Below are 114,208 nucleotides of genomic sequence, written 5' to 3'. Positions count from 1 at the left end.
TCGTCGACGCCGCCTGAGGCCTCTCCACGGTCGGCGACCTCGAACTGCCCCATGTGGACGGCCCCTACCCCCGCGGCTATCGCCTGCAGAAGCGGGCGATCGGGCAGATCGTGGCGGCGTCGGTGTTCGAGCCGGAGATCGCGCGCCGGTTCGACGAGGTCGCGTATCTGCTGGCGCACCCGGCGACGTTGGCTCGGCCGGGGACGTTGGTGCGGTCGATCGTGGCCAACAGGCGCGGGTGAGAGCCGGCGCGGTCACCGCCGGAGCTCGGCGCGGACCAGGAGAGCGTCGTGGTCGGTGTAGGTCGTCGGTTCGATCTCCGCACGGGGCGCCGCGAGGGTGCCGTAGGAGTGCTGGATGCCGGGGTCCTTGGCGGCGGCCGCGTCGGTCAGCGTCCACTGGCCCTGCGGCGCGCACGAAGCGTGCCGGTTGACGTCACCGGCGAAGATGGTCGGCCGGTGCCGGGCGGCGAGCACCGCGGTCAGCTCGGTGCACTGGACGGAGTTCGTCGTGCCGGGGGCCTCGCCGTCGGTCGACAGGTGGCTGGTGCAGACGTCCACTCCGCGCGCGGTCGTCACGCAGAGCCAGCGGCGCTGCTCCACGCCGCTGAACACGGAGTACGGTGCGTCCTGGGAGGCGCGGATCGTGTCCTTGGTCAGCACGGCGTTGCCGAAGAACCCGCGGCCTTCCGGTGTCTTGCAGGCCAGCGGGGCGCCGTTGTAGATCACCGTGGCGAACCGGTAGTGATAGCGGGTGCGCGCGGCGACCTGGGCCACGTCGCCGCTGCACGCCTCGTTGAGGGTGACCGCGTCGACGTTGTTCGCCTTGATCTTGGCTACGACCTCGTCGACGATCTTCGGGTACTCGGTGCCGGGGTAGCAGCCGGCGTAGCCGCTGGAGCAGACGTTCATCTGCAACAGCGAGTACGGCGACCGCCCGTGCCCGGCCTCGGTGGCACCGGCGGTGGCGAGGGGGGACAGCAGCCCGAAGGCCAGCAGACAGAACAGCACAGTGCGCAGACGCGCAGCGAAACGTTGGGTCACGAGCAGATTCTGCGGCCCGGGCCGGGCCACCCGAAGACCTCTCGGCAAGAGTTCACCGGGTGGACGTCCGGCGGGCAACCTTCATACCGGAGTTGGGCGCCTTCCGTTGCGCCACTACGGTTTCTCGCGATCGCGGACACCACCGAGGCCGCGCCGGCGGCTTCCGTCACCCACCTCCGCGTCAGCCCCGCCCCGCGGGCCGGGGCAGGTCGAGGTGCTCGCGCAGAGTCGACCCGGTGTACTCCGTGCGAAAGCGGCCCTTCGCCTGAAGCAGCGGCACCACGTGGTCGACGAAGGTGGTCAGCTCGTAGGGGAGGGTGGAGCCCATGATCGTGAAGCCGTCGACCGCGCCCGCGTCCTGCCAGGTGAGGATGTGGTCGGCCAGCTGCTCCGGCGTGCCGACGAAGTGGTACTGACCCGCACCGCTTTTCATGGCCGAGGTCAGCTCTCGCAGCGTCGCGGTCGGCTCGGCGCGGCCCGCCTCGACGAGCTGCGCCGCCCGGCTCGACGCCGCCGGCGCGTCGAGCAGCTCCGCGGGCAACGGCGCGTCCGGGACGAACGCGTCCGGATCGAGCCCGGCGGTGTAGAGCACGTTCTGCCACCGGAACTCCTCGCTGGACAGCTCCTCCAGCCGTTGGGCCTTTTCCTGCGCGGCAGCCTCGGTATCGCCGAGCGTGATCATCAACGCGGGCAACACCAGCACCTGCTCGGGCGCCCGCCCGACCGCCGCGGCCTGCGCGTGCAGATCGGTGCGGAACTTCACGGCCGCCTCCAACGACGGCGGCCCCGAGAACACCAGCTCCGCGAACCGCGCCGCCAACCCGATCCCCGCCGACGACTGTCCCGCCTGCACGAGCACCGGCCACCCCTGCGGCGACCGCGGGAACGGCAGGATGCCCTCGACGTCGTAGAACTCCCCGCGGAACCGCGGCGCGTGCAGCTTCGCGCGGTCCGCCCACACGCCGTCGGGCCGATCGCCCACGAGGGCGCCGTCCTCCCAGCTGTCCCACGCCCGCGTGACGACGTCGACGAACTCGTGCGCCCGCGCGTACCGGTCGGCGTGATCGGGGTGCGCGGCCTCGCCGAAGTTGGCCGCCGCCAGCGACGTCACGGTGGTGACGATGTTCCACCCCGCCCGGCCCCCGCTGAGGTGATCCAGCGTCGCGAACCGCCGTGCCAGCTCCCACGGCTTGTTGTACGTGGTGGACCCCGTGCCGATCAGCCCGATGTGACTGGTGACCGCCGCCAACGCGGACAGGACGGAGATCGGATCGAACTGCGTCTGCGGCAAGTGCGCCACCCGGTACTCGGGGATGGCGATGTTGTCGGCGAGGAAGATCGTGTCCAGCAGACCGCGCTCGGCCGTACGGGCGATGTCCGCGTAGTACGGCAGGCCGAGGACCCCACGTACGTCGTCGTCGACGACCCGCCACGCTGATTCGTGGTAGCCGTTGGGCCAGATGAAGGCGTTGAAGTGCAACGGTCGCGCGCTCATGAGCTGGGCTCCTCAAGCAGTGTTGTCACGGGCGTTGTGGTTCCGGCTCACCGCGGCGGCTCACAGCTTTCGGCGAGCGGTTTCGGGCCGGCCGTGTGGCGTGGCGGCTGGGGGCAGTTTGGCTGGGGTTGCCGGGGGTGGGGTTGTGGGCGGGTGCTCTCGCCGCTTTGGGGTGGCCGGGTTCGGTGGCCTGGCCGCACCTCGCCGCAGCTGCCGAGCGGTTTCGGGTTGGCCGTGTGGCGCGGCGGTTGGGGGCGGCTTGGCTGGGGTTGCCGGGTTCGGTGGCCCGACCGCACCTCGCCGCAGCTGCCGTGCGGTTTTGGGTTGGCGGTGTGGCGTGGCGGCTGTGGGCTGCTGGTCGGTGGGGTTGTGGGCGGGTGCCCTTGCGGCCATGGGGCGGCTGGTTCGGTGGCCTGGCCGCACCTCGCCGCAGCTGCCGTGCGGTTTCGGGTTGTACGTGTGGCGTGGTGGCTGTGGGCAGCTTGGTCGGTGGGGTTGCGGGCGGATGCTCTCGCCGCCTTGGGGTGGCCGGGTTCGGTGGCCCGACCGCACTTCGCCGCAGCTGCCGTGCGGTTTCGGGTGGTCGTGCGGCGTGGCGGGCTGTGGGCGGCTTGGTCGGTGGGTTTGTGGGCGGGTGCCCTCGCCGCCATGCGGCGGCCGGTTCGGTGGCCCGACCGCACCTCGCCGCAGCGGCAGGTTTGTCGGGGTGGGTGGGGTCGTAGCGGTTGGGTTGTGGTGGGTACTGCTGTGGTTGGTTGGGGTGTGGTGGCCTGATCGCACCTCGCCGTAGCCGCAGCCGCAGCCGCAGCCGTGGGTGTGGTGCTTGGGCTTGCGGGCGCCAGCGCCACCGCAGTCGGCTGGGCGGCTTCCCTTCGACCGTTCGACGCGGCGCCCGTGCCTCGCTGCGGCCGTCGGGCCGTTCGGGCGGGTTCGCCAGGGCCTCGCCCGGGTCGCAGCAGCGGCTGGGGCCCCTCCACCCCGTGGCGTCCGGGCCACAGAGCGGAGGGAACGACCGCAACCCGACCCGCCATACCGAAACCTCAGGCCAGGCCCTGCTGCTTCAGCCAGTCCTTCGCCACGTCGGCGGCCGGCTCACCGTCGGAGTCGACGCGGCTGTTGAGGTCGCGCAGCTCGTTGGTGGTCAGCTTCGCGCTGACGGCGTTGACCGCCGCCGCGAAGTCCGCGCCCCGCTCGTCGAGCACCTTCTGGCTCACCGCCGGCACGACGTTCTCCGTCGGCTCGATCCCGAGGTCGTCCTTCAGCACCACGTACTTCGAGTCGCCGGCGACCGGGCTCACCGAGTCGACCGGGATCACGGTCGCGCCACCCGAGTCGAGCTCCTGCACCCGCGGGCCGATTTCCTGCACGGTCTTGAATGTCGCGTTCGTGAGCTTGTACACGTCCTGGAAGCCCTTGAAGCACGGCAGCCGCGTCTCGCACTCCGGACCGCCCGCCATCACGACCTTGTTGAGCTTCTTCAAGTCGCCGATCGTGGAGATCCCCTTGGACTTCGCAAGGTCGGCCTTCACGATGTAGACGTCCTTGTCCTCGGCCGGCGCGTAGTTCAGCAGGCCGATGCCCTCGGGCTTGAACAGCTCGGCCAGCTGGCTGTGCTCACCGGCCGCGTCCTTCACCGCGTCCTTGCCGAAGCCCGTCGCGATGGCCGCGCCCTGGTACTCCGGCACGAACTGCAGCTCACCCTTCTTCAGCGACGGGTAGATCAGCTCGCGTGAACCCAGGTTCAGCTTGCGCGTGACCGGGTAGCCCTTCGCCTCCAGCGCGCCCGCGTAGAGCTCCGCGAGGATCTGGCTGTCGGTGAAGTTGAACGACGCCACCACGATCGGCGCGCCGCCCTTGCTCTGCGCAGCCGGCTGGTCACTGCCGCCGCCACCGCACGCCGTGAGGCCGAGCGCCGCCACGGCCAGCAGCGCCCCCGCTCGGATGGTCCGGGTCCAGCGCACGTGCCCACACTCCTCGGTTCGAGAACGGTCTTGGTGACCGATCATTGGGACCCTATAGACGGGTACCGACAGAAACCACATCGTGGGAATCACATGGGGCCGACGTCTGCTGTGGACAGCGGTCATTCCCGATTCACGGCCAGAAATATCGGTCCGAAAGGTCATGCGAGCCGATAGGTTGATCACGTGACGAGTTACGCGATCGTGGGGTCCGGCTGGCGCGCGGAGTACTTCTGGCGGCTCGCGGACGAGCTCGACTGCATCGGCGTGGTGTCGCGCAGCCCCAAGGAGCTGCCGGTGCCCGTGTTCACCTCGCTCGACGAGTGTCTCCGGCGCAAGCCCGACTTCGTGGTGACGTCGGTGCCGTGGCACGTTACGCCGGGCCTGATCCGGGAGCTCGTGGGCCGCGGCGTGCCGGTGCTCGCGGAGACGCCGCCCGCGCCCGACCTGGACGGTCTCCGGGCGCTGTGGCACGACGTCGGCGAGAGTGGTCTGATCCAGGTCGCCGAGCAGTACAGCCGGATGCCCGCCCACGCCGCCCGCATTGCGCTGGCCCGGTCGGGCGTCATCGGCGACATCACGCGCGTCGACGTGTCCTCCACTCACCAGTACCACGCCGTGTCCTCGATGCGGACCTTCCTCGGCGCCGGCCGCGGCCCGGTGGAGGTGCGGGCCACGCGGACCACCGCTTTGCTGGCCGACCCCCTGTCACGCGCGGGTTGGGCCGACGTCGTCGAGACCAAACCCGCAGTGACGACGTTCGCCACGGTGGTCTTCGCGGAGGGCCTCGGCGTCTACGACTTCACCGACAACCAGTGGCACAACCAGCTCCTGCACCGCCGCCTCCTCGTCCGCGGCACCCGCGGCGAGCTGGCCGACCAGGACGTCCTGCGGCTGACCGGCGACCGCACCATCACCCACACCCCGATCGTCCGCCGCCAGACCGGCTACGACCTCGACCTCGACGGCTTCGACACCGACCACCTCACGTTCGGCTCCGAGGTCCTCTACCGGAACCCGTACCAGGGCCGCCGCTGGAACGACGAGGAGATCGCGATCGCCACCCTGCTGGCCGACACGGGGGCTTGGGTCCGCAGTGAGGGGCCGGCGCCGTATCCGCTGGCGGACGGGATCGAGGACCACCGGATCGCGCTGGCGATCGAGGAGGCCGCGGATCGGGACGCGGTGGTGAGGACGGAGCCGGAAGCCTGGCACTGAGCCGGGAGTCGCGAGGCCGTGGTTGGCGGTGCCCTCCTCGACCGGGCAGCTTCTCGCCTTGGCGAACCCCGGCTGCGGCGCGAAGCGGCCCGACAGCCAGCGGAAGTCGCTGCTGCCGTCGAGGAAGATCTCGCCGAGCAGTTCGTCGCCACGCAGCAGGCGCCACGTTGCCCTGGGGGCGGAAGACGCCTGACAACGCTGCCAGTGGTCTGCACCACCGGAACCGATTCAGCACCGTGGTGAAACCCCCACTGGTACGCCCGGTGGATTGACGAAACCCCACCTAACGGGCAAAGATCGTAGACACCCCGATCTGACAACGTTGTCACGCCGAAAGGAACGCGATGAGAGCGCGGAAACGCGTGTTCGCCGCCTTGGTGCTCGCCAGCGCCGTGGCCACAGCGGCCACCACCACGGCAGCCACAGCCCAGGCCCAGCAAGGGCCGAAGTTCGCCGACGACCCCACCACGCTCGTCGACACCAGTATCGGCAACAACGGCGACGGGACGACGTTCCCGGGCGCCGCGGTGCCGTTCGGCATGGTTCAGCTGAGCCCCGACACCCAGCTGAACCAGTACGCCTCCTACGACTACAAGCAGGACACCATCCTCGGCTTCAGTCACACGCACCTCTCGGGCGTCGGCTGTCAGACGATGGGCAACTTCCGCTTCATGCCGACCACCGGCGCCGTCACGTCGTCGGATCCGGCGCAGTACGGCGCGAAGTTCAGCCACGCCAACGAAACCCGCGCGCCCGGCTACTACGGCGTGAAGTTCGACAACGGCATCCAGGCCGAGCTCACCGCGACGCAGCGCACGGGCCAGCACCGCTACACCTACCCCGCCGGCTCGGGACCCGAGAACGTGCTCATCGAGGTCGGCCAGAGCAACGGTTCGACCTACGCCGGCGACGTCCACGTGGTCGGCGACGACACCGTCGAAGGCTGGCTGCAGGGCGGCAACTTCTGCGGCGAGACCGGCAAGGAGCGCTACCGGATCTTCTTCAGCGCCAAGTTCGATCGCACGTTCCAAAACTTCGGCACCTGGACCGACGGCACGATCACCCCGAACCAGCGCGACGCCTCACGCGGCACCCAGCGCGCCGGCGCCTACTTGACGTTCGACCCCAATCAGAGTCGCGACGTCGGCGCGTCGGTCGGCCTGTCCTACACCTCGGTCGACGGCGCCCGCCTCAACCGCAAGGCCGAGCAGCCCAAGTCGTTCGACAAGGCGCGTTCACAAGCGCACAACACCTGGCAGGACGAGCTCAACCGCATGCGGGTGGCTGGTGGAACAACACCAGACCAGCGTACGTATTACACCGCGCTCTACCACTCGCTGCTGCACCCGTCGATCGGGTCCGATGTGGACAATCGCTACCGCGGCTTCGACGATCAGGTGCACAAGGCGGATTCGACGTACTACCAGATGTTCTCGCTCTGGGACACCTACCGCTCGCAGAACCAGCTCGTGGCGCTGCTGCATCCGGACAAGGCCGCCGACATGGCGAAATCCGTGTTGCACATCTACCAGGATGGTGGCTGGTTACCACGCTGGGGCCTCGGCAACAGCGAGACCAACGTGATGTCCGGCGACCCCATCACCCCGTGGGTCGTGGACATCTACAACCGCGGCCTGCTCGACAACCGCACCGCGCGCGGCCTGTTCGACGCGCTCTGGAAGAACGCCAACGAGGTCCCCGCCGACCAGTCGATCTTCCGCGGCCGCGACGGCAACCCCAGCTACGTCCAGAACGGCTGGGTCGCCTACCAGAACCTGCCCGGCTACAAGTTCGGCGACAGCCGCCAGGCCGGCTCCGCCACGCTGGAGTACGCGCTGGGTGACTGTTCGCTTTCCACCATGGCGGCGGGACTGGGTTACCAGGACAAGGCGAAAACTCTCGCGTCGCGCTGTGACAATTTCACCAAACTCTGGGACCCGACGATCACCTCCCAGGGCTTCAACGGTTTCCCCGTCCCGAAGAACGCCGACGGCTCCACCGTCGGCAACCCTGACCCCACCCAGACCAACGCCTTCCACGAGGGCACGGCCTGGCAGTACCAGTGGATGGGCCAGCAGGACCCGCAGACCCTCTTCGGGCTGATGGGCGGCGCCGGGCAGGCCGAGCAGCGGCTCGACAAGTTCTTCGACATGCCCACCGTGCTCACCGACCCGGCGAAGGCCGCCGCGGACTCCTGGGTGACGGGCGCCTACGACTACCACAACAACTTCGCGTTCAACCCCAACAACGAGCCCGACTTCGCCGCCCCGTGGATGTACACGTGGACCGGCGCGCCGTGGAAGACGTCGGCCGTGCTGCGCGCCATGCGCACGCTCTTCACCGACAACGTCTACGGCATGCCCGGTAACGACGACCTCGGCGCCACCTCGTCGCTGCTCGTCTTCGCCATGGCGGGGATCTTCGAGGCCCAGCCCGGCTCCGCGACCTACGTGATCACCGCGCCCATGTTCGACAAGGTCGAGATCCGGCCCGAGCACGGCCGCACGATCAGCATCGAGGCCCCGGGCGCCAGCGCTTCGAAGCTGCAGTACGTGTCCTCGGTCAAGACCGACGGCCCGGGCAACGGCGGCAAGCTGCGGCAGAGCTGGTTGTCGCACAAGGACCTGCTGCGCGCGGGAACCATCAAGATTCAGCTCTCGGACACCCCGACGAGCTGGGGCGTCAACGCCGGTCCGCCGGCGGTGGCGCGCGCCTGACAAGTCCGGGGTTGCGGTCCAACAGGGCCGCAACCCCGGGCTTCAGCGCTGCTTCTGTGGCAGGGCTTCAGTGCTTCGCTTGCAACGCGCGGAGGACGCCCTGCCACGCTTCGCGCGAGACGGTGAGTTGTCCCGCTTCGCGATTCTTGGTGTCCCGGACACCGATCTCTTCCGAGACAGCGATCTCGACGCAGTTGGAATTATCCATACTGTAGGACGACTTCCGCCACTGAGCAGCCTGCATGTTTGCCCTCCGCCTACGTCGCTGCCTCCGCGATCATCGCGCGGCTGGCCTCCTCGCTCAATGCCTCTCCGGCGAGAAGCTTAGCAAGTGCAAGATAGGGACCCCAATCCTTATCGCTGCTGAGGAACGAGGTCGTGCTGTACTGCTCCAGGAGGACAATCGGATTTCGATGGTCGTATTCGTAAACAACGAATGACCCGGCCATGCCGGGATGGAATCTTGGTTGGCGTGGCAACACTCGCAGGCTGATGTTGGGTCGCTCGGACATGGCCAGCAGGTGGTCCATCTGATCGGACATGACCCAATCCGGGGCAATCGGCTCATCAATGGCATGGGTGCCGACAATGGCAAGGTATTTGATCGGGTCGCGTTCGGTGAGGATCTTTTGCCGGTTCAGGCGTACTCGTATTCGGGCATCGATTTGGTCGGCATTGAGTCGTCCTTCGAAAAGTGTGCGAGCATAATCCGGAGTTTGCAACAGCCCGGGAATGACGTTGAGAGACCAATCGGTGATCGTGCTCGCGCCCTGCTCGTATTGCAGGAGTGTAGTCAATTCCGGAGTCAGTTCGGCTTGTCCGGCCGCCATCCAGTTCGGATCGCGCAGATGTCGGGACAAGTCCATGATCCGGCGCTTCGGCTCGCCGATCACCCGCAAGTAGCCCAGCAGGGTAGCCACGTCCTCGGTGGACGGCATGCGGGTTCCGGCTTCCCAGTGCGCAACGAGACTCGGGTTCAGGTCGAGTGCCCGCGACAGTTCGCGAAGGCCGAACTTCTTCGCTTCGCGCACTTCGCGCAGCGCCGCACCCAGCGCCACTGCGCGCGGGGTGCCAGAAGGCTTGGTCATGGGCGTCATCATACGTATTCGGATGATCACCCGGGCCGCGCTTGGCGTTTACCGGCGTTGACAGAAGGCTGTGTTCAGCACGTTGCTGAATAGGGGAGACCGCTGTGTTGAGATGGCAGCAGGCCGAGGGTAAACGGCACGCCCTCGAAGGGCCTTTCGCGCCGCGTCCGGAGGAATCGTTCGTCGCGTTGTGCGGGGTGGAGGTGACCGTCGCGCGGGACGACGTTCCGCAGCTCGGCGGGAATTGGTTCGATCCGACGTGTGTGGTGTGTTCGTCGGCGTGGTTGAGTCGGACGTGAACGACACCTTGCTCCTCGATCGGATCCGGGATCTGCACGCTTCACTGGGCGCGGATCTGGCGTTCCTGGCGCGCACGTTCGAGGAAGACCTGCCCCGCCCCGACGCGCTGCGCGACCTCGGCGAGCGGCTGCTCGACCTGGGCGGTGCGCTCGTGGCGAGGTCGGACGAGCTGAACGCGGCCATACTCGCCGTGCTGCCGCCCGACGGGTGGCTGCCCGAGGCCGGCACGCGCCGCCACGTGATCGGGGTGGTGCACCAGGTGGGGCCGAGGCCGTTGCGGTGCGGGAACGTGTTCCTGGCGCTGTGCGGTTCGGCGTGTTACCCGTTCTACGGCCGCGACGCCACGAACCGCGCGGCGCGCCACGAAAGGTGCGAATCGTGCCAAGTCTGGCAGGGATCCTCCTGACGGGTGCCCACGGGCGCCCGACCCGAGCGTGACCGGCGGTTTTCGTGTTGGCTGGACCGATGGCGGAGCCGAACCAGGAGAACCAGCAGAACCAGGAGAAGACCAGCACTGACCGGCTGTTCCGGATCGCGATCGCGCTCAAGGGGCTCGACGGCGCGGTGCAGCTGGTCGGGGCGCTGATTCTGGCGTTCATCCCGTCGACGGTGGTCACGGGCTTCACCCACGCCGTGATCACGCGCGACCTGCTGGGCGACCCGTCGGGCACGCTCGCCCACCACTTGGAACTGGCGACCGAGCACTTCGTGAGCGGTGGCACGAAGACGTTCGCGGTGGCATACCTGCTGGCCCACGGCGTGATCAAGCTGCTGCTGGTGTGGGCGCTCGCGCGCAAGTGGATGCGGGCGTACCCGGTGGCGATGGTCGTGCTGGGCGCGTTCGTGGTCTACGAGGTGTACCGGGCGATCAACACGCATTCGATCGCGCTGCCGTTCTTCGCGGCGCTCGACGCGGTGATCATCGTGCTCGTGTACCGCGAGTACCGGCAGCTGCGCCGGGAACGCGCCCGTCAACGTGAGTCAGACGGCCCTGGTTCGGGCGGCTCGGATTCGGGCAGCGCGGATTCAGGCAGCTGAGGGAAATCGCTCGGTGACGATGGCGGCCACGTCCACCTCCGGCTGTTCGACGAAGAGCGCGGTGGCGTTGTCGGTACCGCCGAGGGTGATGGCTGCCTCGACGAGCGCCGCGGCGCCGCGCTCGGGGTCGGCCAGGATCTCGTCGATGGTCGCGGGCGGGAGGACCTTGTGCACGCCGTCGCTGGTGAGCAGCAGCCCTCTGCCGACGACCTCCGCGGTGCCGATCTCGTCGGGCTTCGTGGTGCGCACGCTCGTGGTGACCATGTGCTCCATGCGCGAGGAGTACGGCTGGTGGCGCGCGCGGAAGTACTCGGCCAGCGTGTGATCGGTGGTGAGCTTGCGGATCATGGTGCCGTCCCAGGCGTATGCGCGGGAATCGCCGACCCACGCGATGCGGTAGCCGCCGGGGAAGGGCATGGCGACCACGAGCACGGCGTCGCCGGTGCCACCGAGCTCGCGCAGGGCGCGCTGGGCGTTGAGGATCGCGGCGACGGGTCCGCTCTGCACGGGCGTGCGCGCGGCGGCCGCCGCGGCGGTCTGGGCGGCGCGGCCGGCGCCGGGGTCGTCGCCGACGCCGTCGGCGAGTGCGAAGGTGATCCCGGGCGCGCCGGCGAGGGCGTAGGCGCTCACGGCGTCGGCGTTGCGCTCGCGTGGGCCCTGGGCGCTGGCGGTGTGCCAGCGTGGGTATCCGGCCATCGTGACCTCCCCGGTATTCGCGGCTTCCCCCTGCACTTTCCAGAATGCGCTCGTTTCCTGGGAACAGACTGAGACCCGGCTGTTTTTCCCCTGTTGGCCTAAACCACCGCTTCACACGCTGCGCCGAACACGCCGAAGGCCACCTCGCCCTGCTGGGCGAGGTGGCCTTCCCGCTCGGGCTACTTCGTGAGGTCGTAGACGGTCGAGTTGCCGACGGTGGTGGCGGTGAAGTTCGCCGCGACCCACTCGGTGATCTCACTGGAGCCGCCGCCGGGTCCGCCGCCGCGGCCGCCGTCGACGTAGTAGGAGACCTGGCCGTTCGCCACGTACTGCTGGAACTGCGCCAGTGTGGGCGTCGGGTCGCTGCCGTCCCAGCCGCCGATGCCGATCACGGACCTGCCGCTGGCGAGCTCCAGGCTCGCGGCAGACTGGGAACCGGTGGTCGCGGCGGCCCATTTCGTGGTGGTCTTGGCCAGCAGCGCGGTGAGCTCGCTGCTCGTCTGCTCCACACCTGGACCGCCGCCGAACCCGCCGAACCCGCCGACGCCTCCGGTGCTCGGGCCGGACGTCGGGATCGAGCCGGTGTGGGGCTGGGCGGCCGTTTCGACGGCGTAGGCGGCGGTGCCGAGCCCGAGCGTCAGCACGCTCGCGGCGGCCAGGGTCACCAGCGCCTTGCGCACCGGGGGCACGCCGAGGACCACGACCGTCGCGACGAGAACGCCCAGAACCACGATGATCCACCGCAGCGCGGGGAACCAGCCGGGTGTGCGGTCGAGGAGGATGAAGCTCCACACGGCCGTCACGGCGATCATCGCACCGAGCACCACCCGCGCCGCGGTGTTCGCCCGGCCGCGCCACAGGGCATGGCCGGAAATCGCGACCACGGCGGCGATCGCCGGGGCGAGCTGCACGGAGTAGTACGGGTGCACGATGCCGCTCATGAGGCTGAACACCAGGCCCGTGACGAGCAGCCAGCCACCGCAGAGCAGCAGGGCCGCGCGGGTGCGGTCGGTGCGGGCGGCGCGGCGGGTGAACCAGAGGCCGGCGACGAGCCCGATGATCGCGGCCGGAAGCAGCCACGACACCTCCGTGCCGAAGCTGGCGCCGAACATGCGGCCCAGGCCGCTGCTGCCGCCGAACATCGTGTTGGCGCCGCCCGCGCCGCCGAACCCGCCGCCACCGCCCGGGCCCTCGCCGCCGAAGATGCGGCTGAGGCCGTTGTAGCCGAGGGCGAGTTCGAGCAGGCTGTCGGCGGTGGAGCCGCCGATGTAGGGGCGCGAGGCCGTGGGCCAGATCTCGACGAGCGCCACGAACCACCCGGCGGACACGATCACCGCGAGGCCCGCATACAGCAGGTGCAGCACGCGTTTGCCGGGCGACGTCGGCGCGGCCACGAGGTAGGCGAGCGCGAACGCGGGCAACACGGTGAAGGCCTGCATCATCTTCGTCAGGAAGCCGAACCCGACGGCGACCCCGGCGAGTGCCAGCCACATCGGGCTCGCCTTCTCCACTGCGCGCACGGTGAAGTACGCGGCGGCGATGAGCAGGAGCACGAGCAGGGCGTCGGGGTTGTTGAAGCGGAACATCAGTGCGGCCACGGGCGTCAGCGCGAGACCTGCGCCGGCGAGGAGGCCGGGGACGGGACCGGAGACGCGGCGGACCGTGAGGTAGAGCAGGCCGACGGACGCGACGCCCATGAGCGCCTGCGGGGCCAGCACCGTGAAGCTGGAGAAGCCGAAGATGCGGGCGAAGGCCGTGCCGACCCAGAGGGCGGCGGGTGGTTTGTCGACGGTGATCACGTTGCCGGAGTCGAGGGAACCGAAGAGCCAGGCTTCGACGTTCTGCGTGCCGGACTGCACGGCGGCGGCGTAGAAGGAGTTGCCGAAGCCCGAGGCGGTGAGGTTCCAGAAGTAGAGGACGGCCGTGAGGGCCAGGAGGCCGAACACGGCCGGCCGGTGGTGTTCCTTGCGGTGTGCGGGTTTCTGTCTGGCAGGGACGGCGAGCGTGGCGGTCATGGGGTCTCCTCGGATGGGCGCCGGCGGAGGTTGAACACCCAGCCGCGCAGCAACAGGAAACGCAGCACCGTGGCTGCGAGGTTCGCCAGCACGAGCACGGTGGTCTCCAGCCCGAGCCCGGGGTGGGTCGTGTGGTTGAGCAGGGCCAGCGAGCCGCTGGTGAGCACGAGGCCGAGGCCGAACACGATCAGGCCCTCGAACTGGTGCCTCCCGGCGCCGCCGCGGCCGCGGACGCCGAACGTGACGCGCCGGTTCACCGCCGTGTTGGCGACGGCCGTGACGAACAGGGCCAGAAAGTTCGCCGGCTGCGAGCCGATCCCGTTGCGCAACAAGAGGAACAGCAGCAGATACGCGGCGGTGCTGGCGACCCCGACGACGGCGAAGCGCACGAGCTGCTTCACAAGGCCGGGCGAGACGCCGGGCGCGGTGACGCCGATGGGCTCGCGGCCGAGCTGCTCGCGCAGGCGGCGCACGGGGATCTCGCCGGTCAACGTGGCGCGCGTGATGCGCACGATGCCCTTGAGGTCTGCGGTGGCGGTCTTGACGATGTGGACGGAAGACTCGGGGTCGTCGACCCAGTCGACCGGGACCTCGTGAATCCTCAGGCCCGAGCGCTGCGCGAGGACGAGGAGTTCGGTGTCGAAGAACCAGCCCGTGTCCTGCACGTGGGGGAGCAGGCGGCGCGCGACGTCGGCGCGGATGGCCTTGAAGCCGCACTGCGCGTCGGAGAACCGGGCGGCGAGCGCGCTCCTGAGGATGAGGTTGTAGCAGCGCGAAATGAACTCACGCTTGGGGCCTCTGACGACGCGCGCACCCCGTGCGAGCCGGCTGCCGATGGCGAGGTCCGAGTGTCCCGAGAGCAGCGGGGCCACGAGCGGCTGCAGGGCGGCGAGATCGGTGGAGAGGTCGACGTCCATGTAGGCCAGCACCTGGGCGTCCGAAGTGGACCACACGGCGTTCAGCGCACGGCCGCGGCCCTTCTCGTCGAGGTGGCGCACCTCGACCTGCGCGAACTCTCTGACGAGGGTTTCTGCCACGTGGAGCGTCTTGTCGGTGCTCGCGTTGTCCGCGATGGTGATGCGGTAGGCGTAGCCGGCGTGCTCCTCGAGGTGCGCGTGGAGCCGGCGGATGCAGGGCTCCAGGTCGGTTTCCTCGTTGTACACCGGGATCACGACGTCGAGCACCGGCTGCGGCCCGCCGAGGCCGACCGGCGTCGACCCGGGGCGAGGCTGGGGCACCTGTGCGGGGGCTCCTGCTCCGTTTTCGGCTCCGTTTCGGGAGGGTGCGGTGGCGTTCATGGGAGCCATCGTTCGGCGCCCGGCTTTGGCCGGCTTGTGGCGCCGCTGTGGGCCGCCTGTGGGTCGCTGCTCTATCGGGTGATCTTGAACGGCTGGGGTGCTCGCCGTGCCGCCCGGCGTTCAGCGCCGAGAGCCGCTGGGGAACTCACCGACGGGCACGGCCGCCTCACCGGAAACGGCGGGGCAGACCCAGGCCGCGACGCCGTCGAGGACGAGCGGGGTCATGGGATGGCCGTGGTCACGGTTGGCACAGTGCGGCCACACAACACTTCGGCCACCAGGACGGTGATTCTCCAGGACGAGGTCCTGAGTGAAATTGGCGAGCGCGGCCAACCGCTCGGCCAGTGAAGCCGCTTCGTCGAGCGCGACTGTGCCGATCTGGCGCACCTTCGACGCTCAAGGTGGCCAGAAGACGGGAATCCCCGGGAATCCTCCGCGCACCACCGACCTCGGCGCGCAGACCGGCGGCGAGGAGGTCGTGCCGTACGGGCTCGAACTCGTCCGTGATGTAGCTGTCGCCGGTCTGCATGGGTTCTGGCCTCGGACTTCGTTCAGATGACGAACTGGCAGTCGAGGTAAGCGTATCCGCCTTGCGTCGGCTGTGCTGCTCGCCGTAATGGTCGCCGAAAACGCGCCCTGGCGCGGCGGGCTATGTCATCGCGAAAGGACGTGTGGCAGGAACGCCCGGCTGATCGTCGTCTCCGTGCGTCGGCGTCCGCGGGTTGTCGGCGCTCTCCTGTCGCTGGGCCGCCGCAAGGCTGGTTCAGCCCATGAGTCGAGTTGTCCACACGGAGACCGAGTTGTGGACAGCTCTGCCTCATTTTGGCTCGGCCACGGGTTTTGTCGGTGGGGGCCGATAGACTGGACGAGGGACGCCCCCTAGGGAGGGCGGGGGTTTGTCTCTGTGTGGGGCGGCGTGGGCGGAGAGCTCGAAATGCCGCCATCTTCGGGGCGGCGGTCAGAGTGGCGTCGGGGATACGTGAAATGTCCGACAGCGCCCGTAAGATGGGCGGATGCTGTTCGAGGCACGGCTGCGGGAAGGTATCCACGCGGGGCGCGTGACCGTGATGGTGCGCAGGTGGGCGCGCAACAAGGCGATCGCCGGGCATCGGTACCGGACGGGTGTCGACCTGATCGAGGTGGAGCACGTCGACGAGGTGACCGTCGCGGATCTGACGGACGAGGACGCGGTGGCGGCGGGGTACGCGGATCTGGCGGAGTTGGTTTCGAACTTGCGTGGCGACGAGTCGGTGCCGTTGTACCGGGTGTCGTTCCACGTCGTGCGGGGCGGGGATCCGCGAGACGCGCTGGCGGCTGACGCGGCGTTGTCGGGTTCGGACGTCGAGGCGATTTCCGCGCGGTTGCGCAGGTTCGATGCCAGTGGTCCGGACGGCCCGTGGACGAGGGCCACGCTGGAGGCGATCACGGCGAACCCGGGGCTGCGGGCGGGGACGCTGGCCGAGCAGCTGGGGTGGGAGGAGCTGCTGGTGTTCAAGCGGTCCGTGCGCAAGCTGAAGGACCTGGGGCTCACGCTCTCGCTCGAGGTGGGATACCGGATTTCGCCGCGGGGCGAGGCTTATCTCAGGTTGTCAGGTCGTACACGGTGACACCGTCCACTGTGGTCGCCTGGTAGTTGTCGGCGACCCAGGTGGCGATCTGCTGGGCGTAGTCGCTGCCGGTGCTGCCTTGCATCGTGAGGCCGTCGCCGAGGAAGTAGTGTATCTGTCCATTGTGGACGTACTGCTGAAACTGGGCGAGGGTCGGGTACGGGTCGGTGCCGTTGAAGCCGCCGACGGCGAGGACCGGCAGGTTGCTCGCGAGCTGGTAGCCGGCGGCGTTGTTGGAGCCGACCGTGGCGGCTGTCCAGGTGTGGTCGGGGGCTTGGAGGAGTGCGGTGAGGTTCGGGCCGGGGGTCGCGGTGCCGAGGAGGCCGCCGGCCCTGCCGCGGCCGCCTCCGACTCCGCCTGGGCCGCCGAAGCCTCGACCCGGTGTGCCGCCTCCGAAGCCGCGGCGTGTCGCCGGTCCGGCTGACGGGATGGCGCCGCTGTGGGGAGTAGCGGCCGTGGCGATCGTGTACGCACCGGTGGCGGCCAGGATCGTCACCAGGCCCAGGACCGCGAGCCCCCGGGCGGCGGTGCGGCCGAGCTGGTTGACGAAGAACACCGCCACGGCCGCGAGCAGCGCGGCGACCAGGATCGCGGGCGCGAGCCACGGTTGCCAGGACGGTTCGCGGATGAGCAGGACGTAGGAGGTCACGGCCGTGAGCGCGAGGCCGCCGCTGAGGACGCCGGCGGCGGCGGGGTCGTCGCGCAGGCGCCACAGCTGGACCGCGGCCGTGCCGACGAGCGCGGCGACGGCCGGGGCCAGGGCGATCGTGTAATACGGGTGGATGATGCCGCCCATGTAGCTGAAGACGATCGCCGTCACCAGCAGCCACCCGCCCCAGATCACGAGCGCCGCGCGGCTTTGGTCGGTGCGCAGTGCGCGGCGCGTGAACCACAGGCCGGCCCCCAGCGCGAGCAGCGCGGCGGGCAGCAGCCACGCGATGCCGCCGGCCATTTCGCTGCCGAACAGGCGGAACAGGCCCGTGGTGCCCCAGCCGCGTCCGCCGCCGACGCTGCCGGTCTCGTCGCCGGTGATGCGGCCGAAGCCGTTGTAGCCGAAGGTGAGGCCGAGAAGGCTGTTGTCCTGGGAGCCGCCGATGTAGGGCCGGTCCGCGGCAGGCCACAGTGCGACGACCGCGAGGTACCAGCCGGCCGACACGATGACGGCTCCGACTGCGCCGGCGAGGTGGAGCAAGCGTTTGCCCAGCGGGGTCGGCGCGGCGATCAGATAGGCGAGGCCCAGCGCGGGCAGCACGAGGAACGCCTGGAGCATCTTCGCGAGAAACCCGAAACCGACGGCCACTCCCGCGAGTGCGAGCCACTTCGGGCCGGCCTTTTCGATCGCCCGCACCGTGCAATAGGCGGCGGCGATGAGCAGCAGGACCAGGAGCGCGTCGGGATTGTTGAACCGGAAGATCAACGCGGCCGCCGGGGTGATGCTCAGGATCGTCGCGGCCAGCAGTCCGGCCGCTGCTCCGGAAGTGCGGCGGACGGTCGCGTAGAGCAGGTACGTCGACCCGACCCCCATCAGCGCCTGCGGGACGAGCACGCTCCACGCGTTCACCCCGAACAGCCGCGTCGACAACCCCATCACCCACAGAGCGGCGGGGGTTTTGTCGACGGTGATGCCGTTGGCCGCGTCGCTGGACCCGAAGAACCACGCCTTCCAGCTCTGCGCGCCCGCCTGGGCGGCCGCCGAGTAGAACGCGTTGGCCCACCCGGAGGCGCTCAGGTCCACCAGGTACAGCGCCGCCGTGCCGGCGAGCAGGACGGCCAGCGCCGGCCGCACCCAACGGGGCCGGGTGACGTCCGCCCGTTTCGGTGTGGCGGCGGGAATCGCGACTGCGGTCATGACAGCCACCCTGTCGCCCCACCCTGGGCCGGCCTTGTGGACACCCTGTGTGCGCCCTGTGCGACGGGATGTCACAGCGTGAGCGGACATCACGAGTGGTAGGGGAGGAATCAGGCTTGCGTGGCCGGCTCGCCGGTGCGCTGGGTCAGGGGCGGCGACCAGGAGGCGAGCCGCGAATTCCGTGCGGCGGGGGACGCTGTGGCCTCGGACCCGTGGTGCGTCGCCGCGTTGGCCAGACCGGGCCGGCGGTCCTCGGGCGACGACGTTTCGCTACGCGGCCGGATATTGCCGGGCGACGATGTCCGTCGCCGGGTCAGGCGTCGACCTGCGCGACGGGCTCGCGAACGCGTGTTTCGCGGCAGCGGCGGAGACCTCGGTGCGCCGGGGATGCTGTGGACCTCGATGGTGGCGTGGTGGGCCACGAGTGCGGCTGCCGCGATGGTTGTGGTGAGGTGGACCGCTTGCGGGTGCGGACGTGTCGGGGGGTCGGCGGTGGATGGCCGCCGTGGTGTCAGGCTTCGATCTGTGCCACGGGTGAATCGGTGCGCTGGGCCGGGACGGTGACCGGCAGGCGTACCGCGAACTCGGTGCGCCCGGGGATGCTGTGGACCTCGATGGTGCCGTGGTGGGCCACCAGTACCGCGGCCGCGATGGCCATGCCCAGGCCTGTCGAGCCGGCGGCGCGGGAGCGGGAGGAGTCGCCGCGGGCGAAGCGTTCGAAGACGGCCGGGAGGAGGTCCGGGGGGATGCCCGGGCCGTTGTCGGTGACGGTGATCACGGCGGTGCCGTCGGCGGAGCGGGCGAGGGACGTCACGACGGTGGTGCCGGGTGGGGTGTGGACGCGGGCGTTGGCGAGGAGGTTGGCGAGGACCTGGTGCAGGCGTTGGACGTCGCCCAGAACGAGCACCGGGGAGTCGGGCAGGCGCAGCTCCCAGCGGTGCGAGGGGCCGGCCACGTGGGCATCGCCGACCGCGTCGGCGACGAGGCGGGCCAGTTCGACTTCGGCGACGTCGAGGGGACGGCCCGCGTCGAGGCGGGCCAGCAGCAGGAGGTCTTCGACCAGCGTCGTCATGCGGTCGGCTTCGGATTCGATGCGGGTCATCGACCGGGCGACGTCCGGGGGCACGTGCATGCGGCCGCGGCCGGCGAGCTCGGCGTAGCCGCGGATGGCGGCCAGGGGCGTACGCAGCTCGTGGCTGGCGTCGGCGACGAAGCGGCGTACGCGCATTTCGCTGGCGTGCCTCGCTTCAAGTGCGGCGGAGATGTGGCCGAGCATGAGGTTGAGCGCGGAGCCGACCTGGCCGACTTCCGTGCGGGGGTCGGTGTCGCCGTCGGGGACGCGGACGGAGAGGTCCACGTAGCCGCGGTCCAGGGGCAGCTCGGAGACGCGGGCGGCGGTCGCGGCGACGCGGTCGAGCGGACGGAGCGTGCGCCGGACCGCGAAGGCGCCGATGAAGGCCGCGCCCGTGACGCCGGCGGCCGCGACACCGAAGAGGATCAGGCCGACGGTGAGCAGCGTCTGCTGCACGGGCTCGAGCGGCACGCCGGTGACGACCACGCCGTCGGGGATGGGCGTCGCGGTGAGGCGGTAGTCGCCGAGGTCGCCGACGGTGCGGGTGTAGGCGCGGCCGTCGGCGGGCAGACTCTGCAGGGCGGCGAGCTGGTCGTCGGTGAGCGTGACGCGCTGGCCGTGCTGGGAGAGCGAGCCGCCGTCGATGAGGCGGCCGCCGGAGAAGTGGGCGTTGACGGTGCCGGCGCCCTGCCCGGGCGCGTCGAGCGGGTTGTGGCCGCCCAGCGGCCCCCCGTGCGTCGCGAAGTCCTGGGCACGGCCGGCGGCGGCGTAGAGCTGCCCGTCGGTCTGATCGATGAGGAACGCGCGCAACGCGAACTCGCTCACCACCCCGATCACCAGGCACACCAGCGACAACAGCGCCACGATCGCCACGGTCAGCTTCGCGCGCAACGACAGCCGCCCGAAGCGGGTCCTCGCGCGCTGTGTCATTTCACGAGCGTGGGGGCGCCGGGTGTGGGCCGCATGTGTGCTGCCTGTGAGCCCGCTGTGATGTCGGGTGTCCGAAAAGTCGGGGTCACAGCGCGGGCTGACCACGGCCACAGTCCCGGCACAGGGTTCGCCTCGACCGTGGTGGTCAATTCCCCCGTCGAAGGAGCGTGTGATGACCTCGAAACAGTCCACTCAGGACGCTGTCCAGCCCGCTTGGGGCGGTGGTCCCGGCAGCTCGAAGCCCGGCCCGAATCCTCGGCGCAAGTGGGTCGCGGGCGGGGTCGCCGCGGTGGTCGCCGTCGGTGGCGGCGCCGCGATCTGGATCGCGAGCAGCTCGACCGACTCCGGCACGGCCACGGCCGTCGGCGCGGGCGCCGGCCAGGGCATTCCGGGCGGCCCGGGTGGCCCCGGCGGCGCCGGCGCCCTCGGCCAGGCCCTGCACGGCGAGCTCACCACCACCGATGACAGCGGCGCCTACGTGACGAAATTCCTCCAAACAGGCAAAGTCACCGCCCTGTCCGCCACCTCCCTCACCTCCCAGAGCGACGACGGCTTCACGAAGATCTACACAATCGACACGGCCACTGCGACGGGTGTCACCAACGGCGAAAAGGTCACCATCGTCGCCACCACTTCTGCAGACACGGCCACCGTCACCTCGGTCACGGAAGCAATGGACGGGCCGCCGTCACAGTAGTTCCCGGGCGGCGGTTGGGGCTTGCTCCGCGTACGACCACGCAAACGGGGCGGTGGGTGCGGGCGGTGAGAACGGCTGGGCGAACGCCGGTCGGCAGCGGTGGATGGCCTGCCGTCACGGTAGTTCCTGCGTTGTGGCCAGGGCTCGCGCGGCATGACTCTGCCTCGGAGGGCGGTGTGTGCGGGCCGCAGGAACGGCTGGCGGGCGCGGACCGGTAGCGATCGATGGCCTGCCGTCATGGCAGTTCCTGTGTTGTGGCCAGGCTCGCGTGGCATAACTCCGCCGCAGTGGGCGGTGTGTGCGGGCGGTGGGAACGGCTGGGCGAATGCCGCTCGGCAGTGGTGGATGGCCTGCCGTCACGGTAGGTCCTGCGCTGCGGCCCAGGCTTGCGTGGCATGACTCTGCCTCGGAGGGCGGTGTGTGCGAGTCGCGCGAACCAACCGGACGCTGGTCGGCAGTGGTCGATGGCCTGCCGTCACGGTAGTTCCTGTGTTGTGGCCAGGCCCGCGTGGCACGACTCTGCCGCAGTGGGCGGCGTGTGCGAGCGGTCGGAACGGCTGGCGAACCCCGGTCGGCGGTGGTCGGCAGTCTGCCGTCACGGTAGTTCCTACGTTACGGGCCAGGCTCGCGTGGCATGGCTCTGCCGCAGTGGGTGGTGCGGGCGGGCGGTGGGAACGGCTGGGCGAACGCTGGTCGGCAGTGGTCGATGACCTGCCGTCACGGTAGTTCCTGCGTTGCCGTCCAGGCTCGCGTGGCAGCACTCCGTCTCGGAGGGCGGTATGTGCGAGTCGCGCGAACCAACCGGACGCCGGTCGGCAGCGATCGATGGCCTGCCGTCATGGCAGTTCCCTGCGTTGTGGCCAGGGCTCGCGCGGCCTCTGCCGCTGCGGACAGGGCTCGCGCGGCATGACACTGCTGCAGAGCGCGGTGTGTGCGGGCGGTGGGAACGGCTGGCCGGACTCCGGTCACCAGCGATCGGCAACCCGCCGTCGCAGTGGTTTCGGGCTGAGGCAAGCGCTTGCGCGCAGCAAGACCGCCGAAAGGAAAGCATGCCCGAGCGGTGCGAGCAGCTGGCGAGTGTCAGTCAGGAGCACCCGACGGCTCGCGGTCAGAGTAGTCCCCGGGCCGCGGCAAGAGCTTGCGCGGCGTACGACCGTCCGAATAGGACAGTATGCACGAGCAGTGGGAACAGCTGATGCATCGGCACCCGCGAGCGCCAGCCCGCGGCGAGTGGCGCGGCCTCGTCGTAAGCCGCGATCACCTCGGCCAAATGCGGGCAGCCGAACAGGTGGAGCATCGCGAGATCCGTCTCGCGGTGCCCACCGTGGGCGGCCGGGTCGATGAGGCACACACCGGCCGCGGTCCACAAAACGTTGCCGTTCCACAGGTCCCCGTGCAATCGCGCAGGCGGCTCGGCGGGGCCGGCAATGGAGGGGAACCGCCAACAGGCCCGCTCGAAAACACGGGCCTCGGCAACGTCCAGCAACCCGCCGTCCACCGCCTGCCGCACGTATGGCAAGACCCGCTGCTCCGCGTACCACCGCGGCCACTCGGCGCCGGTCACGTTCGCCATCGGGGCCTGGCCGATCCACGCCTGAACGGGCCCTCCCGGAGGTGGCGAACCGAAAGCCGGCGCCCCGGCCGAATGCAACCTGGCCAAACCCAGCCCGAACGAACGCGCCGCAGCAACCGTCGCCGGAGAAGGCGCAATCCGGTCGAGGACCAGCCACTCGTCGTCGAACCCACGCACACCGACGACCGAGACCGCGCCGGCCGAAGCCAGCCACCGCAACCCCGCAGCCTCGGCGACAGCCGCGCCGGGCGCGTGCTTCACCACCACCCACCCGTCGGACAGCTCGGCTTCCACCAAAGAACCCGACGAGCGCGTACGCACCACCTCGAGGCCAGTCAGCCGGGCAACAACGTCAGCGGTGCTCACCGGTCGTAGTCGACCGCCAGCTCAGGCGTCGTCGGGCGGGCCCGGCACGTCAGGATCCGGTTGTCCGCCACGTCCGCCTCCGTGAGCGCGTACTGCACATCCATGTCCACGCGCCCCCGCACCAGCTTCGCCACGCAGCTGCCGCACGCGCCGCCCGTGCAGGAGTACGGCACGTCGAGCCGGGCGCGCAGTGAAGCGTCCAGCACGGTTTCGCCCGGCTGCGTCACGATGTCCGTCACGTGCCGCCCGACGGTGACCGACAGGGCCGCCGACGCGCCTTCCGGGCTGCGGGCCGGGGCGCCGGCGAAGAGTTCGAACTGCACGTCCTCGTCGGGGACGTAGGCCTCGCGCAAGGTTCGGCGCGCCATGTCGAGCAGGCCGCGCGGGCCGCAGAGGAACCACTGGTCGACTTTGGCCGGGTGAAGGCGGTTCTGCAGCAGCGCGCGCAGCCGGGTCGCGTCGAGGCGGCCGCTGCGGTAGCGCTCATGGGAGATCGCGAGGGCCTCGCCGACGGTGTCGAAGTGCCGCACCGGGCGGTGGGCGTGCAGGTCGGGATCGCGTTCGTCGGTGCGGAAGTGGACCACGTGCAGCCGGCCCGCCCACTCGCGGGCCAGCGCGCTGATCTCGTCGGCGAACATCGTCGTCGCGCCGGAAGTGTTGACGTACAACAGGGTTGCGCGGCTGTGGGCCTCCGCGCGCAGGGCGCTGGACAGGATCGACAGCACCGGCGTGATCCCGCTGCCGGCCGCCAGCACGACGTAGTGCGCAGAACGCTCCGGGCACGGCGAAAGTGTGAACCCGCCTGAAGGCGGCAGCAGTTCGAGTACGGCCCCCGGCTTCAGCTGCGAAGTCGCGAACGGCGAGAAAGTGCCGCCCGCACGGCGTTTCACCGCGATCTGCAACGACGCCGAACCGGCGGGCGAGCAGAGGGAGTACGTGCGCCGGACCACGGTGCCGTCCACCGTCGTGCGCACGACCACGTGCTGGCCGGGCACGTGCCGGAACGTCTCGCGCAGCTCTTCGGGGACGTCGAAGGTGATCGCCACCGCGTCCTGGGCGATCGGGTCCACGGAAACGACCCGCAGCGCGTGGAACCGCCGAGACCCGCGCCGCAAGGGTTCCGGCGCGGGTTCGCTCTCGAAGCACTCGGTGAGCCGCCGCCACGCGCGGTACTCGGCGGCCGTCAGCTCGCGGCCCCACGCCGTGGTGATGGGGACTTCGCGTGCCAGGTACGCATCGCGGTTGTCGTTCCACGCGCGCAGGTACCGGTAGAACGGGATCGCCGGGTGAAGATGGTGTACCAGGTGATAGTTCTGGTACAGCATGATCGGCGTCATCAGCCACTCCAGCCCCACGCGCACCCGCGTGGCGCCGAAGCGGTTCTCCGCCAGACCGTGGTGGGGCAGCCAGTCGAACCACCACGCCAGCAGCGCGAGCCCCAGCCGCTGCGGGATGAGGTAGACCACCAGCAGTTCCCAGCCGCGGCCGCACGCCACCACGGTCACCACCATCGCCGCGAACGCCACCAGCGCCACCAGCGTTTCCGCGCGCTCGAGGCGCGGGCGGCCGTGCACGCGGCGGGAGTAGAAGCGCACGTACCAGAAGTCGATCGTCAGCCAGCGGAACGGCAGCTGCCACCACGGGCCCTGCGAAGTCCAGGCGTCCGGGTCGGTGCTCGCGTCGGCGTTGGTGTTGCGGTGGTGCTCGAGGTGGATGAAGCGCAGGAACGGGAACGAGCCGTAGGCGGCCACGAACAGCATCGCCAGCCGGCCGAGCACCTCGTTGAGCCAGGTGAGCTTCCCGGCGGCGTGGTGGGCCGACTCGTGCGCGACGGTGAACATCGTGAACGTGACGAGCGCGTGCAGCGGGATCGTCACCCACAGCGGCGCGATGCCGCACAACGCGAGCCACGTGGCTGTGCCCCACACGGCCAGACCGCCCACGAAAAGGGTGAGCGTAGGCAGGGATGCGGGCGCGAGCGGGATTCGGGGACTGGGCACGGCGGCGCGCTCGGGCGCCCCAGGCTGTTCCCCGGCGCCGAGCCGGCTGTCGACGACGGGCATCGAGCGGTCTCCTCGGTCGATCGCTCCTGGCCAAGCGGTGACAACTTAGACAACCGCGCGGTGTTTGTAAATCGGTTTGACACGGATTCAGGGGTGCGTCCTGGTCAGTGGCTGCGCAGGCCGTCGTCGCCAAGCTCACTTTCCGTGAAATCCGGTGTCGCCGAGGAGTCCCTGGGGGCGGGCGCTCGCGGGAGCGGCTGCTCGCGGCCGCGGCCGAGCTGACCAGCGTCGGCGGCTGGGCGAACCCCACGATGGGCCGGCTCGCGGCGGACCTCGGCGTGAGCCGCCAGACCGGCTACAACGAGGTGGGCGCCAAGGCCGGGCCGGCCGAGGCCCTCGTGCTGCGCGAGACCGACAAGCTCGCCGGCGCCGTCGGGCAGATCGTCGCGCGCCAAGGCGACGCGGCAGAGGGCGTCATCGCCGCGTTCTGCCACATCGTGGCGGCCGCGCGCGTGAACCCGCTGCTCAAGGCCGTGCTGGGCGGGCAGGACGGCGACGAGCTGCCGTCGCTCATCACCACCCGCTCGCAGGCCGTGCTGGAGCGCGCCGTCACCGCGGTGACGCCCGTGTTGCGGGCGCAGTACCCGGAGCGCGGGTGGTCGGAAGAGGAGTGGTCCGTCTTCGCCGAGACGTTCGTCCGGCTCCTGCTAAGCCACATGGTGCAGCCCGGCGGGCCGCCCGAGCGGACGGCCACGAGCGTGCGCCGGGTGCTCGGGCGGATGCTCGACCGCTGATCGGGAGGGGTGTCAGGGTGCCCCCGACCAGGTTCGGTGAGGCCGAGGGCCTAGACTCGGCTGTCCCGGTCGGCAGGTGACCGGGGCCGTCCCGAGGGACAGTCCAACCCCCATTGTTTACCGCTCGAGGAGAAGACCTTGAAGAGCACCGTCGAGCAGCTCAGCCCGACGCGAGTCAAGATCAATGTCGAGGTGCCGTTCGACGAGCTCAAGCCGAACTTCGACCGCGCCTACCGCAAGATCGCCGAACAGGTGCGCATCCCGGGCTTCCGGCCCGGCAAGGCGCCCGCTCGCGTCCTGGAAAGCCGGATCGGCCGTGCGCCGGTGCTCGACGAGGTCGTCAACGAAGCCATCCCGGCCAAGTACATCGAGGCCGTCCGGGCCGGCGAGGTCCGCACGCTGGGCCAGCCGGAGTTCGAGGTGACGAAGCTCGAGGACCGCGACGTCCTGGAGTTCAGCGCCGAGGTCGACGTGCGGCCGGAGATCGCGCTGCCCGACCTCGAGGGCCTCGAGGTGAGCGTCGACGACGTCGAGACCACCGACGCGGAGGTCGACGAGCAGCTCGACGAGCTGCGCGCCCGCTTCGGCACCCTGACCGGTGTCGAGCGCCCGGCCGAGAACGGCGACTTCGTGTCCATCGACCTGTCGGCCACGGTCGACGGCACCGCGGTGGAGGAGGCCTCCACCACCGGCCTGTCCTACGAGATCGGCTCCGGCCAGCTCGTGGACGGCATCGACGAGGCCATCGTCGGTGCGAGCGAGGGCGAGACGAAGACCTTCACCACCAAGCTCGTGGCCGGCGAGTTCGCCGGGCAGGACGCCGAGGTCACCGTCACCCTGCAGTCGGTCAAGCAGCGCGAGCTGCCGGAGGCCGACGACGAGTTCGCCCAGCTCGCGAGCGAGTTCGACACCGTTGAAGAACTGCGCTCCGACCTTCGCGAGCGCCTCGGCCGCGTGAAGAAGATGCAGCAGGGCGTGCAGGCTCGCGACAAGGTCCTCGACATCCTCCTGGAGCGCACCGAGGTGCCGATCCCGGAGAAGGTGCTCGAGGCCGAGATCGAGAACCGCAAGCACGACGCGGTGCACCCGTTCGACCACGACGAGGCGAAGTTCGCCCAGGCGCTCGAGGCCGAAGGCCGTACTCTGGACGAGTTCAACGCCGAGGTCCAGGAGGAGTCGGAGAAGGCGGTGCGCACCCAGCTGCTGCTGGACACCATCGCCGACAACGAGAAGACCTCCGTCAACGACGGCGAGCTCACCGAGCGCATCATGTACCAGGCCCAGCGCTTCGGTGTCAGCCCGGACGAGTACGTGCAGCGCGCCCAGCAGTCGGGCCAGCTGACCGCGATCTACGCCGACGTGCGCCGCGGCAAGGCGCTCGCTTCGGTGGTGCGGGGCACGACCGTGAAGGACGCCTCCGGCGCAGAGGTCGACTTGACCGAGCTGTTCGGCACCGACGAGGGTGACACCCCGGCCGGCGACGAGACGCAGGTCACCGAGGAAGCGGCCGCGACCCCTGCGGAGTGACGCTGTGAGCGAACTTGGGCGGTGTCGGGCATTCCGCACCGCCCGAGTTCGTTAGGGTCGGTTGCAAGATCTCAAGCATCTGAACACGACAGCGGTGGCCGACACGACGAAGGGCCACCGCCGGCGAAAAGGCAGGCAGACGTGAAGCAGCACATGCCCGAGGGGCGGACCGGCACCTCCGGACTCACCCTCACCGACTCGGTGTTCGAGCGGTTGCTCCAGGAGCGCATCGTCGTCCTCGGCTCCGAGGTCAACGACGAGATCGCCAACCGGATCACCGCGCAGCTGTTGCTGCTCGACGCGGACGACAGTGAGTCCGACATCCGGTTCTACATCAACTCGCCGGGTGGCTCGGTCACCGCCGGGTTCGCCATCTACGACACCATGCAGCTGATCCGCCCGGACGTCGCCACGTACGCCATGGGCATGGCGGCCTCGATGGGGCAGTTCCTGCTCTCGTCGGGCACGCCGGGCAAGCGGTACGCGCTCCCGCACGCCAGGATCCTGATGCACCAGCCGTCCGCGGGTGTCGGCGGTACCGCGTCCGACATCGCGATCCAGGCGGATCTGTACAACAAGTGGAAGCAGGAGCTCGCCCGCATCACGGCCGAGCAGACCGGGCAGACCACCGAGCAGATCGTCAAGGACGGCGACCGCGACCGCTGGTTCACGGCGCAGGAGGCGAAGGAATACGGCTTCGTCGACCACGTGCTGTCGGCCGGCATCACCTCGAACAACTGAGCGCGAAGCACACAGGAGACCTCTCATGAGCAATTACCGGCTCCCGGGTGACTTCCGGGCTCCGCAGACTCCGCAGTCGCGGTACATTCTGCCGTCGTACGTCGAGCGGACGAGCTACGGCGTCAAGGAGTCCAACCCGTACAACAAGCTGTACGAGGAGCGGACGATCTTCCTCGGCGTGCAGGTGGACGACGCGTCGGCCAACGACGTGATGGCCCAGCTGCTGCACCTCGAGCACGAGGACCCGGACCGCGACATCAGCATCTACATCAACTCCCCGGGTGGGTCGTTCACGTCGCTGATGGCGATCTACGACACCATGCAGTACATCCGCCCGGACATCTCCACGGTGTGCCTCGGCCAGGCCGCTTCGGCCGCCGCGGTGCTGCTGGCGGCCGGCACGCCGGGCAAGCGCATGGCGCTGCCCAACGCGCGCGTGCTGATCCACCAGCCGGCCACCGAGGGCACCTACGGGCAGGTCTCGGACCTGGAGATCCAGGCCAACGAGATTCAGCGCGTGCGCCGCCAGATGGAGGTCATCCTGGCGAAGCACACGAACAAGGAGCCCGACCAGATCAGGGCCGACATCGAGCGGGACAAGATCCTGACCGCCGACGAGGCCAAGGCCTACGGCCTGATCGACGAGGTCCTTCCGTACCGGAAGGCCTCCGCCAACTGATCACCGGGCCGGTGCGTGTCGAATCGGCGACACGCACCGGCTCTCTGGTCTAGTGTCGACCTCTGACGTGCCTTCTCCTCACCCGGGTGTTCCCGCTCGCGGCTTCGGACGGGTACCGTCAGTGGCAGTGCGTGAAGCTTCGGCCGGTCGGTGTGCAAGCAGTCGGTTCGGGACCGGAGCGGCAAGACAGTGTCAGGTGCGTACCGCGCACCGGAGGGGACGAGGTCAACGGCCATGGCACGGATCGGTGACGGCGGCGACCTGCTGAAGTGTTCTTTCTGCGGGAAGAGCCAAAAGCAGGTGAAGAAGCTCATTGCCGGCCCCGGGGTCTACATCTGCGATGAGTGCATCGACCTCTGCAACGAGATCATCGAAGAGGAACTGGCCGAAGCCGGCGAGGTGAAGCTCGACGAGCTGCCCAAGCCCGCGGACATCCGCGAGTTCCTCGAGCAGTACATCATCGGCCAGGACGACGCGAAGAAGACGCTCGCGGTCGCGGTGTACAACCACTACAAGCGCATCCAGGCCGACGACAAGGCCGGGCCGAAGGACTCCAAGGACGAGCCCGTCGAGCTGGCGAAGTCCAACATCCTGATGCTCGGGCCGACCGGTACCGGCAAGACCTACCTGGCGCAGACGCTCGCGAAGCTGCTGAACGTGCCGTTCGCCATCGCGGACGCCACGGCGCTGACCGAAGCCGGCTACGTGGGCGAGGACGTCGAGAACATCCTCCTCAAGCTGATCCAGGCCGCCGACTACGACGTGAAGCGCGCCGAGACGGGCATCATCTACATCGACGAGGTCGACAAGATCGCCCGCAAGTCGGAGAACCCGTCGATCACGCGCGACGTGTCGGGTGAGGGCGTGCAGCAGGCGCTGCTGAAGATCCTCGAGGGCACCACGGCGTCGGTGCCGCCCCAGGGCGGGCGCAAGCACCCGCACCAGGAGTTCATCCAGATCGACACCACCAACGTGCTGTTCATCGTGGCCGGTGCGTTCGCGGGGCTCGAGAAGATCATCAACGAGCGCGTCGGCAAGCGCGGCCTCGGCTTCGGCGCGGAGATCCGCACCAAGGCCGAGATCGAGGGCAGCGACGTCTTCTCCGAGACGATGCCCGAGGACCTGATCAAGTTCGGCCTGATCCCGGAGTTCATCGGCCGCCTCCCGGTGGTCGCCACGGTGAACCATCTGGACAAGGAGTCGCTGGTCTCGATTCTCACGCAGCCGCGCAACGCCCTGGTGAAGCAGTACAAGAAGCTCTTCGAGATGGACAACGTCGAGCTCGAGTTCACCGACACGGCGCTCGAGGCCATCGCCGACCAGGCGATGCTGCGCGGCACGGGCGCCCGCGGCCTGCGCGCGATCATGGAGGAAGTCCTCCAGCCGGTCATGTACGACATCCCGAGCCGCGACGACGTGGCGAAGGTCGTGATCACCGAGCAGACCGTGCGGGAGAACGTGAACCCCACGATCGTCGCGCGGCAGCCGTCCCGGCGCGCCCGCAGCGAGCGTGGTGAGAAGTCGGCCTGAGCCGTTCGCTGATCGGCTTGAGCCGTTTGCGGGAGTCCGCTGCCAGGCTGTTCGCGGCACGCGCGATAATGGACAGGATGACAACCGTGCCGCTGACCGCAGCCCCAGGGGACAACACCACCGCCTCGGTGTCGGACGAGGATGAGGCCACTTCGCCTCCGCTTGCCTCGACTGACGCGCCGTCGGTGGGCATCGTCGAACTGAGCGAGCGAGTCGTCGCGTCCATCCTGACGCGCTTCCCGTGGCTGTACCGCGCGGGCAACATCATGCTGGCCGTCTTCGCGGTCGTCTGTCTGGTGGCGGTGGGGACGCGGTTGTCGGCGTTGCCGCTGATCCCGTTGCCGTTGTTCGCGTTGGCTTGGTACTTCCTGCGCTTCCTGCGCGCGGCGGAGACCCGTCGGCTCCAACTGCGGTGGGCGCTGCTGACGGCGTTGGCGACGATGGTGGGATTCTGGTTGATCTCGGTGGTGGCTCGGTGGGTGTCTTCCTGAGGCTCGTGTTGCGCGACTGGCCTGGTGCAGTGGGCTCGCCGCGAGTGGGCTGGTGACCGGGTCGATCGTGCTGGTGTTGGTGGCGCGGAGCTGACCTCAAGGGGCGTCCGTCGCGTATGGAGCGTGCCCGCTGTTTTACACCGCGCGCGGCACGTGCTTCCCGACGAAGCTCACCAGGCTCGGCACGACGGAGTGGAAGAACGTGTCGCTGTGGATGCCCTTCGCCGTGTAGCCGACGGCCGGGTGGGTGGCCGCGATGTAGCGGCGGACGCCGGTGATGAAGGAGTCCTCCGTGCCGCACCACAGGGCCGTGGGGATGCCGCGCAGGGCGGTGAGGTGGCGCAGGGGGTCGAGCGACGTCCAGTCGGTCTGGCCGGTGAAGATGTGGCGCTTCGCCATCTCGGGCCAGTTCGTGATGAGCGCCGGCGAGATGGCCGCGACGGCCTCCGGCGGCTGACGACGCTCGGCGCGGCGGCGGCCGTAGACCATCGCGCCGAAGCCGCCCATCGAGACACCGGCACAGGCGAAGGGCAGGCCGTGCGCGCCGCCGAGGCCGCGGGCCGCGAGCCAGCGCGGGACTTCCTCCAGCAGCATCGCCATGGGGTCGTCGCCGGGACGGACCTCGTGCCAGTAGTTGTCCCCGCCGTCGACGGCGACGTAGCCGTGGGCGGGCACGGCCTTGCGCGCGACGTCCGTGGCGAGCTGCTTGAGCAGGCCGCTGGGGGCGGCGCTGCGGGCGTTGCCGTGAAGGCCGTGGAGCATGAGGGACATCGGCAGGTCGGGCGGCGGCTTCTTGCTGGGCAGGAAGAGGACGAGGTCGACGTCGCGGCCCCGCGCGGCGGAGTGCACCCGCTCGACGCGCAGCGAACCGACCTGGGTGACCGGTGAGTCGGTGGTGACGCCGAGGACCTGCAACGCCTGACCGAGGGGCGTGCGCCCCCCTGCCGTCGCCGCGGCGAGCCCCGCGACGCCCAGGCCGGCGCCCCCGGCGGCGATCGCGGTGCGGCGGCTCACGCGGCCGTTCACGCGGCCTCCGGCCCAGCGACGGCGACGGACGCGCGACGGGTACTCAGGCTGCCCCCGACGGCCTCCGTCCCGGAAACGGCCCCGCGCTCGACCCGGCGCTCGACCCGTCCGTCCACCTCGGCCTCCGTCCCAGACCACCGCAGGAAACTGCCAACCACCTGGACGCAGCTCACCATCCGCGCGTTGCCTGGCGCCACCGATCATCGTGCAGAGTCCGCGCCCGCGGCGCCAGTTCTGAAAACCCGGGCCTTGCGACCGTTCCATAACTCTGTTATCAATGAATAACACTGTTACGGAAGGATTTCGCATGACCAACAAGTTCCTTGAAGGCAACTTCGCCCCCGTCACCCACGAGCACACCGCCACGCGGCTCGAGGTGACCGGGGAGCTGCCCGACTACCTCGACGGCCGCTACCTGCGCAACGGGCCCAACCCGCTCGCGCGCCAGGACCCCGGGAGCTACCACTGGTTCCTCGGCGACGGCATGGTCCACGGCGTCCGCCTGCGGGACGGGCGCGCCGAGTGGTACCGCAACCGCTGGATCCGCACGCCGCACGCCGCACGTCGCCGGGTTGCTGGGGGAGGGGCCGGAGGTGCCGAACATGGGCATCGGGGCCAACACGAACGTCATCGGGCACGCCGGGCGCACGCTGGCGCTCATCGAGGGCGGCCTGCCGGCCTATGAGCTCACCGAGGAGCTCGACACCGTCGGCGCGTGTGACTTCGACGGAACGCTGCCGGGCGGCTACACGGCCCACCCCAAGCGCGACCCGGGCACAGGTGAGCTGCACGCCGTCACGTACACCTTCGGCCTCGGCAATCGCGTGCGGTACTCGGTCGTCGACACCGACGGGCGGGCGCGGCGCGTCGTGGACATCGAGGTGACGGGCCGGCCGATGATGCACGATTTCTCGCTCACCGAAAAACACGTCGTCTTCTACGACCTGCCCGTGACGTTCGACGCGAACCAGACGCCGGACCACGTCGACGTGCCCGACCCGGTCACCGCGCGCTCCGGCCGGGGCGTGAGCTCACTGCCGTACCGCTGGAACCCCGATTACCCGGCACGCGTCGGCGTGATGCCGCGCGCGGGGGACAACACCGACGTGCGCTGGTTCGACGTCGACCCGTGCTACGTGTTCCACCCGCTCAACGCCTACGACGACGGCGACCGCGTCGTGCTCCACGTCGTGCGTCACCCCAAGGTGTTCGACCGTGGCGTGCACGGCCCGACCGAAGGCGAGCCGACGCTCGACCGCTGGACCGTCGACCTCACGGCGGGCAAGGTCCTCGAAGAACGGATCGACGAGCACGGGCAGGAGTTCCCGCGCGTCGACGAACGTCACGTCGGGCGCGCGCACCGCTACGGCTACGCGGTGGCCGTGGACGGGCTCTCGAACCTGACCGGCGCGGTCTACAAGCACGACCTGAGCACCGGAACCGCCCAGCGGCACGGGTTCGGCCCCGGCCGCGTGCCCGGGGAGTTCGTGTTCGTACCGTCGCGTGTGGACGCTGCCGAGGACGAAGGCGTGCTCATGGGTTTCGTCTTCGACGCGGCCACTCAGCGCAGCGACCTGACGCTGCTCGACGCGCGAACGCTCGAGCCCGTCGCGGCCGTGCACCTGCCCGACCGTGTGCCCCACGGCTTCCACGGCAACTGGGTGCTGATCGGCTAGACCGGACGGCCTACGTCAGCACCCGCTGATCGCCCGTGTAGAGGTTCATGCTGTCGCCACGCAGGAAACCGATGAGCGTCATGCCGTTCTCCTCGGCCAGCTCAACGGCCAAAGAGGACGGAGCGGACACGGCGGCGAGCAGCCCGATCCCGGCCATCGCCGCCTTCTGCACCAGCTCGAACGAGGCACGGCCGGAGACCAGCAGCCCACAGTCGGGCGCGGGGATCCGGCCGGCTTGCAGAGCCCACCCGAGCACCTTGTCCACGGCGTTGTGCCGCCCGACGTCCTCGCGCACGACTTCGAGCGCACCGTCCGGAGTGAACAGTGCGGCCGCGTGCAGCCCGCCGGTGGACTTGAACACCTTCTGCTGTTCCCGCAACGTGTCCGGGAGCTTCACCAGCACGTCGGTCTTCACCTCGAACGGCGAGTCCGCGGGGGAGAAGCGGCTCTTCAGCTTCACGGCGTCGAGCGCGGCCTTGCCGCAGACGCCGCACGAGGACGTGGTGTAGAAGTTGCGCTCCACGCCGACGTCCGGAGGTGCCACTCCGGGCGCGAGTGTCACGTCGAGCACGTTGTAGGTGTTGCGGCCCTGGTCGTCGACGCCGTCGCAGTAGCGCGCGGCCGCGATGTCCTCACGGGAGCCGAGCACGCCCTCCGACAACAGGAAGCCGTGGGCCAGCTCGACATCGTGACCCGGAGTGCGCATCGTCACAGCGAGTGCTTTGCCGCCGACGCGGATCTCCAACGGCTCTTCGGCCGCCAGTGAGTCGGGGCGACGACGTTCACCGGTCGAGGAAATCCTCCGCACCGGCCGTCGCACGGTCACCCTGCCCATCTGTCCACCTTTCAACGGCCTTTGAAGACGTGCGCAGACGATCTACGACACCCAGCCGATGCAACGTCGGGGAATAAGTAATACATTCCCAGCATCACCTCACAGTTCGGAGGAGTCTGACGATGGCCCTCGGCTTCCTGGCCCGCTCTCGTATCGTCGCACCGCCTGGCTGGACCCGTTGGCTGGTCCCTCCCGCAGCGTTGTCGATACATCTCTCGATCGGTCAAGCCTACGCGTGGAGCGTGTTCAAAACTCCGCTCGAGAAGACCATGCACCTCTCGGGCACGGAGTCCGGGCTGCCGTTCCAGTTGGGCATCGTGATGCTCGGCCTCTCGGCCGCGTTCGGCGGCACGCTCGTGGAGAAGAACGGCCCGCGCTGGGCCATGTTCGTGGCGACGATCTGCTTCGGCACCGGCTTCCTCGTGGCGGCGCTCGGCGTGGCCACCGGGCAGTTCTGGCTCGTGGTCGTGGGCTACGGCGGGATCGGCGGCATCGGCCTCGGGATCGGCTACATCTCACCCGTGTCGACGCTGATCAAGTGGTTCCCCGACCGGCCCGGCATGGCCACGGGCATCGCGATCATGGGCTTCGGCGGCGGCGCGCTCATCGCCTCGCCGTGGTCCTCGGCGATGCTCGGCTCGGCACCGACCGCGAGCGACATCGCGGTCGCGTTCCTGATCCACGGTGTCGTCTACGCGGTGTTCATGACGATGGGCGTGCTGCTCGTGCGAGTGCCGGCCGACGGGTGGAAGCCCGCGGGCTGGGAGCCGAAGGTCCTGGAGACCAAGAAGCTCATCTCCACGCACAACGTCTCGGCCGCCAACGCGCTCAAGACGCCGCAGTTCTGGTGCCTGTGGATCGTGCTGTGCCTCAACGTGACCGCGGGCATCGGCATCCTGGAGAAGGCCGCGCCGATGATCTCGGACTTCTTCAAGGGCACCTCGGCGCCGGTCAGCACCGCCGCCGCCGCCGGTTTCGTCGCGATGCTCTCGCTCACCAACATGCTGGGCCGGTTCGTCTGGTCGTCGGTCTCGGATGCGGTGGGGCGCAAGAACATCTACCGCTTCTACCTCGGCGTGGGCGCGGTGCTGTACCTGATCATCGCGCTCACCACGAACTCGTCGAAGCTGCTGTTCGTGCTGTGCGCGATGCTGATCCTCTCCTTCTACGGCGGCGGTTTCTCGACGCTGCCGGCGTACCTGAAGGACCTGTTCGGCAACTACCAGGTCGGCGCGATCCACGGCCGGCTGCTCACCGCGTGGTCGGTCGCCGGCGTTCTCGGGCCGCTGATCGTCGACGGCATCGCCGACAGCGAGAAGTCCGCGGGCAAGAGTGGTCCGGACCTCTACGCGACGTCGTTCTACATCATGATCGCGCTGCTCGTGGTCGGCTTCATCGCCAACGAGTTCGTGCGGCCGGTCAAGGCGAAGTACCACGAACCCGTGGCGAGCACCCAGGTGGGGAGTGAGGCGTGATGAGCACACCGGACGTGGAAGGGCGCTCGGGCGGGCGCACCTTGCTGCTCGTGGTCGCGTGGCTGTGGGTGCTGGTGCCGTTCGTGTACGGCGTGTATGAGCTGATCCTCAAGGTCATCGATCTGTTCAGCAGCTGATGGCCCGCTGATCGGAATCACCCGGGTCTGCTGAGGAGCGCGACCACCGGCGTACGACGTGCCGGAGGTCGCGCTCTTTTCGTTCCGCCGGCCGCGCACTGGTGGCGAACCCTGGCCACGATCATCGCAACGGCTTCGTCCGAAAAGGCGCTGGACAAATGGTCAAGAGTCGTTGACCATTGGCTCTCATGACTGGGGACGACTACGTTCCGCCCTCCGACAGCGTCGAGGTGCGGACTACCGAACAACTGCGCGCAGTGAACAACCTGGTGCGCCACCGCGTGCTCGCGGTGCTGCGCGACGGGCCCGCGACGATCACGCAGATCGCCGCGCGCCTGGATCTGGCGAAAGGGAGCTCGAGCTACCACGTGCGCGTGCTGGAGCGCGCAGGGCTCATTCACGTGGTCCGCACTCGCAAGGTGCGTGGCGTGGTGGAGCGGTACTACGGGATGGTCGCGAAGACCGTCGTGGTGCCGGATCCGGCACCCGGCCAGCGCGACGTCCTGCTGCAGCACGCGATCGACGACCTCGCCACCGCGCCGGAGGGCGCGCGGTACGTGCGCATGTCACACCTGCGCCTGGGGGAGTCGCGCTACGCCGAGTTCGAACGGCGGCTGGGTGAGCTGCTGGACGAGATGCACGCGGCACGCGAACCCTCCGAGCCCGCGGCGACGATCGCGGTGGCGTTCTTCCGGCCCGGTGAGGGGGCGGCCCAGTGAGCGCGATGGTGAGTGTCTTTCGCCGTCCGGGTACCGCGCCCAAGATGCCGCCCGCCTTCGCGCGGCTGTGGACGGCGGCGACGGTGTCCGCGCTGGGGGACGGGGCGTATGCGGCGGCGTTGCCGTTGTTCGCCGTGGCGTTGAGCAAAAATCCCGTGGTGATCAGCCTGGTGTCGGTGGCGATGCTGCTGCCGCACCTGGTGGTGGGGCTGGTGGCGGGCGCGCTGGTGGACCGGTGGGACCGGCGGCGAACGATGTGGCTCGCCGATCTGTGGCAGGCGGGGTTGCTGGTGCTCGCGGTCGTGGCGGGGGCGGTCGGGGTGCTGGGGATCCCGCCGTTGCTGGTGCTGGCGTTCCTGCTCGGTGTGGGGGAACTGTTCTTCGACGTGGCCTCGCAGGCCTACCTGCCGGACCTGCTCGGGCGCGACCAGACGTTGCTGCGCCGCGCCAACGGTCGCCTGCGCGGCGCGTCGACGGCGGCCGGGCAGTTCGCGGGGCCGCCGGTGGGCAGCTTCCTGTTCTCGCTCGCGCGGACGGTGCCGTTCGTGGTCGACGCCGTGTCGTTCGTGGCGAGTGCGCTGCTGATCCGGACGTTGCCGTCGACGCCGGTGCCCGAGCGCGTCGAGGGCCGCAGTGTGTGGGCGGATGCGCGGGAGGGGTTCCGGTACGTCGTCCGGGATCGGCTGCTGCTCGGCCTGGCGTTGCGGCCGGCGGTCGGCAACCTGGCGTTCGGCGCGGTGGGTGCGGTGCTGGTGTTGTTCGCGCAGGACACCCTGGGCCTGTCCGCGGTCGGCTACGGCTTCCTGCTCGCCGCCGACGCCGTCGGCGGGGTGCTCGGTGCGATGGTCGTGGCGGGACCGCTCGAGAAGCTGCTGGGCACGGGCACGGCGCTCACTCTGACGGCCGTGGTGGAGGGCGGGTCGATCCTCGTCTTCGGGCTCGCGGACAGCCCGTGGCTCGCCGGCGCCATGTTCGCCCTCTGCGGCTGCGGCATGGCGACCACCATGGTGCTCGGCTGGTCGCTGCGCCAGGCGATCGTCCCGGGCCGGCTCATGGGCCGGGTCGCCGCGGCCTCCCGCCTGGTCGCCCTGTCGGCCGGCCCCCTCGGCGCGCTGCTGGGCGGCTGGCTCGCCTCCGCGGCGGGCCTGCGCACCCCGTACTTCGCCGCCGCGGCGGTCCTGCTGACGATGACCGTGGTGACGATGAGCATGACCAGCAACGCCAAGGTGAAAGCCGCGCTGGCGTCCGCAGTGGACGGTTAGAGCTCCGCCAGCAGCCGACGCCGCGCGGAGTCCACGTGGTCGGCGGCGACGCGGTCCAGTCGGGCCGCGTCGCCGCCGCGGATCAGGGCCGCCAGTTCGCGGTGTTCGGCGACGACGTGGGAGCGGTACTGCGAAGCACCCAGGGACACGCGCTGCAACTGGAACAGGAACACCTGCGAACGCACCGCCTCCCACGCCTCCGTCAGGCGGCGGTTGCCCGCGGCGGTGTAGACGCGGTCGTGGAAAGCGATGTCCAGGGCGAGCAGCTCGGGGCCGGCGGCGCCGGAGTCCACTGCGGACGACAGCGAAGCGACAAGTGAGTCCAACGCGGCCAGATCGTCCACGGAGGACCGCGCCCGAGCCGTGACCGCGGCCAGGCGGTCGAGGGCCGCGCGCACGGAATACACCTCGTCGACGTCCACTGCGGTCACCTCGACGACCGTGGTCGGGCGGTGCCAGCCGCCGCGGACGAGGCCTTCGCGGGTGAGCAGGGCGACGCCCTCGCGCACCGAGCCGCGGCTGACCTCCAGCGACGCGGCGAGCTCGACCTCCCGCAGGGGCGCGCCGGGCGGGAAGTGGCCGGCGAAGATCGCGTCGCGCACGCGGTCGGCGGCTTCCTCGGCGAGGCCGCGGCGCGCCGCTTTCCGCAACGGTGTGGCGTCCATCGGTCAATGTTGACATTAGGACATGGGCACCTCAAGGTGAGGGAGCCACCGCGAGCCGAAGGAGAGCCATGCGCCCCGCGTTCCACCTCGCCATCCCGGTCGACGACCTCGCCCGCGCCCGCGCGTTCTACGGCGGCGTGCTGGGGCTCGAAGAAGGCCGCTCAGCCGACGCGTGGGTGGACTGGGACTTCCGCGGCCACCAGGTGGTCACGCACGTGGTGCCCGGCGCGCGTGCCGAGGCCGGCCGCAACCCCGTCGACGGTCACGACGTGCCCGTGCCGCACTTCGGCCTGGTCCTCGACGTCGACTCCTTCCACGAGCTGGCGGGCCGGCTCAAGCAAGCGGGCACGGAGTTCGTGATCGAGCCGTACCAGCGCTTCGCCGGCGAGCCGGGGGAGCAGTGGACGATGTTCCTGCACGACCCGGCCGGCAACGCCCTGGAGTTCAAGGCGTTCCGCGACGAAGCGCAGCTGTTCGCGAAGTGAACGTCCTCGTCACCGGCGGCTCCCGCGGTATCGGCCGCGCGATCGCCCACGCCTTCGCCACCCGGGGTGGCCGGGTGGCCGTCCACTATGGATCGAACGCCGCGGCGGCCGAGGAGACGCTGGCCGCGCTCCCGGGCGACGGCCACGTGCTGATCGGCGGCGACCTCGGCGATCCCGAAGCGGCGCAACGGATCGCGGACACGGCCGAGGAACTGCTCGGCGGCGTCGACGTGCTCGTGAACAACGCGGCCGTCGGCACCACGCCCGAGACGTCGACGCCCGTCGCGACCGTCGGCTACGCGCACTGGCAGGAAGTCTGGCGCCGCACGCTGGACGTCAACCTGATGGGCGCCGCCAACATCTCGTTCCACGTCGCGCGCCACCTCATCGCGCGGAAAGCGCCGGGGCGGATCGTGAACGTCGGCTCGCGCGGTGCGTTCCGCGGTGAACCCGAGCACCCCGCGTACGGCGCGAGCAAGGCCGCGCTGCACGCGCTCGGCCAGTCGCTCGCGATCGAGCTGGCGCCGCACGGGATTTCGGTGACGTCGGTGGCGCCCGGGTTCACCGCGACCGAACGCGTCGCGCACCGGATCACCGAAGACGTGCGGGAGCAGAGCCCGTTCGGCCGGGTGGCGGAGCCGGAGGAGATCGCCAACGCGGTCGTCTACCTGGCCTCGGCCGAAGCCACGTGGGCGTCGGGCGCGATCCTCGATCTGAACGGCGCCTCGTACTTGCGTTGAAGTGTGAACTGGGTCACGCGTGCAGCAGAACCGGGCCGTACGGCGTCGGTAGGGTGTGCGGATCGCAGGGAAGATCGTCGTCTCGACGCTGGCGCTGGTGGTGTTCGCCGGCACGGCCTATGGCTATTCGACGCTGAGCTCGCTCGACGACGTCACGCGCAGCAGCGTGATCGACGAAGCCGGCGCGCCCGCGCCCGGTGAGCAGCCGGCCGACGGGTCGCTCGACATCCTGCTCGTCGGCCGCGACTCGCGCGCCGACAATCAGGGCAACCCACTACCGGCGGACGTCCTGCGCGAACTGAGGGCCGGGCCCAACGGCGACGACCTCACCGACACCCTGATCGTGCTGCGCATCCCGAACGGCACGCAGACGGTGAAGGCCTTCTCGATCCCGCGCGACTCGTACGTGACGCTGCCCGACGGTGACAAGGGGAAGATCAACGCCGCCTACGGTCAGGGCAAGGCACTGGAGGCCGCGAAACGGCGCGCGGCGGGCGAGACCGACAAGAACGAGATCGAGCAGGAGTCGCTCACCGCCGCTCGCCGTGCCACGCGGCAGGCGGTGGAGAACCTCACGGGCGTGAAGATCGACCACTTCGCCGAGGTGAACCTGCTGAGCTTCTACGACATCAGCAACGCCGTCGGCGGTGTCGAGGTCTGCCTCAACAACGCGACGAAAGATCGCAACTCGGGCGCGAACTTCCCGGCGGGGCCGCAGAAGATCTCGGGCGCCGACGCGCTTGCCTTCGTCCGCCAGCGCGACGGCGTCAAGGGCACCGACTTCGGCCGCATGCGCCGGCAGCAGGTGTTCCTCGCCTCCCTGGCGCACCAGGTGCTTTCGGCCGGCACGCTCGCCAATCCCGGCAAACTCGGCGCGCTGATCGACGCCGTGAAGAAGTCCGTGGTCCTCGACGATTCCTGGAACCTGCTCGACTTCATCGGGCAGCTGCGCGGCATTTCCGGCGGTGGCATCCAGTTCACGACGATCCCCGTCGTGAACCCCGACTACCGCTACAGCAAAACGAATCCGCGGGCGACGGCGGTGCAAGTGGATCCCGCGCAGGTCAAGGCGTTCGCGGCCGGCCTGATCGGCGCGCCGCCCGCCGCTGCGCCGAAGCAGGCCGGCTTCGTGGTGGACGTGGCCAACGCGGGCGGCACCAGCGGGCTCGCCCAGCGCGTCTCGGATGTGGTGAAGGACAACGGTTTCACCCCGGGCACCACTGGCAACGCCGCCGTGCGCCGCACCTCACTGGTCCGGTACGGCGCCGCGCTGGCCACGCAGGGCAAGGCGGTGGCGGAGCTCCTGGGGGGCCTCGCCACCGCCGAGTCCGCCGACGTGCCGGCCGGCCACATCGAGGTGACACTCGGACAGGTCTACGCCGGGCCCGGTGCGCCTTCCGGCGGCGGTGACCCCGGCGGGACGGGCGGTGGCGCCGGCGCGGCGGGTTCGCGGGACACGCCGATCACCGGCGCCGGCGAGAATTGCGTGGACTGACGCTCGGGGTGGGCAGCCGGGCTGGTTGACTGGACCGATGCAATCCTGGGCCCGCTGGCTGCTCGTCGTGGCGGTTCTCGTGGTTCTCGGCATCACGCTGCGGCCCGGGCACCTGAGCCCGCCCGAGAACATCAACCTGGTGCCGTTCGCCGGGATTGCCGACGAGGCCCGCAACGCCAACGGCCGCCTCGGGCTGATCAACAACGCCGGCAACATCGCGCTGTTCGTGCCACTGGGATTCCTGGCGACCGTGGTCACACGCCGGAAAGCCGCCGTGATCGCGGCGCTGGCGGGATTCTCGGCAGTGATCGAGATCGTGCAGTACTTCGTGGGCCGCAGCGCCGACGTCGACGACGTGCTGCTGAACACCCTCGGCGCGGCACTCGGCGTGCTGCTCGCCGCCACAGTCCGGTCACGCCGGAAAAACCCCGCGTGACCGGACCGCCTGAACCTCACGAGTGGTGGTGCGGCTCCAGCCGGACGACGACCGCCTTCGACACCGGCGTGTTGGACTTCTCCGCGACGGAGTCCAGCGGCACCAGTGCGTTGGCTTCCGGGAAGTAGGCCGCCGCGCAGCCGCGAGCGGTCGGGTAGGACACGGCGCGGAAGCGCGGCGCGCGGCGGTCGCCGTCACGCCACTCCGAGACCAGGTCCACGATCTCGCCGTCGGCGATGCCCAGCTCGGCCAGGTCGTCCGGGTGGACGAAGACCACGCGCCGGCCGTCCTCGATGCCGCGGTAGCGGTCGGACAGGCCGTAGATCGTGGTGTTGTACTGGTCGTGGCTGCGCATCGTCTGCAGCAGCAGCCGGCCCGCCGGCACCTCCGGGTACTCCAGCTCCGACACGGTGAACGTGCCCTTGCCGGTGGCCGTGCCCGTGAATTCGCGGGAGTCACGCGGCGCGTGGGGAAGCACGAACCCGTCGGGCTCGCGCACGCGGCGGTTGTAGTCCTCGCAGCCCGGCACCACACCCGCGATGCGGTCGCGGATCAGGTCGTAGTTCTTCTCGAACGTGCGCCACGGCACGGCGTGGCCGGGGCCCAGCAGCCGCTCGCCGAGCCGGCAGACGATCGCGACCTCGGAGATCAGGTGCTCCGAAGCCGGCTTGACCCGGCCGCGGGAGGCGTGCACCTGCGACATCGAGTCCTCGACGGTCACGAACTGCGGCCCCGACTCCTGCACGTCACGCTCGGTGCGCCCGAGCGTCGGCAGGATCAGCGCGGTGGTGCCGTGGACGACGTGCGAACGGTTGAGCTTCGTCGACACGTGCACGGTGAGAGAGCACGAGCTCAGCGCCTTCGCCGTGAGGTCGGAGTCGGGCGTCGCGGAGGCGAAGTTGCCGCCCATCGCGAAGAAGACCTTGCCGCGGCCGTCGCGCATTGCGCGGATGGCGTCGACGGTGTCCCAGCCGTGCTCGCGCGGCACGGTGATGCCGAACTCGCGGTCGAGCGCGTCCATGAACGTCTCGGGCATCTTCTCCCAGACGCCCATGGTGCGGTCGCCTTGCACGTTGGAGTGGCCGCGCACCGGGCACAGGCCCGCGCCCGGCTTGCCGATCATGCCGCGCGCCAGCGCGAGGTTCGTGATCTCGGAGATCGTGGGCACCGCGTGCTTGTGCTGCGTGAGACCCATGGCCCAGCAGTAGATCGTGCGCTCGGACGTGGCGATCATCCGGGCGACGTGCTCGATCTGCGCACGCTGCAGGCCCGTGGCCTTCTCCGTCTCGGCCCAGTCGAGCTCGAGCAGGTTCTTCGCCCAGTCCTCGAACCCGTAGGTCGCGGAGTTCACGAACTCCTGGTCGATGATCGTGCCGGGCGCCTCTTCCTCCCACTGCAGCAGCAGGTGGCCCACGGCCTGGAACAGCGCGAGGTCGCCGCCGAGGCGGATCTGCGCGAACTCGTCGGCGAGCGGGGTGCCCTCGCCCACGACTCCGCGCACGTTCTGCGGGTTCTTGAACCGCATCAGCCCGGCCTCGGGCAGCGGGTTCACGGCCACGACCTTGGCGCCGTTGCCCTTCGCCGTCTCCAGCGCCGAGAGCATGCGCGGGTGGTTGGTGCCCGGGTTCTGGCCGACGACCACGATCAGATCGGCGTGGTGGATGTCCGCGAGCGACACCGAGCCCTTGCCGATGCCGATGCCGGTGGACAGCGCCGAGCCCGACGACTCGTGGCACATGTTCGAGCAGTCCGGCAGGTTGTTCGTGCCGTAGGAGCGCACGAGCAGCTGGTAGAGGAACGCGGCCTCGTTGCTGGTGCGGCCCGAGGTGTAGAACACGGCCTCGTGCGGGCTGGCCAGCCCGTTGAGCTCGCCGGCGACGAGGTCGAACGCGGCGTCCCACGAGATGGGCTCGTAGTGCGTGGCGCCCTCGCGCAGCACGAACGGCTCGGTGACGCGGCCCTGCTGGCCCAGCCAGTAGTCCGTCTTGTCCCGCAGGTCGGCGACCGCGTGGGTGGCGAAGAACTCCCGGTCCACGCGGCGGCGCGTGGCTTCTTCCGCGACGGCCTTCGCGCCGTTCTCGCAGAACTCCGCGAGCTTGCGCTTCTCGCCGTCGGCCTGGAGCGGCTCGGGCCACGCGCAGCCCGGGCAGTCGAAGCCCGCGCGCTGGTTGAGCAGGCGCAGGGTGAGCGCGGTGCGCGTGGGGCCCATCTGCTCGATGCCGCGCCGGAGCGACACGGCGACGCCGGGGATGCCGGCCGCGTAGGTCTTCGGCTTGCCCACCTTCAGGTCGGCTTCGTCCACGTCGTGTTTCGGCGCATCACGGTGCATGTGTCCATCGTGCGCTTCGATCATGGATTCCCCGACACGGGGTCTGGTTTTTCACACTTGAAAGATGCTGTTTGACCTGGGTACCCGCCCGTTCGGCCGCGAGGTTCGACCTTCGGAGTGACGACGGTCACTGATCGTGCCGTCGATCATCTCCGTCGGCGATGTCAGGCGCGCCGCGCCCGTTCGCGGCGTTCGGCCAGCTTCAGCCCGCGGTCGGCGACCGTCACGACCAGCAGCAGCGCGCTGATCACCACGAGCACGGCACCGAGGTGGTGCAGCCCGGCCGAGTCGGCGCGCGCGCCGTAGCACTGGGCGATCACGGTGGAGGCCACGATCGCGCCGAGGTACTGGGCCGTGCGGAACAGGCCGCTCGCGGTGCCCATGGTCTCGGCGGGCGACTCACGGTAGAGCGTGGTCTGGTTTGCGACGCTCGTCAGGCCCTGGGCCAGACCGAATACCGCGATCAGCCCGAGCAGTGCGCCCAGCCACGTCGTGTCGCCGACGAACAGCAGCGCGACCGAACCGGCCAGCAGCGCCACGGCGACCACCACCAGTCGTTTGCGGATCCCGGTCGCGCGGCCCGAGAACGCCGCCGCGCACACGGCCACGACCGACATCGGCAGCAGCAGCGCCCCCGCGATCGCGTCGCTGAAGCCGCGGCCTTCCTCGAGCCACTGCACGTAGCCGAACATGATCGCGTAGATCACCATGAAGCTCAGGGCCTGGCGCAGGTAGGTGCGCAGGATCGGAGTGTTGGCCGCGAGCATCCGCAGGTCGATGAACGGTACCCGCGTGTGCAGCTCCACCCACACGAACGCCGCGCCGACGGCGACGGCCGCCGCGAGCAGCCACAGGTCGCCGATGCCCGGCGCCATCAGGTAGCACAGCAGCACCAGCAGGGAGAGCGAGAACAACGCGATGCCGAGTACGTCGATCGGCTTCGGCTTCGTGGCTTCGTCGCGCACCGGCGCGTCCTTGGGAACCCAGAAGATCGCCAGCAGCAGCGAGGCGCCCGCGAGCGGGATGTTCACGGCGAAGATGGCCGGCCAGCCGAAGAGCGTGATCAGCACGCCGCCGAGCGTCGGGCCGATGACCATGATCGTCTGTGAGGACAGGGAGAGCAGTGACAGCACGCGCGCGGGCACGCCCTGGCCCAGCGCGTCGGCGCGCTTGCGCAGCACGGCCATCGCGGCGGGGAAGCCGGCACAGGTGCCGATGCCGAGCACCGCGCGCACGCCGGTGAGCCACTCGACGGAGAACGGGATCATGCCGGCGACCCCGGCGACGATCACCACTGACGCACCACCGAGCAGTACGCGGCGGGCGCCGTAGCGGTCCACGAGCAGGCCGACCACGGGCTGGCCGACGGCGGTGGCGAGGTAGAGGGCGGAGATCAGCCAGGCCGTCTTGCCTGGCCCGGCGCCGAAGCTCTGCCCGATCGGCACGAGCGCGACGGCGATGAGGGTGGAGTTGATGGGGTTCAGCACCGCGCTCGCCACCAGCGGGGTGACGAGTTTGGCACCGAAGCTGGCCGGTGCCTTTCGGGGCGTTGCGGTGGTCGTCACGGCTCCTTCGTCCTGGAAATGTCGGGGAATGTTCGGGTGTCCTCCACGGCGTCCGCGCTGACGTCGGTGTTCGGGTCCCGGCGCCGATGCCGGGCACGCTGGATGATCAGTGCTCGGCGACGCGTTGCAGCAGGGGCAGGGCCTGGCGCACCGTCTCCAGCTCCTCGGCGGTCAGCTCGGCCGCGAGCGCGTGGGCGAGCCACTCGTCGCGGTGCTGGCGGATCCCCTGCACGGTCTTCGCGCCGAGCTCGGACACCGACAGCACGGTGCGGCGGCCGTCGGCGGGGTCGCGCGAGCGGGCGAGGTAGCCGAGCGAGTCGAGCGCCGAGAGCGTGGTGGCCATCGACTGCTGCCGCACGTGCTCGGCGGCGGCGAGCTCACCCTGCGTCGCGGGGCCCTCGCGGTAGAGGCGGTTGAGCGCCGCCGACTGTGACGGCGTGAGGCTGTCGGCGTTGTCGACCTGCCGCAGCCGGCGGTGCAGCTGCGCGACGACGCCGCGCAGCCAGCCTGCGGATTCGGCGACGGGAGCGGGTACGGTGGCCATATCCACAGTTTAGGCTGTGTAGTCTGGCCTGTGCATCCCTCGACGGGGCGACCTTGGCCACACCCGGTGACTTCGGTCTCCGCGGCTCTCAGGCCGCGGATCGGGGGAATCGCGAGAACCCGAGACGATGCGAACGAACGCCACCGGAAGCGGTATCGCCTTTTTCAGATGGGCCAAAAACTGGTTCTGCCGCAGTGTTTTTCACGCCGTTTCCGGTGCAGTCGCCGCTTGTTGACACCCCCCTGATTCGGGCAGGACGATGAGGATCGCGCTGCTGCACCACGGCGCCATTTCTTTGAGCCGGCCGACATGCGCGCCATTTCCGGATAAATGGCGTGGTGGGAGGCGCCGATGCCTGCTTGGACCCGGATCCGCCCGCGCCGCCGGGCGGATGCGAGGGCTGCCGCGGCGACCGGACGCGGGCCCGGGTACGCGCTCGTCGCGGGCTGGTCGGGGATCCTCTTCGCGGCGCTGTTCACCGTCGCGCTGGTCCTGGTGCACCAGGCGCCGGGACTGACCGTGGCGGACAGCCGGTACGCGAATTTCTACGCCGACGGCGGTTCCAGTGCCTTGGTGACCGCCGGCCTGTACATCGTGCCGTTCGCCGGCATCGTCTTCCTGTGGCACATGATGGCCACGCGTGAATTCATCGCGAGCCTCCCCGGCGCACAGAATCGGGAAATGCCGCGGGCGCTGCAGTTGGCCTCCGGGGTGGCGTTCATCATCCTGCTGTTCTCGGGGATGGCGCTGACCGGGGCGATCGCACTGCTGAAGCAGTTCTCGGTGGCGCCGCTACCGCCTGTGTACGTGGCGCGGGCGCTGACCGCGGCCGGCTACGGGCTCGTGTTCGTCTTCGGCGCCCGGGTCGCCGGCATGTACATGATCACCACGACGACGCTGCTCAACGCCGCGGGTGTGCTGGCGCGCCCGCTGGTGTGGTTCGGCTACCTCTGCGCCGCGGCTGTGCTGCTGAGCTGGACCTTCCACCCGATCTTCGCGCTCATCTTCCCCGGCTGGGTCTTCGTCGTCGGCGTCGTGGCGGTGGTCCGGGCCCACCAGGCCAAGGCGCGGACCTCGCGGCCGAGCCGGACCGGCGCCGTGACGTCGCCGGCCGAAGGGCACCTCTCCAAGGAGTGAACGCCATGACCACCAAGACCCCCATCGACGAAATCCCCGGCCCGCGGGCGCTGCCCTTCGTCGGCAACGCCTTCGACATCGACGCCCACAGCCCGTTCGAAAGCATGATGGGGATGGCCCGGGAGTACGGCCCGATCTTCCGGCTGACCACACCCGGCGGCACGCGGCTGATCGTGTCCGGCGCCTCACTGGTCGAGGAGATCTGCGACGACTCGCGCTTCGACAAGGTGGTCAGCGGCGGTCTCGCGAACGTGCGGCAGACGGCGACCGCCACCGGCTTGTTCACGGCCGAGACGGACGATCCGCTGTGGCATCGCGCGCACAACATCCTGATGAAGCCCTTCAGCCTGCAATCCATGCGTGACTACGTGCCGATGATGCTGGACATCGCGGGCCAGCTGGTCGACAAGTGGGAGCGGCTGAACCCGGACGAGGACGTCGACGTGCCGGCCGACATGACCCGGCTGACGCTCGACACCATCGCGCTGTGCGGGTTCGGCTACCGCTTCAACTCCTTCTACCGCGATACCCGGCACCCGTTCGTCGCGGCGATGATCCGCACGCTCACCGAGTCGCAGGCGCGGGCCCGCAGGCTGCCCATCCAGACCCGGCTGCGGATCCACGCGCAGCGGCAGCTGGAGGAGGACCAGGCGTTCATGAACGACCTGGTCGACAAGCTCATCGCCGAGCGCCGCGCGGAGGGCGAGGCCGGCAGGAAGGACGATCTGCTCGGTCAGATGATCAACGGCGTCGACAAGCAGACCGGCGAGCGGCTGCCCGACGAGAACATCCGGGCCCAGTGCATCACCTTCCTGATCGCCGGCCACGAGACCACGAGCGGCCTGCTGTCCTTCGCGATCTACTACCTGCTCAAGAACCCCGACGTGCTGGCCCGCGCCCGCGCCGAGGTCGACGAGGTGTTCGGCACCAGCGCCGAACCCACCTACGAGCAGATCCACAAACTGACCTACGTCCGGCAGGTGCTCAGCGAAGCGCTGCGGCTGTGGCCGACGGCGCCCGGGTTCACGCGCACGCCGTTCGAGGAGACCGTGATCGGCGACCGGTACTTGATCGAGCACGGCGTCCCGTTGACCGTGCTCACCCCGATGCTGCACCGCGACCGCAGCGTGTGGGGCGACAACGCCGAGGAGTTCGACCCCGAGCACATGGCCCCCGAACGGCTCGCGGCCCTGTCGCCCGACGTCTACAAGCCCTTCGGCACGGGGCAGCGGGCCTGTATCGGCCGGCAGTTCGCCCTGCAGGAGGCCGTGCTCGTGCTCGGCATGCTCGTGCAGCGTTTCGACTTCATCGACCACCTGAACTACCAGCTCAAGACCAAGACGACGCTGACGATCAAGCCCGACGAGATGCACATCCAGGTGCGTCCTCGCCCCGGGTTCGTGCTGACCCGGCCCGGCGGTGCCCCCGCGGCGCCGGCGAAATCCGTGTCAGCGGCGCCCGCCGCACGTGTCGCGCTCGCGCCGGACGCGCACAAGACCCCGCTGCTGGTCGCCTACGGCTCGAATCTCGGGACCGCGGAAGGCCTCGCGACGCGGCTCGCCCGCGAGGGGACCGAGCGCGGCTACGCCGTGACCCTCAGCTCGCTCGACGACGTCACGGACGCGCTGCCTGCCCAGGGCACGGCTGTGATCGTCACGTCGTCCTACAACGGCACACCGCCGGACAACGCCGGCAGGTTCTGTGCCTGGCTGCGCGGACCCGGCACCGCGAAGGACGCCGCCGCGGGGCTGTCCTACACCGTGTTCGGCTGCGGCAACACCGAATGGGCGGCCACCTACCAAGCGGTGCCGAAGCTGATCGACAGCGAGCTGGCCGCGCACGGCGCCACCCGGCTGCACTCCCGGGGCGAGGGCGACGCGAACGGCGATTTCGACGCCCAGTACCGCACCTGGCACCACGGGCTCTGGGCCGACGTGGCCGCGAGCGCCGGCCTGCCCGAGAGCGCGGCCGAGCCGGCCACGACCGGCCCTCGGCTGTCGATCACGCTGGTCAACCGCCAGCTGAACAACCCGGTGATCATGTCCTACCAGGCGCAGCCGGCCCTGGTGCGGGTCAATCGCGAGCTGCACGCGCCCAACGGCGGGCGGTCCACGAAGCACATCGAGGTCGCGCTGCCCGAGGGCGCCGACTTCCACGCCGGTGACCACCTCGGAGTGCTGCCCCGCAACAGCATCGACCTGATCCACCGGGTGATGCAGCGCTTCGAGCTCGACGGCGGCATGTACGCGACGATCATCCCCCACAGCGGAGACCACACCCACCTGCCCGTCGACGAGCCCGCGCCGCTGCTCGGCATCCTCGCCAGCTGCGTCGAGCTGCAGGACGTGGCCACCCGGGCCGGCATCGAGGTGCTGGCCGGCTGCACCGAGGACCCCGCCCAGCGCGCCGAGCTCGAGTCGCTGGCCGGGGACGACGAGGCGTCCCGAGCCCGCTACCAGGAGCGAGTCTTCACGCCCCGCCGGTCGCTGCTGGACCTGCTGGAGGAGTTCCCCGCCTGCGCGGTGCCGTTCGGCGTCTACCTCGACCTGCTGCCTCCGCTGCGGCCGCGCTACTACTCGATCTCGTCGTCGCCGCTGACCGATGCGAAGGTGGCCAGCATCACCACGGGTGTGCTGCGCGCCCCCCTGCGCGGTGGTGGCGACGCCACGTTCTCGGGTATCTGCTCCAACTACTTGGCCGGCAGTCCCGACGGCAGCACGGTGTTCGTCTTCGTGCGACCCCCGACCATCGAGTTCCGGCCGCCGGACAACCCGCACACCCCGATGATCATGGTCGGGGCCGGGACCGGGCTCGCCCCGTTCCGCGGGTTCCTGCAGGAGCGGGCGGCGCTGCGCGCGCAGGGCGTGCCGATCGCCGAGTCGTTGCTGTTCTTCGGCTGCCGCAACGCGGACCAGGACTTCCTGTACGCCGACGAGCTGCGCGAATACGACCGGCAAGGGGTCGCCGAGCTGCACGTCGTGTTCTCGAGCGCCCCGGTCGACGGGCGCAAGTACGTCCAGCACGAGATCGCGGCAGCGGGCGACGAAGTGTGGCGGCTGCTGCAGGACGGCGCGGCGGTGTTCGTGTGCGGCAACGCGAACACGATGGCGCCCGGTGTCCGAGCGGCCTTCACCACGCTGTTCGCCGAGAAGACGGGCACCGGCGAGGCCGATGCGCAGGCCTGGCTCGCCGGTCTTCGCGCGGCAAACCGCTACGTCGAGGACATCTGGGGCGGCGGCTGAGCGCCGGCCGGCCCGGGCTGTACCAGCGACCGTTCGCAGCTGGTGCGGCCCTCGCTCGGCGGCCGTGCGACTTCGGGGTCCGCCCGGTCAGGCCGGTGGTGTGCCCGTGAACACGGAGGTACCGACGCTCAGCGCGAACCAGAACTCGTTGACGCCGTGGCCCTGGAGCTGGTGGACGATCACGGCGGCCGCCAGGAGCAGGACGAGGCCGGCGATCGCGAGGACACCTGGCCAGCGGCTGGGAGTGCGCGCGCCGTAGCCGTAGCCCGCGGTGACGCCGGAGCGGCGTTCGCGCTTGCGGCGCTTCTTCATCTCCTTCTTGGCACCCAGCCAAGCGTCGAGCTCGGCGTGCTTGCGCCAGTTCGGATCGACGAGGTCCGGGTGCGTCTCCATCCGGTCGTCCGGATCTTCCGGTCGCGTCATCCGTGCACCGCCTTTCCCCCTGAGCAACCCCGCCGGAGCGGGTTCGTAGACTTGTCCATTGTGACCGAGAACGCTCCGCAGCAGAAAACCGACCTTCCGGGTGCCTGGGACCCGGCCGCCGAAGAAGCACCCATGTACGACCGCTGGGTAGCGGCCGGGTACTTCACGGCCGACGCTTCGTCGGAGAAGCCGCCGTTCTCGATCGTACTGCCGCCGCCGAACGTCACCGGCAGCCTGCACATGGGCCACGCGCTCAACCACACCCTGATGGACGCGATGAGCCGCCGTCGTCGCATGCAGGGCTACGAGGTGCTGTGGCTGCCGGGCATGGATCACGCGGGCATCGCGACGCAGAACGTGGTCGAGCGCCAGCTCGCCGGCGAGGGCCTTTCGCGCCACGACCTGGGCCGCGAGAAGTTCGTCGAGCGCGTCTGGGAGTGGAAGGCCGAGTACGGCGGCAAGATCCTCGGCCAGATGAAGCGCCTCGGCGACGGTGTCGACTGGTCGCGCGAGCGCTTCACCATGGACGAGAACCTGTCGCAGGCCGTGCAGACGGTGTTCAAGAACTTCTTCGACGCCGGGCTCATCTACCGCGCCGAGCGCATCATCAACTGGTGCCCGCGGTGCCAGACGGCGCTGTCGGACATCGAGGTGGACCACAGCGACGACGACGGCGAGCTCGTGTCGATCCGCTACGGCGAAGGCGACAACGCCATCGTGGTGGCCACGACCCGCGCCGAGACGATGCTGGGCGACACCGCCGTGGCCGTGCACCCGGACGACGAGCGCTACGCGCACCTGGTGGGCACCGAGGTCGAGCTGCCGCTGACCGGCCGCAAGATCCCGATCATCGCCGACAAGCACGTGGACCCGGAGTTCGGGACCGGTGCCGTGAAGGTGACCCCGGCACACGACCCGAACGACTTCGAGATCGGCCGCCGGCACGACCTGCCGATGCTCACGATCATGAACGAGCGCGCCGAGATCACCGCGCGGGGCCCGTTCGAGGGGCTCGACCGGTTCGAGGCGCGGCCCGCGATCGTGGCGGCGCTGCGGGAGCAGGGCCGGATCGTGGCGGAGAAGCGGCCGTACGTGCACGCCGTCGGCCACTGCTCGCGCTGCGACACCGTGGTGGAGCCGCGGCTTTCGCTGCAGTGGTGGGTGAAGGTCGAGGAGCTGGCGCGTGCGGCGGGTGACGCGGTGCGCGACGGCCGCACGAAGATCCACCCGGCGGAGCTGGAGAAGCGCTACTTCGACTGGGTCGACAACATGCACGACTGGACGATCTCGCGCCAGCTGTGGTGGGGCCACCGGATCCCGGTCTGGTACGGCCCCGACGACCAGGTCGTGTGCGTGGGCCCGGACGAGCAGCCGCCGTCGGGCGAGGGCTGGACGCAGGACCCGGACGTGCTGGACACGTGGTTCTCGTCGGGCCTGTGGCCGATGTCGACCATGGGCTGGCCGGCGCAGACTGATGATTTGGCGAAGTTCTATCCGACCAGCGTGCTGTCGACCGGCTACGACATCCTGTTCTTCTGGGTCGTGCGGATGATGATGTTCGGCGTGCAGGAGATGGACGGCGTGCAGCCGTTCGACCACGTCTACCTGCACGGGCTCATTCGCGACGCGCAGGGCAAGAAGATGTCGAAGTCGCGTGGGAACGTGATCGACCCGCTCGAGTGGATGGACGCCTACGGCGCCGACGCCACGCGCTTCACCCTCGCGCGCGGCGCGAACCCGGGCGCGGACATGGCGCTGGCCGACGAGTGGGCCGCGGGCTCGCGCAACTTCTGCACGAAGCTGTGGAACGCCAGCAAGTTCGCGATGATGAACGGGGCTTCGGCCTCGGCTCCGTTGCCCGCCGCGGCGGAGCTGACCGAGGCCGACCGCTGGATCCTCGGCCGCCTCGGCGCGCTGGTGTCCGAAGTGGACGGCCTGTTCGAGGACTTCCAGTTCGCCAAGGTCGCGGGCGCGCTGTACCAGTTCACGTGGAACGAGCTGTGCGACTGGTACCTGGAGCTCGCGAAGGTCCAGCTGTACCAAGGCGATGACGCGCGCGTTTCGGCGACACGCTCGGTGCTCGGCCACGTGCTGGACACAGTGCTGCGTCTGCTGCACCCGTTCATCCCCTTCATCACTGAGAAGCTGTGGACCGCGCTGACCGGCGGTGAGTCGCTGGTGATCGCCTCCTGGCCCACCGCGCCGGAGGGCTACGCCGACCCCGTGGCGGACGCCCGGATCGCCGACGTGCAGAAGCTCGTCACCGAGATCCGCCGCTTCCGCGCCGACCAGGGCCTCAAGCCGGGCCAGAAGGTCGCCACCCGGCTGTCCGGAGCGGGCTTCGACGCCGTCTCCGGCCACGACGACGCGATCCGCTCGCTGGTGCGCCTGACGCCGGTTTCCGCGGAGTTCTCGGCGAGCGCGTCCCTGGAGGTCGCCCTCGCCGGCGGCGTGGCCGTGGTGGAGCTCGACCTGTCCGGCACCATCGACGTCGCCGCGGAGCGCAAGCGTCTGCAGAAGGACCTTGGCGTGGCCCAGAAGGAGCTCGCGCAGACCGAGGGCAAGCTGGGCAACGAGTCGTTCATCGCCAAGGCGCCCGAGCAGGTCATCGAGAAGATCAAGACCCGCCGGGCCACGGCCGCGGCGGACATCGAGCGCATCGAGTCGCGGTTGGCGGCGTTGCCGGCTTCGTGAGGTTTGGCCTGACGGTGGCGTCCGGTGCTTCTCGCACCGGGCGCCACTTTGCGTTTCAGCCGAGTTCGCGGCCCGCCTCGATCAGCGCCAGCACTTCCGGCCGCAGCCGGCGGTCGGCTGAGGTGGCGAGGTAGGTGGGCATCACCGGGGTCGGGTTGCGCAGAGAGCGGAAGGCGACGCCCGGTACGGGCAGCAGGTTGGCGTGGGCGCGGTAGAAGACCGTCCACTGGGGACGGCCCAGGCCGAGCGTGCCGAGGGTGTCCTGGGCGTTGGTGAACTCCTTGCCCAGCACCGGTTCGAAGCCGGCCTCGCGGCAGGACGCGAGCACCAGGTCGTGGAGCGGGCGGTTGCGTTCGGGGGAGCTCAAGCGCAGGGGCAGCGGGGCCAGGTCGGCGAAGTCGACGGTGTCCGAAGAAGCCAGGGGGTGCGTCGAAGGGAGCGCGACGAGCACCTCGTCCGTCCACAAGGGAGTCAATTCCAGGCCGTCGGCGGGCCAGTCGCCGCGGAGGAAGGCGGCGTCGAGGGCGCCGTCGCGGATCTGCTGGAGGCGGGCCGGGGTGGGGGCGTGCACGAGCTCCAGCTGGGCGTCCGGGGCGAGGCGCGTGAACGCGGCGAGGAACCCGTCGAGACGGTCGCCGAGGCCGTCGCTGGTGCCGAGCAGCACAAGGCGGGCGCGTTCGGCGCGGAAATCGGCCACGGCGTCGGCCGCGCGCTCGGCGGCGGCGAGCACGGCCCGCGCGTGCGGCAGGAACCGCTCGCCTGCCTCGGTCAACGAGACGGTGCGGGTGGTCCGCTCGAACAGCTCCGCGCCGAGTGAGCGCTCCAGCCGGCGCACCTGCTGGCTCACCGCCGGCTGCACGATGTGGAGGCGCTCGGCCGCGCGCCCGAAGTGCAGCTCCTCGGCGACGACCACGAAGTACCTCAGCTGACGCAGCTCCATCCCCGGCCCCATTCATCAGCGTTCGTGATGAGTCTACGAGCGGACTGGTCGTTGGTCGCCGCGCGCCGTCGCGGTTGGCTCGGAGGAGAACGGGAGAGAGGAAGATCCGATGGCATTCGTCGAGGTCCGGGGCGCGCGGCTCTACTACCAAGGCATGCGCGACACGGTCCACGAGGTCACCGCGGCGCTGCTGGCCGACCGGCCCGGCCTGGTCGCGAGCTGGGTGCCGAACTGGTACGCGCCCGGCGCGAGCGCGGCGCTGATCGACTGGACGATCCGCCAGATCGTCGACTCGGCCGGCTACCTCGACCCGCTCATCGGCGAGTCGGCGACGTGGGACCCGCGCCCGCGGCTGCCGGAGCTGGGCGTGCCGATCGCGTACGTCCACGGCGAGCTCGACGTCCAGATCCCGGTGGCAGTGGCGCGCACCTGCGCCGCCCTGACGCCCGGCGCGAGCGTGCATGTGGTCGCCGGCTGCGGGCACCTGCCGCACCAGGAGGACCCCGTCGCGTTCACCGCCGTGCTGCGCGATGTGCTCACGGGTCTGCGGGCGGCGGCGTGACCGTGGTTCCCGTGACCCTGGCCGGCGGAGCCGCCGAGGTCCACTACGCCGTGACCGGCTCCGGTCCCGGGCTCCTGCTGCTGCACGGCACGGCGGCCTCGCACGAACAGTGGGCGCCGGTGGTCGAGCTCGCGCGGGAGTCGTTCACGGTCGTCGCGCCCGATTTCTCCGGCTCCGGCGGCACCGTCGACCACGGCGGCCCGGTCTCGATCGCCGATCTCGCGGCCGAAGCGCTGGCCGCGGCGGACGACGCCGGGCTTGCCACGTTCCACGTCGCCGGCCATTCGCTCGGCGCGGTGGTGGCGGCGCACCTGGCGGGCACGCACCCGGCGCGCGTGCGTTCCGCCGTGCTCCACGCCGCGTGGCCGAAGACCGACACGCGGCAGGACGCCGAGTGCCGCCACTGGCTCGAGCTGCTCGACCACGGCGCCGAGGTGTTCGCGCGGATGCTGCCGCTGATGGCGTTCGGGCCCGGCTACTGGGCCACGACCACGCCGGACGCCAACGACGAACTGGTGGCGCAGCTGGTGATCCAGCCCGGGACGGCGCGGCAGATTGAGGCCGACCGCGGCGTCGACCTCCGGCCGGTGCTGGGCTCGATCACGGCGCCGACGTTGGTCCTCTCCAGCGCGTATGACCGGTTGATCGAGGCGGCGCAGCAGCAGGAACTGCTGGCGGCGATCCCGCACGCGAACCACCTCGAGCTGCCGGCCGGGCACGGTGCGCCGGGTGAGCTGCCGGGGGAGTTCGCGAAGGTGCTCCTGGACTTCGTGCGTCAAGCCGAGGAGGTCCAGGCCGAGGCGGGCCGGGCCGGCACTTGACTGGCGGTGGGGTGCCGGCCCGGTCCTGGCTGCGCCGGTCGTCGACGGCGCGGGTCTCGCCTGCCGATTTTCATCTCAGTTGGTGTCATTCGGCAAGCGAATAACCTGAGTTGACACTCCGGTGTGACGGCTGCGAGACTCTGCGGTGCCGAGGGAGGGGTGTCCACGGGCGACGGGGGCCGGCGGGTGACCGCCGCCCCCGCTCGTTCGCGGTCAGGAGTCAGCCGGCGAGCTGCCGGTCGATGATCCCGGCGAGGCCCGCCATGCCTTCGGGCAGCGGGTGGTAGGCGGCGGCTGTGAAGAGCAAGGTGTGCTGGCCGTTGATCCACGCCGCGCCATCGGGTGCGCAGGCGTCGTGGCCGGCCGACGGCGTGAACGTGTCCACATAGGATGCGTTGCCGTCGGCTTCGACGGCGTTCTCGATCGCGGTGTTGAGCGCTTCCTCCACACTGGACAGCCAGGCATAGTCACCGTCGGCGAAGGGCAGCACGCTCGGGCAGTAGCCCGACGCCGGTGCGATGCGCGGGTACCCGATGGCGAGCACCTTCGCCCGCGGCGACCGCGCGTGGATGCCGGCCAGCGCCGTCTGGATGCTCTGCTGCGTGTTCTTCAACGCGGCCTTGATGGAATCCACGCCCCCGGCGGTGAAGTGGCGCTCGCACGGATTGCCGCTCGGGTCGGTCGAACGCAGCGCCGGGCACGTGCCGATCAGCGTGCCGAAGACGCCGGAGTCGTTGCCGCCGATGCCGAGCGTCACGAGGTCGGTGTCCAGGCGCAGCGCGGAAAACTGCGGCGCGTTCACGCCCAGTGGCACGCTTTGGGCGGCCGTCATGTTCGACGTGTCCGCGCCCGAACAGCTGACGTCGGTGTAGCTGCCCACACGCAGCGCGGACGCCAGGATCGACGGGTAGTTCGACGAACTTCTCGCGCACCCCAGCGGATCCAGCCGCTGCGAGGGGATCAGCGGCCCCGCGGTGTACGAGTCGCCCAACGCGACGTAATCCCGGAAGTGTTCCGGCCGAGGCGCGGCGTCAGCGGTGGCGGTGACTGTCGTGACGGCTGTTGCGGCCGCCAGCGCCGCGAACACGAGCCGGGTGGTACGCATGCGAAGGCCCCGTTTCTCCGAACCGACTTCACGGACTCTTCTCACGTGTAGCCAGCTCTTCGCGGGTTGCCTGCCGCCGTTCGGGTGGACGCCCCGCGGATTCACCCGCCAGTGGTGTGACGCGGCGGGAATCGGGTCAGGCCAACGGTTTCCGGTAGGTCAGGAGGTGACGCCAGAACGGGAGCCGCCGGATCGTGCTGCCGGGGAGGCGTTGCCGGGCTTGATACCTGAGCTGGTTCATGGTCGGGAACGTCATTTCCACGGGTGCGTTCGGCGTCGGGTCCGGGCCGCCGTTCAGCCATTCGCCCGCCGCGACGACCAGCCGCGCGGCCACGTTGACCGGCGCGAACGCGAGCTCGACGGCGTAGTCGGCCGGGGTGCTCGGGCGGGCGAGCCCGAGGACCGCGAGGACTCCGCCGGGCTGCAAGGCGTCGCGGAGCTTCGTGACGGTGTCGAACGGCATGTGGTGGAGGGAGGCGATGCAGGAGATGAAGCCGTAGCCGTCCTGTTCGAGGTCGTCGTTCGCGATGTCGCCTTTCCTCGCGTCGACCCTTCCGGGCCCGGGCGACCCCAGCGCGGCGGCGATCCGCACCATCTCCTCGGAGACGTCCACGGCGTCCACGTCGAGCCCTCGCGCCGCCAGCCGCCGCGCGAACCGTCCCTGCCCGCACCCGACGTCCAACGCCCTTTGGCCTCCGGCGGCACGAGGCTCAGCAGCAGGGGGTGGTAGCGGTGGTTGTGGTTGAACGGCATGTCCCGAGCTAACCAGCAAACGCCGGGCGCGCGCCGTGAACAGGCGGAAGAGCTCGGCCTCGACCGCCCGCTCGGGTCGCTGCTCGTGAATCCGGGGCTGGGGCGTCGGCTGCGGGTGGCGCAGGCCGGTGCGGCGGTCGTGTCCTGCGCGGGCGGGCGGCCCGTCGCGAGCAGACCCCGCCGACGGCCGAACCCGCAGGTCACCACTACCGACACGGGCCCGACGCCCGGCAACTCACCGCACGTAGACTCGGCTGGTCAGGTGAAGCCCGTCGTCGAGGGAGCGTGTGCGTGCCGCGTGGTGAGGCGGACGGCCAGGGGCCGTTCGAGGAGATCGACGAGGCCGGCCAGGGTCGGCCCGATCTCGCGGACCCGGACAGTTTCGCCGGGGTCGACGAGCTGGGAGCGCGGGCGCACGACGAGTCCGACGACACCGACCCCGACCTGGACGCGCCGGACGCCGCGTACACCGTCGGCGGTGGGTCGCGCGGCGGGATCGGCGGCATCGGGCAGCTGGGCGACAACCTGGCGACCGGGCCGGTGCCGGACCTCCTCGGTGCCGAAGACGCGGAGCTGCACGAGCTCGACGACCAGGGTGTCGACGAACCGGCCCAGAACCCCGACGGTCCCCAGGCCCGCCGTGAGCTCATGGCCGTCGAGGCGGAGCTGAACCAGCGCTGGCCCGAGACGAAGATCGAGCCGAGCCTCGCGCGGATCCAGGCGCTGGTCACGTTGCTGGGCGAGCCGAACCGCGGCTACCCCGTGCTGCACGTCGCCGGGACCAACGGCAAGGGCTCGGTCAGCCGCATGATCGACGCGCTGCTGACCCGCATGGGCCTGCGCGTCGGGCGGTACACGAGCCCGCACCTGCAGCTCGTCACGGAGCGCATCGCGCTCGACGGGCACCCGATCTCGGCCGCGCGCTACGTCGACCTGTTCCGCGACGTCGCGCCGTACGTGAACATGGTCGACGCCGCGAGCGAGGACGGCGTGGCGATGAGCAAGTTCGAGGTGGTCACCGGCATGGCGTTCGCCGCGTTCTCCGACGCGCCCGTGGAGGCCGCCGTGATCGAGGCGGGCATGGGCGGGGCGTGGGACGCCACGAACGTCGCCGACGCCGACGTCGCCGTGATCACCCCCATCGGCCTCGACCACACCGAGTACCTCGGCCCGACGGCCGTCGACGCGGCGCGCGAGAAGGCCGGGATCATCAAGCCCGGCTCCGTCGCCGTGATCGCCGAGCAGGACCCCGACGTGCTCAACGTGCTGCTCAAGCGCGCGGTCGACGTCGACGCCGCGGTGGCGCGCGCGGGCAGCGAGTTCGGCGTGCTGGAGCGCGAGGTCGCCGTCGGCGGGCAGCTGCTGAAGCTGCAGGGCCTCGGCGGCGTGTACGACGAGATCTTCCTGCCCCTGCACGGCGCCCACCAGGCGGCCAACGCCGCGCTCGCGCTCGCGTCCGTCGAGGCGTTCTTCGGCGCGGGCAAGGAGCGTCAGCTCGTACTCGAAGCCGTGCGCGAGGCCTTCGCCGAGGTCGAGAACCCGGGCCGGCTGGAGCGCGTGCGCGCCGCCCCGACCGTGCTGCTCGACGCGGCGCACAACCCCATGGGCGCGCAGGCACTGGCCACCACCGTCACCGACGAGTTCGCCTTCCGCCGCCTGGTCGCGGTCGTCGCGGTGATGGCGGACAAGGACGCGCGCGGCATCCTCGACGCGCTCGAGCCCGTGGTGTCGGACATCGTGGTCACGCGCAACTCGGCCCCGCGGTCGATGGAGCTGGAAGACCTCAACGAGCTCGCCATCTCCATCTTCGGCGAGGACCGCGTGCTCGCCGAGCCCGACCTGGAGACGGCCGTCGAGACGGCCATCGGCCTCGTCGAGCAGTCCGACGATCCGGAAGAACCCCTCGCCGGCGGTGGCGTGCTGGTCACCGGCTCCGTCGTCACCGCGGGCGAGGCCCGCACCCTGTTCGGGAAGGAACCGGTATGAGCGAGTCCGCGGTCAGCCCGCCACCCAAGGACCCGATGAAGGGCTTCCGCGGCGTTCTGTCGGGCACGCTGATCATGGAAGCCATCACGGTCGCCCTCGCTTTGCCCGTCGTGAACAAACTCGGCGGCGGCATCACGTCGGCGACGGGCTGGACGGTCATCGGTATCGCCGTGGCGCTGCTCGTGCTGTGCGGGCTGCTCAAGCACGTCTGGGCGGTGCCCGTGGTGCTGGTGCTGCAAGTCGCGCTGATCGCGATGGTGTTCGTATTGCCGGCGATCGCGATCATCGGGGTGCTGTTCTTGGCGGCGTTCGTGTGGTTTTTGTACCTGCGCCGGGAAGTTGCGCGCCGGATGGCGGCGGGGACGTTGCCGAGTCAGCAGCAACAGTCGTCGCCGAAGAGCTGAGGCTCGGCTAGAGCCCGCGTTTCGAGTCCAGCCACTCCGCGTCGTTCCACGTGACCGACAGCGCTCCGACCGTGGGAAAGCTCAGGCGCGGATCATCGGACTGGACCAGGCACATCATCCGGTGCCCGATCAGCAGGGCGCCGCGCGCTTGATCCGCGTAGATGTCCAGCAAGGCATGGGAGGCGCGGGCCTGCGCGGTGGCGAACTTGTCATAGTGGCGCAAGACGAGCACGAACCCAGTCGCCCCGAGGTCGGCGCCGTAGTCACCCGAGGCGACGTCACGCAGGCAGTCGTTGAGAGCGTCGAGGTTCTTGCCGTAGTGGTCGGGGAAGTCCAGCGCCGCGGCGATATCCCGGTGGAGGTCCGCTTCCCGCGTCCACCGGGCTGCGTCGATCTCGACCGTCCGGTAGCCATGCTCCCCGAGCCACGCGATCGTGCTCGTCAAGATCGCGGGATCCCAGAACAGCGTGACGCACGTGTTCCGGAGCAGCCTGAAATCCAGCTCCGCGGAGAGCTCCGCACTCGGATCGAAGGCAGCCATCCTCGCCGACCCTATCCCGTCGGGCACGCCACAGCGCTGACCCAGTTCACCACCGCGTCGCCGGGAGTTGTCCGGAGAGCCGTCGGAACCGGATAGAACGTCCGGCATGACCGAATCGACCCACTCCCGCCGCTCCTTGTTCAAGGCCGGTTTCGCCGCGTCGGCCGTCGTCGGTGGGGCGTTGCTCCTGCCCGAGGGCGCCTCCGCCGCGCCGTTGGCGCGCCGCGCGCGCCCGGTGCTCACGCACGGCGTCGCGTCCGGGGACGTCACCACCGGTTCCGGCATCATCTGGTCGCGGGCCGACCGGCCGGCGCGACTGGTCGCCGAGGTCGCCCGCGACGAGTCCTTCCGGCACGCTCGCAGAGTCCCCGGGGACATCACCACGCCCGACACCGGCGGCACCGGCAAGGTGCGCGTCGCGGGGCTGCAGCCCGGGACCGAGTACCACTACCGCGTCACGGCCGTGGACCTCGACGGCCGCACCTCCAGCGAGCCCGTCACCGGCCGGTTCTCCACGGCGCCCGTCGGTCGCCACGACACGCGCATCCTGTGGAGCGGCGACGTCGCGGGCCAGAACTACGGCATCAACCCCGCGTTCGGCGGCATGACCATCTTCTCCGCCATGGCCGATCGCCGCCCCGACCTGTTCCTGCACAGCGGCGACACGGTCTACGCCGACGGGCCGCTCACCGAGACCGTCACGCTGCCCGGCGACGGCGGCACCTGGCACAACATCGTCACGCCGGAGAAGGCGAAGGTCGCCGAGACCCTCGACGAGTACCGCGGCCAGCACGCCTACAACCGCCTCGACAAGAACTTCCTGCGCTTCGCCGCGCAGGTCCCCAGTTACGTCCAGTGGGACGACCACGAGGTGCTCAACAACTGGTACCCCGGCGAAGTCCTCAACGACCGTCCCGAATACTCCGAGAAACGCCTCGACGTGCTGGCCCCGCGCGCGTACCAGGCCTTCCACGAGTGGCACCCCATCGACAGCCGCCGGGCTGTCGACGGGCGGGTGTACCGCAGCTTCCGCTACGGCAGCCGCGTCGAGGTGTTCGTGCTCGACATGCGCACCTACCGCAACGCCAACACGGCGGACCAGACCAAGCCCGGTTACATCCTCGGCGACAAGCAGGCCCGCTGGCTCGCCGACGCGCTGGACCGCAGCACCGCGACGTGGAAGATCGTGCAGGCGGACATGCCGATCGGCCTCGTGGTCCCGGACGGCGCGGCCATCGAGGCCGTCGCCAACAACCGGCCGGGCGCGCCCGGCGGTCGTGAGACGGAGCTGGCCTGGGTGCTGCGCGAGATCTCGCGCCGGCGGGTGCGCAACGTCGTGTGGCTGACCGCCGACGTCCACTACTCCGCCGCGCACCACTACTCGCCCGACCGCGCGGCCTTCAAGGACTTCGACCCGTTCTGGGAGTTCGTGTCCGGCCCGCTCAACGCCGGCGCGTTCGGGCCCGGCGCCCTCGACCCGACGTTCGGTCCGGAATCGGTGTTCGTCCACGCGCCGACGACGCAGAACTCCTCGCCCGCGCAGGGGTTCCAGCACTTCGGCGAGCTGAACGTCGACGGTGGCAGCGGCGACCTGCGCGTGGACCTTCGCGACGCCACCGGCAAGTCCCTGTGGTCCAAGACCCTGCACCCGCAGGGCTGCTGAGGGCGCCGAAACCGGCCGCACGCGCGGGTCGGCTAGGCTCGCGCCCGATAACACGAATCCGCACAAGGAGAAACACCGTCGTGACTGAACGCACGCTGGTCCTCGTCAAGCCCGATGGCGTCGCGCGCGGCCTCGTCGGCGAGGTCGTCTCGCGCATCGAGCGCAAGGGCCTGAAGCTGGCCGCCCTCGAGCTGCGCACCGTCGAGCGCTCGCTGGCCGAGGAGCACTACGCCGAGCACAAGGAACGTTCGTTCTTCGGCGACCTGCTGGAGTTCATCACGTCGGGTCCGCTCGTCGCGATCGCCGTGGAGGGGCCGCGCGCCATCGCCGCGTTCCGCCAGCTGGCCGGCGGCACCGACCCGGTCGAGAAGGCCACGCCGGGCACCCTGCGCGGCGACTTCGCGCTGGAGACCCAGTTCAACCTGGTGCACGGCTCCGACTCCCCGGAGTCGGCCGAGCGTGAGCTGAAGCTGTGGTTCCCGGACCTGTGAGCCGGGCTTGAAAGCCGGGGCGGCGCCGAATGGCTCCGCCCCGGCTTTTCCCGTTTCCGCCAACACTTTCGAGGTGTCATGACACTGTCCGCCGAGGACTATCTGGCGCACTTGCGCGCGCTCACGACCGAGTTCGCCGAAGCCGCGAACGATGGTGAGGCGAACGCGCCGGTGCCGGACTGCGCCGGCTGGACGCGCGCCGACCTCGTGACCCACCTCGGCGGCATCCACCGCTGGGCGGCGGAGATCGTGCGCACCGGCGAGCCGCAGCAACTGTCGGCCGCGGAGGTGCCCGGCGACCTCGCCGCGTGGTACGCCGAGAGCGCCGCGATGCTGCTCACCGCCCTCGAAGCGGCCGACCCCGCCGAGAAGTGCTGGCACTTCGGCGGCACCCCGAAGACCAAGGCGTTCTGGTTCCGCCGCCAGCTGCACGAGACGGCCGTGCACCTGATCGACCTCCACGGCTGCGCGGCCACCACGCTGGTCCTCGACCCCGTCGTGGCCGCCGACGGCGTCGACGAGGTGCTCACCGCGCTGCTGTCGCGCGTCACCCGCTGGCACGCCGTGCCGCCGCTGCCCGAGCCGATCACGCTGCGGGCCACCGACACCGGCGACGAGTGGACGGTCGTGCCGGGGGAGCCGCCCGCGGTGGGCGAAGGCGAGGCCGCCGCCACCGTCGAGGCGAGCGCGCAGGAACTACTGACGCTGTTGTGGAAGCGCGGCGAGATCACGCCGCGAGTCACGGGCGACGAGGAGCTGGCGCGCGCCTTCCTGAAAGCGCCGCTGACCCCTTGATCGGAACCGCCCGTTCTGAGCCATTCAGGCGGCGTTCACCCCGAATCCTTCCGCCGGCCGGGCTGCTCCACTTTGCTGGGCGAAGTCACTCACTCGATACTGGGGTACCTGGTGAAGAAGTCACGCTCCGTGCTGCTTTGCGCCCTTTGCACACTGTTCGCCACCGCCGTCACCGCGCCGGCGTACGGCGATCCGCTCGCCGCACCTCTCGGCACGCGGCCGGTGGAAGGCACGCCCGCGGCGTCCTCGGCCCGCGAAGCGCCGGTCACGGCCGCGGCGACGACCGACGACGGCCTCGAGACCAGCAGCGCCACCTCGGCCATCGCGCCCGGGCTGCAGCTTACGCAGTTCGACCGCTTCGACCCGGCCGGCTGGATCCGCGGTGACACACTGAGCGTCGACCTCACCAGCAAGGTCCTCAAGCCCACGTACCTGAGCCCTGGCACGGTTTCCGCGCGCACGCCGCTGTCGCAGCAGGTGGCGCGCACCGGCGCGGTGGCCGGAGTCAACGGCGACTTCTTCGACATCAACGCCACCGGCGCGCCCGAGGGCGTCGGCATTTCCGACGGGCAGCTGCAGACCGCGCCGGCCGCCGGGCACAACACCACCGCCGCGATCACCGACGAGGGCCGCGCGAAGCTGGCCGACATCTTCCTTGAAGCGTCGGTGCAGCTGCCGGACGGGCGCAGCGTGCCCGCCACGAACTTCAACAGCCCGGTGCTGGGCAAGGACGCGCTCGGCGTTTACACACCGCTGTGGGGTGCTTCGGCGCGCGCGACTTCGGTGGCCGGCGCCGCGCGGGTGGCCGAGGTCGAGGTGCGCGACGGCGTGGTGACGCAGGTGCGCTCGCAGCCGGCCGACGGGCCGATTCCCGCGGGCAGCACCCTGCTGCTGGGCCGCGAAGCCGGCGCGGACGCGTTGGCAGCGCTGAAGGTCGGCGGCCACGTCGGAGTCTCCTACGCGCCGCGCTCGGACGCCGGGAAGATCGCCGTGGCCGTCGGCGGCAACGAAGCGTTGCTGAGGGACGGCCAACTGCAGCCCGTCGACGACACCACGCTCGCCCCGCGCACCGGCGTCGGCTTTTCCGCCGACGGCAAGCATCTGTGGCTCATGACGGTCGACGGCCGGCAGGCCGACAGCCGCGGCATGACCGAGGCCGAGCTGGGCCGGCGCCTGAAGGCCCTGGGCGCCGACGATGCCATCAACCTCGACGGCGGCGGCTCCTCGACGCTGCTCGCACGCGGTGAGGGTGAGGCCGCGCCGAGCGTGCGCAACGCCCCGTCCGACGGCGGGGAACGGCTGGTGCCCAACGGGATCGGCATCAAGACCGAGCCCGGCAGCGGCCGGCTGACCGGCTTCGCGCCGGCTCCCGCGCAGAACACGAAGAACGCCACCCGAGTCCTTTCCGGACTGTCGCGCGTGCTCGTCGCCGACGGCCACGACGAGACCGGCGCGGCCGTCGCGGCGCACTCGCGGTGGAGCACCTCGGACCCAGGCCGCGCAACCGTGACGGACAACGTGCTCACCGCCCAGGCCGACCGGCAGCACCCGGAAGCGCGCGAAGACATCTCCGTGGTCGTCCGCGACGGCAAGGCGTCCGGTAAGACGACCGTGTCGGTGCTCGGCACACCGGTGCGAATGGGCACGAGCACCGCGCAGGTCGCCCTGTCCGGCGCGGGCGCGCACAGCACGTTCCAGGTCTTCGGCTACGACGCCGACGGCTACGGGACCTGGGTGGAGCCGCGCGACGTGAAGCTCGCCTACGACCCCGCCGTGGTGGATGTGAAGCCCGCCGCCGACGGGTTCGAGGTCACGGCGAAGGCCGCTTCGGGCGCCTCGGCGATCGCGGTGCACGCGGGCGGGCTGACCGAGCACCTGGCCGCTTCCGTCGGCACCGAGCCGCAGGTGGCGTCTCCTTTGGACGGTCCCGCCGGCTGGAGTGCCAGCGTGTACCCGGCTGTGGTCGGAGCCGCGTTGTCGCCGGCTGAAGGACGCGACGGCGGCCGGGGCCTCGCCCTCGACTACCGCCTCACCGGCACCACGGCCACGCGCGCCGCATACGTGACCGCCGCGACGCCGTTGCCCGTGCCGGCCGGGACGCAGAAGATCGGCCTTTGGGTCGACGGCGACGGCAAGGGCGCCTGGCTGCGCGCGGAACTGCGCGACGCGGCCAACGTGGCGTCCATTGTGGACCTCTCGCTCAGCGTCGACTGGACGGGCTGGAAGTACGTCACCGCCGCCGTGCCGGCCGGGCTGCCGGACGGCCAGCGCCTCACCCGCTTCTACGCCGTGGAGAACGTGCCGGACCAGCAGTACGAGGGCCACCTCGTGTTCGACGACCTCACCTTCGAGGTGGCGCCGTCCACGTCCGTGCCCGCCGATCCGGTCGAGCACGACCCGGCCCTGGTCACCGACGGCACGCTCGGCACCGGCGGCCTGCGGATCGCGGTGCTCAGCGACGCGCAGTTCACCGCCGACGCGCCCGACGGCCCGCTGGTGGCGCAGGCGCGCCGCGCGATGCGGGAGGCCGTGGCCGCGAAACCGGACCTCGTGCTGATCAACGGAGATCTCGTCGACCGCGGCACGGCGCCCGACTTCGTGCTGGCGCGCAAGGTGATCACCGAGGAGCTCGACGGCAAGGTGCCGTGGTACTACGTGCCCGGCAACCACGAAGCCGAGGGCGGCAACGGGCTCGCCGACTTCGAGGCCGCGTTCGGGGTGACTCATCAGGTGGTGGACGTGCGCGGCATCCGGCTCGTGCTCATGGACTCCTCGCGCGGCTCGCTGCGCGCAGGCGGATTCGACCAGGTGCGAATGCTGCGCGACGCGCTCGACGGCGCCGCCCGCGACGGGTCGATCCGCGGTGTCGTCGTCGCGATGCACCACCCGGTGAAGGACCCGAGCCCCACGGGCAACTCGCAGCTGGGCGACCGCAAGGAAGCAGACCTGCTGCAGACGTGGCTGACCGATTTCGAGCAGTCCTCGGGCAAGCAGGCGGCCGCGATCGCGTCGCACGCCGGGGTGTTCAGCCTGTCGCGCACCGACGGCGTGCCGTACCTGGTCAACGGCAACTCGGGCAAGACGCCCGCGGCCGCGCCGGGTGACGGTGGGTTCGTCGGCTGGACGCTCGTGCGCGTCGACCCGGCGGCCAAGGACCAGCCGGTGCGCTTCGAGACGCGGCCGAACATCGACGCGCTGACGCTGTCCGGGCCCGCTTCGCTGCGGTGGGGCGCGAAGGCGCAGCTGACCGCGACGCTCACGCAGGACGGCCGGGCCGTGCCGGTCGCGTACCCGGTGAGCGCGGACTGGAGCGGGTTCTTCGCGCACGTCGGCGCGGGGCGTCCGGCACCGTGGGACGTGGTGTCGTACGACACGGCGAGCGGCGTGCTGACCGCGTTGCACCCGGGTGTCGCGCGGATTTCCGTGACGGTGAACGGCGCTTCGAGGGATCTGACGGTCACCGTCCGCTGACCGATCGGGAAACCGGTCGAAAACTGTCGGTGCTCCCGCCTAGTGTCGCATGCGTGGCAGAGGCAACGGCGGAACCGGCACTGGTGCAGGCGAAGGCACTGGTGAAGCGGTTCGGTGAGTTCGAAGCGGTGCGCGGCATCGACGTCGAGGTGCGGCCGGGGGAGGCGTTCGGGTTCCTCGGGCCCAACGGCGCCGGGAAGTCGTCGACGATGCGGATGATCGCGTGCGTGTCGCCGCGCACCGACGGTGACCTGCGCGTGCTGGGCATGGACCCGGACGTCGACGGGCCGCGCATTCGTGCGCGCCTGGGCGTGGTGCCGCAGGAGGACAACCTCGACGTCGAGCTCACCGTGCGGCAGAACCTGCAGCTCTACGGCCGGTATTTCGGCCTGTCGCGGACGCACGTGCGGGCCAAGGCCGAGGAGCTGATGGAGTTCGCGCAGCTGAGCGACCGGGCGGAACAACCCGTCGACTCGCTGTCCGGCGGCATGAAGCGGCGGCTGACGATCGCGCGGTCGCTCGTGAACGACCCGGAGCTGCTGCTGCTCGACGAACCCACCACGGGCCTCGACCCGCAAGCCCGGCACCTGCTGTGGGACCGCCTGTTCCGGCTCAAGGCGCGCGGCACCACGCTCATCGTCACGACGCACTACATGGATGAAGCAGAACAGCTCTGCGACAGGCTCGTCGTCATGGACGGCGGCCGGATCGCCGCCGAGGGCTCGCCGGCGGAGCTGATCGCGCGCTACTCCACCCGCGAGGTCGTCGAGCTGCGCTTTTCCCCGGGCGAGCAGGCCTCGGCCGCCGACGCGCTCGACGGGTTGGCCGAACGCATCGAGGTCCTGCCCGACCGCGTTCTGCTGTACACGATGACGGGCGAGGCCACGCTCGAGCGCGCCCACGAACGCGGCCTGCGCCCGGTGTCGAGCCTGGTGCGACGCAGCTCGCTGGAGGACGTGTTCCTCCGGCTGACGGGCCGGACGTTGGTGGATTGATGACGGTGACTTCGACCGGCCGCGTCGTCGGTCCTTGGCGCGGCGCGTGGCTGCGCGTCGAGGGCCACTGGATGTGGTACCGGCGCCACTGGGTGAGCACGTTGTACTCCACGGGCCTGCAACCGGTGCTCTTCCTGGCCGCCATGGGCCTCGGTTTCGGCTCCCAGGTGCAGGCGGGCCCGGCGACGGGCGGCGTGTCGTACCTCGTGTACGTCGCCCCGGCGTTGCTCGTGGCGGGCGCCGCCCAGCTCGGCGTCGGCGACTCGACGTACCCGGTGCTGTCGGGCTTCAAGTGGCAGAAAGACTACTTGGCGGTCACGGCCACGCCCGTGTCCGCCGGCCAGCTCGTCGGCGCGCACTTCATCTGGGCCGCGCTGAAAATCACCCTCGCCAGTGCAATCTACGCGGTGATCGCCGTGTTCTTCGGCGCGTGGCAGAACTTCGGCGCCGTCCTGGTGGTCCTCGTCGGCACGCTCACCGGCCTCGCCTGCGCCGCTCCGATGACAGCGCTCGCCGCGAAGACGTTCGACGAGGGCCAGCGCTTCGGGCTGCTGTTCCGCTTCGTGGTGATGCCGATGACGTTGTTCTCGGGCACGTTCTTCCCGATCAGCCAGATCCCGCTGTACCTGCGGTGGCTCGCGTGGCTGTCGCCGCTGTGGCACGGCACGCAGCTCGCCCGGGCCGGCACGCTCGGTGGCGTCGGCGGGCTCGCGGTGCTCGGGCACGTGGCGTACCTGGTGGCTCTCGTCGTGGTGGGCTGGGCGCTGGCCCACCGCTGGTTCTACCGTCGGCTGGTGGCGTGATGACCGACCTCCGTGCACCCGAGATCCCGCAGCGCCGAGGGCTGCTCATCCGCGTGCTGCCGCCCGGCATGTACAGCGGGCGCGCCGGCGCGTTGATCGAGCGGGCGGTCACCGTCTACGGGCGGTCGTGGACGATCCTGCTGTCCGGCGCGCTGGAGCCGTTGTTCTACCTGCTCGCGTTCCAGGTCGGGTTCGGCAAACTGGTCCAGACCGTGCCGGGGCCCGACGGGCGGCCGATGAGCTACGTCGCGTTCGTGGCGCCCGCGCTGCTGGCGTCGTCGGCGATGAACGGGGCCGTGTTCGAGAGCACGTACAACCTGTTCTTCAAGCTGCGCTACGCGAAGACGTACGACGCCATGCTCGCCACGCCCATCGGTCCGCTCGACGTCGCGCTGGGGGAGATCGGCTGGGCCATGCTGCGCGGCGGGCTGTACTCGGTGGCGTTCATGGCCGTCACGGGCACGATGGGACTGCTCACGTCGTGGTGGGCGCTGCTGCTCCTGCCGGTGGCGCTGCTGGTGTCGTTCGCGTTCTCGGCCATCAGCATCACGCTCGTGAGCTACCTGAAGTCGACGTCGCAGTTCGACTACATCCAGCTCGTGCTGATGCCGATGTTCCTGTTCTCCACCACGTTCTTCCCGATCACGGTCTACCCCGAGGCACTGCAGTGGCTGGTCCGGTGTTTCCCGCTGTACCACGGCATCGAGCTCATGCGCGGCCTCGCCACGGGCTTCTTCTCGTGGAGCATGGCGGGCAACCTCGCCTACCTGCTGGTGCTCGCGGCGATCGGGGTCTGGGGGTCGACGCGGCGGATCGCGAAGCTCCTGCTGACCTGATCGGGGTGTCCAAAGTGCGACCTGTCGTATTTCGGCCACGGCGAAGATCGTGACGGCGCGCCCGGACTGCCCCAGGCTGACCGGATGCACGGAAGACCCCTGAAGCTGGCCGCGCTCACCGCCGGCCTGTCCCTCGCCCTGGCCGTCCCCGCCTTGGCCGAGCCTGCCCACGCGCAGCCGTGGCAGCTCGTCGGCCCGAACAGCGCCGGCGGCCACCTCGCGTTCACGCCCGACGCCCCGGCGCGGCTGTACGTGCTGCCCGACAGCGGCCGCGCCGTCTACCGCACCGACGACCACGGCGACACCTGGACCACGCCAGGTCCGTTGGGCGCCAACGGCACCGCGATCGCGGCCGACCCGCGCGAAGGGTCCGTCGTCTACGTCGCCGCCACCGACCCGGCCACGGGCACGGGCGAGGTGCTGCGCAGCGACGACGCGGCGCGCACATTCCGCTCCGTCGCCACGAGTCCGGGACTGCTCGCATCCGTGGTGGTGTCGCCGCCAGGCGAGGACGTGTTCGCGGCGGGCGACGACGGCGTGCTCACCAGCACCGACCACGGCCGCCACTGGGCGAAACTCCCGGGCGCACCGGCGGGCGTCACCGACCTCGCTCTCGACGGCGACCACCTGTTCCTCAGTACCAGCAGCGAAATCCACGTCGTCGACAACGCGCTGAGCCACCCGCGCGCGCCGCGCAAGCTCTCGGTGCCCGGCGCATCGTATTTCTCGAACCTGGCCGCGGCGGACGGCGTCGTCGTCGGCTCGGGTGTGCTCGGCAGCGGCGTGCTCTCCACCGACGGCGGCCGGACTTTCCGCACGCTGACCGGTCCGTGGGGCGCTGACGACGCGATGGCGTTCACCGGGCTGACCTCCGCCGGCGAGCTCGAGGTCCAGTCCATCGCCTCGCCGCAGCCAGACGGCAGCGCCGGCGCCCGCGACGTCTGGGTCAGCCGCGACCGCGGCCGCACGTGGACCGACTACCCGGCCGCGACCGGTGCGATCGACCTCTATTCCGAGATCGGCAGCTTCCCCGACCGCCGGCGCGAGCAGGTCGTGGCAGCGGCCGCGGGGATCTTCACCACGCGGGACTCGGTGACGTTCCGGCGCATCGGCGTGCCCGACACCGAGGTCAACGCGCTCGCGAGCGTCGGCCCGGCGCTCGTCGCGGCCACGCGCAGTGGCACCTACCGCTCGACGGCGCCGTTCGCGGCGCATCTCGCGCGTGGCTACCAGGACTGGGGCTGGACCGGCCAGGCCCCGCACACCTTGGGCAACTCGATCGGCGCGCTCGCGACGGTGTCGGCCAAGGCCGTGCTGCGGCTGCGCCAAGGCTACTGCGAGGTCGACTGCTTCACCGTCGAACACTCCGGCGACGGCGGCAGCACCTGGCAGCAGTTCGCGACCGTGCCGGGCAACTCCCGCGCGCTCGCCGTCGACCCGCGCGACCCGAACACGGTCTACGCGGGCAGCTACCTCACTCCCGCCGTCTACACGAGCCACGACGGCGGCCGCACGCTGACGCAGCACGCGCTCGCCGGCCTCGACGGCGTGCAGTCGATCGCCGTCGACCCGCGCTCCCGCGGTGCCGTGTGGATCGGCGACGTCACCGGCCTCTACCGCAGCACCGACGGCGGCACCACTGCGCAGAAGCTCTTCGACGGCGAGGTCGCCCATGTGACCGTCGACCCGCGCGACGCCCGCCACGTCGTGGTCACCGGCGCCGGCTTCGTCAAGGTCAGCACCGACGGCGGCGCCACCTTCCGCCCCGCGGCCGGCCTCGGCACGGCCGGCTACTCCGATGCCGCCTTCACCCGCGACGGCACCCTCTACGTCTCCTCCGCCGACAAGTACGAACCCGGCGCCGGCGTCCTCCTCAGCCACGACGGCGGCCGCCACTTCACCAAGCTGCCCACCCAACCGGCCGACCACGACGTCCGCACCCTCCTGCCCTCGGCCGACGGCCACTGGCTCCTCGCCGGCACGGGCGCGGGCGTCTACCGCCTGCCCCTGCACTGATCCGCGGGGCCGGGTGTCCGCCGTGGACACCCGGCCCCGGTCCTCAGTGGACAGTCAGCCGTCGAGCCAGCCGAGTTTCGCGACCTGCCACGCGAGCTGCATCCGGCTCTGCGCGTCCGCCCGCTGCATCAGATCCTGCAACCGCCGCTGAACCGTCCGGTGGCTCACCCCGAGGTGCTTCGCTATCGACTTGTCGCTCACGCCGCCGACGAGCAGCGACAGCAGCCGACGCTCGTCGGGCGACAACTGCGCGTCGGCAGGAACGCCGTCGATGCGCAGGGGAGACGCGCGTTCCCAGTAGCTCTCGAACAGCGCCACCAACGCGGTCACCAGGCTGCTGCCCAGCACGAGCGCGGCGGTCGGCTCGCCCGTGGCCTCGTCGTCGGCGAGTGGGCACAGTGCGAGTGCCCGGTCGGCCACGGCGAGGCGCACTGGCAGCTTCGCGATCGTGCGCGCCCGTTCGCCCAGGCGGATGCCTTCGGCGAGGCCCGCGATCGCGCCCGGTTCTTCGAGCAGCGCGGTCTCGTACAGCACCCGGAAGCGCACGCCGCGGGCCAGGGCGCGGAACTCCTCGTCGTTGTCGGCGGCGGGCATGGCGATCGGTGCTTCGCGGCAGAACCACAGCACCTCCTCGCGCGCGTCGCGCTGGAGGCTCAGTGCCTGCTGCCGGATCGCCTCCGCGCCGGTGACGACCTCGACCAGCCGTGACGAATCGCGCCGCCGCGCGCTGTCGCGGTACTGCTCGGCCAGCTCCGTGACCGCGGCGCGGGCGCGTTCGAGCTCCGACTGACCGTGGCGCAGCAACGGCCCGAGCGAGACGTCGGGCGGCGCCGGCACGTAGTGCTCGCCGGTGCGGCTCACGAGCCGCTTGGCCACGAGCGAGCCGAGCACCCGCTCGGCTTCGGCCACGGTGAGCCCCAGCCTCGTGGCCACGTCGCCGGCCGCGGCGCGGTAGCCACCCACGAGCACGCGGAACACCCGCTCCTCGTCGGCAGTCAGGCCGAGCGCTTCGAGCACCGCACCTCCTCGCGCACGTCAGCGGAACCGCGTCCGGACATCCAACCCGGGGCACCGAGGGCCTATCGCGCGGGGTTCGGCGGCCCCGTCTCCGGCGGGGTCACGGCGGCGAGCGCGTCGACGAGGCCGTGGCCGTAGAAGCCGTTGTAGCTGTCGTAGCCGGCGCAGTAGGCGTCCTGGGTGCCGTCGCCGGTGAGGTCGTAGTCGTCGGGGCACGGCATGGGCGTGGCCGCCGTCTCCAGGGCGCGGCGCAGGTCCGCGGCCGACATGCCGGGGTGCGCCGACTTCAGCAGCGCCAGCACGCCCGCGACGTGGGGCGCGGCCATCGACGTGCCGCACAACGGTGCGTAGCCCCCGGGCACGGTGGACACCACGCAGCGCCCGGCCTCGCCGCCGGGTGCGGTGACATCCACCACACCGAGGCCGTACGAGCTGTAACCGGCCTTCACACGGTCCGCTCCCACGGCCGACACCGCCAGCACGTCACGCAGGCCCGCCGGCAGCGCTTCGCATTTCGCGGCCCCGGCCGTCGGCACGCCCGAGTGGGCCGACGGCGTCAGGTCCACGGCCTCATTGGTCGCCGCCGCGACGTTCAGCGTCCCGGCAGACGTGCCGTACTCCACCGCGCGCGCCAGCACCTCGTGGACGACACCGCGGTCGTCGCCGCGCACGCACGACAGGGACCACGGGTTCACGAACCAGCTGCTGTTGGTCACGGGCAGGTGGTGCGCCGCCGACCACATCAGCCCGCACACCGCGGCCTCGGGATCGGCGTAGCCGCGGTCGTCGATCACCTTCACCGACGCGATCCGCACGCCGGGCGCCACGCCCGTCACGCCCTTGCCGTCGTCGGCCGCGGCGATGATGCCGGCCACGTGCGTGCCGTGTACCGACGTCGTGGGCTGCCAGGCCGCCGGCCGCGGATCGGGGACGCCCGTGAGGCAGCCCGCAGAGTCGGCCGGGTCCATCGCCGCGGCGAGGTCGGGGTGGCGCGGGTCGACGCCGGAGTCGAGCACGCCGACCACCACGTCGCGGCTGCCTTCGCTCACCTGATGCGCGACGGCCGCGCCGACCATCTTCATGTCCCACTGCTCACCCGACAGGTCGGCCGTGGACACCTGCGCCGGGTCGCTCAGGTGCAGCTCGGCCCGCGCGGGCTGCGGCCGCACCGCATCGCCGCTCGCGCGCTGAGTCGCCAGCCGGGTGCCTTGCGCGCTGAACGCGCGGTCGAGCCCGATATTCGACCCGAAGTCCGGATCATCCGAAGTGACGACACCGACGGCGATCTGCGGGTAGTACCCGGACGAGTGACCGCAGGCGGTTTCCACCTGCTCGCGTGCGGAGTCTTCGGAGGTGCCCCGGTCGAAGGCGACGACGTAGCGCAAGGTTCGCCCGGACGGGTGGCAGCTCGGCTCGTCCGCGCTCGCCGGGCCGGCGGCGAGGCACCCGGAGAGCGCCGCGACGAGGCACACGGCCGCGCGCAGCGGCCGCGCCAGCAGGGACACCGGACCTCCTACCGGACGCAGGAAACGCCGGGCACCCGCGCGCACGCGTGCCCGAGCCGCACGGTAACCAGGCTGGGGCGGCGGGACAAGCGGAACGGCCAAGTTCGCACCGCCCACGGCACGCCCGAGTGGCCGCGCAAGGCACCGACTACACCGGGTGCACCCCCGGGTGTGGGATACTCACGTCGACCGCCTCGACGACGGGCATCCTGCCTGCGTCGTGAGTGGTCCGGAGGAGTGCCGGACCGGCACCACTCGCGTCGCCCCCGGGAGGCCGGGCAGCTCGACGTGGTGGGGCTGGCCCGTGAGGGGTCGGAGCCAGGCCGGCGCGCCGCCGAGGAGACCTGACCGTGCCCGGTTCGCCGAACCCCGGTGGACCGCGCGGTTTGCCACGCAAGGATTCCCGCCGCTGGTCACCACCACGGCGGGCACGGAACAGAAAGGGCCCCTGCGCGGCCGCGTCATGACCGGTGAGAACCGGCAGACGCGCCCGGGGGCGGAGGAGACACATGTCGAACGCGGACACACCCGCCGATCAGACCGGCGGGAATACCGCCGCACCCGTGACCAGTCAGCTGGGGGAGCTGCCGCCGCGCATACGCGTGCACGCGCTCGCCAAGCTGCTTGGCTCCAGCAGCCGCGACCTGCTCGCCAAGCTGGCCGAGCTGGGCGAGAGCCCCCGCAGCGCGCAGTCGAGCGTGACGCGCGAGGTCGCGGTCAAGGTGGCCGAGGCGCTCGCCCCGGCCGAAGCGGCCGAGAGCGCGCCCGAGGTCACTGCGGCCACCGAGAGCACCGTGACCCCTGAGGTCGCCGAGGTCACTGAGCAGCCGGCTCAGCCCGAACCCGTCCAGGCCGAAAGCGCCCCAAGCGCCGAGACCACCGAGCAGCCCGCCGAAGAGCAGGCCGCTCCCGCGCAGCGCGAGCCGCGCCGCCGCGTCCGCCGGGCCGCCGTGCCCGCGGTCGTCGTGAGCGACCCGCCCGCGGAGGTCGAGGCCGAGGAGCCGGCGCAGGCCAAGCGCCCGGTGCACGTGCCGGTGTTCGCCGCGCCGTCACCGGTCTTCCTGCCGCCGGAGCCCGAGCCCGCCGGCGAGCGGCCCGCCCGCAGCCGGCCCGCGCCGGTGTTCGGCGTCGGCCCGAAGCCGGTCGCCGAGGAAGCGCCGGCCGAGGACGAGCAGGCCGAGGACACCACGGGCGAGGACACCGAAGACCGCTCCGACGACGACGAAGACGGTGCGGCCGGTCGTCGCCGGCGTCGTCGCGGCCGCCGTGGCCGCGGCCGGGGCAAGGGCGGCGACGAGGGCGGCGCCGAAGACGACGAGCCCGCCGACGAGCCGGACCGCAAGCGCGGCGCGGCGAAGCAGGACGACAAGCAGGCCGACAAGCCCGAGAAGCAGGCTGACAAGTCCGACAAGGCCGACTCCGAGCAGGGCGAGCAGACCGAGTCCGAGGACTCGTCCGGCGAAGCCGATGCCGACGGCGACTCCGACGGCGAGGGCGAGGGCGGCAGCCGCCGCCGGCGCCGTCGCCGGCGGCGCAAGGGCGGGGACGACGACGGGTCCGACGCGACCACCGACGACCCGCCCAACACCGTCACCCACGTGCGCCAGGCGAAGGCCGAGCAGCCTGAGCGCCCGGCGCGCGACGAGGTGCGCAGCGTGCGCGGTTCCACGCGCCTGGAGGCCAAGCGCCAGCGCCGCCGCGACGGCCGCGAGGCCGGCCGCCGCCGCGCCCCGATCCTGTCGGAGGCCGAATTCCTCGCCCGCCGCGAGTCGGTGGAGCGCACGATGGTCGTCGCCGAGAAGGGCGACTCCACGCAGATCGCGGTGCTCGAGGACGGCGTGCTCGTGGAGCACTTCGTCACCTCGGCCGGTACCGGGTCGATCGTGGGCAACGTCTACCTCGGCCGCGTGCAGAACGTGCTGCCGAGCATGGAGGCCGCGTTCATCGACATCGGCCGCGGCCGCAACGCCGTGCTCTACGCCGGCGAGGTCGACTGGGACGCCGCCGGCCTGGAGGGCAAGGCCCGCAAGATCGAGCAGGCCCTGTCCACCGGCGACAGCGTGCTCGTGCAGGTCACGAAGGACCCGGTCGGGCACAAGGGCGCCAGGCTGACCACGCAGATCTCGCTGCCGGGCCGCTTCCTGGTCTACGTGCCGGCCGGCGGAGCCACGGGCATCTCGCGCAAGCTGCCGGAGAACGAGCGGCGCCGCCTCAAGGACATCCTCAAGCGGATTGTCCCCGAGGACGCGGGCGTGATCATCCGCACCGCGTCGGAGGGCATCGTCGAGGAGGAGCTCGACCGCGACGTCCGGCGCCTCAAGGTGCAGTGGGACGTCATCAAGGAGAAGGCCGACGCCGGTGCCGCCAAGAAGGGCGGCGCGCCGACCATGCTCTACGAGGAGCCCGACCTGCTGGTGAAGGTCGTGCGCGACCTGTTCACCGAGGACTTCGCCAAGCTCGAGGTGCAGGGCGGCAAGTCGTTCGACACGATTCACTCGTACGTGGAGCACGTGGCCCCGGACCTGGCCGACCGGCTCAAGCGCTACACCGGCACCGGCGACGTGTTCGCCGACCACCGGATCGACGAGCAGATCACGAAGGCGCTCGACCGCAAGGTCTGGCTGCCCTCGGGTGGTTACCTCGTCATCGACCGCACCGAGGCGATGACGGTGATCGACGTCAACACCGGCAAGTTCACCGGCTCGGGCGGCAACCTCGAGGAGACGGTGACGCGCAACAACCTGGAGTCGGCGGAGGAGATCGTCCGCCAGCTGCGGCTGCGCGACATCGGCGGCATCATCGTGATCGACTTCATCGACATGGTGCTCGAGTCCAACCGCGAGCTGGTGCTGCGCCGCCTCACCGAGTGCCTCGGCCGCGACCGCACGCGCCACCAGGTCGCCGAGGTCACGTCGCTGGGTCTGGTGCAGATGACCCGCAAGAAGATCGGCACGGGCCTGCTCGAGGCGTTCTCCACGCCGTGTGAGCACTGCAAGGGCCGCGGGGTCATCGTGTCCACCGAGCCGCAGCGCACCGGTGGTGGCGGCAACGGCGGTGGCAACAGTGGCCACAACCACGGCAACGGTGGCGGCGGCGGGGACACCAAGAGCTCCCGTCGCTCGCGCGGCCGCGGCAAGGGCGACGAGCAGCAGGCCGAGCACACCAAGGTCGCGGAGCCGACCCCGGCGCCCACGCCGGAGCAGCGCGAGTCCGTGGTGTCGGCCGTGCAGGCGATGGTGAACGCGTCGAAGGCGGCCCACAAGGGCGAGCACGAGGGCGAGCCGGAGCCGCACGTCGAGGACGAGCCGAAGCCGCTGGCCGAGGCCGTGAAGACGGTGGAGACGGCGCAGGAGACGGCGGCCCCGGCCGCCGAGACCCCCGCGCCGGCCGTCGAGGAAGCGACTCAGCCGGTTGAGACGGTTGAGAAGACCGAGGTTGCCGAGACCGCTGAGGCGGCTGCGTCGACTTCGGAGACCGAATCCGAGGTCGAGGTGCCGGCTCCGGCCACGCGCCCCACCCGGCGCCGGTCGCGCCGAGCGGCGTCACGCCCGGCGGGTCCGCCGGTGCACGCCTCGGAGCAGAGCTGAAAGACCACGTAGGGGACCCCGGTGTCCATCCACCGGGGAACCTCACGTAACCTGTAGTACGGCCTGCCACCAGAGCAGGCCGCTGCGCGAGCACTTGGACCGCCTCCGGGCGGGCCGTCCGCGCCAGCCCCCCACCCGATTGCCTAGTAGTTACAGGGCCGAGTTAATGCAGGAGACTTCCGTGTCGGCGTACGCGATCGTCAAGACCGGCGGCAAGCAGTACAAGGTGGCCGTCGGCGACGTCGTCGAGGTCGAGAAGCTCGAGGGCGAGCCGGGCACCGAGCACACCTTCCCCGCCGTGCTGTTCGTGGACGGTGGCGAGGTCACCACGGACGCCGACGCGTTGGCGAAGGTCTCGGTTACCGGCAAGGTCGTGGAGCAGACCAAGGGTCCGAAGATCCGGATCCACAAGTTCAAGAACAAGACCGGCTACCACAAGCGCCAGGGTCACCGGCAGAAGCTGACCCGCGTTGAGGTCACCGGTATCTCCAAGTAGTTCTTCGGATCTTCGTAGACTCCAGAAAGAGGCTTGAGCGATGGCTCACAAGAAGGGCGCGTCCAGCTCCCGCAACGGTCGCGATTCCAACGCCCAGCGGCTGGGCGTGAAGCGCTACGGCGGCCAGGAAGTGAACGCCGGCGAGATCCTGATCCGCCAGCGTGGCACCAAGTTCCACCCCGGCGTGAACGTCGGCCGTGGCGGCGACGACACGCTGTTCGCGCTCGCCGCCGGTGCGGTCGAGTTCGGCACCAAGCGTGGCCGCAAGACGGTCAACATCGTGCCGACCGCTGTCGAAGCCTGATCTTCCGGCTTTCGACACGCACGATCTTCTGACGAGGGGTGGAGCCGGAATATCCGGCACCACCCCTCGTTTGTCTTGTTCGTACCTTTTCTTCGCGAGTGAATAGAGGCAATGTCATGGCGTCCCGGTTCGTGGACCGAGCGGTGATCCACCTGACCGCCGGTGACGGGGGGAACGGATGTGCCTCCGTGCACCGCGAGAAGTTCAAGCCCCTCGGTGGCCCGGACGGGGGCAACGGCGGCAACGGCGGTGACGTGACGCTGGTCGTCGACCCGAACGTGCACACGCTGCTCGACTTCCACTTCCGCCCCCACGCCAAAGCGGGCAGCGGCAAGATGGGCATGGGCAGCAACCGCAACGGCGGCGCGGGCGAACCGCTGGAGATGAAGGTGCCGTCCGGCACCGTCGTCTTCACGGAGGACGGCGAGCTCGTGGCCGACCTCGTGTCGCCCGGCACCACGTTCATCGCGGCCCAGGGCGGCCGCGGCGGGCTCGGCAACGCGGCGCTCGCGTCGAAGGCCCGCAAGGCCCCCGGGTTCGCGCTGCTGGGCGAGCCCGGCGAGTCGCGCAACCTGGTGCTGGAGCTGCGTTCGGTCGCCGACGTCGGCCTGCTCGGCTTCCCGAGCGCGGGCAAGTCGTCGCTGATCTCCGTGCTCTCGGCTGCGAAGCCGAAGATCGCCGACTACCCGTTCACCACGCTCGTGCCGAACCTCGGCGTGATCACCGCCGGCTCCACCGTGTTCACGATGGCCGACGTGCCGGGCCTGATCCCGGGCGCGTCGGAGGGCAAGGGCCTGGGCCTGGACTTCCTGCGCCACATCGAGCGCTGCGCCGTGCTGGTGCACGTGGTCGACTGCGCGACGCTGGAGCCGGGCCGGGACCCGGTGTCCGATGTGGACGCTCTCGAAGAGGAGCTCGCCAAGTACACCCCGGGCCTGGGCGGCAAGCTCGACGAGCGCCCGCGCGTGGTGGTGCTCAACAAGATCGACGTGCCGGAAGCCGCCGAGCTGGCGGAGTTCGTGCGGCCCGAGTTCGAGGCGCGCGGCCTGCAGGTGTTCGAGATCTCGACGGCCTCGCGCAAGGGCCTGCGGGAGCTCACCTTCGCCCTGGCGAAGGTCGTGGAGGAATACCGCGAGGCGCAGCCGGTGCTGGAGCAGCAGCGCATCGTGCTGCACCCGCTGGCCGTCGACGACAGTGGCTTCACCGTCTCTGCCGACCCGGAGGAAGAGGGCGCGTTCATCGTCCGCGGTGCCCGGCCCGAGCGCTGGATCCGGCAGACGAACTTCGCCAACGACGAGGCCGTCGGCTACCTCGCCGACCGGCTCAACCGTCTCGGCGTCGAGGACGCGCTCGCGAAGAAGGGTGCGAAGCCGGGCAGCCCGGTCACGATCGGCGACGTGCAGTTCGAGTGGGAGCCGTCGTCGCCCAGCGTCGCGGTGCACCTGTCCGGACGCGGCACCGACGTACGGCTGGAGAAGAGCGACCGCATCGGCGCGGCGGAGCGCAAGGAAGCCCGCCGGATCCGTCGTGACGGGACCGGGGAGGACGAGTCGTTCTCCCCCGAGGAGTCCGACTCGGCCTCCGCCGACCATGCGGAGGACCCCGACGACGATCTGGAGGAACTGGACCGGTGAGCGGCACGCGCGTCGAGATCGCCGAAGCCCGCAGGCTCGTCGTCAAGGTCGGTTCGTCCGCGCTGACGACCGCCGGCAACGGCCTGGACGTCGAGCGGCTCGACGCGTTGGTCGACGCCATCGCGGCGCGCGCGGCCCGCGACTGCCAGATCGTGCTCGTGTCCTCGGGTGCCATCGGCGCCGGCCTCGCGCCGCTGTCGCTGGGCAAGCGCCCGCGTGACCTCGCCACGAAGCAGGCGGCGGCGAGCGTCGGGCAGCTCGCGCTGGCCCACGCGTACGCGGAATCGTTCGGCCGGTACTCGCTCACCGTCGGCCAGGTCCTGCTGACGTCCGACGACGTGGTGCGCCGCGCGCACTACCGCAACGCGCAGCGCACGTTCTCACGGCTGCTCGCCCTCGGCGCCGTGCCCGTGGTGAACGAGAACGACACCGTGGCCACGCAGGAAATCCGCTTCGGCGACAACGACCGCCTCGCCGCCCTCGTCGCCCACCTCATCGGCGCCGACGCGCTGATCCTGCTGTCCGATGTGGACGGCCTCTACGACGGCGATCCCCGCGACGGCGCCACGCGCAAGATCGCCGAGGTGCTGAGCGAGTCCGATGTGGAGGGCATCTCCGTCGGCATGTCCTCCTCGGGCCTCGGCACCGGAGGCATGGTCTCGAAGCTCGCGGCCGCCCGCACCGCCGCGGGCGCCGGCATTCCCGTGCTGCTCGCCGCCGCCGTCGACGCCGCGGGCGCCCTCGGTGCGGCCGACGTCGGCACGGTCTTCGCGCCCGCCGACACCCGCCTGTCCGCGCGCCGCTTCTGGCTCGGCTACGCCGCCGACTCGTCCGGCCGCCTCCGTCTTGACGACGGCGCCGTGGCCGCGATCCTGCGCCGCCGCTCGCTGCTGGCGGCCGGCATCATCGGCGTGCTCGGCAAGTTCGAGGCGGGTGACGTTGTGGACCTCGTTGATGCCAAGGACGTTCCCGTCGCTCGCGGTGTGGTCGCCTTCGATGCGGGCGAGCTGCCGGATCTGATCGGCCGGTCGAGCCACGAGGTCCCCGTGGAGCACCGCCGTGAGGTCGTCCACGCGGACGATCTCGTGCCGCTGCGCCGTTAGGCCCCACCTCGACCTTGGTGGCACACCGGGTCCGAAGTGGACAGCGGTCAGCCGTTCGTCTTGGCCAGCCCCGCGGGCGTGTCGCGATCTCCCGCCACGGCGGTGTGCGGCACGGCGGCTTCGAGCCGGGCGAGGTCGGCTTCGCTGAGCGAGACATCCGCGGCGGCCGCGTTCTCCTCCAGGTACTTCCGCCGTTTGGTGCCCGGGATCGGCACGACGTCGTGGCTCATCACCCAGGCCAGGGCGACCTGGCCCGGGGTCACGCCCTTCTCCTCGGCGAGCGCGCGAACCCGGTCCACCAGCACGAGGTTGGCCGAGATGTTCTCCGGCGAGAACCGCGGGAGCCCGCGCCGCGCGTCGTCGGGGGCGAGGTCGTCGACGCTGCGGATCGTGCCGGACAGGAAGCCGCGGCCGAGCGGCGAGAAGGCGACCAACCCGATGCCCAGCTCGTCGACGACGGCCTTCACACCGTTGGTCAGGGCCTCCTGGCTGAACAGGGAGAACTCCGACTGCAGCGCGGTGATCGGGTGCACCGCGTGGGCGCGGCGGATCGTGGCCGGCGCCGCCTCGGACAACCCGAGGTAGCGCACCTTGCCCTCCTGCACGAGGGTGGCCATGCCGCCGACGGTGTCCTCGATCGGCGTCGCCGGGTCGACCCGGTGCAGGTACAGCAGGTCGATCCGGTCGGTCCCGAGGTGGCGAAGGGACCGTTCGACGGCCTTGCGGGCGTACTCCGCGCTTCCGTTCGGACCGTGGAAGGTGCCGTCGTCGTCGATTTCGGTGGCGAACTTGGTCGCGAGCACGAGCTCGTCGCGCCGGTGCCCGAGCGCGCGGTGGATCAGCTTCTCGTTCTCGAACGGGCCGTAGGCCTCCGCGGTGTCGATCAGCGTGATCCCGAGGTCGGCCGCGTGGCGGAGAGTGGCGATCGACTCTTCGTCGTCACGGTTCCCGTAGAACGCGCTCATCCCCATCGCGCCGAACCCCTCGGCCGAGACTTCCAGGCCTTGGCCGCCGAGTTTCCTCATCCGCATGTTCTTCGCCCCTTTGTGCTCATTGTCCTCAATGTACTGATGGTTGTCCCGCTCGCCGCTCACCCGATCAGGTGGCGCGCAGCCGCTCGAGGATCACCGCCATCTCCTGCGGCAGGTCGCCGGGGCGCCGGGAGGTGACGATCTGCCCGTCGGCCACGACCGGCTCGTCGACGTAGGTGCCGCCGGCGTCGGCGATGTTGCTCTCGACATGGTGGAAGCCCGTCATGGCGCGGCCGGTCGCGAGGCCCCCCTTGGCGAGGACCCGCGGGCCGTGGCACACCGAACCGATCGGCTTGTCGCGCTCCGCGAACGTGCGCACGAACTCCACCGCTGCGGCGTTCGCCACGAGCTCCTCGGGCGCGAGTCCGCCGGGCACGTATAGCGCGTCGTACGCCTGCGGGTCGGCGTTGGCGAGGGGGAGCGTGTCCTGCAGGGTGGTGTCGCGGTAGCCCGTGAGCAGGCTTGCCGGTGCCCGACCACGGCGACCTCGCGGCCGACCTGCGCGAGTTCCTGCGCGACACGTTCGCGCTCGGCGGCAAGCAGACCGTCGCCGACACGCTGCGCGCGCTGATGGCGCAGGCGCAGGTGGACCCCGCGTTCGGCGACCGCTTCCGTGAAGATTTCCTGCTGCGCCGGCGCGAGGTGCTGGGTCGGATCGTCGACCGCGCGGCCGGGCGCGGCGAGCTTCCCGCCGGCGTCTCCCGCGAAACCCTGATCGACGTCGTGTTCGGCACCCTCTGGTACCGCCTGCTCGCCACCCGCACGCCGGTCGGCCCGGAGCTCGCCGACGAGCTGGTGGCGCTGGTCGTCAGGGCTTGAGCGCGCGCACGATGCGGGCCAGCTGCTCCGCGTAGCCTTCGGCGAACTCGGCCGAGCCCGGATCCTGGCCGGTGAGCGCGCGGGCGACGCGCGGGAACGCGAGCGACGCGCTGGCCGCGGCCATCAGCACGAGCATCAGCGCCGCCGGGTCGACGTCGGCCGGGAAGTCGCCGGCTTCCTGACGCGCGCGGACGTAGCCGAGCTGGCGCTGGAGGAACTCGCGCTGGGCTTCGACACCGATGGCGTCCGGCTCGCCGTCGGTGAGGTTCTCCCAGAGGAACAGGCGGCCGAGGTCGGCGTCGGCGAGACCCGAGCGCACGAACTCGGCGGCGACGTCCGCCAGCTCGCGATCCGGCGCGGCGATCGTGGTGAAGCTGTCGAAGACCGGGCGGTTCAGCTCGGTGTACAGGCCTTCCTTGCCGCCGAAGTAGTACGAGATCAGCTGCTTGTTCACGCCCGCCCGCTTGGCGATCTCGCCCACGCGCGCCGCCGCGTAGCCCAAGCTGGCGAACTCCACCTTGGCCGCCTCGAGAATGCGCGCCTTCGTGCGCTCGGGGTCGCGCTGACGTTCGCGCGGCGCACGGCGGGGGCTGTTCTCGGGCACGGGATCAGCCTAGTCGATGACTCAATCATCTTTGCGGTTGACTTAATCATCCGTCCGGATAATTATGGAACAGTCCGAGAGGGGAAGACCATGAACTTTGCGAGTTGCCGTCGTCGGCGGCGGGACGGGTGGCCTGTGCCTGGCCCACGGCCTCGTCCGGGCCGGCGTCGAAGTGGCGGTGTATGAGCGCAGCCGCACGCGGACCGAGCGGCTGCAGGGTTATCGCGTGCACATCGATCCGCACGGGGCGGCCGCGTTGCACGAGTGCCTGCCGTCCGACGCGTGGCAGAGATTCCTTGCGACGACGGGGGAAAGTGCCCACGAGTTCGCGTTCGTCACAGAGCAGTTGCGCGAGCTGGCCGTGATGCGCGAACCGGACGCGGCGGATCCGGCGAACGCCCACCACTCCGTGAGCCGGATTTCGCTGCACCAGGTGCTGTCCACGGGTCTCGACGGAATCCTGTGGCACGACAAGGAGTTCGTGCGGTACGAGCCTGGGCCGAAGGGGGTGACGCTGCACTTCGCGGACGGCACCACAGCGGACGCCGATCTCGTCATCGGCGCGGACGGTGCGAACTCCCGGGTGCGTGCGCAGCTCCTGCCGCACGCGCGGCGGGTGGACACCGGGATCGTCGTTATCGCCGGCAAGTACCCGGTCAGCGGTGACTTCGGGCGCTTCACGGCCGGGCCAAACTACGTGCTGCCACCGCCAGGGGCCGGGATGTTCACCACGCCGCACTTGTTCCCGCAGGTGGCGGTGAACGACGAGACGGCGGCCGTCGACCCGGTACTGTTCGAGAACACCGGGAGCTACGTGATGTGGGGCTACGGCGCGCGGGCACGGCGGTTCCCCTCTGGACTGTCCGAACTGGACGGTGGTGGGCTGCGCGAGACCGTCCTGGAACTGACTCGGGGCTGGCATCCCGATCTCGTCTGCCTCGTCGAGGAGTCACCCGACGGTTCGGTGAGCCGCCTGCCGATCCTCACGTCGATTCCCGTCAAGCCGTGGGAGCCCGGCCCGGTGTCGCTGCTCGGCGACGCGGTGCACAGCATGACGCCGTTCCGCGGGATCGGGGCCAACACGGCGTTGCGCGACGCGCAGTTGTTGTGCCGCAAGCTTTCCGCGGGTGGTGACGTGCGCGTGGCCGTAGGGGAGTACGAGCGCGAGATGCGGAAGTACGGGTTCAAGGCGGTGCGCACGTCGGCGCGCAGTGCCGAGCAGTTCGTGTCGGAGAGCCGGCTCGGACGGGTGGCGACGCGGGGGATGTTCCGGGCGATGGGGGCGGTCGCGAAGCTGCGGGGTTGAGGCTCGGTGCCGCAACCCCGCAGCCGGTCAGAGCCGGCGCGGCGCTTCGATGCCGAGCAGTTCGAGGCCGAGCACGAGCGTGCGCGACGTGAGCGTGGCCAGCTGCACCCGCGAGGCCCGCAGTTCCGGCGTCTCGGCGGTGAGAACCGGGCACTGCTCGTAGAAGCGGGAGAACGTCACGGCCGTCTCGTAGAGGTACGTACACAGCTTGTGCGGCGCGTACGCGCTGGTCGCCGAGCGGAGGGCCTCGCCGAATCGCAGCAGCGTGAGGGCGAGGGCGCGTTCGGCCGGCTCGGCCAGGGTGACGGGCGCGCCAGTGCTCTGGTCCCCCGCCTTCGCGAGGATCGACTCGATCCGCGCGTGCGCGTACTGCAGGTAGACCGACGTGTTGCCGTCCTTGGCCAGCATCCGATCCCAGTCGAACACGTAGTCGCGCTCACGGTCGCCGGAGAGGTCGGCGTACTTCACCGCGCCGATGCCGACGGCGCGCGCCACCTCGCGCTGTTCGGCCTCGCTGAGCTCACTGCGTTCGGCGACGACGTCGGCGGCCTGCGCGACGGCCTCGCCGAGCAGGTCGGCGAGCTTGATCGTCTCGCCGGCGCGTGTGCGCATCACTTTGCCGTCGGCGCCGAGCACGGAGCCGAAGCCGATGTGCTCGGCGTGCACTCCGTCGAGCCAGCCCGCGGCGCGGCAGACGGCGAAGAGCATCGCGAAGTGCTGGGCCTGCGGCGTGCCGACGACGTAGAGCAGGTCGGTGGCGCCACGTTCGGTGGTCCAGTACTTCGCGGTGGCGAGGTCGGTGGCCGCGTAGCCGTAGCCACCGTCGCGCTTGCGCACGATCAGCGGCAGCCGGTCGCCTTCGCGGTTGTGGAAGCCTTCGGGGAACACGCAGACGGCGCCGTCGCTGAGCTCGGTGAGCCCGTCGGCCTCCAGCTCGTCGACGACCTTGGCGAGGTATGGGTTGTAGAAGCTCTCACCATAGATGTCTTCGTCGGTGAGGGTGATGCCGAGCAGGTGGTAGACCTCGTTGAAGTGACGGGTGGACTCGTCGACGAGCCCCTGCCACGTGGCGAGCGTCTCGGTGTCGCCGCTCTGCAGCTTCACGACGCGCTCGCGCGAGCGGGTGGCGAACGCTTCGTCGGAGTCGAACTTCCGGCGCGCGGCTTGGTAGAACTCGTTGAGGTCGCCGATGCCGCTGGGCCCGGCGGGCGGTTCGTCGAGCAGGTGCTCGATGAGCATGCCGAACGGGGTGCCCCAGTCGCCGAGGTGGTTGTGGGGCAGCACTTCGTGGCCCGCGAAGCGAAGCAGCCGCACGATCGCGTCGCCGATCACCGACGAGCGCAAGTGGCCGACGTGCATTTCCTTGGCGACGTTGGGGCTGCTGTAGTCCAGCGCGATGCGCCGCGGTTCCGTGGCGGGCTCGACGCCGAGCCTCGGGTCGCTGCCGAGCGCGTTGACGCTGCTTTCGAGCCATCCGCGGCGGAGCACGAAGTTGAGGAAGCCGGGTCCGGCGATCTCCGGCGGCTCGGCGAGGTCGGTGATCTCGAGGTGCTCGACGATGGCCGCGGCGACTTCGCGCGGTGGTCGGCCGAGGCGTTTGCCCAGGCTCATCGCGAGGTTGCACTGGTAGTCCACGCCGTCGCGGGTCGAGACGGCGATGAGCGCGTCGGCCGGGGCGATGTCGACGTCGAGCGCGCGGTGGAGGGCGTCCACCACGCGTCGGGCGAGTTCCTCACTAACCTCGGGCTTGCGCACGGTGTCCCTCCTTCTTCGCGTAGTCGATTCGCCGCAGCGTAGCGACTCGGCCGAAGCGGGCTCGAAGGGATTACCGCAGTTCGCTGCCCTTCGTCTCGGGCAGGCGCAGCACCACGAGGAACGCGATGGCCGCGGCGACCGCGACGTACCAGAAGAACGCCGTGGCCGCGCCGGCCGCGGACAGCGCGCTGAGCACCAGCGGCGCGGTCCCGCCGAACAGCGCGACGGTGAGGTTGTACCAAGCCCCGATGCCCAGTCCGCGCAGCTCGGTGGGGAAGAGCTCGCTCATGATCGCGGGCGCGAGCGACGTCATCGCCGTGTAGAGGCCCAGCCCCACGCAGAACACCACGAGCAGCCCGCCGAGCCCGGGCCGCACGAGGAACGACAGCGGCACGATCACCAGCGCCGTCGCGCCCGACCACACGAGCAGCTGCGGCCGGCGCCCGGCGCGGTCGGCGAGAGCGCCCATCGGGTACTGCAGCGCCACGAACAGCGCGGTGGCGATCGAGAGCGCGAGGAACACGTCGACGTCGCTCGCCCCGCGCGTCTTCACGGCGAAGGAGGTGAGGGCGCTGAAGAATGTGTAGTAGCAAAGCGTGGACAGCATCGTGAAGCCCACGAGCTGCCCGACGGCCTTGGGGTGGTGCGTCAGCGTGGTCAGCAACGGCCGCTCGACGCGCCGCGCTTGCTCCTTCTTCTGTTCGAACAGCTCGGTTTCCGCGAGGCTGCGCCGCAACCACAGCCCGACGAGCCCCAGCACCCCGCCCAGCAGGAACGGGATCCGCCAGCCGAACGACGCGAGCTGCGCCTTGTCCATCGTCCGCGCCAGCACGAACCCCAGCACGGTCGCGATCAGCACCGCCGACCCGGTGGAGATGTAGAAGAACGACGAGTACCGCCCGCGCCTCTTCGCCGGTGCGATCTCCCCGAGGTACGCCGACGCGTTCGACACCTCGCCACCCAGCGAAATCCCCTGCGCCACCCTTGCGAGCAGCAACAGCACCGGCGCGAGCCAGCCCGCCTGCGCAAACGTCGGCAGCACCCCGATCGCCACCGAACCGCCCGCCATGAGCGCGATGGTCAGGATCATCGCCGGCTTGCGCCCGTGCACGTCGGCGAACCGCCCGAGCAGCACCCCGCCCAGCGGCCGGAAGAAGAACGCGAGCGCGTAGGTGGCGAACGTGTTGATCAACGCCAGCGCTTCATTGCCGGAGGGGAAGAACGCGCCCGCGAAGTAGATGCTGAACGTCGCGTAGATCGTCCAGTCGAACCACTCCAGCGCATTCCCGGCACTGGCGGCGAACAACTTCCGCACCGGCAACCGGTGCCTCGTCGCGACCTCCGCCGTCGATCCGGCCATGGCGACCTCCACGTCCCGCTCGGGTGGAAGGGCACTGTGCCAGAAATGACCGGAGATCGGTAGTTCTTCACCGAGCTGAAGCGGTTCTGGTTGGACGTCTTCGCTGGTCTGGACCCGTGGTCGCGACCGTGCTCCCCGAGCCAGGAGGGTGCCGGCCAAACCGAAGGGCAACCCCGCCTTCGCGCCCACCGCCAGACCACCGCGGCTGCCGGCAGCGGTGGTGCCCGAGCGATTGCCGGCCGCGGGGTGGTCGCCCCGTGAAGTGCCGTCCGCGGTTGCGGGCGGGTAGTGACTCCGCGTGTCATCGCCGCCGTGCAGCTTGTCGGGTCGTGCGCGGGGTCAGGAGGTGCTGGCCAATGCGAAGGGCAACACCGCCTTCGCGCCCGCCGTGAGACCTACTGGGGCTGCGGGGCAGCGGTGGTGGTCGCCCCGTGAAGTGCGGACCGCGGTTGCGGGCGGGTAGCGGCTCGGCGTGTCACCGCTGCCGCGCAGCTTTGTCGGGTCGTGCGCGGGGTCAGGAGGTGCTGGCCAAACCGAAGGGCAACACCGCCTTCGCGCCCGCCTTGCGGAGAAGGCGGGAAGCCAGGGTCATGGTCCAGCCGGTGTCGATGACGTCGTCCACGAGGAGGATGGGGCCGGGGGTCTCCGCGATGCGGCCGGCGACGTCGGCGGGCAGGGAGAGGCGCTGCCAGAGGTCGGCGAGGCGCTGGGCGCTGTTGGCCTGCCGCGGGGGTGGGCCGGCGGAGTCCAGCGTGCCGAGGTGCTCCAGGCGGCCGATGGTCGCGAGCCGCTCCGCCAGGTTCGCCACCAAGACCGGTCGGGTCGCCGACGGCACGGCCACGACGGCCGTCGGGCGCTCCGCCCACGGCCACGCCGCCAGGACCTTCACGCAGGCCTGGAACACCGACTCCGGAACCACGTCGTCCACCGCGCCCGGCCCCACGAGCTCGCGCAGCCGCGAACCCCAGCCGACGTCGGTGAGGCGGCCCAGCACCTGGCCCGGCTCGGCCTGCTCGGTGGCGGCGATGCGGCCCGACAACGGCACGTCGAGCCCCTTCATCCCGCTGGGCCACTGCTTGCGCGGCGCCACCTCGACGCCCGGCCGGTCCAGCCGTTCGCGCGTGGCGCCCACGACCTCCTCCGACACCGCGGTGTCCCAGTGCTGCCCGGTGCAGTTGTCGCAGCGGCCGCACGGCGCCGCGTCCGGGTCGTCGAGCTGGCGGCGCAGGTACTCCATGCGGCAGCCGGTGGTGGCGATGTAGCCGAGCATCGCCGACTGCTCGGCCTCGCGCGCTTTCGCGACCCGGGCGTAGCGGTCGCGGTCGTACTGCCATTCCTGGCCCGTGCTCTCCCAGCCGCCGCGCACGCGCCGGACCGCGCCGTCGACGTCGAGCACCTTCAGCACCATCTCCAGCCGCGAGCGCGACAGCTCCACGGTCGGCTCCAGCGCGGCAGTCGACAGTGGACGGTCGGCGTACGCGAGCGAGTTCAGCACCTGCGACACCCGCAGCTCGTCGGGGAATGCCAGCGAGCCGAAGTACGCCCAGATCGCCTTGTCCTCGCGGCCCGGCAGCAGTACGACCTCCGCGCGTTCCACACCACGGCCCGCGCGCCCGACCTGCTGGTAGTAGGCGATCGGCGACGACGGCGCACCCAGGTGCACCACGAACCCGAGGTCCGGCTTGTCGAAGCCCATCCCGAGCGCCGATGTGGCCACGAGCGCCTTGACCCGGTTGGCCAGCAGGTCGTCTTCCGCGGCCTGGCGGTCGGCTGGGTCGGTCTTGCCCGTGTACGCCGCCACCGGGTAGCCGCGCTCGCCGAGCAGCGCCGCGACGTCGTGGGCCGCCGCGACCGTGAGCGTGTAGATGATGCCGGACCCGGGCAGCTCGGCCAGGTGCTCGGCGAGCCACGCCATGCGCGCCTGGTCGGTCGGCAGTTCGGCCACGGCCAGCCGCAGGCTCTCGCGGTCGAGCGGACCGCGCAGCACGAGCGTGTCGCCGCCGGTGCCGATGCCCAGCTGGTCGGCGACGTCGGTGGCCACGCGGTCGTTTGCCGTCGCCGTCGTGGCCAGCACCGGCACGCCGTCGGGCAGGTCGCCCAGCAGCGTGCGCAGCCGGCGGTAGTCGGGCCGGAAGTCGTGGCCCCAGTCCGAGATGCAGTGCGCCTCGTCGACCACGAGCAGCCCGGCGCTCGCGGTGAGCTTCGGCAGCACGGCGTCGCGGAAATCGGGGTTGTTGAGCCGTTCGGGGCTCACCAGGAGCACGTCGACGTCGCCGGCGACGACCGACGCCTGCACCTGGTCCCACTCCTGCGCGTTGGCCGAGTTGATCGTGGCCGCGTGAATCCCGGCGCGCGCGGCCGCCGAGATCTGGTTGCGCATGAGCGCGAGCAGGGGCGAGACGATGACGGTCGGACCGGCGCCTTGCTCGCGGAGCAGGGCCGTGGCCAGGAAGTACACGGCCGACTTGCCCCACCCGGTGCGCTGCACGACGAGCGCGCGCCGGTGGTGGGCGACGAGGGCCTCGATCGCCGTCCACTGGTCTTCGCGCAGGGTCGCGGTTTCGCCGGCGAGCGACCGCAGCAGGGCCTCGGCACGCTCGCGAAGGGCTTCGGTGGTGTCCACGTCCCCGGTCTACCCCATGCGGCCGACAGAACGGGAGCCGGACGGGGCGCGAACGGACCACTCACGACCGAATACGCACAGTTATGTGATTCAAGTCACAATCAAGACTCGCGTAAGGCATTCGGCGTTCCCGGCTCTCCTCGGCAACCGGTGCCTCTCGGGGGAGGTGACCGGTCGCCCGGCGATGCCCCCTTGACCGCCGGAGCGTGGCGCGCGGGCCCGGCCTCCTCCTGGGGAGCGGGAAGGCCGGGTTCGCGCGTTGCCAATCCGGCCGAAAGAAGGCGGGCACCCGACTGGACGCTTCCGCGCCCGGCAACTGTTCCCGCCGTGGCTGTGGCCGGGTTGGTAACGAGCAGCACAGCACGCACATCGCAGCCCGGATGGGCAGGTCTCGCGCGCCCGCGCGTATTAGGCTCACCGGCTATGTCACCACGCCGGATCGGGGTCATGGGCGGCACGTTCGACCCCGTGCACCACGGTCACCTCGTCGCGGCCAGCGAGGTCCAGTCGCGCTTCGCGCTGGACGAGGTCATCTTCGTCCCGACCGGGCAGCCGTGGCAGAAGTCAGAGCGCGTCGTGACCCGCGCCGAGGACCGCTACCTGATGACAGTGATCGCCACCGCGTCCAACCCGGTGTTCTCCGTGAGCCGCGTCGACATCGACCGCGGCGGACAGACCTACACCGTCGACACGTTGCGGGACCTGCACGAGGAGTACCCGAACGACCAGCTGTTCTTCATCACCGGCGCCGACGCGCTGGAGCAGATCCTCACCTGGCACAAGGCCGACGAGCTGTTCGACTTCGCGCACTTCATCGGCGTCACGCGCCCCGGCTACCGCCTCAACTCCCACCACCTGCCGAGCGGCAAGGTCAGCCTCGTCGAGGTCACGGCGATGGCGATCTCGTCCACCGCGTGCCGCGAGCGGGTGGAGCGCGGCGAGCCCGTCTGGTACCTCGTGCCCGACGGCGTGGTCCGCTACATCGCCAAGAAGGACCTGTACCGCAAAGACCGAGGTGAGTGACCGGGTACCCTCGTCCGGGCGTACCCCGAACCCTGAAGGAGCACTGTGGCAGCGACGTCCGAGGCACGAGAGCTGGCCGTCGCGGCCGCGCACGCGGCAGCCGACAAGCTGGCCAGCGACGTGGTCGTGCTGGACGTGTCCGACCAGCTCGTGATCACCGACGCTTTCGTGATCGCGTCCGCGGCCAATGAGCGGCAGGTCGGTGCGATCGTCGACAACGTCGAGGAGAAGCTGCGCATCGGCGGGCACAAGCCGGTCCGCCGCGAAGGTGCCCGCGAGGGCCGCTGGGTGCTGCTGGACTACGTCGATGTCGTCGTCCACGTGCAGCACCAGGAAGAGCGCTCGTTCTACGGCCTGGAGCGGCTGTGGAAGGACTGCCCGCGCATCGAGGTCGAAGGGCTCGAGCCCGCCGCCGCGGCCGATCGCGACGCCGCCGCGGACAGCGCGGACGGCCTGGACGCGTGAGCCTGAAGCGGCTGCTGCTCTGGCGGCACGGCGAAACGGACTACAACGCCGCCGGCCGCATGCAGGGACACCTCGACTCCGCGCTGACCCCGGTCGGCTGGAACCAGGCGCGCTTCGCCGTTCCCGCGCTCGCGCGGTTCTCGCCCGATCTGGTGATCGCGTCGGACCTGCACCGCGCGACCGACACGGCCACCGTGCTCACCGAAGCGATCGGCGTGCCGCTGCGCATCGACAAGCGGCTGCGCGAGACGCACCTGGGTGAGTGGCAGGGCATGACCGGCCCCGAGGTCGACGCCGCGTACCCCGGTGAGCGCGACAAGTGGCGCACCGACGCCGCGTGGGCGCCGCCGGGCGGAGAGTCCCGAGTGGACGTCGCCGGGCGCGCGGGCGAGGTCGTGAACGACCTGCTGCAGCCGAATTCCGACGCCGGCGAGTCGGTGCTGCTCGCGTCGCACGGTGGTCTGATCGTGGCGCTCACGGCGAAGCTGCTCGGCCTGCCGATCGAGATCTGGCCGTCGCTCGGCGGGATCATGAACTGCCACTGGGTGGAGCTCGGCCGCCGCGACGGCGCCTGGCGGCTGCATGCGTACAACGCGGGGATCACCGGCTGATCGATGGGCCCGCACCTGCTCGTCTTCGGTGATTCGCTGAGCTTCCACGGACCCGTCGGTCCCTGTGCCGCCGACGAACCACGCCTGTGGCCCAACGTCGCGGCCACCGCGCTCGACGGGCGCGCCGACGTGGTCGCCGGCATCGGCTGGACCGCGCGCGACGTGTGGTGGTCCCTCACCGGTGACCCCCGGGTATGGGCCGATCTGCACCACGTGGACGCTGTCGTGCTGGCGATCGGCAGCATGGACACGCTCCCGTCGCCGCTGCCGACGTACCTCCGCACCGGCTTGCGTTACCTCCGTCCCGACGGCGTGCGCCGCGTCGTGCGCGGCGCGTATCTGGCCGCGCAGCCGCGGTTGTCCGTCGTGTTGCAGGGCCGGCCGACGGTGCTGCCCGCGAAGCTGACCGTGCACTACCTCGACCTCGCTGTGGAGGCGTTGCGCGTGTTGCGGCCCGAGCTGCCGATCTTCGGGATGCTGCCGTCGGTGCACCGCGCCGACGCGTACGGCCGCGTCCACACCGCCCGGCCCGCCGCGGCCGCCGCGATGGCCGCGTGGGGCGTACGCCTGGACGTGCCGCTGCTCGATCTCCCCGCCGTCGTGGGTGATCACGTGCTCGGCGGCGAGGGCAACCCCGACGGCATGCACTGGGGCTGGCCGGGCCACGAAGCAGTCGGCACGGCCATGGCGAAGCTGATGACACCGGCTTTGCGCCCCGGCCACGTAGGCTGACGGCGTGTCGGTCGCCGTGGTCACGGACTCCACCGCCCATCTGCCGGAGGGCTTCGCCGACCGGCACTCGGTGCGCGTGGTGCCCCTGCACGTCCTCGTCGACGGCGCCGTCTCCTACGACGGCACCGAGATGGGCCCCGCCGCGCTCGCGGAAGCGCTGGGGGAGCGCAAAATCGTCACCACGTCACGGCCCACGCCCGCCGAGTTCGCGACCGTCTTCCGGGCCGCGCTCGACGACGGCGCCGAGTCCGTGGTGTCGGTGCACCTGTCCAAAGAGCTCTCCGGCACGTGGGAAGCCGCCGTGCTCGCCGCCCAGGAGGTCGGTCCGGACCTCGTGCGCGTGGTCGACTCGCGCACCACGGCCATGGGGCTCGGGTTCGCCGCGCTGCACGCCGCGGTGGCCGCCACCGCGGGCAAATCGGCGGTCGACGTCGAGGCGGCCGCGGTCGACGCCGCCGGGCGCTCGTCCACGCTCTTCGTGGTCGAGACGCTCGATCACCTGCGCCGTGGTGGCCGCATCGGGCCGGCCACGGCGCTGCTGGGCACGGCGCTCGCGGTGAAGCCGGTGTTGCACATGTCCGAAGGGCGCATCCTTCCGCTGGAAAAGGTCCGGACCATGAACCGGGCCATGGCGCGGCTGGTCGAGCTCGCGGTGAAGGCGGCCGGCGAAGGCCCGGTCGAGCTCGCCGTTCACCACCTCGCCTCGCCGGAACGAGCCGTCGAGCTGGCCAACCGCCTGGAGGAAGCCGTACCCGGCTGCGCCGGCGGCTGCGTGGTGTCGGAGCTGGGCGCCGTGATCGGCGCGCACACCGGACCGGGTGTGCTCGGGGTGGTCGTGCAGCGCGAGAGGTGATCCTCCTTGGCCGGTAAGGGTTTCAGCCCTTGCCGGTGGTGAAGCCCGCGAGGAACAGCTCCAGCCACCGCGCCCGCACGGCCGGCTCGACGTCCGTCGGCGCCGTGAGGATGAGCAGGTAGAAGTCGTCGGCGGTCACGTCCTCACGCAGCCTGCCGTCGCGCTGGGCGGCCTTGATCATCCGCGTCGTGGCCGCACGGCTGCGGCTCTCCTGTTCGGGCGTGAGGTACTCCGCCCCGACGTTCTGCGCCGCGGCCTTCACCGCCTGGTCCTCGGCCGCCGCCTCGACGATGTGGCTGACCAGCGCCGAGATCTCGCTCATCGCGTCGGCCCCGCCGGCCACCCGTTCCGCCGCCGCCTCGATGGCCTCGGTGATCAGTTGGCTGTGCTCGCCGATCACCGCCGTGACGAGGTCGGTTTTCGTCGGGAAGTGCCGGTACAACGTGCCCACGGCGACCCCCGCGGCCTCGGCGATCGTGTCCATCGGGACGTCGGGGCCGAGCCGGGTGATCTGCTCCCGCGCCGCGTCGAGGATCTTCGTGCGGTTTCGCACCGCGTCGGCGCGCAGCGGGCGGGACGGCTCCATCGGCTCTCCGTGGTCAGCTCGCGAGGGCCCTCATGATCAGGGTGTCGAAAGCGCGGTCGGGCAGGACGCGGCGCAGGAAAATCAAGGGCTTCGCGCCGAAACCCGCAGCGTAACGTGTGCGCGGGCGCCGAGTGGTCGCAGCCTTGGCGACGGTTTTCGCGATGACGGACGGCCGAGACATCATCCGCGCGTTGATGCCCGAGTTCATGCCCTTCGCCAGCTTCCCGGCCAGGTCCGAATACGCGCCCTCGCCGGAGACCTCCGTCATGTGGTCCACGGCGATGGTGCCCCACTCCGTCGCGATCCCTCCGGGCTCGACCACGACCACGTCGATCCCGAACCGCCGCACCTCCATCCGCAGCGAGTCGGAGAACCCCTCCAAGGCGAACTTCGTGCCGTGGTACCAGGCGCCCAGCGGGGTGTAGATCTTGCCGCCCATCGAGGAGATGTTCACGATCCGGCCCGAGCGTTGTGCTCGCATCACCGGCAGCACGAGTTGGATCAGCCGCGCGGCCCCGAACACGTTCACCTCGAACTGGTAGCGCGCCTCCGACAAGGGCACGTCTTCGACCGCGCCATATGAGCCGTAGCCGGCGTTGTTCACCAGCAGATCGATCCGCCCGGACTCGGCGACGATCGCCGCCACGGCCTTCCCCACGGACTCCTCGTCCGTCACGTCCAGCGCGATCGTCCGCACCCCGCGTTCGGCGAGGTCCGCCATCCGCTCCACCCTTCGCGCGGCGCCATAGACCGTGTAGCCACGCTCCAGCAGCTCTCGCGCGGTGGACTCTCCGATACCCGACGACGCGCCCGTGACCAGGGCGACCTTGGGAGCCATGACCGTCACCTCCTGAATGTGAACCAGGACTCAGGTTTATCATGAGTCATCGTTCACTTTCAACTGCGCGGATTTCACCAGGGTTGTTTTCGGCCGTGTCACCGTCGACGGCGGCGAACGAGTGGTGCTCGTGCGTCACCACCCAGCGGCCCTGGTCCTTCCGCAGGCCGATGGTCAGCCGAAGGTGATGGCCCGGTGGATCGGCGGGGGTGCCGCAGCGCAGGAGCGCCCAGGCGAACGCGACGTCGTCGCTCGCGGTCACGACGAGCTCCAGGACGGTGAACGTCGCGCCTTCCGCTTGCCACACGAAGAACGGTGGCCAGGTCTCGCGGTACGCGTCGATCCCGCGGACACCTTCGTGGGGCGGCGGGACGTCGAACATCACGATGCTGTCGGAGTGGTCGGCGAGGACGCCGTCGAGATTTCCCGTGTGGACGGCAGTGGCCCAGTTTTCGATCAGGGCGCGGATCTCGGCTTCGTTCGTCATGGTGGGTCCTTCCCGCGGAGCGCCGTCGAGGGCGGCGATGGGCGTCAGCATCGCACCGCCGGCCGACCGGAACCGGCGTTCAACGATCGCGGAGGCCGAGTTGTCCACAAGGGGGCAGTTATCCACAGGTCGGCGGATTCGGCCTGGTGGTCGGAGTCGATCAACGCCTAGCGTCGCACGTGTGTTCGAGCAGACCGCCCGTGATCCGGGCACTCCCGTGAACGCCAGGCTCGCCTGGCTGGCCGACCAGCTGGCGGCGGGCCCACGCACCGTCGGGCCTGGCGGCCGGCTGGTCCGGCGCTGGCTGCCCGGCGGCGCCGACCCGGCCCACCCGGGTCTGCCCGGCGTACTGAAAAGTCCCCGGGCCCTCGTCGTACTGGGGCTGGTGGTCGTGGCTGTGCTGATCGCCGCGGGCTTCGCGGTGTTCAGCGGCTCGCCCGAGATGGAGGTGGCGCCGTCGCTGCCGAGCGCGAAGGCGCACCCTTCCGTCGCGTCCTCGGCGCCCTCGGCGTCCGCGAAGCTGGTGATCAGCGTGATCGGCCACGTCCGCGCGCCCGGCCTCGTCACGGTTCCAGCCGGCTCGCGTGTGGCCGACGCGGTGCGGGCCGCCGGTGGCACGGACCCCGGCACCGATCTCTCTAGCCTGAACCTCGCGCGCAAACTCACCGATGGCGAGCAGCTCGCCGTCGGCATCACGGTCGCGTCCTCGGCCCCGGCCGGTGCCGGCGCGGCTCCGGGCAAGCTCGACCTCAACTCGGCCACCCCCGAACAACTCGACACCCTGCCCGGCGTCGGCGAGGTCACCGCCGGCCGCATCATCGACTGGCGCACGCAGCACGGCCGCTTCTCCAGCGTCGAACAACTTCGCGACGTCGAAGGCATCGGCGAAAGCAAGTTCGAGAAGTTGCGCGAGCAGGTGACGGTCGGATGATGCTCGTCCAGCCGGAAGGCGCGCCGTCGTGGCGCGATCACGATCTGCGGCTCGTCCCAGCAGCGCTGGCGGCGTGGGGCGGCACCCTGGCGGGACTGCGGCTCGGGTGGTGGGCGGCCGAGGTTTTCGGCGTGATGGCAGCGGTTTTGTCGGCCGTGTTGCTCGCGAGGCGGCGTGGGCGGTGGCTCGGAGCCGCCGGCGCGCTGCTGGTCCTGGGGCTCGTCGTGGCGCTGCCGACGGCGTGGCGCATCCGGGGAGCGGAGCAGGACGCGCTCGGCCAAGCCGCAGCGCACGGGGTGACCGCCACGCTCCGCGTCGAGGTCACCGAGCGGCCGCGGCCGATCCACAGCGCGGGCTACGCCGATCAGCAGGCGGGTACGCGATCGGTCGCCATCGACGCCCGGGTGGAATCGGCCACTGTGGACGGCCGGGCGGTGGGGTCCACCGGCCGGGTCCTGCTGCTCGCGCCGGTGGCGGGGTGGGGCGATCTGTTGCCGGGCCAGGAGGTCACGGCGTCGGGGCGCCTGGCGCCGGCACGCGGGGGTGAACTGACGGCGGCGGTCGTCTACCTGCAGGGCGCTCCGGTCGGGGTCACGCGGGCGCCGTGGTGGCAGCGGGCGGCCGCGGCGTTGCGGGCGGGGCTGCACGAGTTGTGCGCGGTGTTGCCGGAGGAGCCGGCGGGGTTGCTGCCCGGACTGGTGTTGGGCGACACGAGTGCGTTGCCCGAGCAGGTCGAGCAGGAGTTCACGGAGTCGGGGCTCACGCACTTGATGGCTGTGAGCGGCGGGAACGTGGCGATCATCTGTGGCGCGGTGTTGCTGTTGTGCCGGTTGCTCCGCATCGGGCCCCGGGTGTCGGCTGTCGCGGCCGGATTGTGTCTGGGCGGCTTCCTGATTCTCGTCGGTCCGGCGCCGAGTGTGTTGCGGGCCGGGGTGATGGGCGGGGTGGCGCTGCTGGCGCTGGCGTTGGGCCGTCGTGGATCCGCGTTGCCGGCGCTGGGGTTCTCGGTGTGCGTGCTCGTCGCGTGGGATCCGGTGATGGCGGCGGACTTCGGGTTCGCGTTGTCGGTGTTCGCGACAGCGGGCCTGGTGCTGCTGGCGCCGCGATGGGCGGATTCGTTGATACGCCGGGGGATTCCGCCGGGGTACGCCGAGGGGATCGCGGTGCCGCTGGCGGCGTTCGTGGTCACCGCGCCGGTGATCGCGGGCATGGCGGGCACGGTGAGTCTCGTCTCGGTGGTGACCAACGTGCTGGCGGCGCCCGTCGTCGCGCCGGTCACGGTGCTCGGGGTGCTGGCCACGGTGGTCGGGCCGTGGTGGCCCGGGGCCGGGCACGTGCTGGTGCACCTGGCCGATCCGGAGGCTCGCTGGCTGATCACGGTCGCGCGGCACGGGGCCCGTGCGCCGGGTGCGGTGCTCACGTGGCCGGGTGGCTGGTGGGGTGGGGTGTGCGCGGCCGGGGTGCTGGTCATGGTGGTGGTCGCGTTCCGGTTCCGGCGCGCGCGGCTGCTGGTGGCGATGGGGCTGGTGGCGGTGCTGCTGATCGTGGTGCCGCCGCGGGTGCTCTCGCCCGGCTGGCCGCCGAAGGGCTGGGCGATGGTCGAGTGCGACGTCGGCCAGGGCGACGCCGTGGTGCTGGCCACGGCAGAGCCCGGGCGCGCGGTGGTCGTGGACACCGGGCCCGAGCCGGGGCCGGTGGACGAGTGCCTGCGGCGGCTCGGCGTGGAGCGGATCCCGCTACTGGTGCTCAGCCACCTGCACGCCGACCACATCGGCGGGCTGTCGTCGGTGTTCGACGGCCGGGCCGTGGGGGCGATCGCCGTCGGGCCCGGGCGGGCGCCGGCGTGGGCGTGGCAGCAGGTGTCGCAGGAGGCGGCGACGCACCACGTTCCGCTGCTGGAGCTCAGCGATGGGCAGCGGCTCGACTGGCCGGGGCTGTCGCTGGACGTGCTCGGGCCGCGCTACGTCACGGCACGGGCGGCCGCCCTGCAGGACGGCACGATGATCAACAACAGTTCCGTGGTGCTCCGCGCGACCACGGCGGCGGGGAGGGTGCTGCTGACCGGAGACGTGGAACTGGCCGCGCAGGCCGACTTGCTGGCCGAGGGGGTGGATCTGCACGCCGACGTGCTGAAGGTTCCCCACCACGGCTCGCGCTACTCGTTGCCTCAGTTCCTCGAGGCCGTGGGCGCGCGGGCGGCGATGATCAGCGTGGGCGCGGGCAACAGCTACGGGCACCCGGCGAAGTCCACAGTGGACGTGCTGGGCACGTTGGGTGTGCTCGTGACGCGGACCGATGTGGACGGCGACACGGCCGTGCTGCCCGGTGACGGCGGACCTGCGGTGGCGCGCCGGGGTGAGCCGCGCGGACCGCCCCGGTAGGGGAGCGGCCCGCGGGCCCGGCGGTCAGAGGCCGAGGGCCTTGCTCACGGCTTCGGCCGACGGCGGCACGGTGGCCTTGGGGCCGATGCGGCCTTCGACGGCGTCGAGCGTCTTGAGGCCGTCGCCGGTGATGAGCAGCACGGTCTCGGCGTCGGGGTCGATCTTGCCGGCCTCGATGAGCTTCTTGGCGGTCGCGACGGTGACGCCGCCCGCGGTCTCGGTGAAGATGCCCTCGGTGCGCGCGAGCAGCCGGATGCCCTCGACGACCTCCTCGTCGCTCACGTCCTCGATCGCGCCGCCGGTGCGGTTGACGACGTCGAGCACGTAGGGGCCGTCGGCGGGGTTGCCGATCGCGAGCGAGCGGGCGATGGTGTCGGGCTTCACGGGCTGGACCACGTCGTGGCCGGCGCGGAACGCGGCCGAGACGGGGGAGCAGCCGGTGGCCTGCGCGCCGAAGACCTTGTAGGGGCTGGCTTCCACGAGGCCGAGCTGGCCGAGCTCGCGGAAACCCTTGTCCACCTTGGTCAGCTGCGAACCCGACGCGATCGGTACCACGATCTGCTCCGGCAGGCGCCAGCCGAGCTGCTCGGCGACCTCGTAGCCGAGCGTCTTGGAGCCTTCGGAGTAGTAGGGGCGCACGTTGACGTTGACGAACGCCCACGTCGGGTGCTCGCCGGCCAGTTCGGTGGCGAGGCGGTTGACGTCGTCGTAGTTGCCGTCGACGGCGATCAGGTCACCGTCGTAGACGGCGGTGGTGAGGATCTTGGCGCGTTCGAGCGACTTCGGGATCAGCACGACCGACCGCCAGCCGGCGCGGGCCGCGGCGGCGGCCGTCGCGTTGGCCAGGTTGCCGGTCGAGGGACACGCGAGGACCTCGAAGCCGAACTCGCGGGCCGCGGCCAGCGCGACGGCGACCACACGGTCCTTGAAGGAGTGCGTGGGGTTGCCGGTGTCGTCCTTGACCCACAGGGACTTCAGGCCCAGCGCCTTGGCGAGGCGGTCGGCCTTCACCAGGCGCGTGGCGCCGGGTTCGGTGTTCGGGATCTCCTCGACGGTCGAGGGGACGGGAAGGAGCTTCTTGTAGCGCCAGATGTTCTTGGGGCCGGCCTCGATGTCTTCGCGGCGCACGCGGCCGAAGTCGTAGGCGACCTCGAGTGGCGAGAAGTCCTCGGCGGAGACGAACTCCGGGGCGAGCGGCTGCCGGTGGCCCTCTTCCTTCGAAACCAGTTCGACTGCCGGACCGAGGTCCAGGGTCTTCTTGGTGGAGGTCGTGCCGAGGGTAACGGTCATCGCGAGGTTCCTTTCCTCATCTGCCCCGCAAAAGCGGGCCGGAATTGGCACCGTGGTCGTCAGCTATCCCGCAAATTCGGGAAGACAGGCTGTACGCCGGTTGCCGGGGCTTCGTCGGGCCGTTCCCTCTGCCCCTCTGGATGAGCGGTGTTCAGTTGTCGGCGCGCCGCTGTGAATCTGGTGGAGTGTGAATCTGGTGGAGCTGGGCGCTGCCTCGGGTACACCGTACGACATGGCGATCACCTCGTGCCACGGTGGCGGCGCAGATCACCGCGGCGGGCGCGTGGCCGAGCGGGTGAGAGGATGGCGGGGTGACCACCGCACCCGCGCCGCTCCACCTCGTCCTCGGTGAGGAAGAACTGCTCATCGAGCGGGCTGTCCGCTCGTCGCTGGATGCCGCGCGGGCCGTGGACTCGACGGCCGAGATGACGCGCAACCGGGTGTCCGAACTCACACCGCCCGTGCTCGCCGAGCTGGTGAGTCCCTCGCTGTTCAGCGAGGGACGGGTCATCGTGCTCGACTCGGCGCAGGACATCTCGCAGGAGCTGGCGGACGCGGTGATGGCCTACCTCAAGGCGCCCGCCGACGGGATCGTGCTCGTGGTCGTGCACAACGGCGGCGGCCGCAGCAAGGCGGCCAAGGCGCTGCCCGCGGCGCTGAAAAAGGCGGGCGCGGAGATCACCGAGTGCCCGAAGCTGACGAAGCCCGCCGATCGGGAGTCGTTCGTGCGCAACGAGGTGCGCCGCGTCGGCGGCAAGATCGATGCGGCGGGGGTGATGGCGCTGATGGACACCGTCGGCTCCGACCTGCGCGAGCTGTCCTCCGCGGCGACGCAGCTCGTCGCCGACACCGGTGGCGTGGTCGACGAGCAGGCCGTGCGCCGCTACCACACCGGCCGCGCCGACGTGACCGGCTTCGCCGTGGCGGAGAAGGCCGTGGGCGGCGACCGCGCGGCGGCCCTGGAGTCGCTGCGCTGGGCCATGCAGCTGGGCGTGCCGCACGTCCTGGTCGCCGACGCCCTCGCGGACGCGGTGCGCACGATCGCCCGCGTGTCCGCCGCGGGCCGCGGCAACCCGAACCAGATGGCCGGCGAGCTGGGCATGCCGCCGTGGAAGATCCGCAAGGCGCAGGGCCAGTCACGCGGCTGGGGCCAGGACGGCCTCGCCACCGCGATGCGCGTGGTCGCCCGCCTGAACGCCGAGGTCAAGGGCGTGGCGGCCGACGCCGACTACGCCCTGGAACGCGCGGTCGTCGAGGTCGTCGCCGCCAAGGGTGAACGCTGACGCTGCTCGGCGGGCAGGGCTCGGGCCACCGGCACAGGGCCTGAGGCACAGCAGCCGCGAGATGGCCGGGCGGGACCGCTGGTCGGGTGTGCAGACTTCGCAACAGCCACCGCCGGCCGATCGACCGTGGCCGGGTTTTCTCAACGCAAAGGCACGCTGCTCACGGGGAGCGGGAGAGCGGGAGAGCGCACGAAAAAGCCCGGCGACCAGTCGGTCACCGGGCCCTTTCAGGACTGGCAGGGTGCTGCGATCAGCTCAGAGCTGGTTCGCGCGCTTCGCGAGAGCCGACTTCTTGTTGGCGGCCTGGTTGGCGTGGATGACGCCCTTGGTGACAGCCTTGTCGAGCTTGCGGGCGGCGTCGCGCTGGAGTTCGAGGGCCTTGGTCTTGTCGCCGGAGTCGGCGGCCTCACGGAACTTGCGGATCGCGGTCTTCACCGAGGAGCGGATCGCCAGGTTGCGCTGACGGGCCTTCTCGTTGGTGGTGATGCGCTTGATCTGGGACTTGATGTTGGCCATGAAGGCGTCCTGCTTTCGTCTCGGTGAAGGTCGCTGCCGCGTCGAAGTGGCTCCGGGCGCCTGGCGTGAAGACAGACGCGGCCGGGTTTCCTCCCTGACGGAATGCCGCACGGCAACGACGAGAAAGCCTAACAGGCCTGCTCGCGGGCCCCTCGAGCGGCCCGGAGTGATCGGTTCGGTTACGGTGAGGACCGTAGTGCCTAGGGTTCCGCTGCCGGCCCGCCGCACCAAAGCAAGACAAGACGCAAGACAACCAGGGCCGGCGGGACAGGTCCGAGCGGCACCATCGGTGCGGCCCGGCGCCCGCCGTTCATCTGACGGGACAAAAGCCTGGAGGACCCGGCCTTCCGCGTGCGCGGAAGATCCGAAGGGGTCCGGTGAACACCACAGCTCTGTCGTTCGTCCTCATCGCCGCCGTCGTGCACGCGGGGTGGAACCTCGCCGCGAAGCGCGTCACCTTCGGCGGGCCGCGGTTCGTGTGGCTGTACTACACCGTCTCCGCCGTGGTGCTGCTTCCCGTGGTCATCACGGCACTCCTGGTCGAACACGAACGTCCACAGTGGACGTGGCTGCTCGCTGCCGGGGTGACGGCCGTGCTGCACGTGGCGTACGGCACGGTGCTGCAGCGCGGGTACGCCGTCGGCGACCTGTCGATCGTCTACCCGCTCGCGCGCGGCACCGGGCCGCTGCTGTCGGTGCTGGCGGCGGTACTCGTGCTGCACGAGCACCCCGGCGTGCTGGGCCTGATCGGGGCGTTCCTGGTGGTGGCGGGCGTGCTGGTGATCAGCCTCGGCGGTAGCGAGGCCGACGTCAAAGCGCGCCGCGCCGGTGTGTTCTACGGCGTGCTCACCGGCGCGACCATCGCGGCCTACACGCTCTGGGACGCCCACTCCGTGACGACGCTCGCGGTGCCGCCCCTCGTGTACTTCGGCGGCGGCGCGCTGGTGCAGAGCGTGCTGCTGGCGCCCGCGGCCCTGCGCGCCCGCGCCGAGGTGGCGAAGCTGTGGCGCGAGCACCGCAAAGAGACGCTGATCGTCGGGATCGCCTCGCCCGCGGCGTACCTGCTGGTGCTGTACGCGCTGCGGATGGCGCCGGTCAGCCTGGTCGCGCCGGCGCGGGAGCTGTCGATCGTGCTGGGCGGGCTCGCGGCGTGGTTCGTGCTCGGTGAGCGGAACGCGGCGCGCCGGTTGGTGGGCTCGCTGGTGGTGCTGGCCGGGATCGTCGCGATTGCGGTGGCCTGAGCCACTCGGGTAGGCAGGACGTATGGACGTACTGAGCAGCCGGGTGCTGATCCACCCGCGCGACCTGGAGGCCTCGACCGCGTTCTACCGGGACACGCTCGGGCTGGCGATCCAGCGCGAGTTCCCCGGTGGCACGGTCTTCTTCGCGGGCGGCGGTTCGATCGAGGTCGTGGGCAGCAACGACGCCACGCCCTCGGCGGCCGTCGACCTCTGGCTGCAGGTCCGCGACCTGCCGGCGACGCTCGAGGAGCTGGCCGCGCGCGGCGTCACGCCGGTCCGCGGGGCGCGCCGCGAGCCGTGGGGGCTGGACGAGGCCTGGATCACCGACCCGGACGGCCTGCGCATCGTCCTGGTGCAGGTGCCGCCCGACCACCCGCTGCGGACGGACTCGCGCTAGGGCTTGCGGGCCCGCAGCTGCGCCGCCAGGGCCGCGAAGCCCGGGGGCTCCCAGGTCCACGTCTGGAGGTCGGTGAAGCCCGCTGCGGTGACCTCGGCGCCCAGGTCGTGCCGGGGAACCGGCAGCCACTTCTCGTGCGCGGACAGCAGCAGCCGGCCGCCGGGGCGCAGCACGCGGAACAGCTCGGCGAAGCCCGCCGCGCGGTCGTCCCAGAGCTGGACGTTGTTGACACTCAGCACGACGTCCACGGAAGCGTCGGCACAGCCGGTCGTAGCGGCGGTGCCGTCGCGCAGCTTCACGCGGTCGCCGCAGCGTTCGCGGCACAGGGCGCGCATCTCGGCGGAGGGCTCGACGCCGACGACCTCGCCCGCCAGGCGGCTCGCGGCGTCGAGCCCGACGCCCGGGCCGGGGCCCACGACCAGCACGGTTTCATCGGGTTCCAGTCGCGCCAGGTCCACGAGCCGCTGCTCGGTGGCGGCGTTGCCGCGCGACATCAGCCGGCCGCCGACGCGGCCCAGCAGGCCGCTGGGGTGGCCGAACGCCCGGTCGAGCGCGGTGTCGAAGGTCCCCGGGGGAGGGTGTGGAGTGCTCATCCTTCGAGGTCACCACCAGCCCGGCGCGCTCGCATCGGGGATGACCCCCAACCGCACCCGGAGGTCCATGGGACGATAGGAAGCGGCCACCCCCGACCTTTCCCGAGGACCACACGAGTGACAGCGCCCAAGACGTTCGCCGACACCACCTTCACGCCGCCGGAACTGATCCGCAACTTCTGCATCATCGCCCACATCGACCACGGCAAGTCGACGCTGGCGGACCGCATGCTGCAGCTCACCGGCGTCGTCGAGGAACGGGCGATGCGCGCGCAGTACCTCGACCGGATGGACATCGAGCGTGAGCGCGGCATCACGATCAAGGCCCAGAACGTCCGCCTGCCCTGGCAGGTCGAGGGCCAGGACCACGTGCTGCACATGATCGACACGCCCGGCCACGTGGACTTCACCTACGAGGTCTCGCGCGCCCTGGAGGCGTGCGAAGGTGCGGTCCTGCTGGTCGACGCCGCGCAGGGCATCGAGGCGCAGACGCTGGCCAACCTGTACCTGGCGCTGGAGAACAACCTCCAGATCATCCCGGTGCTCAACAAGATCGACCTCCCCTCGGCCGACCCGGACAAGTACGCGGCCGAGCTCGCGCACATCATCGGCTGCGAGCCCACCGACGTGCTGCGCGTCTCGGCGAAGACGGGCGTCGGCGTCGGCGCGCTGCTCGACGAGGTCGTGCGCCAGGTCCCGGCGCCGGTCGGCGACGCGGACGCCCCGGCGCGCGCGATGATCTTCGACTCGGTCTACGACACCTACCGCGGCGTGGTCACCTACATCCGCGTGGTCGACGGCAAGATCACCCCGCGCGAGAAGATCCGCATGATGTCCACCGGCGCGACCCACGAGCTGCTGGAGGTCGGCATCATCTCGCCGGAGCCCAAGCCCAGCAAGGGCCTCGGCGTCGGCGAGGTGGGCTACCTGATCACCGGTGTGAAGGACGTCCGCCAGTCGAAGGTCGGCGACACCGTGACCTCCGAACGCCACGGCGCCACCGAACCGCTCGCCGGCTACCGCGAGCCGAAGCCGATGGTCTACTCGGGCCTCTACCCGGTCGACGGCTCCGACTACCCGGAGCTGCGCGAGGCGCTGGAGAAGCTGCAGCTCAACGACGCGGCGCTCGCCTACGAGCCGGAGACCTCGGTCGCGCTGGGCTTCGGCTTCCGCTGCGGGTTCCTCGGCCTACTGCACCTGGAGATCACGCGCGACCGCCTCGAGCGCGAGTTCGGCCTCGACCTGATCTCCACCGCGCCCAACGTGGTCTACCGCGTGGTGCTCGAAGACCGCAGCGAGATCGTCGTCACCAACCCGTCGGACTGGCCCACCGGGCTCAAGATCTCCGAGGTCCACGAGCCGGTGTCGAAGGTGAGCATCCTCGCGCCGAGCGAGTTCGTCGGCACGATCATGGAGCTGTGCCAGAGCAAGCGCGGTGTGCTGCTCGGCATGGACTACCTGTCCGAAGACCGCGTGGAGCTGCGCTACAACATCCCGCTCGCGGAGATCATCTTCGACTTCTTCGACACGCTGAAGTCGCGCACGCGCGGGTACGCCTCGCTCGACTACGAAGAGGCGGGCAACCAGGTCGCCGAGCTCGTCAAGGTCGACATCCTGCTGCAGGGCGAGACCGTGGACGCGTTCTCGGCGATCGTGCACAAGGACGCCGCCTACGGCTACGGCAACCGGATGGCCACGCGGCTTCGCGAGCTCATCCCGCGCCAGCAGTTCGAGGTGCCGATCCAGGCGGCCATCGGTTCGCGCATCATCGCGCGCGAGACGATCCGCGCGATTCGCAAGGACGTGCTCGCGAAGTGCTACGGCGGTGACATCTCGCGCAAGCGCAAGCTGCTCGAGAAGCAGAAGGAAGGCAAGAAGCGCATGAAGACCGTGGGCCGGGTCGAGGTCCCGCAGGAGGCCTTCGTCGCGGCTCTGTCCACTGAGGACAGCGGCAAAGCCAAGAAGTAGCCGACCGGCGAGCCCGCTCCGCAGCGGGCTCGCCGTCGGGTTTCAGCGGTTGCCGATGATCTTCTCGGCCGCCACGAACACCGCGACGCGGCGCTCCTCGGCCATCACGCGGTCGTACTCGGCCCAGTCGTCGTGGGTTCCGGTGGCGGCCTTGAAGACGTCGCGCAGCAGCGTCGGCAGGCCGGCCGGGTCGAACGCCGCGTCGGGGTCGTCGGGGCCGATGAGGTGGGTTTTCCCGGTCACCGACACCCAGTCCCAGCCGCGGCGGAACGTGAGCGTCGCGTGGCCGGTGGCGCGCAGCAGCTTGAGCTTGTGGGCCCCGCCCATCGCCACGAGGGCGATGCCGGGTTTGCCGGTCACGGGGTCGTCGAAGACCCCGGCGTTGACGACGGACGAGTGCACCGTCCCGTCGGCGCGGGTGGTCGAGATGGTCGCGAGGCCGTTCTCCTGCAAGGACAGCGCGCGGACGTGCTCCAGATCGGCGGTCATGCCGCACATCAACGCCGTGGCGGGTGTGCGTCTTCCCGTCTCACCCGCCGGGGTGCGCCACTAGGCTCGGCGCATGTTCGATGATCTCGAGTTCCCCGTGATCGTGGCGCCGATGGCGGGCGGCCCCACGACACCTCAGCTCATCGCGGCGGTCACGGCCGCGGGTGGCTTCGGCTTCCTCGCCGCGGGGTACCTGTCGGCGGAGACGCTGGAGGCGAAGATCGCCCACACCGCTGACCTCACCGGCGGGAAGTTCGGCGTGAACCTGTTCGTGCCGGGCAGCCGCTCGGCCGTGGACGTCACCGATCACCGCGAGCGGATGCTCACCGAGGCCCTGCGCTACGGCGTCGAGCCGGGCGAGCCGATCTGGGACGACGACGAGTACCCCGCGAAGCTCGACGCGGTCGTGCGCCACCGCGTGCCGCTGGTGTCGTTCACGTTCGGCGCGCCGACGTCGGCCGAGGTGCACCGGGTCCACCAGGCGGGCGGCAGGGTGGCGGTCACCGTCACCAATCCCGAGGAAGCCGACCTCGCGGCGGCTCGGGGTGCCGACGCGCTCGTGGTGCAGGGCTTCGAAGCGGGCGGGCACCGCGGCTTGTTCACCGACAACGCGGCGAACCCGGCCGGTGGCGAGCAGTACGGCCTGCTCGCCCTGCTGCGGCTGATCTCCGCGCGCACGAGCCTGCCGCTGGTCGCCACGGGCGGGCTGGTGCACGGCGCCGACGTGGCGGCCGTGCTGGCGGCCGGCGCGTCGGCGGCACAGCTGGGCACGGCGTTCCTGCAGACCACGGAGGCCGGCACGCCGTCCGCGCAACGCCGGGCGTTGGCGGAGGCAGGCCGGCTGACGGCGTTCACGCGCGCCTTCAGCGGCCGTCCGGCGCGAGGCCTGGTGAACCGCGTGCTCAGCGACCTCTCGGCCCACGCGCCCGCCGCGTACCCGCAGCTGCACCACATCAGCAAGCCCATCCGCGCGGCCGCCGCGCGCGCCGACGACCCCGAGGCGATGTCCCTGTGGGCCGGGCAGACCTACCCCCTCGCCGACGACGGCTCCGCCGCGTCGGTGGTGGAACGCCTGCGCGCGGAAGCCAAGGCAGCGGCCGCGAGGCTCGACCGCCTGGGCTGACCCGCACCCTCACCTGTGGCCCCAATGCGGCGTTCGGAACGCCACATTGCAGTGCTTCCCCAACCGGCCAAGGTGACGGGCCGCCCCAACCAGGCGCGCACCCAGACCCCGCCCTGCACCTCGATCCCCGCGCCCTTCACACTCAAAGATCGGGGTGCCACACACGTCGCAATCAGTCCGACGTGGACTCACTGTCGCCAGCGCGCGCCAGCACCGAATGCCGACGGCTGTACCCGAAATACACACCCATCCCGATCACGAACCAGATCGCGAACCTCAACCACGTCTCCGGCTTCAGGAACGTGATCAGCCAGATCGAGAACACGACCCCGATGATCGGCACCACCGGCATGCCCGGCGTCCGGAATGTCCGCGGCAGATCCGGCCGCTTGTACCGCAGCACGATCACCGCGATGCACACCACCACGAACGCCAGCAGAATGCCGATATTCGTCAACTCCGCCGCCTCGCCGATGGGCAGGAACCCGGCGATGATCGCCGACGCCACACCGAGGATCCACGTGGTGCGCGTGGGCACCTTGCGCACCGGGTGCGTCTTGCCGAACCACTTCGGCAGCAGGCCGTCGCGGCTCATGGAGTAGCCGACGCGCGTGGCGCCGAGCAGGAAGGTGAACAGCACGGTGAGGATGCCGATGATGGCGCCGACCGCGATCACCGCGCCCAGCCAGCCCAGCCCCACCGACGCGAACGCGCTCGAGAACGCCGCCTCCGGGTCGATGTTCTTGTAGTTCACCATTCCGGTGAGCACGAGGCAGGCCAGCACGTACAGCACCATCGAGATCGCAAGCGAGTACAGGATCGCCTTCGGCATGTGCTTCTGGGAGTCCTTCGACTCCTCGGCCGCGGTCGACATGGCGTCGTAGCCGAAGACGGCGAAGAAGACCGTGGCCGCGCCCGTGAACGCGCCGCTGACACCGAAGGGGAAGAAGTTGCTGTAGTTGCCCGTCTTGATGTGGAAGGCGCCGACCACGATCACCAGCACCACGAGCGCGACCTTCAGGTACACCAGCAGCGTCTCGAACCGCGCCGCGTTTTTCATGCCCTGGTTGAGGATGAACGCGATGAGCAGGCACAGCACCACGGCGAACAGGTTCACGACGTATGAACCGTGCGCCACGCCGTCGGGCTCGGTGCCAGGCGCGCCCGACATCCACTGCGGCAGCGAGACGTGCAGGAAGCCCAGCAGGTCGTTGAAGTAGCCGGAGATGCCGATGGCCACCACCGCCACGATCGCGGTGTACTCCAGCAGCAGGTCCCATCCGATGAACCAGCCGACGATCTCGCCCAGCACCGCGTAGCCGTAGGTGTAGGCCGAGCCGGCGCGCGGGATCAGCCCGGCGAACTCCGCGTACGAGAAGGCCGCCGCCGCGCTCGCGATACCCGCGATGAGGAACGAGATCAGCACGGCGGGGCCGGCCGTCTGGTTGGCCACCGCGCCCGCCAGCGAGAAGATCCCGGCGCCGATGATGCCGCCGACGCCGATCGCCGTCAGCTGGCGTAGCCCCAGCGTGCGTTGCAGGCCGTCACCGCCGCTCTCGATCGTCTCGATCGGTTTGCGCCGGAAGATGCCGGACCCTGATCCCAGGCTGCGCGGAGCGGACATCGATGTCTCCTCATACGTCGTGAACCGAGCCCGGGTCACGGGCTCTGGCAGCGCACCGTACTAGGCCGTGTCCGCTGTGTCACCGATCTTCCGAAGCGGGCGGGAACTCAGCCCGCGGCCGTGTCCTCCGCGGCCTGCGAAGCGGCGCGCGCCGGGCGTTTCACGTCGCCCGACCGGACGGCGCCGGCGGCGAAGAAGGTGAGGAGCTCGGCGATCTCGGGCGGGTCGTCCAGTTGGGGGCAGTGGCCCCAGTCTTCGCGGACGAGCAGGCGGCTGTGCGGCACGAGGGTGTGCAGGCGGCGGCCGGCGGCCGAGGACACGAGCTTGTCCTTGCCGCAGGCCACGACGAGGAGCGGGACGTGCACGCGGTCGAGCTGGTAAGCATCGGCGAGCTCGGTGACGAGCTGGCGCGCCTGCTCGAGGCGGGAGGTGGTGGCGCGGTAGTCGGGGAAGAGCGTGGTGAAGCGGCGTACCTGGCCGGCGTCGGCGGTGCCCGCGTCGGCATACAGCAGGCGGGGTACGACCTGCTCGGCGACGGCGCGGACCAGGAAGCCAGGCACGGGCAAGGGGAGCGCGGAGTACAGCCGTAGCGGCAACGAGTTGCGCGCGACGGTACGGACGAGCCACGAGTCGACGAAGCCGGGCGCGGCGATCGACACGACGCCGACGAGCGGCAGCCGGGGGTTCTGCGCCGCGCGCAGGCCGAGCGTGCCGCCGAGGGAGTTGCCGGCCAGCACCACGGGGCCGAGCACGGCCTGCTCGCGCACCACGGCGGCGGCGAACGCGTCGAGCTGGGGGAGCATGGGGCCCGGGCGCAGGGGCTGGGCGTCGCCGAAGCCGGGCAGGTCCACGGCGACGGCCGCGATGCCCGCGGCGGCGAGCTCGGCCAGCACGGGACGCCAGGTGTCCGCGCTGTCGCAGTAGCCGTGGAGAAGAACGAGCCGGGGCGCGCGGGCCTTTTCGGTGCCGCGCTTGCGCGACCGCTTGGGCGCCTCGGCTTCCACCACCGGCGGGCCGACTTCAAGCACCCGCGTCCGCACTCCGGCGAAGCGCCGGAAGGTGACCCGGACGGGATCCGGTTCGCTGCTGGGCCGGCCGCCCCGGACAGCGGGTGCGGGCCGCTTCGATGCGGTCATGTCTACAGGTTAACCGTTCAAGGTCGAGTTCTGGTCGAACTTCGGGGGTAACAAGCCGATTGCGAACTCGGGGTGTTGACGGTTAACGGAATGCGGCGTACAAGCACCGGCCCGGGCTGATCCGTGACGGAAAAGCCCAGGCCGGAGGAGTTCTGTCGACTCAGCGGGTGAAGACGATCTTGCCCGCGGTCTCGCCGTCGAGCATCGCCCGGAAGCCCCCTTCGGCTTCGGCGAGCGGCAGTTCGGTCCCGATCCGGGGCTTGATCCCCTTGAGATCGAGGTAGCTGAGCATGTCGGCCAGCTCGTCGCGCGTGCCCATGGTCGAGCCGGCGACGCGCAGCTGCAGGAAGAACACGCGCTGCAGGTCCGCGGACGGGTCCGGGCCGCTCGTGGACCCCGAAACCACCACGATGCCGCCCGGCTTGAGCGACTTGAGAGTGTGCGCCCACGTGGCCTTGCCCACGGTCTCGAACACCGCGTCGACGCGCTCGGGCAGCCGCGCGCCGGACTCGAACGTCTGGTGCGCGCCGACGCTCTCGGCCACCGCGCGCTTCTCCTCGCTGCGGCCGGTCACCCACACACGGAAGCCCGCCGCGCGCCCGAGCGCGATGAGCGCGGTGGACACGCCGCCGGAGGCGCCCTGCACCAGCATCGTCTGGCCGGGGCGCAGGCCGGACTTCACGAACAGCATCCGGTACGCGGTGAGCCAGGCCGTGCCCATCGTCGCGGCTTCGGGAAAGGTGAGGCCGGCCGGCTTGGGCACCGCGTTGCGCGCGGGCACCACGACCTGCTCGGCGAACGTGCCCTGGTGCTTCTCGGTCAGCAGGGTGCGTTTCGGGTCGAGCGTGTCGTCGCCTTGCCAGCCCGGCGCGTTGACGACGGAGTGGAGGACGACCTCGGTTCCGTCGTCGAGCGTGCCGGCGCCGTCGCAGCCCAGGATCATCGGGAACTGGTCGGGCTTGATGCCGACGCCGCGCAGCGTCCACAGGTCGTGCATGTTGAGGCTGGCGGCCTTGACGTGCACCCGGACCCAGCCTTCGGGCACCTCGGGCTCGGGCCGCTCGCCGGCGACGAGAGAGTCGAGCGGGGCCTCGGCGTTGGGTTCCTTCGCGTATACGGCGAACATGGCAGCAACCTACCGCCCCTGGGCGCGCCGACGCAGCCTGGCGCGCGTAGGCTCACACTCGTGTTGAACGGGCTGGCCGACTGGTGGGACGGGGTCGAGCTGTGGCTCGCCCAGGCTTGGTTCCCCGTCCAGTTCGTGCTGGTCATGGTCGTGCTCGTACCGCTGTGCCTGCTCTTCGCGTGGGTCATCGACAAGCTGGTGGGCCGCTTCGCCCGCTGGTTCGGCCCGGCCCGCGACGACGACAACCCGCCGTCTTAGGCTCACTCACCATGGTCAACCGTAGGCGGATCACCGCCGCACTCGTCGGTCTCCTCGTGCTGGTGCTCGCGGGCTGGTTCGTGAAGGAGAACGTCGGGGACTCGTCCTCGTCGGCCCCCGCCACGCCGAGCGCCTCCGCCCCGGCCGGCGTTTCGGGCGTCGCCGCGAAGCTGCCCGGCAGCGACTCCGGGTTGCCGGTGAAACCGTTGTCCGACTTGCCTTCGCAGGCACGCGACACGTGGAAGCTGATCGAGGCGGGCGGGCCGTACCCCTATCCGCGCAACGACGACGTCGTGTTCGAGAATCGTGAGAAAGTGCTGCCGCGGAAGCAATCGGGTTACTATCACGAGTTCACGGTGACCACGCCGAAGAGTCCCGATCGCGGCCCGCGCCGCCTGGTCACGGGGCAGGCCAAGGAACTGTTCTACACCGACGACCACTACGCGTCGTTCGTCGTCGTGGACCCGAGCCGGTGACGCCGGCCGACGAGGCGAAGGCCGCCGCGGACGAGGCCTTCGCGCGGGGCGCATACCCCCACCTGGTCAACGGCGGCACGGTGGACAAGGCCTCCACGCTCGACGCGATCGCGAAGGCGATGTCCTTTCCGGACTACTTCGGCCGCAACCTCGACGCGTTGTACGACATGCTCACGGACCTGTCGTGGCTGCCCGCGGGTGAGCACGTGCTGATCTGGAGCGGCTCGGAAGCCTTGCGCCAGGCCGAACCGAAGAACTACCTGGCGATCCGCAGCGTGCTGTCCGACGCTCAGCGGGCGCTCGGCCCGGTGGACGGCAGAGCGGATTCCTGGCAGCTGACGGTCGTTCTGGCCAACTCGTAACGTCTCGACCCCCGCCGGGGGAGCGGGGATCGAGACGCCCCCGCTCAGGCTGTGTGGTCTTCGGGGACCCAGTTCGGCTTGCGCTTCTGGGCGAAGGCGAGGATGCCTTCCTGGCCTTCCTCGCTGGCGAAGAACCCGGCGGACAGCTCGTTCATCGCGGCGAAGCCTTCCGCCGGCGTGGCCGGACGTGGCTTGCTCAGCAGGGTTTTGGTCGCTGCCAATGCCTTCGGACCGCCGAGCGTCAAAGACTTCAGGTACCGCTCCACGGTCTCGTCGAGCTCGATGGAGGGCACGGCGGCGTTGAGCAAGCCGATCTCCACGGCCCGCTGCGCGTCGAACACGTCGCCGGTGAGGAACAGCTCGTGCGCGGCGCGGGGGTTCAGCCGCGGCAGCACCGTCAGCGAGATCACGGCCGGGATCACGCCGATGCGGACCTCGGAGAACGCGAACGTCGCCTCGGTTACCGCGACTGCGATGTCG

The 114,208-nt window shown here is 70.7% G+C and carries 101 protein-coding genes, 2 pseudogenes and 1 riboswitch (2 of these 104 cut by a window edge); of the genes and pseudogenes, 61 read left to right on the top strand and 42 right to left on the bottom strand.

The features are described 5' to 3' along the window. Together AB0M56_RS10265 and AB0M56_RS10260 are read left to right on the top strand one after the other, a co-directional pair. On the top strand, positions 1-17 hold the end of the coding sequence (locus tag AB0M56_RS10265; protein WP_364173209.1) for a hypothetical protein. The gene continues 856 nt to the left of window position 1, outside the view; 17 of the gene's 873 nt are visible here — the last part of the coding sequence; the start codon falls outside the window, past its left edge; it ends in the stop codon at positions 15-17. 36 nt (positions 18-53) lie between these two features. Beyond that, on the top strand, positions 54-242 hold the full coding sequence (locus AB0M56_RS10260) for a hypothetical protein (protein ID WP_364173207.1): 189 nt from the start codon (positions 54-56) through the stop codon (positions 240-242). A 12-nt stretch (positions 243-254) separates the two neighbouring features. Here AB0M56_RS10260 and AB0M56_RS10255 read toward each other — a convergent pair whose 3' ends face one another. From AB0M56_RS10255 to AB0M56_RS10245, 3 genes are all read right to left on the bottom strand, one after another. Beyond that, positions 255-1,043, bottom strand: a complete 789-nt coding sequence (locus AB0M56_RS10255) for an endonuclease/exonuclease/phosphatase family protein (protein WP_364173204.1) — start codon at positions 1,041-1,043, stop codon at positions 255-257. Positions 1,044-1,224: 181 nt separating this feature from the next. Beyond that, positions 1,225-2,538 carry an NtaA/DmoA family FMN-dependent monooxygenase gene (locus tag AB0M56_RS10250; RefSeq protein ID WP_364173202.1) on the bottom strand — a complete coding sequence of 438 codons (1,314 nt, stop codon included), beginning with the start codon at positions 2,536-2,538 and terminating at the stop codon, positions 1,225-1,227. Positions 2,539-3,578: 1,040 nt separating this feature from the next. After that, entirely contained in the window at positions 3,579-4,499 is a 921-nt protein-coding gene (locus AB0M56_RS10245) for an ABC transporter substrate-binding protein (protein WP_364173200.1), read from the bottom strand. A 186-nt stretch (positions 4,500-4,685) separates the two neighbouring features. On the opposite strand from AB0M56_RS10245, the gene AB0M56_RS10240 reads away from it, so the two are divergent. After that, the gene (locus AB0M56_RS10240) at positions 4,686-5,717 is read left to right on the top strand and encodes a hypothetical protein (RefSeq protein WP_364173197.1); all 1,032 of its coding nucleotides are present in this window, start codon (positions 4,686-4,688) and stop codon (positions 5,715-5,717) included. Between the two features lie 344 nt (positions 5,718-6,061). After that, on the top strand, positions 6,062-8,434 hold the full coding sequence (locus tag AB0M56_RS10235) for a GH92 family glycosyl hydrolase (RefSeq protein ID WP_364173195.1): 2,373 nt from the start codon (positions 6,062-6,064) through the stop codon (positions 8,432-8,434). Between the two features lie 67 nt (positions 8,435-8,501). Here AB0M56_RS10235 and AB0M56_RS10230 read toward each other — a convergent pair whose 3' ends face one another. Continuing rightward, positions 8,502-8,678: a DUF397 domain-containing protein gene (locus tag AB0M56_RS10230; RefSeq protein ID WP_364173192.1), complete on the bottom strand. Its 177-nt coding sequence runs from the start codon at positions 8,676-8,678 to the stop codon at positions 8,502-8,504. A 13-nt stretch (positions 8,679-8,691) separates the two neighbouring features. Then, on the bottom strand, positions 8,692-9,522 hold the full coding sequence (locus AB0M56_RS10225) for a Scr1 family TA system antitoxin-like transcriptional regulator (protein ID WP_364173189.1): 831 nt from the start codon (positions 9,520-9,522) through the stop codon (positions 8,692-8,694). Between the two features lie 104 nt (positions 9,523-9,626). Here AB0M56_RS10225 and AB0M56_RS10220 point away from each other — a divergent pair, with 104 nt between their 5' ends. Genes AB0M56_RS10220 through AB0M56_RS10210 form a run of 3 tightly spaced genes read left to right on the top strand, consistent with a single transcriptional unit; the run spans position 9,627 to position 10,860 of the window. Further along, entirely contained in the window at positions 9,627-9,821 is a 195-nt protein-coding gene (locus AB0M56_RS10220) for a zinc finger protein (protein WP_364173186.1), read from the top strand. After that, positions 9,818-10,228, top strand: coding sequence for a hypothetical protein (locus AB0M56_RS10215; RefSeq protein ID WP_364173183.1), 411 nt, complete (start codon positions 9,818-9,820; stop codon positions 10,226-10,228). The genes AB0M56_RS10220 and AB0M56_RS10215 overlap by 4 nt, the downstream gene beginning before the upstream one ends. 59 nt (positions 10,229-10,287) lie before the next feature. Next, positions 10,288-10,860, top strand: a complete 573-nt coding sequence (locus AB0M56_RS10210) for a DUF2127 domain-containing protein (RefSeq protein ID WP_364173180.1) — start codon at positions 10,288-10,290, stop codon at positions 10,858-10,860. On the opposite strand, the gene AB0M56_RS10205 is transcribed toward AB0M56_RS10210, so the two are convergent. The 3 genes from AB0M56_RS10205 to AB0M56_RS10195 all read right to left on the bottom strand — a co-directional run bounded on the left by AB0M56_RS10205 (position 10,849) and on the right by AB0M56_RS10195 (position 14,869). Further along, entirely contained in the window at positions 10,849-11,556 is a 708-nt protein-coding gene (locus AB0M56_RS10205) for a serine/threonine protein phosphatase (protein ID WP_364173177.1), read from the bottom strand. The genes AB0M56_RS10210 and AB0M56_RS10205 overlap by 12 nt on opposite strands. 179 nt (positions 11,557-11,735) lie before the next feature. Continuing rightward, the gene (locus AB0M56_RS10200; RefSeq protein WP_364173175.1) at positions 11,736-13,571 is read right to left on the bottom strand and encodes a glycosyltransferase family 39 protein; all 1,836 of its coding nucleotides are present in this window, start codon (positions 13,569-13,571) and stop codon (positions 11,736-11,738) included. Beyond that, a complete protein-coding gene (locus AB0M56_RS10195) occupies positions 13,568-14,869 on the bottom strand; it encodes a bifunctional glycosyltransferase family 2/GtrA family protein (RefSeq protein WP_364173173.1) in 1,302 nt (433 codons plus the stop codon). Before AB0M56_RS10195 ends, AB0M56_RS10200 begins: the two co-directional genes overlap by 4 nt. A gap of 1,013 nt (positions 14,870-15,882) precedes the next feature. On the opposite strand from AB0M56_RS10195, the gene AB0M56_RS10190 reads away from it, so the two are divergent. After that, positions 15,883-16,476 carry a hypothetical protein gene (locus AB0M56_RS10190; protein WP_364173171.1) on the top strand — a complete coding sequence of 198 codons (594 nt, stop codon included), beginning with the start codon at positions 15,883-15,885 and terminating at the stop codon, positions 16,474-16,476. On the opposite strand, the gene AB0M56_RS10185 is transcribed toward AB0M56_RS10190, so the two are convergent. Next, positions 16,451-18,325 carry a glycosyltransferase family 39 protein gene (locus tag AB0M56_RS10185; protein ID WP_364173168.1) on the bottom strand — a complete coding sequence of 625 codons (1,875 nt, stop codon included), beginning with the start codon at positions 18,323-18,325 and terminating at the stop codon, positions 16,451-16,453. The two genes, AB0M56_RS10190 and AB0M56_RS10185, sit on opposite strands and share 26 nt — an antisense overlap. A 511-nt stretch (positions 18,326-18,836) precedes the next feature. Beyond that, on the bottom strand, positions 18,837-20,327 hold the full coding sequence (locus AB0M56_RS10180; protein ID WP_364173165.1) for a HAMP domain-containing sensor histidine kinase: 1,491 nt from the start codon (positions 20,325-20,327) through the stop codon (positions 18,837-18,839). 172 nt (positions 20,328-20,499) lie between these two features. On the opposite strand from AB0M56_RS10180, the gene AB0M56_RS10175 reads away from it, so the two are divergent. Continuing rightward, positions 20,500-21,024, top strand: coding sequence for a hypothetical protein (locus AB0M56_RS10175; RefSeq protein WP_364173162.1), 525 nt, complete (start codon positions 20,500-20,502; stop codon positions 21,022-21,024). Between the two features lie 1,108 nt (positions 21,025-22,132). Here AB0M56_RS10175 and AB0M56_RS10170 read toward each other — a convergent pair. Beyond that, positions 22,133-22,963 carry a fructosamine kinase family protein gene (locus AB0M56_RS10170; protein WP_364173159.1) on the bottom strand — a complete coding sequence of 277 codons (831 nt, stop codon included), beginning with the start codon at positions 22,961-22,963 and terminating at the stop codon, positions 22,133-22,135. Continuing rightward, positions 22,960-25,026, bottom strand: coding sequence for a fatty acid desaturase (locus AB0M56_RS10165; protein WP_364173156.1), 2,067 nt, complete (start codon positions 25,024-25,026; stop codon positions 22,960-22,962). The genes AB0M56_RS10170 and AB0M56_RS10165 overlap by 4 nt, the downstream gene beginning before the upstream one ends. Before the next feature lie 107 nt (positions 25,027-25,133). On the opposite strand from AB0M56_RS10165, the gene AB0M56_RS10160 reads away from it, so the two are divergent. The 6 genes from AB0M56_RS10160 (at position 25,134) to AB0M56_RS10135 (ending at position 30,728) form a co-directional block, all read left to right on the top strand. Then, entirely contained in the window at positions 25,134-25,760 is a 627-nt protein-coding gene (locus AB0M56_RS10160) for a TetR/AcrR family transcriptional regulator (RefSeq protein WP_364173153.1), read from the top strand. A 138-nt stretch (positions 25,761-25,898) separates the two neighbouring features. Further along, entirely contained in the window at positions 25,899-27,287 is a 1,389-nt protein-coding gene (gene tig / locus AB0M56_RS10155; protein WP_364173151.1) for a trigger factor, read from the top strand. Between the two features lie 141 nt (positions 27,288-27,428). After that, a complete protein-coding gene (locus AB0M56_RS10150; protein WP_364173148.1) occupies positions 27,429-28,028 on the top strand; it encodes an ATP-dependent Clp protease proteolytic subunit in 600 nt (199 codons plus the stop codon). A gap of 25 nt (positions 28,029-28,053) precedes the next feature. Continuing rightward, positions 28,054-28,707: an ATP-dependent Clp protease proteolytic subunit gene (locus AB0M56_RS10145; protein ID WP_220242917.1), complete on the top strand. Its 654-nt coding sequence runs from the start codon at positions 28,054-28,056 to the stop codon at positions 28,705-28,707. Positions 28,708-28,941: 234 nt separating this feature from the next. Further along, complete coding sequence (gene clpX / locus AB0M56_RS10140) at positions 28,942-30,237, top strand: ATP-dependent Clp protease ATP-binding subunit ClpX (RefSeq protein ID WP_285973823.1); 1,296 nt, start codon at positions 28,942-28,944, stop codon at positions 30,235-30,237. Positions 30,238-30,314: 77 nt separating this feature from the next. Then, positions 30,315-30,728: a hypothetical protein gene (locus AB0M56_RS10135; protein ID WP_364173144.1), complete on the top strand. Its 414-nt coding sequence runs from the start codon at positions 30,315-30,317 to the stop codon at positions 30,726-30,728. A gap of 135 nt (positions 30,729-30,863) precedes the next feature. Here the strand turns inward: AB0M56_RS10135 and AB0M56_RS10130 are convergent, their stop codons facing one another. Then, entirely contained in the window at positions 30,864-31,754 is an 891-nt protein-coding gene (locus AB0M56_RS10130) for an alpha/beta hydrolase-fold protein (protein WP_364173141.1), read from the bottom strand. Between the two features lie 307 nt (positions 31,755-32,061). On the opposite strand from AB0M56_RS10130, the pseudogene AB0M56_RS10125 reads away from it, so the two are divergent. Beyond that, positions 32,062-33,430, top strand: a pseudogene (locus AB0M56_RS10125) (carotenoid oxygenase family protein). 10 nt (positions 33,431-33,440) lie between these two features. Here the strand turns inward: AB0M56_RS10125 and fdhD are convergent. Beyond that, positions 33,441-34,265 (bottom strand): formate dehydrogenase accessory sulfurtransferase FdhD, encoded by an 825-nt coding sequence (fdhD, locus tag AB0M56_RS10120; RefSeq protein WP_364173138.1) that lies wholly within the window; start codon positions 34,263-34,265, stop codon positions 33,441-33,443. A gap of 122 nt (positions 34,266-34,387) precedes the next feature. Between fdhD and AB0M56_RS10115 the strand changes: the two genes are divergently transcribed. The 4 genes from AB0M56_RS10115 (at position 34,388) to AB0M56_RS10100 (ending at position 37,858) form a co-directional block, all read left to right on the top strand. Next, entirely contained in the window at positions 34,388-35,740 is a 1,353-nt protein-coding gene (locus tag AB0M56_RS10115) for an OFA family MFS transporter (RefSeq protein WP_364173135.1), read from the top strand. Next, a complete protein-coding gene (locus AB0M56_RS10110) occupies positions 35,740-35,877 on the top strand; it encodes a hypothetical protein (protein ID WP_220242910.1) in 138 nt (45 codons plus the stop codon). Before AB0M56_RS10115 ends, AB0M56_RS10110 begins: the two co-directional genes overlap by 1 nt. Positions 35,878-36,065: 188 nt before the next feature. After that, positions 36,066-36,596: a helix-turn-helix domain-containing protein gene (locus tag AB0M56_RS10105; protein WP_364173132.1), complete on the top strand. Its 531-nt coding sequence runs from the start codon at positions 36,066-36,068 to the stop codon at positions 36,594-36,596. A 44-nt stretch (positions 36,597-36,640) separates the two neighbouring features. Further along, positions 36,641-37,858, top strand: coding sequence for an MFS transporter (locus AB0M56_RS10100; protein ID WP_364173130.1), 1,218 nt, complete (start codon positions 36,641-36,643; stop codon positions 37,856-37,858). On the opposite strand, the gene AB0M56_RS10095 is transcribed toward AB0M56_RS10100, so the two are convergent. Then, positions 37,855-38,523, bottom strand: a complete 669-nt coding sequence (locus tag AB0M56_RS10095) for a GntR family transcriptional regulator (protein ID WP_364173128.1) — start codon at positions 38,521-38,523, stop codon at positions 37,855-37,857. The two genes, AB0M56_RS10100 and AB0M56_RS10095, sit on opposite strands and share 4 nt — an antisense overlap. Before the next feature lie 68 nt (positions 38,524-38,591). Here AB0M56_RS10095 and AB0M56_RS10090 point away from each other — a divergent pair, with 68 nt between their 5' ends. From AB0M56_RS10090 to AB0M56_RS10075, 4 genes are read left to right on the top strand one after another with little or no spacing between them, the layout of a single operon-like run. Beyond that, the gene (locus AB0M56_RS10090; RefSeq protein ID WP_364173126.1) at positions 38,592-39,008 is read left to right on the top strand and encodes a VOC family protein; all 417 of its coding nucleotides are present in this window, start codon (positions 38,592-38,594) and stop codon (positions 39,006-39,008) included. Further along, positions 39,005-39,748, top strand: coding sequence for an SDR family oxidoreductase (locus AB0M56_RS10085; protein ID WP_364173123.1), 744 nt, complete (start codon positions 39,005-39,007; stop codon positions 39,746-39,748). The genes AB0M56_RS10090 and AB0M56_RS10085 overlap by 4 nt, the downstream gene beginning before the upstream one ends. 55 nt (positions 39,749-39,803) lie before the next feature. Next, entirely contained in the window at positions 39,804-41,243 is a 1,440-nt protein-coding gene (locus tag AB0M56_RS10080) for an LCP family protein (protein ID WP_364173120.1), read from the top strand. 37 nt (positions 41,244-41,280) lie between these two features. Next, on the top strand, positions 41,281-41,679 hold the full coding sequence (locus tag AB0M56_RS10075) for a VanZ family protein (RefSeq protein WP_364173118.1): 399 nt from the start codon (positions 41,281-41,283) through the stop codon (positions 41,677-41,679). Positions 41,680-41,695: 16 nt separating this feature from the next. Here the strand turns inward: AB0M56_RS10075 and AB0M56_RS10070 are convergent, their stop codons facing one another. The 3 genes from AB0M56_RS10070 to AB0M56_RS10060 form a co-directional block, all read right to left on the bottom strand. Continuing rightward, a complete protein-coding gene (locus tag AB0M56_RS10070) occupies positions 41,696-44,008 on the bottom strand; it encodes an FdhF/YdeP family oxidoreductase (RefSeq protein WP_364173116.1) in 2,313 nt (770 codons plus the stop codon). Positions 44,009-44,172: 164 nt separating this feature from the next. Next, positions 44,173-45,507, bottom strand: a complete 1,335-nt coding sequence (locus AB0M56_RS10065) for an MFS transporter (protein ID WP_364173505.1) — start codon at positions 45,505-45,507, stop codon at positions 44,173-44,175. Positions 45,508-45,679: 172 nt separating this feature from the next. Then, the gene (locus tag AB0M56_RS10060; protein WP_220242902.1) at positions 45,680-46,117 is read right to left on the bottom strand and encodes a MarR family transcriptional regulator; all 438 of its coding nucleotides are present in this window, start codon (positions 46,115-46,117) and stop codon (positions 45,680-45,682) included. Positions 46,118-46,468: 351 nt separating this feature from the next. On the opposite strand from AB0M56_RS10060, the gene AB0M56_RS10055 reads away from it, so the two are divergent. Together AB0M56_RS10055 and AB0M56_RS10050 are read left to right on the top strand one after the other, a co-directional pair. Then, positions 46,469-47,254: a hypothetical protein gene (locus AB0M56_RS10055; protein ID WP_364173113.1), complete on the top strand. Its 786-nt coding sequence runs from the start codon at positions 46,469-46,471 to the stop codon at positions 47,252-47,254. 5 nt (positions 47,255-47,259) lie between these two features. Further along, complete coding sequence (locus AB0M56_RS10050; RefSeq protein ID WP_364173112.1) at positions 47,260-50,496, top strand: cytochrome P450; 3,237 nt, start codon at positions 47,260-47,262, stop codon at positions 50,494-50,496. Between the two features lie 87 nt (positions 50,497-50,583). Here the strand turns inward: AB0M56_RS10050 and AB0M56_RS10045 are convergent, their stop codons facing one another. Beyond that, on the bottom strand, positions 50,584-50,919 hold the full coding sequence (locus AB0M56_RS10045; RefSeq protein WP_364173110.1) for a hypothetical protein: 336 nt from the start codon (positions 50,917-50,919) through the stop codon (positions 50,584-50,586). A 60-nt stretch (positions 50,920-50,979) separates the two neighbouring features. On the opposite strand from AB0M56_RS10045, the gene AB0M56_RS10040 reads away from it, so the two are divergent. Continuing rightward, positions 50,980-53,613 (top strand): valine--tRNA ligase, encoded by a 2,634-nt coding sequence (locus tag AB0M56_RS10040; RefSeq protein ID WP_364173108.1) that lies wholly within the window; start codon positions 50,980-50,982, stop codon positions 53,611-53,613. Positions 53,614-53,668: 55 nt separating this feature from the next. On the opposite strand, the gene AB0M56_RS10035 is transcribed toward AB0M56_RS10040, so the two are convergent. Beyond that, entirely contained in the window at positions 53,669-54,553 is an 885-nt protein-coding gene (locus AB0M56_RS10035; RefSeq protein ID WP_364173105.1) for a LysR family transcriptional regulator, read from the bottom strand. Between the two features lie 109 nt (positions 54,554-54,662). Between AB0M56_RS10035 and AB0M56_RS10030 the strand changes: the two genes are divergently transcribed. Both AB0M56_RS10030 and AB0M56_RS10025 read left to right on the top strand, forming a co-directional pair. Further along, the gene (locus AB0M56_RS10030) at positions 54,663-55,115 is read left to right on the top strand and encodes an alpha/beta fold hydrolase (RefSeq protein WP_364173102.1); all 453 of its coding nucleotides are present in this window, start codon (positions 54,663-54,665) and stop codon (positions 55,113-55,115) included. Then, positions 55,112-55,936, top strand: coding sequence for an alpha/beta hydrolase (locus AB0M56_RS10025; RefSeq protein WP_364173099.1), 825 nt, complete (start codon positions 55,112-55,114; stop codon positions 55,934-55,936). The genes AB0M56_RS10030 and AB0M56_RS10025 overlap by 4 nt, the downstream gene beginning before the upstream one ends. A gap of 220 nt (positions 55,937-56,156) precedes the next feature. Here AB0M56_RS10025 and AB0M56_RS10020 read toward each other — a convergent pair whose 3' ends face one another. Further along, positions 56,157-57,041, bottom strand: a complete 885-nt coding sequence (locus AB0M56_RS10020; RefSeq protein ID WP_364173097.1) for an SGNH/GDSL hydrolase family protein — start codon at positions 57,039-57,041, stop codon at positions 56,157-56,159. A gap of 136 nt (positions 57,042-57,177) precedes the next feature. Further along, positions 57,178-57,794: pseudogene (locus AB0M56_RS10015) on the bottom strand (class I SAM-dependent methyltransferase). A 333-nt stretch (positions 57,795-58,127) separates the two neighbouring features. Between AB0M56_RS10015 and AB0M56_RS10010 the strand changes: the two are divergent. Both AB0M56_RS10010 and AB0M56_RS10005 read left to right on the top strand, forming a co-directional pair. Further along, positions 58,128-59,780 carry a folylpolyglutamate synthase/dihydrofolate synthase family protein gene (locus AB0M56_RS10010; RefSeq protein WP_364173502.1) on the top strand — a complete coding sequence of 551 codons (1,653 nt, stop codon included), beginning with the start codon at positions 58,128-58,130 and terminating at the stop codon, positions 59,778-59,780. Beyond that, positions 59,777-60,184, top strand: coding sequence for a DUF4233 domain-containing protein (locus AB0M56_RS10005; RefSeq protein WP_364173094.1), 408 nt, complete (start codon positions 59,777-59,779; stop codon positions 60,182-60,184). Before AB0M56_RS10010 ends, AB0M56_RS10005 begins: the two co-directional genes overlap by 4 nt. 7 nt (positions 60,185-60,191) lie before the next feature. Here the strand turns inward: AB0M56_RS10005 and AB0M56_RS10000 are convergent, their stop codons facing one another. After that, entirely contained in the window at positions 60,192-60,725 is a 534-nt protein-coding gene (locus AB0M56_RS10000) for a barstar family protein (protein WP_364173092.1), read from the bottom strand. Positions 60,726-60,831: 106 nt separating this feature from the next. On the opposite strand from AB0M56_RS10000, the gene AB0M56_RS09995 reads away from it, so the two are divergent. The 8 genes from AB0M56_RS09995 to AB0M56_RS09960 all read left to right on the top strand — a co-directional run bounded on the left by AB0M56_RS09995 (position 60,832) and on the right by AB0M56_RS09960 (position 71,795). Further along, the gene (locus AB0M56_RS09995) at positions 60,832-62,388 is read left to right on the top strand and encodes an alkaline phosphatase D family protein (RefSeq protein WP_364173089.1); all 1,557 of its coding nucleotides are present in this window, start codon (positions 60,832-60,834) and stop codon (positions 62,386-62,388) included. Positions 62,389-62,468: 80 nt separating this feature from the next. Further along, positions 62,469-62,879 carry a nucleoside-diphosphate kinase gene (gene ndk, locus AB0M56_RS09990; protein WP_220242889.1) on the top strand — a complete coding sequence of 137 codons (411 nt, stop codon included), beginning with the start codon at positions 62,469-62,471 and terminating at the stop codon, positions 62,877-62,879. A 78-nt stretch (positions 62,880-62,957) separates the two neighbouring features. Further along, a complete protein-coding gene (locus tag AB0M56_RS09985; RefSeq protein WP_364173086.1) occupies positions 62,958-63,674 on the top strand; it encodes a maleylpyruvate isomerase family mycothiol-dependent enzyme in 717 nt (238 codons plus the stop codon). Between the two features lie 111 nt (positions 63,675-63,785). Continuing rightward, positions 63,786-67,145 carry a phosphodiester glycosidase family protein gene (locus AB0M56_RS09980; RefSeq protein WP_364173083.1) on the top strand — a complete coding sequence of 1,120 codons (3,360 nt, stop codon included), beginning with the start codon at positions 63,786-63,788 and terminating at the stop codon, positions 67,143-67,145. 53 nt (positions 67,146-67,198) lie between these two features. After that, a complete protein-coding gene (locus AB0M56_RS09975; protein WP_364173080.1) occupies positions 67,199-68,140 on the top strand; it encodes an ABC transporter ATP-binding protein in 942 nt (313 codons plus the stop codon). After that, positions 68,140-68,943 carry an ABC transporter permease gene (locus AB0M56_RS09970; protein WP_364173078.1) on the top strand — a complete coding sequence of 268 codons (804 nt, stop codon included), beginning with the start codon at positions 68,140-68,142 and terminating at the stop codon, positions 68,941-68,943. Before AB0M56_RS09975 ends, AB0M56_RS09970 begins: the two co-directional genes overlap by 1 nt. After that, positions 68,943-69,779, top strand: a complete 837-nt coding sequence (locus tag AB0M56_RS09965) for an ABC transporter permease (RefSeq protein ID WP_364173075.1) — start codon at positions 68,943-68,945, stop codon at positions 69,777-69,779. Before AB0M56_RS09970 ends, AB0M56_RS09965 begins: the two co-directional genes overlap by 1 nt. Before the next feature lie 84 nt (positions 69,780-69,863). Continuing rightward, complete coding sequence (locus AB0M56_RS09960) at positions 69,864-71,795, top strand: hypothetical protein (RefSeq protein WP_364173072.1); 1,932 nt, start codon at positions 69,864-69,866, stop codon at positions 71,793-71,795. A gap of 54 nt (positions 71,796-71,849) precedes the next feature. On the opposite strand, the gene AB0M56_RS09955 is transcribed toward AB0M56_RS09960, so the two are convergent. Then, positions 71,850-72,812: a LuxR C-terminal-related transcriptional regulator gene (locus AB0M56_RS09955; protein WP_364173069.1), complete on the bottom strand. Its 963-nt coding sequence runs from the start codon at positions 72,810-72,812 to the stop codon at positions 71,850-71,852. Positions 72,813-72,874: 62 nt separating this feature from the next. Next, the gene (locus AB0M56_RS09950; RefSeq protein WP_364173066.1) at positions 72,875-74,317 is read right to left on the bottom strand and encodes a S8 family serine peptidase; all 1,443 of its coding nucleotides are present in this window, start codon (positions 74,315-74,317) and stop codon (positions 72,875-72,877) included. Between the two features lie 509 nt (positions 74,318-74,826). Here AB0M56_RS09950 and AB0M56_RS09945 point away from each other — a divergent pair. The 5 genes from AB0M56_RS09945 to proB all read left to right on the top strand — a co-directional run bounded on the left by AB0M56_RS09945 (position 74,827) and on the right by proB (position 81,441). Further along, positions 74,827-77,904, top strand: coding sequence for a translation initiation factor IF-2 N-terminal domain-containing protein (locus tag AB0M56_RS09945; RefSeq protein WP_364173063.1), 3,078 nt, complete (start codon positions 74,827-74,829; stop codon positions 77,902-77,904). 181 nt (positions 77,905-78,085) lie between these two features. Then, positions 78,086-78,400, top strand: coding sequence for a 50S ribosomal protein L21 (gene rplU, locus AB0M56_RS09940; RefSeq protein WP_009081084.1), 315 nt, complete (start codon positions 78,086-78,088; stop codon positions 78,398-78,400). A gap of 40 nt (positions 78,401-78,440) precedes the next feature. Next, positions 78,441-78,704 carry a 50S ribosomal protein L27 gene (gene rpmA / locus AB0M56_RS09935; RefSeq protein WP_364173061.1) on the top strand — a complete coding sequence of 88 codons (264 nt, stop codon included), beginning with the start codon at positions 78,441-78,443 and terminating at the stop codon, positions 78,702-78,704. 116 nt (positions 78,705-78,820) lie between these two features. Continuing rightward, on the top strand, positions 78,821-80,338 hold the full coding sequence (gene obgE, locus AB0M56_RS09930; RefSeq protein WP_364173058.1) for a GTPase ObgE: 1,518 nt from the start codon (positions 78,821-78,823) through the stop codon (positions 80,336-80,338). After that, the gene (proB, locus tag AB0M56_RS09925; protein WP_364173055.1) at positions 80,335-81,441 is read left to right on the top strand and encodes a glutamate 5-kinase; all 1,107 of its coding nucleotides are present in this window, start codon (positions 80,335-80,337) and stop codon (positions 81,439-81,441) included. The genes obgE and proB overlap by 4 nt, the downstream gene beginning before the upstream one ends. Before the next feature lie 47 nt (positions 81,442-81,488). On the opposite strand, the gene AB0M56_RS09920 is transcribed toward proB, so the two are convergent. Beyond that, positions 81,489-82,472 carry an aldo/keto reductase gene (locus tag AB0M56_RS09920; RefSeq protein ID WP_364173052.1) on the bottom strand — a complete coding sequence of 328 codons (984 nt, stop codon included), beginning with the start codon at positions 82,470-82,472 and terminating at the stop codon, positions 81,489-81,491. Between the two features lie 67 nt (positions 82,473-82,539). After that, positions 82,540-82,932: a DJ-1/PfpI family protein gene (locus tag AB0M56_RS09915; RefSeq protein ID WP_364173499.1), complete on the bottom strand. Its 393-nt coding sequence runs from the start codon at positions 82,930-82,932 to the stop codon at positions 82,540-82,542. An 8-nt stretch (positions 82,933-82,940) separates the two neighbouring features. On the opposite strand from AB0M56_RS09915, the gene AB0M56_RS09910 reads away from it, so the two are divergent. Then, positions 82,941-83,291 carry a TetR-like C-terminal domain-containing protein gene (locus tag AB0M56_RS09910; protein ID WP_364173049.1) on the top strand — a complete coding sequence of 117 codons (351 nt, stop codon included), beginning with the start codon at positions 82,941-82,943 and terminating at the stop codon, positions 83,289-83,291. On the opposite strand, the gene AB0M56_RS09905 is transcribed toward AB0M56_RS09910, so the two are convergent. Next, complete coding sequence (locus AB0M56_RS09905; RefSeq protein WP_364173046.1) at positions 83,281-83,895, bottom strand: TetR family transcriptional regulator; 615 nt, start codon at positions 83,893-83,895, stop codon at positions 83,281-83,283. The two genes, AB0M56_RS09910 and AB0M56_RS09905, sit on opposite strands and share 11 nt — an antisense overlap. A 97-nt stretch (positions 83,896-83,992) precedes the next feature. On the opposite strand from AB0M56_RS09905, the gene AB0M56_RS09900 reads away from it, so the two are divergent. Beyond that, on the top strand, positions 83,993-85,201 hold the full coding sequence (locus tag AB0M56_RS09900; RefSeq protein WP_364173043.1) for an NAD(P)/FAD-dependent oxidoreductase: 1,209 nt from the start codon (positions 83,993-83,995) through the stop codon (positions 85,199-85,201). 27 nt (positions 85,202-85,228) lie between these two features. Here the strand turns inward: AB0M56_RS09900 and argS are convergent, their stop codons facing one another. The 3 genes from argS to AB0M56_RS09885 all read right to left on the bottom strand — a co-directional run bounded on the left by argS (position 85,229) and on the right by AB0M56_RS09885 (position 90,939). Further along, positions 85,229-86,956 (bottom strand): arginine--tRNA ligase, encoded by a 1,728-nt coding sequence (gene argS, locus AB0M56_RS09895; RefSeq protein ID WP_364173041.1) that lies wholly within the window; start codon positions 86,954-86,956, stop codon positions 85,229-85,231. Between the two features lie 70 nt (positions 86,957-87,026). After that, on the bottom strand, positions 87,027-88,316 hold the full coding sequence (locus AB0M56_RS09890) for an MFS transporter (RefSeq protein WP_364173038.1): 1,290 nt from the start codon (positions 88,314-88,316) through the stop codon (positions 87,027-87,029). Between the two features lie 514 nt (positions 88,317-88,830). Beyond that, a complete protein-coding gene (locus tag AB0M56_RS09885; RefSeq protein ID WP_364173035.1) occupies positions 88,831-90,939 on the bottom strand; it encodes a RecQ family ATP-dependent DNA helicase in 2,109 nt (702 codons plus the stop codon). Positions 90,940-91,362: 423 nt separating this feature from the next. On the opposite strand from AB0M56_RS09885, the gene nadD reads away from it, so the two are divergent. Genes nadD through AB0M56_RS09860 form a run of 5 tightly spaced genes read left to right on the top strand, consistent with a single transcriptional unit; the run spans position 91,363 to position 94,623 of the window. Next, on the top strand, positions 91,363-91,962 hold the full coding sequence (gene nadD, locus AB0M56_RS09880) for a nicotinate-nucleotide adenylyltransferase (protein WP_360600458.1): 600 nt from the start codon (positions 91,363-91,365) through the stop codon (positions 91,960-91,962). A 45-nt stretch (positions 91,963-92,007) separates the two neighbouring features. Next, a complete protein-coding gene (gene rsfS / locus AB0M56_RS09875) occupies positions 92,008-92,427 on the top strand; it encodes a ribosome silencing factor (RefSeq protein ID WP_220242864.1) in 420 nt (139 codons plus the stop codon). Next, positions 92,424-93,038, top strand: coding sequence for a histidine phosphatase family protein (locus tag AB0M56_RS09870; RefSeq protein WP_364173031.1), 615 nt, complete (start codon positions 92,424-92,426; stop codon positions 93,036-93,038). The genes rsfS and AB0M56_RS09870 overlap by 4 nt, the downstream gene beginning before the upstream one ends. Positions 93,039-93,041: 3 nt before the next feature. Beyond that, positions 93,042-93,770, top strand: coding sequence for a diglucosylglycerate octanoyltransferase (gene octT, locus AB0M56_RS09865; RefSeq protein WP_364173029.1), 729 nt, complete (start codon positions 93,042-93,044; stop codon positions 93,768-93,770). Between the two features lie 4 nt (positions 93,771-93,774). Beyond that, positions 93,775-94,623: a DegV family protein gene (locus tag AB0M56_RS09860; protein ID WP_364173026.1), complete on the top strand. Its 849-nt coding sequence runs from the start codon at positions 93,775-93,777 to the stop codon at positions 94,621-94,623. Positions 94,624-94,645: 22 nt separating this feature from the next. Here the strand turns inward: AB0M56_RS09860 and AB0M56_RS09855 are convergent, their stop codons facing one another. The 3 genes from AB0M56_RS09855 to AB0M56_RS09845 are packed head-to-tail and all read right to left on the bottom strand — an operon-like array spanning position 94,646 to position 96,534. Beyond that, the gene (locus AB0M56_RS09855) at positions 94,646-95,209 is read right to left on the bottom strand and encodes a helix-turn-helix domain-containing protein (RefSeq protein ID WP_364173024.1); all 564 of its coding nucleotides are present in this window, start codon (positions 95,207-95,209) and stop codon (positions 94,646-94,648) included. A 13-nt stretch (positions 95,210-95,222) separates the two neighbouring features. Next, entirely contained in the window at positions 95,223-96,047 is an 825-nt protein-coding gene (locus AB0M56_RS09850; RefSeq protein ID WP_364173021.1) for an oxidoreductase, read from the bottom strand. A 46-nt stretch (positions 96,048-96,093) separates the two neighbouring features. After that, complete coding sequence (locus tag AB0M56_RS09845) at positions 96,094-96,534, bottom strand: nuclear transport factor 2 family protein (RefSeq protein ID WP_364173018.1); 441 nt, start codon at positions 96,532-96,534, stop codon at positions 96,094-96,096. Positions 96,535-96,715: 181 nt separating this feature from the next. Between AB0M56_RS09845 and AB0M56_RS09840 the strand changes: the two genes are divergently transcribed. Both AB0M56_RS09840 and AB0M56_RS09835 read left to right on the top strand, forming a co-directional pair. Beyond that, positions 96,716-97,465 (top strand): ComEA family DNA-binding protein, encoded by a 750-nt coding sequence (locus AB0M56_RS09840; RefSeq protein ID WP_364173016.1) that lies wholly within the window; start codon positions 96,716-96,718, stop codon positions 97,463-97,465. Next, positions 97,465-99,846, top strand: a complete 2,382-nt coding sequence (locus AB0M56_RS09835) for a ComEC/Rec2 family competence protein (RefSeq protein WP_364173496.1) — start codon at positions 97,465-97,467, stop codon at positions 99,844-99,846. Before AB0M56_RS09840 ends, AB0M56_RS09835 begins: the two co-directional genes overlap by 1 nt. 24 nt (positions 99,847-99,870) lie before the next feature. On the opposite strand, the gene thrC is transcribed toward AB0M56_RS09835, so the two are convergent. Beyond that, a complete protein-coding gene (gene thrC, locus AB0M56_RS09830; protein ID WP_364173013.1) occupies positions 99,871-101,136 on the bottom strand; it encodes a threonine synthase in 1,266 nt (421 codons plus the stop codon). A gap of 13 nt (positions 101,137-101,149) precedes the next feature. After that, positions 101,150-101,283, bottom strand: a riboswitch (SAM riboswitch). 164 nt (positions 101,284-101,447) lie between these two features. Here thrC and holA point away from each other — a divergent pair. Then, positions 101,448-102,419, top strand: coding sequence for a DNA polymerase III subunit delta (holA, locus tag AB0M56_RS09825; RefSeq protein ID WP_364173010.1), 972 nt, complete (start codon positions 101,448-101,450; stop codon positions 102,417-102,419). 255 nt (positions 102,420-102,674) lie between these two features. Here holA and rpsT read toward each other — a convergent pair whose 3' ends face one another. Continuing rightward, on the bottom strand, positions 102,675-102,935 hold the full coding sequence (gene rpsT / locus AB0M56_RS09820; RefSeq protein ID WP_220242854.1) for a 30S ribosomal protein S20: 261 nt from the start codon (positions 102,933-102,935) through the stop codon (positions 102,675-102,677). Positions 102,936-103,312: 377 nt separating this feature from the next. On the opposite strand from rpsT, the gene AB0M56_RS09815 reads away from it, so the two are divergent. After that, positions 103,313-104,176 carry an EamA family transporter gene (locus AB0M56_RS09815; protein WP_364173008.1) on the top strand — a complete coding sequence of 288 codons (864 nt, stop codon included), beginning with the start codon at positions 103,313-103,315 and terminating at the stop codon, positions 104,174-104,176. Positions 104,177-104,198: 22 nt separating this feature from the next. Beyond that, the gene (locus tag AB0M56_RS09810) at positions 104,199-104,573 is read left to right on the top strand and encodes a VOC family protein (protein WP_364173006.1); all 375 of its coding nucleotides are present in this window, start codon (positions 104,199-104,201) and stop codon (positions 104,571-104,573) included. On the opposite strand, the gene AB0M56_RS09805 is transcribed toward AB0M56_RS09810, so the two are convergent. After that, positions 104,570-105,166 (bottom strand): class I SAM-dependent methyltransferase, encoded by a 597-nt coding sequence (locus AB0M56_RS09805; RefSeq protein WP_364173004.1) that lies wholly within the window; start codon positions 105,164-105,166, stop codon positions 104,570-104,572. The two genes, AB0M56_RS09810 and AB0M56_RS09805, sit on opposite strands and share 4 nt — an antisense overlap. Before the next feature lie 117 nt (positions 105,167-105,283). Between AB0M56_RS09805 and lepA the strand changes: the two genes are divergently transcribed. After that, complete coding sequence (gene lepA / locus AB0M56_RS09800) at positions 105,284-107,134, top strand: translation elongation factor 4 (RefSeq protein ID WP_364173001.1); 1,851 nt, start codon at positions 105,284-105,286, stop codon at positions 107,132-107,134. A gap of 42 nt (positions 107,135-107,176) precedes the next feature. On the opposite strand, the gene AB0M56_RS09795 is transcribed toward lepA, so the two are convergent. After that, on the bottom strand, positions 107,177-107,623 hold the full coding sequence (locus AB0M56_RS09795; protein ID WP_364172999.1) for a pyridoxamine 5'-phosphate oxidase family protein: 447 nt from the start codon (positions 107,621-107,623) through the stop codon (positions 107,177-107,179). Positions 107,624-107,696: 73 nt separating this feature from the next. Between AB0M56_RS09795 and AB0M56_RS09790 the strand changes: the two genes are divergently transcribed. Then, positions 107,697-108,746, top strand: a complete 1,050-nt coding sequence (locus tag AB0M56_RS09790; RefSeq protein WP_364172996.1) for a nitronate monooxygenase — start codon at positions 107,697-107,699, stop codon at positions 108,744-108,746. A 172-nt stretch (positions 108,747-108,918) separates the two neighbouring features. Here the strand turns inward: AB0M56_RS09790 and AB0M56_RS09785 are convergent, their stop codons facing one another. The 3 genes from AB0M56_RS09785 to AB0M56_RS09775 form a co-directional block, all read right to left on the bottom strand. After that, on the bottom strand, positions 108,919-110,370 hold the full coding sequence (locus AB0M56_RS09785) for an amino acid permease (RefSeq protein WP_364172994.1): 1,452 nt from the start codon (positions 110,368-110,370) through the stop codon (positions 108,919-108,921). 107 nt (positions 110,371-110,477) lie between these two features. Further along, positions 110,478-111,506 (bottom strand): alpha/beta fold hydrolase, encoded by a 1,029-nt coding sequence (locus AB0M56_RS09780; RefSeq protein WP_364172991.1) that lies wholly within the window; start codon positions 111,504-111,506, stop codon positions 110,478-110,480. A 160-nt stretch (positions 111,507-111,666) separates the two neighbouring features. Next, a complete protein-coding gene (locus AB0M56_RS09775; RefSeq protein WP_364172988.1) occupies positions 111,667-112,632 on the bottom strand; it encodes a zinc-binding dehydrogenase in 966 nt (321 codons plus the stop codon). A 60-nt stretch (positions 112,633-112,692) separates the two neighbouring features. Between AB0M56_RS09775 and AB0M56_RS09770 the strand changes: the two genes are divergently transcribed. From AB0M56_RS09770 to AB0M56_RS09760, 3 genes are read left to right on the top strand one after another with little or no spacing between them, the layout of a single operon-like run. Next, a complete protein-coding gene (locus AB0M56_RS09770) occupies positions 112,693-112,890 on the top strand; it encodes a hypothetical protein (RefSeq protein WP_364172985.1) in 198 nt (65 codons plus the stop codon). 11 nt (positions 112,891-112,901) lie between these two features. Continuing rightward, complete coding sequence (locus AB0M56_RS09765) at positions 112,902-113,366, top strand: ribonuclease domain-containing protein (RefSeq protein WP_364172983.1); 465 nt, start codon at positions 112,902-112,904, stop codon at positions 113,364-113,366. Next, positions 113,363-113,728 carry a barstar family protein gene (locus AB0M56_RS09760; protein WP_364172980.1) on the top strand — a complete coding sequence of 122 codons (366 nt, stop codon included), beginning with the start codon at positions 113,363-113,365 and terminating at the stop codon, positions 113,726-113,728. The genes AB0M56_RS09765 and AB0M56_RS09760 overlap by 4 nt, the downstream gene beginning before the upstream one ends. Positions 113,729-113,772: 44 nt before the next feature. Here AB0M56_RS09760 and AB0M56_RS09755 read toward each other — a convergent pair whose 3' ends face one another. Then, positions 113,773-114,208: the 3' portion of an enoyl-CoA hydratase-related protein gene (locus AB0M56_RS09755; RefSeq protein WP_364172977.1), read on the bottom strand. 347 nt of this gene lie beyond the right edge of the window; the window shows 436 of its 783 coding nt (coding positions 348-783); the start codon falls outside the window, past its right edge — the gene reads right to left on this strand; it ends in the stop codon at positions 113,773-113,775.

Source organism: Amycolatopsis sp. NPDC051372 (assembly GCF_040682095.1).
In the GTDB taxonomy this organism is placed as follows: domain Bacteria; phylum Actinomycetota; class Actinomycetes; order Mycobacteriales; family Pseudonocardiaceae; genus Amycolatopsis.
This window is presented reverse-complemented; position numbering and strand designations above follow the sequence as displayed.

What these genes read in the sequence shown, in the direction of transcription:
- AB0M56_RS09945 (WP_364173063.1), top strand. Translation starts at nt 74,827, where the DNA reads ATGTCGAACGCGGACACACCCGCCGATCAGACCGGCGGGAATACCGCC.
- AB0M56_RS10020 (WP_364173097.1), bottom strand. Translation starts at nt 57,041, where the DNA reads ATGCGTACCACCCGGCTCGTGTTCGCGGCGCTGGCGGCCGCAACAGCC.
- octT (WP_364173029.1), top strand. Translation starts at nt 93,042, where the DNA reads ATGGGCCCGCACCTGCTCGTCTTCGGTGATTCGCTGAGCTTCCACGGA.
- AB0M56_RS10050 (WP_364173112.1), top strand. Translation starts at nt 47,260, where the DNA reads ATGACCACCAAGACCCCCATCGACGAAATCCCCGGCCCGCGGGCGCTG.
- AB0M56_RS10205 (WP_364173177.1), bottom strand. Translation starts at nt 11,556, where the DNA reads ATGGCCGGATACCCACGCTGGCACACCGCCAGCGCCCAGGGCCCACGC.
- clpX (WP_285973823.1), top strand. Translation starts at nt 28,942, where the DNA reads ATGGCACGGATCGGTGACGGCGGCGACCTGCTGAAGTGTTCTTTCTGC.
- AB0M56_RS10045 (WP_364173110.1), bottom strand. Translation starts at nt 50,919, where the DNA reads ATGACGCGACCGGAAGATCCGGACGACCGGATGGAGACGCACCCGGAC.
- AB0M56_RS10095 (WP_364173128.1), bottom strand. Translation starts at nt 38,523, where the DNA reads ATGGACGCCACACCGTTGCGGAAAGCGGCGCGCCGCGGCCTCGCCGAG.
- AB0M56_RS10005 (WP_364173094.1), top strand. Translation starts at nt 59,777, where the DNA reads ATGAGCGAGTCCGCGGTCAGCCCGCCACCCAAGGACCCGATGAAGGGC.
- AB0M56_RS09790 (WP_364172996.1), top strand. Translation starts at nt 107,697, where the DNA reads ATGTTCGATGATCTCGAGTTCCCCGTGATCGTGGCGCCGATGGCGGGC.
- AB0M56_RS10075 (WP_364173118.1), top strand. Translation starts at nt 41,281, where the DNA reads ATGCAATCCTGGGCCCGCTGGCTGCTCGTCGTGGCGGTTCTCGTGGTT.
- AB0M56_RS09890 (WP_364173038.1), bottom strand. Translation starts at nt 88,316, where the DNA reads ATGGCCGGATCGACGGCGGAGGTCGCGACGAGGCACCGGTTGCCGGTG.
- AB0M56_RS09855 (WP_364173024.1), bottom strand. Translation starts at nt 95,209, where the DNA reads ATGGAGCCGTCCCGCCCGCTGCGCGCCGACGCGGTGCGAAACCGCACG.
- AB0M56_RS10185 (WP_364173168.1), bottom strand. Translation starts at nt 18,325, where the DNA reads ATGACCGCAGTCGCGATTCCCGCCGCCACACCGAAACGGGCGGACGTC.
- AB0M56_RS10060 (WP_220242902.1), bottom strand. Translation starts at nt 46,117, where the DNA reads ATGGCCACCGTACCCGCTCCCGTCGCCGAATCCGCAGGCTGGCTGCGC.
- AB0M56_RS09960 (WP_364173072.1), top strand. Translation starts at nt 69,864, where the DNA reads ATGCACGGAAGACCCCTGAAGCTGGCCGCGCTCACCGCCGGCCTGTCC.
- AB0M56_RS09780 (WP_364172991.1), bottom strand. Translation starts at nt 111,506, where the DNA reads ATGACCGCATCGAAGCGGCCCGCACCCGCTGTCCGGGGCGGCCGGCCC.
- AB0M56_RS10105 (WP_364173132.1), top strand. Translation starts at nt 36,066, where the DNA reads ATGACTGGGGACGACTACGTTCCGCCCTCCGACAGCGTCGAGGTGCGG.
- AB0M56_RS10200 (WP_364173175.1), bottom strand. Translation starts at nt 13,571, where the DNA reads ATGACCGCCACGCTCGCCGTCCCTGCCAGACAGAAACCCGCACACCGC.
- AB0M56_RS10090 (WP_364173126.1), top strand. Translation starts at nt 38,592, where the DNA reads ATGCGCCCCGCGTTCCACCTCGCCATCCCGGTCGACGACCTCGCCCGC.
- AB0M56_RS10235 (WP_364173195.1), top strand. Translation starts at nt 6,062, where the DNA reads ATGAGAGCGCGGAAACGCGTGTTCGCCGCCTTGGTGCTCGCCAGCGCC.
- AB0M56_RS10195 (WP_364173173.1), bottom strand. Translation starts at nt 14,869, where the DNA reads ATGAACGCCACCGCACCCTCCCGAAACGGAGCCGAAAACGGAGCAGGA.
- fdhD (WP_364173138.1), bottom strand. Translation starts at nt 34,265, where the DNA reads ATGGGCAGGGTGACCGTGCGACGGCCGGTGCGGAGGATTTCCTCGACC.
- AB0M56_RS10210 (WP_364173180.1), top strand. Translation starts at nt 10,288, where the DNA reads ATGGCGGAGCCGAACCAGGAGAACCAGCAGAACCAGGAGAAGACCAGC.
- AB0M56_RS09810 (WP_364173006.1), top strand. Translation starts at nt 104,199, where the DNA reads ATGGACGTACTGAGCAGCCGGGTGCTGATCCACCCGCGCGACCTGGAG.
- AB0M56_RS09835 (WP_364173496.1), top strand. Translation starts at nt 97,465, where the DNA reads ATGCTCGTCCAGCCGGAAGGCGCGCCGTCGTGGCGCGATCACGATCTG.
- AB0M56_RS10055 (WP_364173113.1), top strand. Translation starts at nt 46,469, where the DNA reads ATGCCTGCTTGGACCCGGATCCGCCCGCGCCGCCGGGCGGATGCGAGG.
- AB0M56_RS10110 (WP_220242910.1), top strand. Translation starts at nt 35,740, where the DNA reads ATGAGCACACCGGACGTGGAAGGGCGCTCGGGCGGGCGCACCTTGCTG.
- AB0M56_RS09765 (WP_364172983.1), top strand. Translation starts at nt 112,902, where the DNA reads ATGGTCAACCGTAGGCGGATCACCGCCGCACTCGTCGGTCTCCTCGTG.
- obgE (WP_364173058.1), top strand. Translation starts at nt 78,821, where the DNA reads ATGGCGTCCCGGTTCGTGGACCGAGCGGTGATCCACCTGACCGCCGGT.
- rpmA (WP_364173061.1), top strand. Translation starts at nt 78,441, where the DNA reads ATGGCTCACAAGAAGGGCGCGTCCAGCTCCCGCAACGGTCGCGATTCC.
- AB0M56_RS09850 (WP_364173021.1), bottom strand. Translation starts at nt 96,047, where the DNA reads ATGGCTCCCAAGGTCGCCCTGGTCACGGGCGCGTCGTCGGGTATCGGA.
- AB0M56_RS10100 (WP_364173130.1), top strand. Translation starts at nt 36,641, where the DNA reads ATGCCGCCCGCCTTCGCGCGGCTGTGGACGGCGGCGACGGTGTCCGCG.
- thrC (WP_364173013.1), bottom strand. Translation starts at nt 101,136, where the DNA reads ATGACCGTTACCCTCGGCACGACCTCCACCAAGAAGACCCTGGACCTC.
- AB0M56_RS10135 (WP_364173144.1), top strand. Translation starts at nt 30,315, where the DNA reads ATGACAACCGTGCCGCTGACCGCAGCCCCAGGGGACAACACCACCGCC.
- AB0M56_RS09805 (WP_364173004.1), bottom strand. Translation starts at nt 105,166, where the DNA reads ATGAGCACTCCACACCCTCCCCCGGGGACCTTCGACACCGCGCTCGAC.
- AB0M56_RS10035 (WP_364173105.1), bottom strand. Translation starts at nt 54,553, where the DNA reads ATGGAGCTGCGTCAGCTGAGGTACTTCGTGGTCGTCGCCGAGGAGCTG.
- nadD (WP_360600458.1), top strand. Translation starts at nt 91,363, where the DNA reads ATGTCACCACGCCGGATCGGGGTCATGGGCGGCACGTTCGACCCCGTG.
- AB0M56_RS09995 (WP_364173089.1), top strand. Translation starts at nt 60,832, where the DNA reads ATGACCGAATCGACCCACTCCCGCCGCTCCTTGTTCAAGGCCGGTTTC.
- rpsT (WP_220242854.1), bottom strand. Translation starts at nt 102,935, where the DNA reads ATGGCCAACATCAAGTCCCAGATCAAGCGCATCACCACCAACGAGAAG.
- AB0M56_RS10165 (WP_364173156.1), bottom strand. Translation starts at nt 25,026, where the DNA reads ATGCCCGTCGTCGACAGCCGGCTCGGCGCCGGGGAACAGCCTGGGGCG.
- AB0M56_RS10230 (WP_364173192.1), bottom strand. Translation starts at nt 8,678, where the DNA reads ATGCAGGCTGCTCAGTGGCGGAAGTCGTCCTACAGTATGGATAATTCC.
- AB0M56_RS10000 (WP_364173092.1), bottom strand. Translation starts at nt 60,725, where the DNA reads ATGGCTGCCTTCGATCCGAGTGCGGAGCTCTCCGCGGAGCTGGATTTC.
- AB0M56_RS09965 (WP_364173075.1), top strand. Translation starts at nt 68,943, where the DNA reads ATGACCGACCTCCGTGCACCCGAGATCCCGCAGCGCCGAGGGCTGCTC.
- AB0M56_RS09920 (WP_364173052.1), bottom strand. Translation starts at nt 82,472, where the DNA reads ATGCGGATGAGGAAACTCGGCGGCCAAGGCCTGGAAGTCTCGGCCGAG.
- AB0M56_RS10250 (WP_364173202.1), bottom strand. Translation starts at nt 2,538, where the DNA reads ATGAGCGCGCGACCGTTGCACTTCAACGCCTTCATCTGGCCCAACGGC.
- AB0M56_RS09775 (WP_364172988.1), bottom strand. Translation starts at nt 112,632, where the DNA reads ATGTTCGCCGTATACGCGAAGGAACCCAACGCCGAGGCCCCGCTCGAC.
- AB0M56_RS09785 (WP_364172994.1), bottom strand. Translation starts at nt 110,370, where the DNA reads ATGTCCGCTCCGCGCAGCCTGGGATCAGGGTCCGGCATCTTCCGGCGC.
- AB0M56_RS10030 (WP_364173102.1), top strand. Translation starts at nt 54,663, where the DNA reads ATGGCATTCGTCGAGGTCCGGGGCGCGCGGCTCTACTACCAAGGCATG.
- AB0M56_RS09845 (WP_364173018.1), bottom strand. Translation starts at nt 96,534, where the DNA reads ATGACGAACGAAGCCGAGATCCGCGCCCTGATCGAAAACTGGGCCACT.
- AB0M56_RS10115 (WP_364173135.1), top strand. Translation starts at nt 34,388, where the DNA reads ATGGCCCTCGGCTTCCTGGCCCGCTCTCGTATCGTCGCACCGCCTGGC.
- AB0M56_RS10145 (WP_220242917.1), top strand. Translation starts at nt 28,054, where the DNA reads ATGAGCAATTACCGGCTCCCGGGTGACTTCCGGGCTCCGCAGACTCCG.
- AB0M56_RS10070 (WP_364173116.1), bottom strand. Translation starts at nt 44,008, where the DNA reads ATGCACCGTGATGCGCCGAAACACGACGTGGACGAAGCCGACCTGAAG.
- AB0M56_RS10190 (WP_364173171.1), top strand. Translation starts at nt 15,883, where the DNA reads ATGCTGTTCGAGGCACGGCTGCGGGAAGGTATCCACGCGGGGCGCGTG.
- AB0M56_RS10225 (WP_364173189.1), bottom strand. Translation starts at nt 9,522, where the DNA reads ATGACCAAGCCTTCTGGCACCCCGCGCGCAGTGGCGCTGGGTGCGGCG.
- AB0M56_RS10180 (WP_364173165.1), bottom strand. Translation starts at nt 20,327, where the DNA reads ATGACACAGCGCGCGAGGACCCGCTTCGGGCGGCTGTCGTTGCGCGCG.
- AB0M56_RS09795 (WP_364172999.1), bottom strand. Translation starts at nt 107,623, where the DNA reads ATGACCGCCGATCTGGAGCACGTCCGCGCGCTGTCCTTGCAGGAGAAC.
- AB0M56_RS09970 (WP_364173078.1), top strand. Translation starts at nt 68,140, where the DNA reads ATGACGGTGACTTCGACCGGCCGCGTCGTCGGTCCTTGGCGCGGCGCG.
- AB0M56_RS10175 (WP_364173162.1), top strand. Translation starts at nt 20,500, where the DNA reads ATGACCTCGAAACAGTCCACTCAGGACGCTGTCCAGCCCGCTTGGGGC.
- AB0M56_RS09985 (WP_364173086.1), top strand. Translation starts at nt 62,958, where the DNA reads ATGACACTGTCCGCCGAGGACTATCTGGCGCACTTGCGCGCGCTCACG.